Source organism: Nocardia sp. NPDC049190 (genome assembly GCF_040648115.1).
GTDB lineage: Bacteria > Actinomycetota > Actinomycetes > Mycobacteriales > Mycobacteriaceae > Nocardia.
The window spans coordinates 1-115,343 of record NZ_JBEZDE010000019.1 but is presented as its reverse complement, the minus strand read 5'-3'; the positions used below and the strand labels follow the sequence as shown (position 1 = coordinate 115,343).

96 protein-coding genes and 1 pseudogene (1 of these 97 running past the window's edge) are annotated in these 115,343 nt (G+C 66.5%); 47 read left to right on the top strand and 50 right to left on the bottom strand.

Features of this window, described 5'->3' with window-relative positions; all coding sequences use genetic code 11:
- Nucleotides 1-4,045: the 3' portion of an alpha-(1->3)-arabinofuranosyltransferase gene (locus tag AB0B25_RS18310; RefSeq protein WP_357180591.1), read on the top strand. It extends 437 nt beyond the left edge of the window; 4,045 of the gene's 4,482 nt are visible here — the last part of the coding sequence; the start codon falls outside the window, past its left edge; the stop codon is at nt 4,043-4,045.
- A 283-nt stretch (nt 4,046-4,328) separates the two neighbouring features.
- Here the strand turns inward: AB0B25_RS18310 and AB0B25_RS18305 are convergent, their stop codons facing one another.
- From AB0B25_RS18305 to AB0B25_RS18285, 5 genes are all read right to left on the bottom strand, one after another.
- Entirely contained in the window at nt 4,329-4,667 is a 339-nt protein-coding gene (locus AB0B25_RS18305; RefSeq protein ID WP_357180544.1) for a lipase family protein, read from the bottom strand.
- On the bottom strand, nt 4,552-5,979 hold the full coding sequence (locus AB0B25_RS18300) for a pyridoxal-dependent decarboxylase (protein WP_357180541.1): 1,428 nt from the start codon (nt 5,977-5,979) through the stop codon (nt 4,552-4,554). The genes AB0B25_RS18305 and AB0B25_RS18300 overlap by 116 nt, the downstream gene beginning before the upstream one ends.
- Nucleotides 5,969-6,772 carry an alpha/beta hydrolase gene (locus AB0B25_RS18295; protein WP_357180538.1) on the bottom strand — a complete coding sequence of 268 codons (804 nt, stop codon included), beginning with the start codon at nt 6,770-6,772 and terminating at the stop codon, nt 5,969-5,971. Before AB0B25_RS18295 ends, AB0B25_RS18300 begins: the two co-directional genes overlap by 11 nt.
- Nucleotides 6,769-9,966, bottom strand: a complete 3,198-nt coding sequence (locus tag AB0B25_RS18290; protein ID WP_357180535.1) for an amino acid adenylation domain-containing protein — start codon at nt 9,964-9,966, stop codon at nt 6,769-6,771. Before AB0B25_RS18290 ends, AB0B25_RS18295 begins: the two co-directional genes overlap by 4 nt.
- A gap of 1,050 nt (nt 9,967-11,016) precedes the next feature.
- Nucleotides 11,017-12,249 (bottom strand): acyltransferase, encoded by a 1,233-nt coding sequence (locus tag AB0B25_RS18285; RefSeq protein ID WP_357180532.1) that lies wholly within the window; start codon nt 12,247-12,249, stop codon nt 11,017-11,019.
- Nucleotides 12,250-12,452: 203 nt separating this feature from the next.
- On the opposite strand from AB0B25_RS18285, the gene AB0B25_RS18280 reads away from it, so the two are divergent.
- On the top strand, nt 12,453-13,631 hold the full coding sequence (locus AB0B25_RS18280) for a DUF3068 domain-containing protein (protein WP_357180529.1): 1,179 nt from the start codon (nt 12,453-12,455) through the stop codon (nt 13,629-13,631).
- Nucleotides 13,632-13,698: 67 nt separating this feature from the next.
- Here the strand turns inward: AB0B25_RS18280 and AB0B25_RS18275 are convergent, their stop codons facing one another.
- Together AB0B25_RS18275 and AB0B25_RS18270 are read right to left on the bottom strand one after the other, a co-directional pair.
- On the bottom strand, nt 13,699-13,821 hold the full coding sequence (locus AB0B25_RS18275) for a hypothetical protein (protein ID WP_357180526.1): 123 nt from the start codon (nt 13,819-13,821) through the stop codon (nt 13,699-13,701).
- Nucleotides 13,822-13,845: 24 nt separating this feature from the next.
- On the bottom strand, nt 13,846-15,021 hold the full coding sequence (locus AB0B25_RS18270) for a polysaccharide biosynthesis protein (protein ID WP_357180523.1): 1,176 nt from the start codon (nt 15,019-15,021) through the stop codon (nt 13,846-13,848).
- Between the two features lie 524 nt (nt 15,022-15,545).
- Between AB0B25_RS18270 and AB0B25_RS18265 the strand changes: the two genes are divergently transcribed.
- Nucleotides 15,546-17,282: a hypothetical protein gene (locus AB0B25_RS18265; RefSeq protein WP_357180520.1), complete on the top strand. Its 1,737-nt coding sequence runs from the start codon at nt 15,546-15,548 to the stop codon at nt 17,280-17,282.
- A 210-nt stretch (nt 17,283-17,492) separates the two neighbouring features.
- Here the strand turns inward: AB0B25_RS18265 and AB0B25_RS18260 are convergent, their stop codons facing one another.
- Complete coding sequence (locus AB0B25_RS18260) at nt 17,493-18,665, bottom strand: glycosyltransferase family 4 protein (protein WP_357180517.1); 1,173 nt, start codon at nt 18,663-18,665, stop codon at nt 17,493-17,495.
- 115 nt (nt 18,666-18,780) lie between these two features.
- Here AB0B25_RS18260 and AB0B25_RS18255 point away from each other — a divergent pair, with 115 nt between their 5' ends.
- Nucleotides 18,781-19,566: a methyltransferase domain-containing protein gene (locus tag AB0B25_RS18255; RefSeq protein WP_357180514.1), complete on the top strand. Its 786-nt coding sequence runs from the start codon at nt 18,781-18,783 to the stop codon at nt 19,564-19,566.
- A gap of 5 nt (nt 19,567-19,571) precedes the next feature.
- Here the strand turns inward: AB0B25_RS18255 and AB0B25_RS18250 are convergent, their stop codons facing one another.
- Nucleotides 19,572-19,874 carry a hypothetical protein gene (locus AB0B25_RS18250; protein ID WP_357069365.1) on the bottom strand — a complete coding sequence of 101 codons (303 nt, stop codon included), beginning with the start codon at nt 19,872-19,874 and terminating at the stop codon, nt 19,572-19,574.
- A 210-nt stretch (nt 19,875-20,084) separates the two neighbouring features.
- Between AB0B25_RS18250 and AB0B25_RS18245 the strand changes: the two genes are divergently transcribed.
- Nucleotides 20,085-21,530: an aldehyde dehydrogenase gene (locus AB0B25_RS18245; protein WP_357180511.1), complete on the top strand. Its 1,446-nt coding sequence runs from the start codon at nt 20,085-20,087 to the stop codon at nt 21,528-21,530.
- On the opposite strand, the gene AB0B25_RS18240 is transcribed toward AB0B25_RS18245, so the two are convergent.
- Nucleotides 21,531-21,734: a hypothetical protein gene (locus AB0B25_RS18240; protein ID WP_357180508.1), complete on the bottom strand. Its 204-nt coding sequence runs from the start codon at nt 21,732-21,734 to the stop codon at nt 21,531-21,533. It abuts the gene before it with no gap.
- Nucleotides 21,735-22,544: 810 nt separating this feature from the next.
- On the opposite strand from AB0B25_RS18240, the gene AB0B25_RS18235 reads away from it, so the two are divergent.
- Complete coding sequence (locus AB0B25_RS18235; protein WP_357180506.1) at nt 22,545-23,297, top strand: phosphohydrolase; 753 nt, start codon at nt 22,545-22,547, stop codon at nt 23,295-23,297.
- Nucleotides 23,298-23,388: 91 nt separating this feature from the next.
- On the opposite strand, the gene AB0B25_RS18230 is transcribed toward AB0B25_RS18235, so the two are convergent.
- The 4 genes from AB0B25_RS18230 to AB0B25_RS18215 form a co-directional block, all read right to left on the bottom strand.
- The gene (locus tag AB0B25_RS18230; protein ID WP_357180503.1) at nt 23,389-25,221 is read right to left on the bottom strand and encodes a phosphoenolpyruvate carboxykinase (GTP); all 1,833 of its coding nucleotides are present in this window, start codon (nt 25,219-25,221) and stop codon (nt 23,389-23,391) included.
- A 220-nt stretch (nt 25,222-25,441) separates the two neighbouring features.
- Nucleotides 25,442-27,070 carry a hypothetical protein gene (locus tag AB0B25_RS18225; protein ID WP_357180500.1) on the bottom strand — a complete coding sequence of 543 codons (1,629 nt, stop codon included), beginning with the start codon at nt 27,068-27,070 and terminating at the stop codon, nt 25,442-25,444.
- Nucleotides 27,057-28,190: a hypothetical protein gene (locus AB0B25_RS18220; protein ID WP_357180497.1), complete on the bottom strand. Its 1,134-nt coding sequence runs from the start codon at nt 28,188-28,190 to the stop codon at nt 27,057-27,059. The genes AB0B25_RS18225 and AB0B25_RS18220 overlap by 14 nt, the downstream gene beginning before the upstream one ends.
- 64 nt (nt 28,191-28,254) lie before the next feature.
- Nucleotides 28,255-29,037, bottom strand: a complete 783-nt coding sequence (locus AB0B25_RS18215) for an SDR family oxidoreductase (RefSeq protein WP_357180494.1) — start codon at nt 29,035-29,037, stop codon at nt 28,255-28,257.
- Between the two features lie 170 nt (nt 29,038-29,207).
- Between AB0B25_RS18215 and AB0B25_RS18210 the strand changes: the two genes are divergently transcribed.
- From AB0B25_RS18210 to AB0B25_RS18190, 5 genes are all read left to right on the top strand, one after another.
- Nucleotides 29,208-30,554 (top strand): lipase family protein, encoded by a 1,347-nt coding sequence (locus AB0B25_RS18210; protein WP_357180492.1) that lies wholly within the window; start codon nt 29,208-29,210, stop codon nt 30,552-30,554.
- Between the two features lie 59 nt (nt 30,555-30,613).
- On the top strand, nt 30,614-31,420 hold the full coding sequence (trmB, locus tag AB0B25_RS18205; RefSeq protein ID WP_357180490.1) for a tRNA (guanosine(46)-N7)-methyltransferase TrmB: 807 nt from the start codon (nt 30,614-30,616) through the stop codon (nt 31,418-31,420).
- Entirely contained in the window at nt 31,417-32,145 is a 729-nt protein-coding gene (locus AB0B25_RS18200; RefSeq protein WP_357180487.1) for an NYN domain-containing protein, read from the top strand. Before trmB ends, AB0B25_RS18200 begins: the two co-directional genes overlap by 4 nt.
- Complete coding sequence (locus tag AB0B25_RS18195; protein WP_357180484.1) at nt 32,145-35,225, top strand: MMPL family transporter; 3,081 nt, start codon at nt 32,145-32,147, stop codon at nt 35,223-35,225. The genes AB0B25_RS18200 and AB0B25_RS18195 overlap by 1 nt, the downstream gene beginning before the upstream one ends.
- A gap of 401 nt (nt 35,226-35,626) precedes the next feature.
- Complete coding sequence (locus AB0B25_RS18190; RefSeq protein ID WP_357180588.1) at nt 35,627-36,850, top strand: ABC transporter substrate-binding protein; 1,224 nt, start codon at nt 35,627-35,629, stop codon at nt 36,848-36,850.
- A gap of 119 nt (nt 36,851-36,969) precedes the next feature.
- On the opposite strand, the gene AB0B25_RS18185 is transcribed toward AB0B25_RS18190, so the two are convergent.
- The 5 genes from AB0B25_RS18185 to AB0B25_RS18165 form a co-directional block, all read right to left on the bottom strand.
- Complete coding sequence (locus AB0B25_RS18185) at nt 36,970-38,673, bottom strand: DUF2339 domain-containing protein (protein WP_357180481.1); 1,704 nt, start codon at nt 38,671-38,673, stop codon at nt 36,970-36,972.
- Nucleotides 38,674-39,373: 700 nt separating this feature from the next.
- The gene (locus tag AB0B25_RS18180) at nt 39,374-40,024 is read right to left on the bottom strand and encodes a DUF1707 domain-containing protein (RefSeq protein WP_357180585.1); all 651 of its coding nucleotides are present in this window, start codon (nt 40,022-40,024) and stop codon (nt 39,374-39,376) included.
- 160 nt (nt 40,025-40,184) lie between these two features.
- Nucleotides 40,185-40,850 (bottom strand): response regulator transcription factor, encoded by a 666-nt coding sequence (locus AB0B25_RS18175; RefSeq protein ID WP_357180478.1) that lies wholly within the window; start codon nt 40,848-40,850, stop codon nt 40,185-40,187.
- A gap of 90 nt (nt 40,851-40,940) precedes the next feature.
- On the bottom strand, nt 40,941-42,119 hold the full coding sequence (locus tag AB0B25_RS18170; RefSeq protein ID WP_357180475.1) for a DUF5931 domain-containing protein: 1,179 nt from the start codon (nt 42,117-42,119) through the stop codon (nt 40,941-40,943).
- Nucleotides 42,097-43,368, bottom strand: coding sequence for an AI-2E family transporter (locus AB0B25_RS18165; RefSeq protein ID WP_357180472.1), 1,272 nt, complete (start codon nt 43,366-43,368; stop codon nt 42,097-42,099). The genes AB0B25_RS18170 and AB0B25_RS18165 overlap by 23 nt, the downstream gene beginning before the upstream one ends.
- A 235-nt stretch (nt 43,369-43,603) precedes the next feature.
- Between AB0B25_RS18165 and AB0B25_RS18160 the strand changes: the two genes are divergently transcribed.
- From AB0B25_RS18160 to AB0B25_RS18150, 3 genes are all read left to right on the top strand, one after another.
- Entirely contained in the window at nt 43,604-45,124 is a 1,521-nt protein-coding gene (locus tag AB0B25_RS18160) for an adenylate/guanylate cyclase domain-containing protein (RefSeq protein WP_357180582.1), read from the top strand.
- Between the two features lie 4 nt (nt 45,125-45,128).
- A complete protein-coding gene (locus tag AB0B25_RS18155) occupies nt 45,129-46,217 on the top strand; it encodes a YbhN family protein (protein ID WP_357180469.1) in 1,089 nt (362 codons plus the stop codon).
- A gap of 63 nt (nt 46,218-46,280) precedes the next feature.
- Entirely contained in the window at nt 46,281-46,661 is a 381-nt protein-coding gene (locus tag AB0B25_RS18150) for a DUF3054 domain-containing protein (RefSeq protein WP_357180467.1), read from the top strand.
- Here AB0B25_RS18150 and AB0B25_RS18145 read toward each other — a convergent pair whose 3' ends face one another.
- Nucleotides 46,662-48,299 carry an NTF2-like N-terminal transpeptidase domain-containing protein gene (locus tag AB0B25_RS18145; RefSeq protein ID WP_357180464.1) on the bottom strand — a complete coding sequence of 546 codons (1,638 nt, stop codon included), beginning with the start codon at nt 48,297-48,299 and terminating at the stop codon, nt 46,662-46,664.
- 424 nt (nt 48,300-48,723) lie between these two features.
- On the opposite strand from AB0B25_RS18145, the gene AB0B25_RS18140 reads away from it, so the two are divergent.
- Nucleotides 48,724-49,332, top strand: coding sequence for a hypothetical protein (locus AB0B25_RS18140; RefSeq protein WP_357180461.1), 609 nt, complete (start codon nt 48,724-48,726; stop codon nt 49,330-49,332).
- A gap of 25 nt (nt 49,333-49,357) precedes the next feature.
- On the top strand, nt 49,358-49,813 hold the full coding sequence (aroQ, locus tag AB0B25_RS18135) for a type II 3-dehydroquinate dehydratase (RefSeq protein ID WP_357180459.1): 456 nt from the start codon (nt 49,358-49,360) through the stop codon (nt 49,811-49,813).
- Nucleotides 49,814-49,935: 122 nt separating this feature from the next.
- Here aroQ and AB0B25_RS18130 read toward each other — a convergent pair whose 3' ends face one another.
- Entirely contained in the window at nt 49,936-50,382 is a 447-nt protein-coding gene (locus tag AB0B25_RS18130; protein WP_357180456.1) for a nitroreductase/quinone reductase family protein, read from the bottom strand.
- A gap of 186 nt (nt 50,383-50,568) precedes the next feature.
- Here AB0B25_RS18130 and AB0B25_RS18125 point away from each other — a divergent pair, with 186 nt between their 5' ends.
- Nucleotides 50,569-51,552, top strand: coding sequence for a magnesium transporter CorA family protein (locus AB0B25_RS18125; RefSeq protein WP_357180454.1), 984 nt, complete (start codon nt 50,569-50,571; stop codon nt 51,550-51,552).
- A gap of 151 nt (nt 51,553-51,703) precedes the next feature.
- Nucleotides 51,704-53,494: a cytochrome c oxidase subunit I gene (gene ctaD / locus AB0B25_RS18120; protein WP_357180452.1), complete on the top strand. Its 1,791-nt coding sequence runs from the start codon at nt 51,704-51,706 to the stop codon at nt 53,492-53,494.
- Nucleotides 53,495-54,258: 764 nt separating this feature from the next.
- Here the strand turns inward: ctaD and AB0B25_RS18115 are convergent.
- A complete protein-coding gene (locus AB0B25_RS18115) occupies nt 54,259-54,849 on the bottom strand; it encodes a hypothetical protein (protein ID WP_357180449.1) in 591 nt (196 codons plus the stop codon).
- A 177-nt stretch (nt 54,850-55,026) separates the two neighbouring features.
- On the opposite strand from AB0B25_RS18115, the gene AB0B25_RS18110 reads away from it, so the two are divergent.
- Together AB0B25_RS18110 and AB0B25_RS18105 are read left to right on the top strand one after the other, a co-directional pair.
- Nucleotides 55,027-55,545 carry a hypothetical protein gene (locus tag AB0B25_RS18110; RefSeq protein WP_357180446.1) on the top strand — a complete coding sequence of 173 codons (519 nt, stop codon included), beginning with the start codon at nt 55,027-55,029 and terminating at the stop codon, nt 55,543-55,545.
- A gap of 55 nt (nt 55,546-55,600) precedes the next feature.
- Entirely contained in the window at nt 55,601-55,909 is a 309-nt protein-coding gene (locus tag AB0B25_RS18105; RefSeq protein WP_357180444.1) for a hypothetical protein, read from the top strand.
- A 179-nt stretch (nt 55,910-56,088) separates the two neighbouring features.
- Here AB0B25_RS18105 and AB0B25_RS18100 read toward each other — a convergent pair whose 3' ends face one another.
- Nucleotides 56,089-57,162, bottom strand: a complete 1,074-nt coding sequence (locus tag AB0B25_RS18100; protein WP_357180441.1) for a dihydrodipicolinate reductase — start codon at nt 57,160-57,162, stop codon at nt 56,089-56,091.
- Nucleotides 57,163-57,203: 41 nt separating this feature from the next.
- On the bottom strand, nt 57,204-58,037 hold the full coding sequence (locus AB0B25_RS18095) for an SDR family oxidoreductase (protein WP_357180439.1): 834 nt from the start codon (nt 58,035-58,037) through the stop codon (nt 57,204-57,206).
- Nucleotides 58,038-58,133: 96 nt separating this feature from the next.
- Here AB0B25_RS18095 and AB0B25_RS18090 point away from each other — a divergent pair, with 96 nt between their 5' ends.
- Entirely contained in the window at nt 58,134-58,781 is a 648-nt protein-coding gene (locus AB0B25_RS18090) for a helix-turn-helix domain-containing protein (RefSeq protein ID WP_357180436.1), read from the top strand.
- Here the strand turns inward: AB0B25_RS18090 and AB0B25_RS18085 are convergent.
- A complete protein-coding gene (locus AB0B25_RS18085) occupies nt 58,768-59,574 on the bottom strand; it encodes a metalloregulator ArsR/SmtB family transcription factor (protein WP_357180433.1) in 807 nt (268 codons plus the stop codon). The two genes, AB0B25_RS18090 and AB0B25_RS18085, sit on opposite strands and share 14 nt — an antisense overlap.
- A gap of 205 nt (nt 59,575-59,779) precedes the next feature.
- On the opposite strand from AB0B25_RS18085, the gene AB0B25_RS18080 reads away from it, so the two are divergent.
- On the top strand, nt 59,780-60,355 hold the full coding sequence (locus AB0B25_RS18080) for a dihydrofolate reductase family protein (RefSeq protein WP_357180431.1): 576 nt from the start codon (nt 59,780-59,782) through the stop codon (nt 60,353-60,355).
- Here AB0B25_RS18080 and AB0B25_RS18075 read toward each other — a convergent pair.
- Nucleotides 60,287-61,051, bottom strand: coding sequence for an AraC family transcriptional regulator (locus AB0B25_RS18075; protein WP_357180428.1), 765 nt, complete (start codon nt 61,049-61,051; stop codon nt 60,287-60,289). The genes AB0B25_RS18080 and AB0B25_RS18075 overlap by 69 nt on opposite strands.
- Nucleotides 61,052-61,174: 123 nt before the next feature.
- Nucleotides 61,175-62,053 carry an NAD(P)-binding domain-containing protein gene (locus tag AB0B25_RS18070; protein WP_357180426.1) on the bottom strand — a complete coding sequence of 293 codons (879 nt, stop codon included), beginning with the start codon at nt 62,051-62,053 and terminating at the stop codon, nt 61,175-61,177.
- A 142-nt stretch (nt 62,054-62,195) separates the two neighbouring features.
- Between AB0B25_RS18070 and AB0B25_RS18065 the strand changes: the two are divergent.
- Nucleotides 62,196-62,516, top strand: a pseudogene (locus AB0B25_RS18065) (helix-turn-helix domain-containing protein); the annotation flags it as partial.
- A gap of 26 nt (nt 62,517-62,542) precedes the next feature.
- Here the strand turns inward: AB0B25_RS18065 and AB0B25_RS18060 are convergent.
- Nucleotides 62,543-63,667, bottom strand: coding sequence for a glycerate kinase (locus AB0B25_RS18060; RefSeq protein WP_357180423.1), 1,125 nt, complete (start codon nt 63,665-63,667; stop codon nt 62,543-62,545).
- 69 nt (nt 63,668-63,736) lie between these two features.
- A complete protein-coding gene (locus tag AB0B25_RS18055; RefSeq protein ID WP_357180420.1) occupies nt 63,737-65,326 on the bottom strand; it encodes an alpha/beta hydrolase in 1,590 nt (529 codons plus the stop codon).
- 157 nt (nt 65,327-65,483) lie between these two features.
- Here AB0B25_RS18055 and AB0B25_RS18050 point away from each other — a divergent pair, with 157 nt between their 5' ends.
- Nucleotides 65,484-65,795, top strand: a complete 312-nt coding sequence (locus tag AB0B25_RS18050; protein ID WP_357180417.1) for a GNAT family N-acetyltransferase — start codon at nt 65,484-65,486, stop codon at nt 65,793-65,795.
- Nucleotides 65,796-65,799: 4 nt separating this feature from the next.
- Here AB0B25_RS18050 and AB0B25_RS18045 read toward each other — a convergent pair whose 3' ends face one another.
- Nucleotides 65,800-66,561 (bottom strand): 1-acyl-sn-glycerol-3-phosphate acyltransferase, encoded by a 762-nt coding sequence (locus AB0B25_RS18045; protein ID WP_357180415.1) that lies wholly within the window; start codon nt 66,559-66,561, stop codon nt 65,800-65,802.
- Between the two features lie 128 nt (nt 66,562-66,689).
- Between AB0B25_RS18045 and AB0B25_RS18040 the strand changes: the two genes are divergently transcribed.
- From AB0B25_RS18040 to AB0B25_RS18030, 3 genes are all read left to right on the top strand, one after another.
- Complete coding sequence (locus tag AB0B25_RS18040) at nt 66,690-67,334, top strand: YqgE/AlgH family protein (RefSeq protein ID WP_357180412.1); 645 nt, start codon at nt 66,690-66,692, stop codon at nt 67,332-67,334.
- Between the two features lie 182 nt (nt 67,335-67,516).
- Complete coding sequence (locus tag AB0B25_RS18035) at nt 67,517-68,002, top strand: sigma-70 family RNA polymerase sigma factor (protein WP_357180410.1); 486 nt, start codon at nt 67,517-67,519, stop codon at nt 68,000-68,002.
- Nucleotides 67,999-68,718 carry a zf-HC2 domain-containing protein gene (locus tag AB0B25_RS18030; RefSeq protein WP_357180407.1) on the top strand — a complete coding sequence of 240 codons (720 nt, stop codon included), beginning with the start codon at nt 67,999-68,001 and terminating at the stop codon, nt 68,716-68,718. The genes AB0B25_RS18035 and AB0B25_RS18030 overlap by 4 nt, the downstream gene beginning before the upstream one ends.
- A 293-nt stretch (nt 68,719-69,011) precedes the next feature.
- Here AB0B25_RS18030 and AB0B25_RS18025 read toward each other — a convergent pair whose 3' ends face one another.
- A complete protein-coding gene (locus tag AB0B25_RS18025) occupies nt 69,012-69,542 on the bottom strand; it encodes an EXLDI protein (RefSeq protein ID WP_357180405.1) in 531 nt (176 codons plus the stop codon).
- 140 nt (nt 69,543-69,682) lie between these two features.
- Between AB0B25_RS18025 and AB0B25_RS18020 the strand changes: the two genes are divergently transcribed.
- The 5 genes from AB0B25_RS18020 (at nt 69,683) to AB0B25_RS18000 (ending at nt 75,173) form a co-directional block, all read left to right on the top strand.
- The gene (locus AB0B25_RS18020; RefSeq protein WP_357180403.1) at nt 69,683-71,365 is read left to right on the top strand and encodes a thiamine pyrophosphate-binding protein; all 1,683 of its coding nucleotides are present in this window, start codon (nt 69,683-69,685) and stop codon (nt 71,363-71,365) included.
- Nucleotides 71,366-71,434: 69 nt separating this feature from the next.
- On the top strand, nt 71,435-72,094 hold the full coding sequence (locus AB0B25_RS18015; RefSeq protein ID WP_357180401.1) for an SRPBCC family protein: 660 nt from the start codon (nt 71,435-71,437) through the stop codon (nt 72,092-72,094).
- 16 nt (nt 72,095-72,110) lie between these two features.
- On the top strand, nt 72,111-73,145 hold the full coding sequence (locus AB0B25_RS18010) for a 3-oxoacyl-[acyl-carrier-protein] synthase III C-terminal domain-containing protein (RefSeq protein ID WP_357180579.1): 1,035 nt from the start codon (nt 72,111-72,113) through the stop codon (nt 73,143-73,145).
- The gene (locus AB0B25_RS18005; protein ID WP_357180399.1) at nt 73,142-74,197 is read left to right on the top strand and encodes an aminotransferase class I/II-fold pyridoxal phosphate-dependent enzyme; all 1,056 of its coding nucleotides are present in this window, start codon (nt 73,142-73,144) and stop codon (nt 74,195-74,197) included. Before AB0B25_RS18010 ends, AB0B25_RS18005 begins: the two co-directional genes overlap by 4 nt.
- Before the next feature lie 313 nt (nt 74,198-74,510).
- On the top strand, nt 74,511-75,173 hold the full coding sequence (locus tag AB0B25_RS18000) for a pentapeptide repeat-containing protein (protein WP_357180396.1): 663 nt from the start codon (nt 74,511-74,513) through the stop codon (nt 75,171-75,173).
- Nucleotide 75,174: 1 nt separating this feature from the next.
- On the opposite strand, the gene AB0B25_RS17995 is transcribed toward AB0B25_RS18000, so the two are convergent.
- Both AB0B25_RS17995 and AB0B25_RS17990 read right to left on the bottom strand, forming a co-directional pair.
- Entirely contained in the window at nt 75,175-76,032 is an 858-nt protein-coding gene (locus AB0B25_RS17995; protein ID WP_357180393.1) for an HEXXH motif-containing putative peptide modification protein, read from the bottom strand.
- Nucleotides 76,033-76,132: 100 nt separating this feature from the next.
- Entirely contained in the window at nt 76,133-76,669 is a 537-nt protein-coding gene (locus AB0B25_RS17990) for a hypothetical protein (protein WP_357180391.1), read from the bottom strand.
- A gap of 513 nt (nt 76,670-77,182) precedes the next feature.
- Between AB0B25_RS17990 and AB0B25_RS17985 the strand changes: the two genes are divergently transcribed.
- Together AB0B25_RS17985 and AB0B25_RS17980 are read left to right on the top strand one after the other, a co-directional pair.
- Nucleotides 77,183-78,457 carry a hypothetical protein gene (locus AB0B25_RS17985; RefSeq protein WP_357180388.1) on the top strand — a complete coding sequence of 425 codons (1,275 nt, stop codon included), beginning with the start codon at nt 77,183-77,185 and terminating at the stop codon, nt 78,455-78,457.
- On the top strand, nt 78,454-79,032 hold the full coding sequence (locus AB0B25_RS17980) for a GNAT family N-acetyltransferase (RefSeq protein ID WP_357180385.1): 579 nt from the start codon (nt 78,454-78,456) through the stop codon (nt 79,030-79,032). Before AB0B25_RS17985 ends, AB0B25_RS17980 begins: the two co-directional genes overlap by 4 nt.
- Nucleotides 79,033-79,137: 105 nt before the next feature.
- Here the strand turns inward: AB0B25_RS17980 and AB0B25_RS17975 are convergent, their stop codons facing one another.
- Nucleotides 79,138-79,551: an SdpI family protein gene (locus AB0B25_RS17975; RefSeq protein ID WP_357180382.1), complete on the bottom strand. Its 414-nt coding sequence runs from the start codon at nt 79,549-79,551 to the stop codon at nt 79,138-79,140.
- Nucleotides 79,552-79,716: 165 nt separating this feature from the next.
- Between AB0B25_RS17975 and leuS the strand changes: the two genes are divergently transcribed.
- The 3 genes from leuS to AB0B25_RS17960 all read left to right on the top strand — a co-directional run bounded on the left by leuS (nt 79,717) and on the right by AB0B25_RS17960 (nt 84,293).
- Nucleotides 79,717-82,563 (top strand): leucine--tRNA ligase, encoded by a 2,847-nt coding sequence (leuS, locus tag AB0B25_RS17970; protein ID WP_357180379.1) that lies wholly within the window; start codon nt 79,717-79,719, stop codon nt 82,561-82,563.
- A gap of 223 nt (nt 82,564-82,786) precedes the next feature.
- Nucleotides 82,787-83,281, top strand: coding sequence for a hypothetical protein (locus AB0B25_RS17965; protein ID WP_357180377.1), 495 nt, complete (start codon nt 82,787-82,789; stop codon nt 83,279-83,281).
- A gap of 496 nt (nt 83,282-83,777) precedes the next feature.
- Nucleotides 83,778-84,293 carry a hypothetical protein gene (locus AB0B25_RS17960; RefSeq protein ID WP_357180374.1) on the top strand — a complete coding sequence of 172 codons (516 nt, stop codon included), beginning with the start codon at nt 83,778-83,780 and terminating at the stop codon, nt 84,291-84,293.
- Between the two features lie 128 nt (nt 84,294-84,421).
- On the opposite strand, the gene AB0B25_RS17955 is transcribed toward AB0B25_RS17960, so the two are convergent.
- Entirely contained in the window at nt 84,422-85,111 is a 690-nt protein-coding gene (locus AB0B25_RS17955; RefSeq protein ID WP_357180371.1) for an SDR family oxidoreductase, read from the bottom strand.
- Nucleotides 85,112-85,335: 224 nt separating this feature from the next.
- On the opposite strand from AB0B25_RS17955, the gene AB0B25_RS17950 reads away from it, so the two are divergent.
- Together AB0B25_RS17950 and AB0B25_RS17945 are read left to right on the top strand one after the other, a co-directional pair.
- Nucleotides 85,336-86,673, top strand: a complete 1,338-nt coding sequence (locus AB0B25_RS17950; protein WP_357180369.1) for a glycogen debranching protein — start codon at nt 85,336-85,338, stop codon at nt 86,671-86,673.
- Between the two features lie 214 nt (nt 86,674-86,887).
- Nucleotides 86,888-87,640, top strand: a complete 753-nt coding sequence (locus AB0B25_RS17945) for a glycoside hydrolase family 25 protein (protein ID WP_357180367.1) — start codon at nt 86,888-86,890, stop codon at nt 87,638-87,640.
- Between the two features lie 122 nt (nt 87,641-87,762).
- Here AB0B25_RS17945 and AB0B25_RS17940 read toward each other — a convergent pair whose 3' ends face one another.
- The 10 genes from AB0B25_RS17940 to AB0B25_RS17895 all read right to left on the bottom strand — a co-directional run bounded on the left by AB0B25_RS17940 (nt 87,763) and on the right by AB0B25_RS17895 (nt 100,756).
- Nucleotides 87,763-89,826: a PhoX family phosphatase gene (locus AB0B25_RS17940; RefSeq protein WP_357180364.1), complete on the bottom strand. Its 2,064-nt coding sequence runs from the start codon at nt 89,824-89,826 to the stop codon at nt 87,763-87,765.
- Between the two features lie 214 nt (nt 89,827-90,040).
- Entirely contained in the window at nt 90,041-90,445 is a 405-nt protein-coding gene (locus AB0B25_RS17935; RefSeq protein WP_357180361.1) for a nitroreductase/quinone reductase family protein, read from the bottom strand.
- A 218-nt stretch (nt 90,446-90,663) separates the two neighbouring features.
- On the bottom strand, nt 90,664-91,980 hold the full coding sequence (locus AB0B25_RS17930) for an acyl-CoA desaturase (RefSeq protein WP_357180358.1): 1,317 nt from the start codon (nt 91,978-91,980) through the stop codon (nt 90,664-90,666).
- A 159-nt stretch (nt 91,981-92,139) separates the two neighbouring features.
- On the bottom strand, nt 92,140-93,129 hold the full coding sequence (locus AB0B25_RS17925; protein WP_357180355.1) for a patatin-like phospholipase family protein: 990 nt from the start codon (nt 93,127-93,129) through the stop codon (nt 92,140-92,142).
- 288 nt (nt 93,130-93,417) lie between these two features.
- On the bottom strand, nt 93,418-94,731 hold the full coding sequence (locus tag AB0B25_RS17920; protein WP_357180351.1) for a helix-turn-helix domain-containing protein: 1,314 nt from the start codon (nt 94,729-94,731) through the stop codon (nt 93,418-93,420).
- 1,539 nt (nt 94,732-96,270) lie between these two features.
- Entirely contained in the window at nt 96,271-96,795 is a 525-nt protein-coding gene (locus tag AB0B25_RS17915) for an alpha/beta hydrolase (RefSeq protein WP_357180349.1), read from the bottom strand.
- Between the two features lie 81 nt (nt 96,796-96,876).
- Complete coding sequence (locus AB0B25_RS17910; protein ID WP_357180346.1) at nt 96,877-97,173, bottom strand: hypothetical protein; 297 nt, start codon at nt 97,171-97,173, stop codon at nt 96,877-96,879.
- 114 nt (nt 97,174-97,287) lie between these two features.
- Nucleotides 97,288-98,013, bottom strand: a complete 726-nt coding sequence (locus tag AB0B25_RS17905; protein ID WP_357180344.1) for an amino acid ABC transporter ATP-binding protein — start codon at nt 98,011-98,013, stop codon at nt 97,288-97,290.
- Complete coding sequence (locus AB0B25_RS17900) at nt 98,014-99,810, bottom strand: ABC transporter substrate-binding protein/permease (protein WP_357180341.1); 1,797 nt, start codon at nt 99,808-99,810, stop codon at nt 98,014-98,016.
- Nucleotides 99,811-99,961: 151 nt separating this feature from the next.
- Complete coding sequence (locus tag AB0B25_RS17895) at nt 99,962-100,756, bottom strand: LLM class F420-dependent oxidoreductase (RefSeq protein WP_357180339.1); 795 nt, start codon at nt 100,754-100,756, stop codon at nt 99,962-99,964.
- Nucleotides 100,757-101,001: 245 nt separating this feature from the next.
- Between AB0B25_RS17895 and AB0B25_RS17890 the strand changes: the two genes are divergently transcribed.
- The 3 genes from AB0B25_RS17890 (at nt 101,002) to ugpC (ending at nt 105,006) form a co-directional block, all read left to right on the top strand.
- Nucleotides 101,002-102,261 carry a helix-turn-helix domain-containing protein gene (locus AB0B25_RS17890; RefSeq protein ID WP_357180336.1) on the top strand — a complete coding sequence of 420 codons (1,260 nt, stop codon included), beginning with the start codon at nt 101,002-101,004 and terminating at the stop codon, nt 102,259-102,261.
- A gap of 493 nt (nt 102,262-102,754) precedes the next feature.
- Entirely contained in the window at nt 102,755-103,735 is a 981-nt protein-coding gene (locus tag AB0B25_RS17885; protein ID WP_357180334.1) for a phosphotriesterase-related protein, read from the top strand.
- A 188-nt stretch (nt 103,736-103,923) separates the two neighbouring features.
- Nucleotides 103,924-105,006 carry a sn-glycerol-3-phosphate ABC transporter ATP-binding protein UgpC gene (ugpC, locus tag AB0B25_RS17880; RefSeq protein WP_357180331.1) on the top strand — a complete coding sequence of 361 codons (1,083 nt, stop codon included), beginning with the start codon at nt 103,924-103,926 and terminating at the stop codon, nt 105,004-105,006.
- A gap of 320 nt (nt 105,007-105,326) precedes the next feature.
- Here the strand turns inward: ugpC and AB0B25_RS17875 are convergent, their stop codons facing one another.
- Nucleotides 105,327-105,839, bottom strand: coding sequence for a helix-turn-helix domain-containing protein (locus AB0B25_RS17875; RefSeq protein ID WP_357180328.1), 513 nt, complete (start codon nt 105,837-105,839; stop codon nt 105,327-105,329).
- Between the two features lie 112 nt (nt 105,840-105,951).
- On the opposite strand from AB0B25_RS17875, the gene AB0B25_RS17870 reads away from it, so the two are divergent.
- A complete protein-coding gene (locus AB0B25_RS17870) occupies nt 105,952-107,121 on the top strand; it encodes a thiolase family protein (protein ID WP_357180326.1) in 1,170 nt (389 codons plus the stop codon).
- A 37-nt stretch (nt 107,122-107,158) separates the two neighbouring features.
- On the opposite strand, the gene AB0B25_RS17865 is transcribed toward AB0B25_RS17870, so the two are convergent.
- Both AB0B25_RS17865 and AB0B25_RS17860 read right to left on the bottom strand, forming a co-directional pair.
- Nucleotides 107,159-107,497, bottom strand: a complete 339-nt coding sequence (locus AB0B25_RS17865; RefSeq protein WP_357180323.1) for a hypothetical protein — start codon at nt 107,495-107,497, stop codon at nt 107,159-107,161.
- A 45-nt stretch (nt 107,498-107,542) separates the two neighbouring features.
- Complete coding sequence (locus AB0B25_RS17860; RefSeq protein ID WP_357180321.1) at nt 107,543-107,947, bottom strand: hypothetical protein; 405 nt, start codon at nt 107,945-107,947, stop codon at nt 107,543-107,545.
- 89 nt (nt 107,948-108,036) lie between these two features.
- On the opposite strand from AB0B25_RS17860, the gene AB0B25_RS17855 reads away from it, so the two are divergent.
- The gene (locus AB0B25_RS17855) at nt 108,037-109,020 is read left to right on the top strand and encodes an o-succinylbenzoate synthase (RefSeq protein ID WP_357180318.1); all 984 of its coding nucleotides are present in this window, start codon (nt 108,037-108,039) and stop codon (nt 109,018-109,020) included.
- Nucleotides 109,021-109,674: 654 nt separating this feature from the next.
- On the opposite strand, the gene AB0B25_RS17850 is transcribed toward AB0B25_RS17855, so the two are convergent.
- On the bottom strand, nt 109,675-110,187 hold the full coding sequence (locus AB0B25_RS17850; protein ID WP_357180315.1) for a TIGR04338 family metallohydrolase: 513 nt from the start codon (nt 110,185-110,187) through the stop codon (nt 109,675-109,677).
- A 136-nt stretch (nt 110,188-110,323) separates the two neighbouring features.
- On the bottom strand, nt 110,324-111,181 hold the full coding sequence (locus AB0B25_RS17845; RefSeq protein WP_357180312.1) for a DUF2786 domain-containing protein: 858 nt from the start codon (nt 111,179-111,181) through the stop codon (nt 110,324-110,326).
- A 118-nt stretch (nt 111,182-111,299) separates the two neighbouring features.
- On the opposite strand from AB0B25_RS17845, the gene AB0B25_RS17840 reads away from it, so the two are divergent.
- From AB0B25_RS17840 to AB0B25_RS17830, 3 genes are all read left to right on the top strand, one after another.
- Nucleotides 111,300-112,601, top strand: coding sequence for an ABC transporter substrate-binding protein (locus AB0B25_RS17840; RefSeq protein WP_357180309.1), 1,302 nt, complete (start codon nt 111,300-111,302; stop codon nt 112,599-112,601).
- Between the two features lie 110 nt (nt 112,602-112,711).
- On the top strand, nt 112,712-113,671 hold the full coding sequence (locus AB0B25_RS17835) for a sugar ABC transporter permease (protein ID WP_357180576.1): 960 nt from the start codon (nt 112,712-112,714) through the stop codon (nt 113,669-113,671).
- A 64-nt stretch (nt 113,672-113,735) separates the two neighbouring features.
- Nucleotides 113,736-114,614, top strand: a complete 879-nt coding sequence (locus tag AB0B25_RS17830; RefSeq protein ID WP_357180306.1) for a carbohydrate ABC transporter permease — start codon at nt 113,736-113,738, stop codon at nt 114,612-114,614.
- Nucleotides 114,615-115,343: the final 729 nt, after the last annotated feature.

Genomic DNA, 115,343 nt, shown 5'->3' with positions numbered 1-115,343 from the left:
GCCCTGGGTGCTGCTGGCGCCGGCCGCGCTCGGCATCGCCCACCGGGACCGTCGGCGCCGCGGTGGCGCCGAATCACCCGCGGGAAGCGCGCTGGCGTTGGCCCTGATGGGCGCGGTCAACGCGGTCGCGACGGTCGCGGCCTTCCTGCCTGCGCTGCTCTGGTGGGCGGCGGCTTCGCCTGCGCTCGCCTCGCCGCGTGCGTACCGACGAAATACGTCCGACACCCGGTCCGCCCCCCACGGCCCGGACCGCCGACGCTGGTGGAGGTTCTCCGCGGCGTGGATTCCCCTGCTCGCGCTCGCCACATTCTGGTGGGCGGTGCCGCTGCTGCTGCTCGGCCGGGTGAGCCCGCCGTTCCTGGACTACATCGAATCCTCCGGCGTGACCACACAGTGGGCCGCACTCGGCGAGGTGCTGCGCGGCACCGACAGTTGGACGCCGTTCGTCTCGCCGGAACGGATCGCCGGTGCGGTGCTGGTGACCCAACCCGCGGCGGTGCTCGCGACCGGGCTGCTCGCAGCGGCGGGCATGGCGGGATTGGCCATGCGGTCGATGCCCTGTCGCGGCAGACTCGTGGTGATCCTTTGCGTCGGGCTGGTCGGCATCTGCGCAGGGTACGTCGGCGAGCTGGGTGGCCCGTTCGCGGAATCGGTGCGGGTGTTCCTGGACTCCGGCGGCGCTCCGCTGCGCAACGTGCACAAGCTGGAACCGCTCATCCGCATTCCACTGGTACTCGGCCTCGCTCACCTGCTCGCCAAGGTCCCGCTGCCCGGCTCGGTGCCGATTTCGGTGTGGCGCGGCGCGTTCGCGCACCCGGAACGAGATCGGATGGTCGCCGTCGCCGGACTGATCCTGACCGCGCTGGCGCTGTCCACCTCGCTGGCCTGGACCGGCCGGCTCGCACCGCGCGGCGCCTACGACCAGGTGCCCTCCTACTGGCGACAGACTGCGGACTGGTTGCGGCACAACGCGTCCGACACCCGCGCATTGGTGGTACCCGGCGCGCCGTTCGGCAGCCAAGTCTGGGGACTGACTCGCGACGAACCGCTACAGGCGTTGGCGAGCACACCGTGGGCGGTCCGCGATGCGGTGCCGCTGAATCCGCCGGGAACGATTCGCGCGATGGATTCGGTGCAGCGGCTGGTCGCCGACGGCAGGCCGTCGTCCGGGCTGGCCGCGACACTGGCCGGGCAGGGCATCGGCGTCGTGGTGCTGCGCAACGACCTCGATCCCGAGACTTCCCGGTCCACCCGTCCGATGCTGGCGCACCAAGCGCTGGAAGGCTCCCCCGGCCTGAGTAAAGTCGCCGAGTTCGGCGGCCCGATCGAACCGCTGGTGATCGGCGAAGACTTGGTAGCCGACGGGGACCTCCGTCCGCCCTATCCGGCGATCGAGATATATCGAGTGGACACGAAGCCGCCGGGTACGCCCACCGAGGTGCGCCCCGGGACCGGCGCCCCGGACCGGTTCCCCGGCGCCTACAGTGTCCCGCTCGGGCAGGTTCCGGTCGTGCAGGGCGGCCCGGAGGTGCTCGAACGACTGCACCGCGACCAGCAAGGGACCGGAACGCCCACGCTGTTCGCCGCTGACGCGGTGCGCGCCGGACTGCCCGTCGGCCCGCTCACCGTCACCGATACCCCGATGGATCGCGAGACCGACTTCGGCCGGGTGGACAACCACAGCTCCGCGCTCCGCGCTCCCGACGACGCGCGACGCACCTACAACCTGGTGCCCGACTATCCGGTGTCCGGAACCGAGCTGGTCCGTGGCGAGTGGTCCGGCGCGACGATCACCGCGTCGAGTTCGGCCGCGGATGCCACCCAGCTCGGGGGTGCGGCGCCGGGCAGCTCGACCGCGGCCGTCGTCGACGGCGACCCGGCCACCGCCTGGATCAGCAACGGCACCGAACGTGCGCTGGGACAATGGCTTCGACTCGACCTCGATCGGCCGGTCCAGGTCGGGCAGTTGAGCCTGACCACCAGTTCGGCCGCGATCGGCGACCCGGTCAAGTGGGTCGAGATCCGCACCGCCAACGGCACCGTCTCGGTCCGGATTCCCGAACCGGGTACGCCGGTCTCGGTATCCCTGCCCGCGGGCACGACCGACTGGCTGACCATCACGGCCATCCGCACCGAGGGCGGTTCCAGCGGTGGGCAGTTCGGCGTCAGCGAACTCGCCCTGGACGACTACTCGGTCCGTGACGCGCCGGTTCGCGTCGACATCCGGCATCGGACCGTGCTGCCGCCCAGCACAGCGGGCGCGCACGTCCGCACCTGGGACCTGGGGCAGGAATTCCCCGGTCGCAGCGCATGTTTCGATGCACCCGACCGGGTCAGGTGCAGCAAGGGCATCGCGCTGGCGCCCGAAGAACCGGGCACATTCGAGCGCACCCTCGTGGTGCCGGGGCCGATGACGGCGGCCCCGGAACTGACGGTCCGCACCAGGCAGGGTCCGGCACTCGAGGCGTTGCTCACCGCCCCCCACCGCCCGGTGGCCCGGGGCAAGGCCGACGTGGGCGACCTCCGCGGGGCCGCGTTCGCCGCGACCGACGGTGACCCGCGCACGAGTTGGACCGCACCGGAGGAGTCCGTCCGGAACCTGACCGGGGGCAGGCCGACGCTGACGCTCGAACTGCCCGAGCCCGCCCTGGTCACCGGGCTGGAGCTGACCCCCTCGCTCGGTGGTCTCCCCGCGGCGCCCACCTCGGTGACGGTGAATCTCGGCGACGGTCCCCAGGTACGTCAGCTGGACCGGCCCCAGCCGGGCGCTCCGGTACGCATCGACCTGTACCCCACCGTGACCGATCGGGTCGAACTCAGCCTGCGGACCTGGACCCCGGTGCTGGACCAGACCGCGCTCGGTTTCGCGCAGACCCAGCCATCCGGCTTGGCCGAGGTGTCGGTACTGGGTCCGGACTATCCCGAAGCCGCGCCGCTGGACCGGGCGATCACCGTCCCGTGCGCGCTCGGCCCGACCATCGAGGTCGAGGACCGGATCCTGCACACCACCATCACCGCCGGCATCGACGAACTGCGTTCCGGCGCACCAGTTCCCGCTCGGGTGTGCACGGATGAGGCCACCGAGCCGGCGGCCGCGTCGCAGCGCGAATTCATACTGCCGAAGGGCCGAGTCGACGTGACAGTCGAGCCCACCGACCTCTTCTTCGTCGATCGGCTGCGCTTGAACCGGACCGAATCGGGTTCCCCCGACGCCGCGGAACCAGACGGATCCGCACCGCCACAGGACCAGGGCCGCACTGTCGATCCACAACGCCCGGATCGCACCGAGCCGCAGGCACCCACCTCGCCGCGGTCGGATGCGGGTACCCGCCTGCTCGTGCTGCCCGTGAGCACCAATTCCGGCTGGCGCGCCACAACTTCCGAGGGACGCGTCCTGACACCGCTGGCGGTCGACGGCTGGCAACAAGCTTGGCTGCTGCCCGCCGACGTCACCGGCCCGGTCACGATCTCCTTCCCGGTGGACCGCTGGTATCGCCTGGGCATCTTCGGTGGTCTGGCGCTGCTTTTGCCGCTCGCGGCCCTCGCGATTCCTCGCCGCGCCCGCACGCGGAACCGCCGAGCCACCGACGCAACTCGTCTCGAGCCGGCTACCACGGCCTCGGACCGGGCGGCCGAAACGATCGAGCGTGCAGCCGATCCGAGCCGTCCGGTGTCGGAATCCGGGCCAGGTGCCTGGGGTAAGAGGTGGTTGGGTGCGATCGGGCTGGCTGGTGCGATCACGCTGATCGCGGGCCCGGTCGGCACGATCGTGACCGTGCTCGCGCTGGCCGCGACTCGTTTCGCGCCGCACCTCGCGCCGCGCGCACTCGTCGCCGTGGCGGGCGCCGGCACGATGCTGTCCGCCGCCGCACTGTCTACCGGACCATGGCGCTCGCCCGACGGCTATATGGGCGGGTCGCTGCTGGTGCAACTGCCCGCGCTGCTCGCGATCGCCGCCGTCGGCGTCGCGGCGCTTCCGCGGCGACGCGACGCAGGCTATACCCGAGTTCGCTGGTGGATCAGCCTGTCCTCAACAGGCAAGTAGTGGCGCTTCGCGCCTTGTGGACCACGGCGCGCAGATCCGCAAAGCCGCACGGGGGACAGGGGGTTCGGACTCACCGTGATACACCGGCCACCTGTACTCACGAGCCCGGTAGCGGTCGCCGGTCTGTCCGGGCAGCCCGGTGCGAGCCCGCTGACCACCTCGAGGCGAACCGGCGGCGGCCTGGTCCGATGCCTGCCGCCCTCGGCGGTCCGGTGGGCGGGCGCCTATTGTCCCGCACACCCCGGGGCGTGCCGGACGCCCGCGAAGCGGTCGGCGAGGAAGTTCATGCCGCCGTAGGCTCCGCCCGCGGCGGCTCTGATGTTCGTCGCGAACAGCGAGTCGGTCGCGGCGAGGGTGGCGCCCTGAGCGCAGTAGGTATCGACGAGCGCGGTGTAGCCCGGATTCCGTCCAGGACTCCACGCCCGGATGTCACGCCGTCGAAGAGTCGGGACTGCGGCCCTTCGTAATCGCTGACCACGACGATCCACCCGCGGGAGTCGCGAAAATCACAGTGCGGAACCGGTGGCGGCGGCGGCAGCTTCGCACAGCAGTCGCCATACAGCTTCGACGTGGCTGCGTTCGGTGTGTTCCTGGCCGACCGATAATCGCAGGACCACAACATCGTTGATCTTGGTGTGGGTCAAGAAGGCTTTCCCTGAATCATTCACCAGGTTCATCACGCATTCGGTCGCCATGTTTCCTTCCATGTGCCGAAAACACACGAGGTTGAGCGGGGGCGAAGTCACAAGCTCGAATTCGGTGGAATTCGTGACCATCCGCGCGAACCACTGCGCGGCGTCGATATGGCGTCGTACCATCTCCCGCAATTCCCGCGCTCCGTAGCTGCGCAGGACGAACCACAATTTCAGCGCGCGAAACCGTCGGCCCAGCGGCACCTGCCAATCCCGGTAGTCGATAACTGTTCCGGATTCGCTGGCCGTGTTGCGCAGATACTCCGGCAGGATGCTGAGCGCTCCGATCAGACTGTCGCGGTTCTTGACGAAGAAACAACTGCAGTCGAAGTTGGTCAGTAGCCATTTGTGCGGATTGAAGCAGTAGCTATCTGCTCCGCTCAGCCCGTTTTGCAGGTGCCGATACTCAGGGCAGATCGCCGCGCTGCCCGCCATGGCGGCATCAACATGCAGCCATACGCCGTGGCGTGCGCAGACTTCGGCGATGTCGGCGATCGGATCAATCGCGTTGGTAGCGGTCGTCCCCACCGTCGCGGCGACGAAACACGGTGTTCTCCCGGCCGCGCGGTCGGCGATGATCGCCGCCTCCAGTGCGGCCGCCGACATCGACAGGTCCGCACGAGTGGGGATCCGATGCAGGTTGTCCGAGCCGAGCCCGGCGATGCGCACAGCTTTGTCGATCGAACTGTGGGCCTGGTCTGTGGCATAGGACACCAAACTTGCGCGATGACGGCCGGTCCGGTTGAACTCGCCACCGGTCGCGCGTTCCCGCGCTGCCAGAAGTGCGCACAGCGCCGCGCTGGACGCGCTGTCCTGGATGACGCCGCCGCCGACACTGTCGCTGCGGAACTCGGAGGGCAGCCCGAGCATATCGACCAGCCAATCCAGCATGTGTGACTCGAGTTCGGTGCAGGCGGGGCTGGTCAGCCACAACATGCCTTGGACCCCAAGGCCCGCGCAGACCAGTTCGGCGAGGATCGATGGCCCGGAGTTATTGGCAGGAAAGTACCCGAAGAAGTTCGGTGACTGCCAGTGCATGAGCCCGGGCACAATGACATCGTCGAGGTCAGCGATGATCGCGTCGAAGTTCTGGCTGTCCTCGGGGGCGGCGGCCTGCAGCCGGGATCGCACCCAACCTGGTTCCACTTGGGACTTCACCGGAAAGGTGGCGACATCGGCCAAGTAGTCGGCGACCCAGTCGACTACCCGGTGTCCGTTGCGGCGAAACTCCTCAGGAGTCATGAACGAGCCTCTGATCACGTTCTGCCGGTTCGTCGGCGAGCTGGTCGGCGGCCTCGACGAGGGCTGCGAAGTCCGCTGGGTGGCTGACGTGGCCCGGATGGCCCGCGCCGGTGATTTCCTGGTATCTGCCGGTCGGTACGAGCTGAGCGAGTTCGGCTGCGGTCAGCCGGTGGTGCGGCAGGCTGTCCGCGCCCGCGGCGGTGAGCACCGGGCAGGTCAGCGTCAGCGGTTCGAAACTAGGCGGGTCGTCACACAGCGCGCGCATTTCCGCCACCATAGTCTCACCATCGTCTCGACGTTTGTCGGCCAGCCGCCGAGGCAGACGTTCCCATGCCTCGTCGCCGAGCACATCGCGCATGATCGCCTCCGCCGCGTCCGCCGGGGTTCGACCCTCATCGAGGGCGAGCCGCTCCCACGGTGCGCGGGTAGGCCACCACGGCAGCCACGGCAGTGGTGGCTCGTACGCCACGACCGCGCGGATCCGTTGCGGACAGCGCTCACTCGCGGTGAGCGCTACCGTCGCGCCATAGCTGTGCCCGACTACGATGCTCGCGGTAGCTGGAAGGATTTCGATGAGATCTGCGACATTCTGGTGCAGGGTTCCCGGCCCTAGTGCGGCGGCGCTGCCCCAGCCGCGTCGGTCATAGGTAGTAGTGTCCCAATTTCGCAGGGAATCGAGTACTCGGCGGAAGCTCGCGCTTTCGTCGAGAGTGCCGTGCACCAGCACCACGTGGCCGCGGTGGTGGTCCCCGGCGCCGGCGGATCGGGTGCGTGGCCGGATGCCTGTGGTCATGCCCGGACCCCCTTCTCTCCGTGCTCGGCGGGTTGGATGAGGGAGGCGATGCCGGTCGGTGTCGGGTCGGCCACCACGGCGTCCACTTCGAGGACAATGCCCAGTTGATCCTCCGCGGCGGTGAGCAGTTCCATCAACGACAGCGAGTCGCCGCCGAGAGTGAAGAAGTCCGACGACGCGCGAATCCGATTCTGCGGCAACCGCAGGCACGAGGCGAAGAGTTTGGCAATGTCCCACACCTGGCGAGCAGGGGCCGCTGTCGACTGTGGAGCGAGAGCACGCGCGAGCGAGGCAGCGAGCGCTGGTGCGGGGGGCGTATGGGCAACCATGGTCGGCTCGACAACCGTCGAGGCCGCATCGAATCGCAATTTTCCGGTAACTGACCGGGTTGGCTGGTCGGCTACCTGGAACACGGCCGGGATCATGCCGCTGTGCAATCGTCCGCGCAGGTGCTCGCGTACCGCTGTCTCGTCCCAGCGCGGCTGGTCGCTGACAACTGTCGCCACCAAGCGGTCGTCACGCAGCGTCACCGCGGCGTGTCGGACACCGGGAGCCCCCGCTAGGACTCGTTCGATTTCCTCCAGTTCGATGCGTTGGCCGCGGATCTTCACCTGCCGGTCCACTCGGCCGACGTACTCGATTCGGCCGTCCGACCGCAGGCGGCACAGGTCACCGGTGGCATACATCAACTGGCCCGGCTGCGTCGCCAGCGGGTCGGGTCGGAAGCGTTGCCGCATCAACTCGGGCCTATTGACATAGCGGCCGACACCGACGCCGCCGATCCACAATTCCCCGACCCTGCCGACCGACGAGGGTTTGCCGTCTGGGCCGAAGATGTAGGCACGCTTGTTCACGACCGGCTCGCCGATAGGCGGGTCGCCTTCGATGTGTCCGCATTCGTGCCAGGTGCTCCAGATCGCCGCTTCCGCCGGGCCGTACAGGTTGAGGATGCGGCGCTCCGGCGCGGCCAGTCGGGCCACCATCGTCGCGGTAGCGACCTCCCCTGCGGCAGCAGCGATCCGAAGGGCCGGCAGCGGCTGATCGGGCAGGGTCTGCCAAGCCGTCGGGGTCAGGGCCGCCACGGTGATCGACTCCTCGCACATGGTCCGATGCAACACGGGGCCGACGCAGGTGGCCGCGTTCGGGGCGAGGACGAGGCGGGCCCCCGCGGTGAGGGCGAGGACCAGGTCGAACGGCCAGCCGTCGAAATTCGGTGAAAACCATTGCAGCACGCGGTCCTCGGGTCGGACTCGGAACGTCTGTCGCTGTGCCACTTGAAGATTGACCAAGGCCTCGTGGTCGATGGAGACAGCCTTGGGCCGGCCGGTCGAACCACTGGTGAACACCACATAGGCGGTATCGCCGGGCCGCACACCGGAAATGATTCGACGCGGCGTGGTCTCGTCGGCCAACTCCGCCGCAACAACCACCACAACGGGAACGGTGTCGGGCACGATCGCCCGCGCGACGTGCGCCAGTCGTGGTTCGGTGCAGAGCACGGATATGGATGCCTCGGCGAACATTGCCTGAAGCCGTAGCCTTGGGCAGGCGCTGTCGGCGGCGAGGAATGCGCCGCCTGCCCGGCTGATCCCGAGCGCGCTCACGAAAGCTGAGATGCTGCGGTCGGCGAAGATGCCGACGATCCGGGTCGGCTCGACTCCGAGGTCTTGCAGTCTGCCCGCGAGAACATCACCCGCTCGATCGAACTGGCTGTAGCTGACCTCATCGACGCCGTGCTGTAACGCTACCGCGTGCGGGGTTCGGCGTGCGAACTCCGCGACAGTGTCCATCCACAGTCGCTCGCCGATGAGGGCAACGGGGCGGTTGTTCACCGCCCGCAGTTGTTCGATGTCGTCTGGGGTCAGGCGCAGTTCACACTCAACGGTCGCGGGTGTGTCTCGCACGTCGACCGAGGGCATCGCGCCGATCCTCGACACATGCATCGTTACCCGCGACGGGCTGCGTGTGTTGCCGTGCGGGCCCCAGGTGATCGGGTCCTCGGTGAGTTGGAACGACGGGTAGCGGCCCAGAAACGCCAGTAGCGCTGTCCTGGCTGCTTGCTCGGCGTCGACGCTGCCGATGCAATGGTGCCGTCCGACAGCGAAGCCGAGATGCCTGCCGTCCGCTCGGCGGATGTCGAACCGCTCCGGATCGGGGAACTGCCGTGGGTCCACATTGGCTGCCCCGAGTAGCACCACGACCGACTGGCCCGCCTCGATGCGTGTGGCGCCGAGACTTATCGGAGAGGTCGCCTGCCGCGCCACGTACTGACTCGATCCGTCCAGACGCATGATCTCGTCGATCGCTTTGTCGATCAGAGCGGGATCATCGCGGAGCAGGTCGACTTGATCGCTGTGGCGCGACAGTAGTGCGATTCCGTTGGCGACCAGATGTGTCAGGGTCTGATACCCGCCGCCGACCAACACGACGCAGTTCGCGGCCACCGCGTCCAGCGCCGCCTCCAGGTCGTCCGCGACGATGTCGGGGCCCGCCAGCCCATTGGCCAGTGCGGTGATCAGATCGGGGCCGGTGCCGCCGCGCCGCGCGCGTGCCAACTCGCGCAGCTCGTCGCAGGCTTCGAGAAGCGTCGGGATGACGGCGCGGTCGCGGACGTGGGGCAGGGTTGTCAAACTGCCGAGTAAGGTTTCGTACGCCTCCGCCCAGGACCGCACGTCCGCGGTGCGGTCGTCGAGACCGAGCCTCGACGCGACGAGCATGGTAGGCAAAGGACCTGCGAAACTCTCGACGAGGTCGACTACGCCCTCTTCCGGGAGCGTTGTCAGTAGTGTGTCGATGATGTGATGCACTCGGTCGCGGCGCGCCGCGACCGCTGCCGGGGCGAACGCCGGTTGCAACGCCGCTCGGATGAGGGTGTGGTCCGGCGGATCGAGGAACAGCATCTGCCGGGAAATCATGGAGACGACGCGGCTCGCATCGGTCATTCCCCGGGCAGCCAAAGAATCCTGATCGGGCAGGCGCGCGGACCGGAAGTTCTTGTGGTCGCGCAGCACAGTGACGGCCTCGGCGTATCCGGCGCAGACCCACACCTTCCCGATCTCATCCCAGAAAACAGGGGCCAATTCCCGGACGGCCTGTCGATAAATAGATGGGTCGGCAATAACGTCCGCAGCGGAAAGGCGATGCACGCCGTGACGTTCTCTCCGGTATCCGCCGCGCCCGAGCAATGTTGTCATTTGTCCACGCCTGCTTGTCACTCACTTCCGGATCAGTCTGTCCCGGATTGTTCGGTCATGATGTGGATGGGTGCCGACGCCAGGAATGAACGGCCGATATACTCGACATAGCGATGTCGGAGGTGATGGAGATGGCTCGCACACCCGCGTCCGATACCGCACGGCAGAATCCTCGACGATACGTAGCGACACCCTGGGGTCGGAATTAGCCCAGCCATAGGTAGAAATTATCCTGGTCACATTTCGTGGGTGCAGTAATAGTTCCCTTGCGATCCATTCGGTCCGATGACCACAGGTAGTTTTGCGATTTGTTTGCCGAAGTCATTTTCGACTGCATCACAAAGTTCTACCGGCCCGCGACTATCCTCAGCCCAATTAACTGTCCGCTCGACGGCGACCTGAACCGATATCTTTGGCGCCTATTTCGAGAACTCCGGAGGTTATCGCCCGTAAATTAGATAGATGCGAACCATTTCCGTCGCGCCACTTCCTGTACATAACCATCGACACTTCCCAGCAACCCTCTGTGCCAAATACCGGCGAGTCCCACACGGCACTTGCCGCCGTGACCGAAGGCTGTAACGTCTCGGTGGCCGCAAGTCGTATTTTGATACCTCTACGGCCCGACGGTAATGGGGGAAATCCCTACGCAATACCGCATTGGATGCGCCCAGACATCAGGGGGTGACTGTGGAACGTCGACTCTTCGGTGGTCGCGATCAACGGCTGCGACCTCGACCGGACCATCGTCGTGCGCAAGAAATCATCGCCTACGGACCAAGTACGACGGAAGTATCGCAGGCCTGGTCCTCGGCGAGGTGCCCACCGCGCGACAACTCCTCTACGCGATGATGCTGCCGTCCGGCTGCGACCCGCTAACGCGAGCACGCGTGCCGAATGTGGTTTCGTCTACGACTTGGCTACAGCGGCAAACGTGCCGACGCCAACGCGGGAACACGCGGTGGAATACGCCGACCTGCTCGGCGGCGATTCCGTCAAGTTACGACAGCGCAGGCAACCCGAAGTGTGGTCGCCCCTGCAGTACGCCTGTCATGTGCGGGACGTGCTGCTCGCACACCGTGAGCGCGTACTGGCCGCCCGTCGAACGGACAACCCTCCCGCGCCACTGATGGGCCGGTCCACGCGGCGGGCCCACCGCCGCACCGGCTCCTCGATCAGCGCGTAGCTGGCCGCCGCGACCGGGAGGGTGATGGCGATCGTGAGGATCAGGACGTAACCGAAGTTTCCGAGGAACGGCACGATTCCGAATACCGGGAACACGATCGACAGCACCGCGAGATGCCAGATGAAGATGCCATACGACCAGCGTCCGATCATCGCGGCCACCGGTGATTCCAGCCAACGGTGTGGTCGGGCCGCCGGGTCCCGCAGCACCAGCGGAGCGAGCAAGGCGAACCCGATGATCGCGCCCGATCCCATCTTCACCACGTACTGCCACGGCTCGGCACGAGTCAGCCCGGCCGGTCCGGCGAGATCGGTCGCCGCGATCAGGAAGGCGATGGTCGCCACCGTCCACATCAACGGCTGATTCGCCGCGACCCGCCACCAGGTCGATTGCCGGACACTCTGGTGGGCCAACTCCGCGAGCAGCATGCCTACCGCGAACCAGGGCAGATACCCGGGCAGCCAATTGTCCGCGTGGATGGCGTCGGGCGTGGGCACCGGAAGGAGGTTCCACCCGAGGCTGATCACCCCGAGCGCGACAATCACCGGCACCCGCAGGCCCGCCGCGGACCCCCGTAACCGGACCAGCGCGAACGCCAGCACAGGCAATACGAGATAGAAGGCGACTTCGACCGAAAGGCTCCACATCTGGGTCAGCCCATCGGTGAGTGTCAACGGCACGAAAACCTGCAGCAGCGCCAGGTTCGACACCCACACCCGCAGTCCGGCCGTCCCCGCCGCGCTCGGCAGCAGCATCAGCACCGCGCACACCACGACCCAGTACGCGGGCAGGATGCGCGCGGCACGATGCCGCAGGTAGTAGCCGACCGACGGCGCGCTGCCCACCCCACGCGCCGCCGCGGCGTGCGGGCGCCACAGCAGGAATCCGGACAGCGCGAAGAACACCGCGACCGCCATGTCGAACCGCCCCCACACCCGGCCGATGACCGGCGTGCCCGCGGCCCCGGTTTGAAACGCGACGTGCGTGAGCAGCACCCCGAGTGCCGCCATGCCGCGCATGCCTTCCAGCGCGGGCACGAACACGCGCGAGCGCGCCCGTTCGGTCCCGGGAGCGGTGGAAGACACAGTCGCGGTCATCGGGCTCCAGTCTGCCGTGCCGATTCACCGGTGATAACCCGGCATTTCAGACTCCACGCTAGACTCGGGCGATTTCTCGGCCGTTTCGGCCTCGACGCCGCATAGTACGTCACAGGGCTGTTAGTGTCGGGGCTCACGAGTGCCGGCGGCGTGCCCGCTGTACTCGCCGGACGGACCTGTGTTCTACGACGAGGAGAGTTTGCATGGCACTGAGTGCCGGTACCAGAAGGACGGTTGCCTGCCTGCTCGTGGGTCTCGGCGCGTTGCTGATCGTCGCCGCGCTGATGATCCCGACGTACACCGTCGACAAACTGGCGAAAACTCCCCTCGACATCGAGATCACCACGATCGCGACGAACCAGCCGGGTGAGGACAGCCTCGTGCTCGACGCCAAGTCGCTGACCTCCCCGGAGGGTGCGGCGAAGGTCGACAGCAACGTTCCTCTGGTCTCGCAACGCTTCCTCACCGTCGAGGACCCGGCCGATGCCACCGAGATGACGGTGCAGGCGGGTCAAACGCTGCGTCGCATCGACAAGCAGGGCGACACCGGCCTGCTGACCGCGACCATCGACCGGGTGACCATCGACCGTAAGACCGGTATGCCGGTGGACAAGGATCCCAACGGGTCCATCGCCGTCACCACGACCAAAGAAGGCGAGAGTATCGCCGAGCCGGTCCAGCACACCGGCCTGCAGTACCGGTTCCCGATCGGCACCGAGCAGAAGAGTTACCCGTACTTCGACATCACCGCGCGCAAAACCTTCGACGTCAACTTCGTCGAGGAGACCGAGATCAACAACATGAAGGTCTACCACTTCCAGCAGTCGGTGCCCGCCACCAACCTGTGGGAGGTGGCGCAGGCGCCGACCAACCGGCTGAGCCTGCCCGCCGCCAAGTGGGGCGTCGAGGGCGGCGAGGGCGATGAGGCCCCGGTGACGCTGACCCGGTTCTACACCAACACCCGCGACCTGTGGGTCGAGCCCGAGACCGGCACCGTGATCAAGGGCGGCGAACAGATCCACCTCTACTACGCGCGCACCGGCGACAAGCCCGAAGTCACCGCACTCAAATCGCACCTGGTGTTCGATGAGAACACCATCGAGTCGCAGATCGCGGTGGCCAAGGAGAACATCGACAAGCTGTCGCTGTACGGCCGGATCATGCCGATCGTGTTCGGCGTCCTCGGCGTGGTCGCGCTGATCGCCGGTGTGTTGCTCGGTGTCCGTGGCGGGTCGGCCCCGACGCGGGCGCGCGCCGGTGGCGCCCCGAGCCAGCGTCCCAGCGGTTCGGCTCCGACCCGTGGGGCTTCGAACCGCCCCCCGGCGAACCGCGGAGCCGATGATGCCCCCACCGAACAGATCCGGATCGACAAGCAGCCCTGATACCGCTGAGCAGCACTGTATTCGGCTCCCCGCCCTCTGGGCTGGGGAGCCGAATTCGTTCCGCTGGTCAGGCTTCGCGAGGCGGCAGTGCGTAGGCGGCGATATTCGGCCACTGCACGACGTCGCGGAAGAACGCGCGGGCGGCTTCGAGACCTTCCGCGTAGACCAAGGTGCGCACTGCGGTGATCACGGTGAAGTCGTAGGCAGGGCTGCGTCAACCGTTTGGACGCGACGGCTCGGCACGCGTCGTGTCGTCGGCAGCGCGTAGGACGACAACCGCGACCAGGAGCGTCGTGCTGGCCGCGACCGAGACTGCCGTCGCGATCAGGGCGGGGACCGAGCGGGCGAACGCCACCATCACCGTGACTTCGACGGCCAGCCCCACCCACGTGACGACGGCGAGCGCGGTGCGATCCACCGCGATGGCCGAGAGCATCGCGCCCTGTAGCACGGCAAGCAAGGCGCCGTGCAGGGCGAACAACCACAGCAATCCCTGGATCGGCGCGTAGTCTTCGCCCGCGAGCAGTGGCGCGATCGGCGCGGCGAGCGCGGCGCCGAGCACAGCGACGATCCCGATACCGCTGAGCACCGCCAGCGCCGCCTGGATCGCGCGCGCCGAGTGGGTCGGCTGCGCCATCCGCGGATACAGCACGACACCGACCGCCTGCGGCAGCCAGAACGCGATCTTGGCGGCGATGGTGCCGAGCGCGTACCGGCTGGCGTCCACCTCGTCGAGCACGATTCGGACCACGATCAGGTCGGCCGACGACAGTGCCATCAGCGCGGCCTGCACCTGGGCGGCCCGTAGCACCGGTAGCACGCCGACGGCCGTAGCGACCTCGTCCGCCCCGGTGACAGTGCGAGCCCGGGCTCGCGGCGAATTGGCGATGGTCCGGGCGAACAAGGCCGCTGCCGCGATCCCGAATGCCGCCGCCCACAGCGCGAGCGCCGCGCCCCCGCCCAGCGCCAAAACCACCAGCGCGGGCGTGACCCGGGCGATCCCGGCCGCACCGAGCACCACGGCCAACGCCCGAAAACGTTTGCCACCCTGCAGAATTCCCTGCTCGCCGGATAACAGCACCAGGAAGGGCACGGCACCCAGTGCCGCAGCGGACGCCAGCATATCGACGTTGAGCGTGACGGTCACCAACGGCGCCAGCACCGCCGCGACCACCGCCACGATCACCGCGCATCGCCACTGCAACCCGCGCAGTTTCGGCACACTCGCCCCCCGAACCAGCTCCCTGGCCACTACATTCTGCAACGCGAGCGCGGGCACCGCACACAACAGCTGCGCGGCGAGCAGACTGGCGAACTCGCTGTATCCGGTCACCCCCAGCCACCGCCCGGCCAGCAGTTGCAACAGATATCCCGCTACATTGGCGGTCATCGCCCCTGCTGTCACCAACGTCAGATCCGCCACCACAGGAACCCGACGGACAGCAGACACGCCGCCTATCGTCCCACCCCGATACCGACACCCCGGTCCCGCCCCGCCGGAGATCGAGCGCCAGGTCCGAGCGGATCGCGGGCGTGTCGCCGGGACGCCACGGACCCACGGAAGAGCACGCGCCGATCGCCCGAGCGGTGACATCGCTCGGCGCATGTCGAGGCACCGCACCGACGAGATTATCGCAGTTGCCGAGACGGCACCCGCAGGTCAGCGCCGCGCATCAACCGCTGCCGATCGCCGACGACGACAGCATGGCCGGCCGACGCGGCAGATCCTGCGGCGCCCGCACCGAAATTCGGCACCGAACGACTCGGTGACCGGTGTCAGTGCGATCGTCCACGCTCTCGGGTTGCCGTCGTCCCGACGGCTCCGTTCGCAGCCACACAACTGGGCGCGCGGACCCGCTCGCGCCCGCACACCACGGCCACCGGACCACCTCTCAGGACGTAGGCTGCTGAGGCGTGAACGAGGGCGGTCGACGGCGATGGGTGGCGGCGGGGTACAGCGGGGTGGGGGCGCTGCTCGTGGCCGGACCGCTGCTGGGACCGGGGTACCTGCTGTTGCGGGACGCGGTGAGCACGCCGCGCAGTTATCTGACCGATTCGGCGCTCGGGCTGGGCGACGCCGCGCCACGCGCGGTGCCACAGGACGCGTTGCTCGCCGCGTTGTCGCCGATCGTAGATGGTGGGTTCATCGTCAAAGCGATCCTGGTCGTGGCGCTGTGGGCGGCGGCGTACGGGGCGGCGGTACTCGCGCGCGAACTGTTGCGAGCGCCGATCGGGGCGCAGCTGGTCGCGGCGACGGTCGCGCTGTGGAATCCCTATGTGGCCGAGCGGCTTTTGCAGGGGCACTGGAGTCTGCTGACCGGGTATGCCGCACTGCCGTGGACCGCCCTGGCGGCTTATCGCGTTCGAGCGGGCCGTGGTGGCATCGCCCCGTGGGCCGCGCTCGCCGGCTCGCTTGCCGCGGCCGGCCTCACGCCGACCGGCGCACTGCTCGCGGGCTGCACCGCACTCGCCCTGGTCCGCTGGCGGCAACTGCCCGGGGCGCTCGCCCTGTCGGTGGCCGCGTCGGCGCCGTGGCTGGTGGCGACCGCGCTGTCCGGCTCGGGCGCCGAGCCATCCGATCCAGCGGGTATCGCGGCCTTCGCGGCGCGGGCCGAACCCGGCCTCGCAACGCTGGGCAGCCTGGCCGGACTCGGAGGGATCTGGAACTCGGAGGCCGTCCCCACTTCGCGCACTACGTCGCTTGCGGTGCTCGGGACGGTGCTGCTGCTGGCGATCGTCGCGCTCGGCCTGCGAACGGTCGCCAGCGGGGCCGATGACTCGGCCACCCGGCATGTCCGCCGCGCTCTGCTGGTACTCGCCGCATGCGCGATCCTGCTTCCGGCGCTCGGCGCGACGACGTGGGGCATGCACACGCTGGAGTGGCTGGTCGCCGGGGTGCCCGGCGCGGGACTGCTGCGCGACACCCAGAAGTACGTGGCATTGGCCATGCCCGCCTACGCGCTGTGCGCCGCTGCCGGATGTGTCGCGCTCTCCCGTCGGTTCTCGGCCACGCCTACGCACCCGGCCATGTCGGCCACGGTCGCAGCGGTTTTCGTCGCGCTGCTCACACTGCCACTGTCCGATCTCGCCTGGGGCGTCGGCGGAGCGGTTCGGGCGGTGCACTATCCGAGCGGGTGGCAGCGGGTCGCCGAACGAGTCGTCGGTCCTGGCGACGTCGCGGTACTGCCGGGCGGGATCTTCCGGAAGTTTTACTACAGCGGCGCGGCGCCGGTGCTGGACCCCGCGCCGCGCATGCTGCCCAACGACGTCATGCAGACCGGCGTGCTTCCGGTACGCGGCCGGATCGTCTCCGGCGAGGGAGCCCGCGCAGCACAGGTGGAAACCCTTCTGCTGCACGGTAATTCACCCACAGAGTTGGCCCGCCTCGGGGTCGGCTGGGTACTCGTCGAACGCGGCACGCCCGGACCGCTCGGCGCATCGGCGGCGACGCTCACCCAGCTCGAGCCGAGGTACCAGGACGCCGACTTCGCGTTGTACCGCGTGCCCGGCGTAGTCGAGCAGGGTGGATCGTCGACCGCTCAGCGCTCCGTCGCGAACGCCGCCCATGTGCTGTGGGGCGCACTGCTTGTCGCCGGTCCGCTGATCGCTCTCGGCGCGCGCGCACGGTCCCGGACGAAAGCCCAGCGGTAGTCAGGCCGCCGAGGTCGGTGCGAACCTGCGCCAGCGGCGGCCGGCGCGAAGACACGCACTCGCCGGAAGTGACTGCCCGACCGTCACGGCGACGCGCGCCTTCGCGGACGCACCGCAGCGGAACTGGGCTGCCATGGTCTTCGCTCGTGTCGACCGATCGGCCTCGGGACGTGCCGTCACCCCTCGCCACACGATGCGCGGCAGCGCCGGTCAGTCGGCCGGGCGCGGCGCGATCAACCCGGCGACGCGGTCGCCGCGGGCCGCGGCCGCCAATACCTCGTAGACCCCGTTCCCGGTCTGCTCCCAGGAGAACTCGCGTGCGCGGGCACGTGCTTTCTCCCCCATGACCGTACGTGCCGTCCGATCGTCGAGCAGTTCACCGACGGCATCGGCCAACTGTGCGACGTCGTCGACCAGGATGCCGGTCGCACCGTCGACGATGGAATCGGTCAGGCCGCGCGAACTCTGGTAGCCGATGGTGGGCACGCCGTGCTGGGCGGCTTCGATGACCGCCAGTCCCCAGCCCTCCTTACGCGACGGCAGCACATGCACCCATGCGCGGGCGAGTAGTTCGTGCTTGCGGCGCTCGTCGACGTGCCCGTGGAACGTGACGGCGTCGGCGATCTCGAGTTCGCGGGCGTGGTCTTTCAGGTTGTCGGCCCACCAGCCGTCGCCGATCACGTCCAAGTGCAGACCGGGTATTCGGTCGCGCAACCGGGCGACGACCGCGAGCGCGTCCTCGATCTGCTTGTGCGGCACCAGCCGCGAGAGCACCACGACGGTAGGCGCGGCGGCACGCGTCTCCGCGGCGCCGGTGGGCGCCTCGACTGGAACAGGTTCCGCCCCATTGCGCACCACCGCGATGCGGGAACGATCCACACCGAGGGTGGCCAACTCTTCAGCCGAGGGGAGCGAAACAGTCAGATACTGGTTCCCCCGATGCACGCGCGGCGACAACCGCGACTCGATCCACCACCCGATCCGACCGACCAGCCGACCGGCCACCGGCCACTGCTCGCGGTGTCCGTGGTGCACCAGCACGACGGACGGCGCCTTGGTGACCGCGGCAGCGAAGAACGGGATGCCGTTCTGGGTGTCGATGACCGCGTCGGGGCGCACGCCCCGCATCGGGCCGAGGCCGATCTTGCCTAGCGCGAGCGCGGCGAGAGCGCGCGGATACACGGTGTAGCGGCCGCCGCCCCTGCTGATGTCGATGCCGTGAATTCGTTCCCGGCGCGGCGCACCCGGATAGCGGGCTGTGCGCAGGGTTACCGTCACCCCGCGTGCCGCGAGTTGTGCGCCGACCTGCTCGAGGTAGCGCTCACTGCCGCCACCCTGCGGGTGCCCGGTGTCACGCCAGCAAAGCAGGAGGACTTCGCGCACGGTGGAGCTTCTCTCGGTCAGGTGGTCCGGTCGGAACATCGCGTATCGCGGTATACCCTAACCCGAGTACCCGCCCCCGCATGCCGTCCGCCGACGTTGTGCGAAACTCTGCGCCGTGCTCAAAGCCGAAACGAAGCCCACCCGGAGCGGCCCGCCCCGATTCGCCCGTCGGGCGACCCTGCACCGGTCGCTGCGATTGCTCGGCAGTTTCCGGTTCGAGCAGACTGATCCCGCGCTGTTCTACGGGGGACTCGCCGAGGACAGCGCGGCGATGATCGCCGACTTCTACGCCGACCTCACCGGCCGGTCACTGGCAGACGCCACAATCCTCGACGTCGGCGGTGGGCCCGGCTACTTCGCGGACGAGTTCGTCCGAACCGGCGCCCGCTACATACCGGTGGAGCCGGACCCCTCGGAGATGCACGCGGCGGGACTCTCGATCGCGGGTGCGGTCCGCGGGTCCGGGATGGCGCTGCCGTTCCGGGATGACGCGGTGGACATCTGTTTCTCGTCGAACGTCGCCGAGCATGTCTCGAAGCCCTGGGTGATGGCTGACGAGATGGTCCGCGTGACCAAGCCCGGTGGGCTGATCGTGCTGTCGTACACCGTGTGGCACGGACCGTTCGGCGGGCACGAGACCGGGCCATGGCACTTCCTCGGCGGCGAGTACGCCGCGCGCCGGTACCGGCGCAAGCACGGGCGGGAACCGAAGAACCGCTTCGGCACCTCGCTGTTCGCCGTCCGTGCCGCGGAGGGACTGCGGTGGGCGGCGAACACTTCCGCGGAGGTGCGCACGGTATTCCCGCGCTATCACCCGCGGTGGGCCTGGTGGCTTGTTCGCATCCCCGGAGTGCGTGAGCTACTGGTCAGCAATCTGGTCGTCGTGGCGACCAAAAGTTAGCCGAGCTAATGCTCGAGCCATCCGCTTCGCCAGTGCCGCTTACTGGACTGCTGACGTAGCGGCTTACTCCACGGCGCCTCCCTGATGGCGAGGCCTACGGTCTCCAGCGTGGTCAGCCCGACCAGGTCGGCTAGCGTTCGCACGGCCGCGACCGCCTCGGCTGCCTGCATGGCCGCAGTGGCTTGTTCGATCGTCAGCGTGCGTCCGGGCAGGAAGGAGACCACCCATCCGCCACTGCCGACACACTTCGCTTGATGCTCGGTCTGGTCGCTGGTCATCAACGACCGACCGATCACTTGCACCGCCATGACTCGGACTCCCCAGTTTGCGGTATCGGTTCATGAATCGAGCGAGCTGATCAGTCGCTACAGCATCCCACCTTCCAGCAACAGAACGCAATAGTGCGTTCTGCGAAAAGCGAACCGAGAAGTCGGAATTCACACCGACCGCGGTGGCGCCGAACCATAAAACTGGAACAGGTTACAGACAATCTGGACGCCAAAATGTAACGTGTTCTCATGCACTACGACAGCTTGTTCATCGGCGGCCACTGGACCGCACCAGCCACCGCCGAGCGCGTCCAGGTCCTCTCGCCGGCGACGGTCGAGCCGGTGGGCAGCGTCCCCGCGGTGACGCGGGCCGATGTCGACGCCGCGGTCGCCGCGGCACGACATGCCTTCGACCAGGGCCCGTGGCCGTCCACGCCGCCGGAGGAGCGTGCCGAGGTGCTCACCCGCGCGGCCCGCCTGATCGAGCAGCGCTCCGCCGACCTGATCGCCGCGCTGATCGCGGAGGTAGGCACCCCACAGCTGATGGCCATGACGCTGAACCAACTCCCGTCGATCGCCGTGCTGGACTCCTACGCGGCGCTGGCCAAGTCTTTCCCCTGGCGCGAGACCCGGGTCGGCGGATTCGGCACCACCCGGGTCACCCGGGAGCCACGCGGGGTCGTCGCGGCGGTCACCGCATGGAACGTCCCGCTGTTCCTCGCGGCCAACAAGCTCGCACCCGCGCTGCTCGCCGGCTGCACCGTGGTGCTGAAGCCCGCTCCGCTGACACCGATCACCGCGAACATGCTCGCGGACATCTGCGCCGAGGCCGGCCTACCCGAGGGCGTGCTCTCGGTACTCCCCGCCGAACCGGATGCGGCCGAGTACCTCGTCTCGCATCCCGGCGTCGACAAGGTGACGTTCACGGGCAGTACCGCGGTCGGCAAGAAGATCGGCGCGATCGCGACCGGCCAGCTCAAAAGTGTCTCGCTCGAACTCGGCGGTAAATCGGCGGCGATCGTGTTGCCGGATGTGGACTTGGCGGCGAGCATCCCGGTGCTCGCCTTCTCCGGTCTGATGAACAGCGGGCAGGGCTGCGTCGCGCAGACCCGCATCCTCGCGCCGCGCGGTCGATACGACGAAATTCTCGACGCACTGATCGAACAGGTGAAGACGATGAAGGTCGGCGATCCGACCGACCCCAGCGTGCAACTGGGACCGCTGATTTCCGAACGACAGCGCGACCGGGTCGAAAGCTACATCGCCAAGGGCAAGTCCGACGGTGCGCGGCTGGTACTCGGCGGCGGTCGCCCGGCAGGTCTGGACCGCGGGTGGTTCGTGGAGCCGACGATCTTCGCCGACGTGGACAACAAGTCCACCATCGCGCAGGAAGAGATCTTCGGCCCGGTCTTGTCGGTTATCCCGTACGAGACCGAGCAGGAAGCGGTCGCTATCGCCAACGACTCGGTCTACGGCCTGGCCGGTTCGGTGTGGACCACCGATATCGAGCACGGCGCCGAGATAGCCGCGCGCGTGCGCACCGGTACCTACGCGATCAATTGGTACGCCTTCGACCCGAGTTCGCCGTTCGGCGGCTACAAGAACTCCGGACTCGGACGGGAGAACGGCCCGGAAGGTCTCGACTCGTTCTGTGAGCAGAAGTCGCTGCTCATGCCACTCGGCTGGGCCGAGTGATCAACCCTGCGGCATGACCACACGCAGCATGGGCGCACCATCGCCGCCCGAGCGGTTCGGTGTGTCGACGATCTCGACGCGCCAACCGGGGGGCAATACTGCCCGCAGCCGCCCCGCGGCCCGGCGTAGCGGCGTACTCGCGGTCGCCAGTTCGAAGTCGGTAACCAACGGGGCAAAGGCTGCCGCCGTCTCCAGGTCGGCCATGCTCCAACCGCCTCTCGCGCGATGATCTCGACGTTCTCCGCCGACATCGCGGGGTCCGATGTCACAAGGGAAGTAGGTCAGTTGATCAGTGAACTGTCAGCGATTTGATTGGGTGCTCGTGGAGTCAAGAACATACCAAGCATAGGTCACGGCCCGACCCGACCCTTGTACAACGTACATTTCCCCTGAGAATGCCCCCCGAACGCGGCTCGGCAATCGCCTCGACGGGGCACGGGATCGCGATCATCCGACAGGCCTGCCCCCGGGCTCCAGGACCCGGTGAGCGGCTGGGCGACAACGTTCGCGCCCGGATCCGGCGGCCAACGGCGCGGCGCCCGCCGATACGACGCGCGGGGCTGGTACCACTCGGCACGCAAGGGCACGCATTGCACGGTGCCACCGCCGAATCCCGACTGCAGTACAACAACGTCGACAGACATTGGGGCGGTCTCCAGCAACTCCCGCGCACGCGCTGCTCGTCGGGCGTGTCGGGCTACCTGCCGCACGGGGTAGTACCCCGAACTCGACCCGCACGCCCTCGCCGGTCAGGGTGCGCATCAATCGCCACAGATCGTCGAGGTTACGGGCGAGCCCATCGAGTACACGATCACACCGTCCAGGCCGAACACTGGCGCCTGCCTGATCGCGCGGCAACTCGCCGAAAACTACCCGCGGCTTCTCCGCACTTTTCCCGTGGGATAACTGCGGCACGAAACTACGCATCGACGCCACTTCCGCCACTGCCCGCGAACCAGGGTGCACGCTTGACCCGACCGAGAACAGAGTTCGGCGACGACGAAGGAGACCGAAGTGGCCGCACCGACCGGCATCGATTGGGAATGGGCCACCCGTACCGGCGGCGCGCTCTCGAAGCAGCAACGCCGTAGTTTGGCCGTCGCCACCGCACGCACGCTGCCCGCCATGCTGACCAACCGGGTCCGACTCGCGCTGGGCCGACGCGGACGCGGATCACTGGAATTCGCCGGCCTGCGGCTGCCTGATTCCGAGCTGGCCGTCGCGGCGGAAACCGAAGCGCGCGAATCACTTTCCGCACCCGTGTTGGAGCATTCGATTCGGACCTACTACTTCGGACGGGTGCTGGCCGATCTCGACGGCGCCACCTACGACGACGAACTCGCCTACGTCTGCTCCCTGCTGCACGACTTGCAACTCGAGCATCCCACGCCGGGACGATGTTTCGCGGTGTCCGGCGGTGAGCGCGCTGCGGCGCTCGCGCTCGGCGCGGGGGCGCCGCCGGAACGGGCCGACGCGATCGGCGCGGCGATCGGCGCGCATATCACCCCCGGCGTGGCCGACGACCTCGGCGATCCCGGCGGCTTCGTCTCGGCGGGTGCGTCCGTGGATGTCCTCGGCACTCGACTCGCCGAAATAGATCAGGATTGGGTCGTCGAACTACTCCGCCGCCACCCGCGCCAAGACTTCGAACGACGCGTCATCGCAGCATTCAGAGCGGAGGCGAAAGCTGTGCCCGAGGGCAGGATTCGCTGGCTCAACCGGGTGGGCTTCGTTCAGATGGTCCGGATGGCGCCATTCGCCGACTGACCGCCGTCGACCGGGGAAACCCCTGTCCCGCAAAACAAACCGCCCGCGCCATCTGCCAGATGGCGCGGACGGTGCTAGTTTTGATGGAGTGTCAGCCCAGACGCTGCTTGAGCGCCTCGAACTCGTCACGCACGCCGGAAGGCAGCTTGTCACCGACGAACTGGAACCACTCTTCGATCAGCGGGATCTCCCGACGCCACTCATCGGCGCGCACCACGAGAGCCTCGTCGACATCCGCGGTGTCGACGTCGAGGCCGTCCAGGTCGAGCTGCGCGGCGGTCGGCACGTTTCCGATCGCGGTCGTCTCCGCCTCGGCGGAACCGTCGATCCGGCCGATGATCCACTCCAGCACGCGGGAGTTCTCACCGAAGCCGGGCCACAGGAACCGGCCGTCGGCGCCGCGGCGGAACCAGTTGACGTAGAAGATCTTCGGCAGCTTCGCCGCGTCCGCGTTCTTGCCGACGTCGATCCAATGGCCCAGGTAATCACCGACGTGGTAGCCCATGAACGGCAGCATGGCCATCGGGTCGCGCCGGACGGTGCCGACCTTGCCCTCGGCGGCCGCGGTCTGCTCGGAGGACAACGTCGCGCCCATGAACACGCCGTGCTGCCAGTCGAAGGACTCGGTCACCAGCGGCACCGTGGTCTTGCGGCGGCCACCGAACAGGATCGCCGAGATCGGCACACCCTGCGGGTCATCCCACTCGGGGGCCAGGATCGGGCACTGCGACATCGGCGTGCAGTAACGCGAGTTCGGGTGGGCGGCAAGCGTTTCGGTCTCCCGGAGGTACCAGTCGTTGCCCTTCCAGTCGATCAGGTGATCGGGCTCGCCCTCCAAACCCTCCCACCAGACGTCGTTGTGGTCGGTCAGCGCGACGTTGGTGTAGACGGTATTGCCCGCGTCCATGGTGGCCATGGCATTCGGGTTGGAGCTGCGGTTGGTGCCCGGTGCGACGCCGAAGAAGCCGAACTCCGGGTTCACCGCGTAGAGGCGCCCGTCCTTGCCGAAGCGCATCCAGGCGATGTCGTCACCCAGGGTCTCCGCGCGCCAGCCCGGCACGGTCGGCTGGATCATCGCGAGGTTGGTCTTGCCGCAGGCGCTCGGGAACGCGGCCGCGATGTAGTACGCCTTGTTCTCCGGCGAGATCAGCTTGAGGATCAGCATGTGCTCGGCCAGCCAGCCCTCGTCGTGGGCCATCGCCGAGGCGATGCGCAGCGAGTAGCACTTCTTTCCGAGCAGCGCGTTGCCGCCGTAGCCGGAGCCGTAGCTCCAGATCTCCCGGTCCTCGGGGAAGTGGGTGATGTATTTGGTGTCGTTGCACGGCCACGGCACGTCGGCCTGGCCGTCGGCCAGCGGCGCGCCGACCGAGTGCAGCGCCTTCACGAACGGCTTGTCGGTACCCAGTTTCGCCAGGGCGGCGGTGCCCATGCGGGTCATCACGCGCATCGACACGACGACGTACTCGGAGTCGGTGATCTCGACGCCCAGCTTCGGGTCCTCCGAGCCGAGCGGGCCCATACAGAACGGCACCACGAACATGGTGCGGCCCTTCATCGAGCCGCGGTACAACTCGGTCATCGTGGCGCGCATCTCGGCCGGGTCGACCCAGTTGTTGGTCGGGCCCGCGTCGGCCTCGGTCTTGGAACAGATGAACGTACGAGATTCCACCCGGGCCACGTCGGAGGGATCGGACAGAGCGAGGAAGGAGTTCGGCTTCTTCTTCGCGTCCAACCGTTGGAACGTCCCCGCCGCGACGAGTTGTTCGGTCAGCCGGTCCCATTCCTCGTCGGAACCGTCCGCCCAGACCACCTGGTCCGGCTGGGTGAGTTCGGCGACTTCTTGTACCCAGGCGAGTAGTTCGCTGTGCTCGGTCGGCGCTTTGCCGTCGGATCCACGAAGACCAGGAATGGTCGCTGAGGTCATGAAAAACTCTCCTGAGATGGGCGGCAATTCGATGCTTCGCCGCCTGGCCCTAGGCCCATGACCAGCGCGAACACACCGAGCGCCACCGTTGGCGGGAAGGCACCCGCTCCGACAAGTCGAAAGCGCGCCCCGGGGTGGGCGGCGTACCAGGACTTAGCGGACGCCCAAGTTCCTGATTAGAGATTAACGCGATGTGACGACCAGTACGGAATCGGGTTCCTCACTGTGTACCCATTCGGGAACCCACTTCAACGAGCGAGATCCAGCGATCGACGACCCGTAGATCGCGCTCGCACGCGGCGAGTTGCTCCGGCTGTTCGGCCGCCATCCGCCGTAGCCTGGCCTCGAGTTCGGCGACGCGGCGGTCGGTATCGATCATTCGCGCGGTGCTTGCTTGAACCACGCGATCGGCCAACGCGGTCTCCGTTTCCACGAGCGCGGTCGCCGCCCGCTGCTCGAGCTGCGCTTTTACATTCACCAACGCGTCGGATACCCATTGCCAGATATGTGCTCGATCGGAGAGCTGCCGGCGTGCCCGAACCACCCAGGCCGCGGCGCCGCCACCGAGCAGCAGGGTGACCGGAACGCTCGCGACATCGAGCGCGGGCACCAACGACAGGGGAGCAACCAGCAGGCGACCCAGGCCGACACCCGCCGACGCGCCGAGTGCGACCATGAGGTGATCTTCGACACCTCGGTGTCTCGGCGCGAGATCCGGGCCGACCCGCGGCGCCGGATCTCGCCGTAGCGGCGGTACGCCGCCGCCGTCCATTCGCCCGCACAATTCGGCGAGACGGTGGTCGACGGCACGGTCGACGGCGCCGGTCAGTTCGATGACGGCCTGCTGAAGCCGGTCGGGGTAGCCGGCGAGTTCGGCGCGGCGCAACCGATCCAGTTCGGCACGCGTGGTGGTGTGCAACGCGCGAACCTGCGCGCCAATCTCGGTCATCAGATCGACCCTGGCCAAATGCTGCTGACCACGCAGAGTCGACATCGCGGTGGCGCGTCCGCTGTCGCGGCCTGCGAGTAGCACCGCCCGCTGCTCCCGCAGCCGCGTCGATTCGGCGCCGGAGCGCAACGCGGAGACCTGCTCGACCACGCGCTGGCGCGTTTCGGCCAGAACCCGAAAGGTGAGTGCCGCCAGTCGGTCGCCGCTGGCCGCGTCGACGCCCGAGGCCGCCGCGATCAGTTTCGTGTGCAACGCGCCGAGGCCGGACCGATCGAGCAGTCCCGCATCGCCCTCGGTGCGGGCTGCCACCGCGAGCCGCGCCGAGACCGGCGTGATGTCCAGGTCGGCCGCTCCCTGGGCGGCCAACAAGTCCAGATTGCGCGAACGCACCGCGCGCCAGTCCCGATACGCATGGATGCCGTTCATCGCGAGCAGGATGCGCGATCCGTCCGCGCGCAGTCGGCCGATCAGTCTCACTGTGTCCCCGCCGAGGGTGGTGCCCGCGTCCAACAGGATCAGCGCGACCACCGACGGCACCTGGATCGATGGCGAGGTTGGCTCCACCGCCGCAGTCGGATCGGTCGATGGCTCGGACAATTCGACAAGCGGTTCGAAGCGTGCCAGTTCGGTCCGCAACAGCGTGGTGTTCACATCGTCGGGACCGATCAACGTGACAGCGTTCGCGGCGCTGGACCCGGGCGCCGCGCGCAGCAGCGCCATGCCCTGCGGATTCCACCGAGCCACCACCGCCTCGACCTCGGGCGAGAGTGCGCACGTTGCCCGCTCGGCCGGATCGGAGCCTGAGGGCAGATTGTCTGCCTGCTCGATGCCCTCGGCCGCATCACGACCGCCCTCGCCCGCGCACCTCCCCCTCGGTTCCGACGGTTCAGAGACCGGCACTGCTCATCCGTTCCCATAGCCGGACGTAACCGTTGTGCACGCGAAGGGCGGCGCGACGGGCCGCGGGTGGCATGTCGCTGGAGACGACCGCGCGCCAGCGCGCCGCACGGGACATCGCGTCGTCGGCATCGGAGGGCGCCGGAGTCGGATAGCCCGCGGCGAGATGGGCAACCTCGGGCCGGGCAAGCCCCGCACAGAGCCCGAGCCAGAGGGCGTCGTCACCGAATAGGTAAGCCTCCAGCGCGTCACGGGCACGATGGCCCTGGCCCGGCACCGCGCGGGCGGCGAGTCGGGTCAGTTCGTCGAGAAGTTCACCGCCACGCAGCGCACAGACCTGTTCGTAGCGCTGATGCAGCTTCTGGTGCAGTGCTTCGATTCCGCTCGCGGCGTGCAGGATGTGCAGCAGCGCCTGCGGCGAGAGATCCGGGTCCGCGCGCAGGGCAGCACACGCACAGACCACGCCGTACAACTCCCAGTGTCGCAACAGCTGCTCACGTTCGGCGGCCGCCGGACCGGGTGCGACGAACAGGTCCGGGGAAAGCATCAGTGACGGCTCCGCGTCGGTCGCGAGATTGCGCAGCAGGGCGAGTTCAGCGCCGCTCAGCACGCCGGTCCTTGTGCGCACTGCCAGCGATGCCACCACGGGAAAGACCGGGATTGCGAACTCCGTGCCGAACTGCTCGGCCGCCGCCACCGCATCGCCCCACCGGGTACCGATCGCATCGGCCTTGTTCAGCACGACGACCGTGCGCTCCGGTGGCAGCGTGGCGAGGACTCTGCGATCGGCGGGCGTCGGCGTAGCCGACAGCACATAGACGACGATGTCGGCGTCGAGCTCCGGATCGGGCAGCCCCGGCTCGTCGACCGGCCCGGTCTCCACGGCGGACATCAGCGCCAGCGCGTGCAGCACTGTGGTCCGTCCCGCGTGCGCGCGACCGGTCACCTGGATGCGCGGCGGTTTACGCCAAGCGCGCACCACAGCCGCGGCGGCGTATCCGATCTGTGCGTCCGAACCGGTTCCGAAGCGCAGTTCGGCGAGCATCTTGTCGATCTGGTCGTGTTCGCCCGTGGGTACACCACGTCCCCGCACCGGCCCGTCGGATTCGGTGGTTGTCTGCATCGGCGCACCCCCTTAACGGTGCGCAATTCTGTCAGAGGTCGAAGCGATGGTCGGGCTGGACCGTTCAGTTGCCGCTGAAATACTTGTTCGCGGTACGCACTGCCCAGTTCGGCGCATATTTGGCAGCGGTCGCCAGTACTTTCGCCTGCGCGCCGATCTCATAGTGCACCCTCGGCAGTCGCGAGCGCTTGCGCGTGACATCCCAGATCCCGGCGGCGACATCGTCGGCGGTCAGCCGTACGCCCAGCGATTTCGTCGTCCCGGTTTCCATACCCGCCACCATCGCGGTGGCCACGAACAGCGGCCAGATCGCGATCACCCGGATATCGTGGCGCTCCCATTCGAGGTCGAGTGCTTCGGTGAGACTCTTGACCGCCGCCTTGGTCGCGCCGTAGCTGGCCAGCTCGGCCTGGCCGTAGATCGCCGAGGCCGAGCAGAGGTTGACCACCTGGGATCCCGGAGTGTCGCGCAGGTACGGGAAGGCGCAATGGGTTCCCGTCAGCACGCCGACCAGATTGACCTCGACGATCGCCCGGTGCGCCGACAGCTCGACGGACTCGAACGGGCCGGCGCGCAGGATGCCCGCGTTGTTGATCAGGATGTCCAGCCGCCCGACCTCCGCGTGGAACTCGGTGAGGCGCTGCGCCCACTGCTCGGCGCTGGTCACGTCCAGCACGCCGGTGCGCAAGCTACCGCCGCGGGCGCCGACCTCGGTGGCGAGCCTGGTAAGGCCCACCTCATCGATGTCGTAGGCCCCGACCTGATAATCCCGCGCGGCGAAATACGACGCGGTAGCCCGACCGATACCGGCCGCCGCCCCGGTGATGAACACTGCCGGTTTGTTCATAGGTGGATTTTAGTACCGACGTGCCTGGGACCAGGGGGTTCCCAGACCTATGGTCGGTCGTTTACCCTCCTAGATGTTCGGGACCGTTACCAAAACGCAATCATAGGTCTCGAATGGGCAACGATTGCCGAGCAAAGATCACGACGGATGACGGCGACGCGGAGGGTGCAATGACTGCGGAAATTACCTGCGTTGTCGATTCCGAGCCTGCCGCGGCCGCGGGGCCCGGGCCCTTGTTGCCGAGCGCGGATCCGTTCCACCGGCCCCCGAAGGGGTTCGCGGCCACACCACCGGGCACGATCCTGCGCAGCAGGAAGATCGAGCTGGCACTGTTCGGCATCGTCCCGCAACAGGTCTCGGCCTGGCAACTGCTGTACCGCAGCTGCGACCTGCACGACACCCCGGAGGCGGCGATCACCACGGTCCTGCTGCCGCTCGACGCGGAGCCGGACGAAGACCGTCCGCTGCTGGCATTCCAGACCGCGATGGACGCCGTCACCGAGAAATGTTCACCGTCGTATGCCTTGCGCCATGGCGCCTGCGCGCTCGGCTCGATCACCCAGTTCGAATGGCTGATCGTCGCGAACGCGCTGCGCCGGGGCTGGGCGGTCACCATCGCCGACCATGAGGGCCCCCATGGAAACTTCGGCGCCCCGCGCGAGCCCGGTTATCGCACACTCGACGGCATCCGCGCCGCCTTGCGGTTCGCCCCGCTCGGACTCGGCCCCGACACCCCCGTAGGGGTGTGGGGCTACTCCGGCGGCGGCATGGCCAGCTCGTGGACAGTCGAGATGGCGCCGACCTACGCGCCTGAGCTCGACATCGTCGGTGCGGTGCTCGGTGCGCCGGTCGGCGACCCACGGCAGGTGTTCGACCGTTTGAACGGCACCGCCTACGCGGGCCTACCGGCCATCGTCATGGCCGCGCTACGCAGGCTGTACCCCGCCCTGGCCACGGTGATCGACAACGAACTGACGGCGGACGGCCACCGCTTCGTCGTGCGCGCCGAGAACGCGACACCGCTCGGCGCGATCCTCGGGCTGGCCAACAAGAAGGTGGACGACTTCCTGTGCCGCCCGCTCACCGAGGTGCTCGACACGCCGGAATTGCGGGCGATGTTCGACGATCTGCAGCTCGGCAACACGACGCCGGCCTGTCCACTGCTCGTGGTACAGCCGGTGCACGACCAAGTCATCCACGTGGACGGCATCGACGGTCAGGTGGAGCGTTACCGCCGCGGCGGCGCCACGGTGACCTATCTGCGCGACCGGCTCAGCGAGCACTTCTCGCTGCTGCCGCTGTCCACCCCGATCAGCCTGGACTGGCTGGCCGCGCGAATCGCCGGGCAGCCGCTGAGCGACCAGAAGGACTCGACGGTCTGGTCGGTCGCGGCCTCGCCCGCGGGCGTGCGCGGCCTGCTGGATATGGCGGTGACCGTCGGCAAGATCGCGTTGGGTCGTCCGCTGCGTCAGGAACACGCGTCCGCGGCGAAGATCGCCCCCGCGCGGGCCGCCTGACCTCCTGCTCAGCGATCCGCGCGCGACCGATTGCCGCACCGGTCGCCGGATACTGGACAATGGACGCCGTGAACGACGCCGCGAACCATACTGCCGAGTCAGTTCCGGGCCCGCCGTCCACAACCTCGGCTCCGGCTGATCGCGGGCGCAAGACCGGATCCCGCCTGTACCCACGGGTCACCAGTTTCCGGTCGCGCCGTGGTGCGCTGACCCCGACCCAGCAGCAATCCTGGGACCGGATGTGGCCGACGATCGGCCGGGAAGTCGCCGACACACCGTTGGACCAGGCCGCCTGGTTCGGCCGCGACGCCCCGCTGGTAATCGAAATCGGTTGTGGCACGGGGACCGCGACAGCTGCGATGGCACAGACCGAACCGCACCTCGATCTGATCGGCATCGAGGTCTACCAACCCGGCCTCGCCCAGTTGGTGCAACGCATCGAGCGCGAACGGATCGAGAACATCCGACTGCTGCGCGGCGACGCGGTCGACGTGCTGGAAAACATGATTGCTGCAGACTCGCTGACTGGGGTGCGCGTCTTCTTCCCCGACCCGTGGCCGAAGGCGCGACACCACAAGCGGCGACTGCTGCAGCCGGCTACTGTCGCGTTGATCGCGAATCGCCTGAAGCCGGGCGGCGTACTGCACGTCGCGACCGATCATGCCGGGTACGCCGAGCACATCTATCAGGTCGGCATGGCAGAACCGCTGTTCAGAGGACTGAATGAGACGACGGGCGGGGTCAGCGCGGAGCATCGCGCGACCGCTCCGATCGGCTTCGAAAGGCCGGTCACGAAATTCGAAGGCAAGGCGCATCGCGCCGGGAGCGCCATCACGGAGCTCATATGGGGGAAGATCGACCGATGAGCGTCAGTGAGATGGCCCACGAAGTGGTCGATGTTGCCGGGGAGGTGCAGGGAGCCGGAACGGAAGGCATCGGTGGCACGTCGCCGGATGTGCGCCGGGTCCTGCTGGTGTGGGATGCCCCGAACCTCGACATGGGCCTGGGCGCCATTCTGGGCGGGCGGCCGACCGCCGCCTACCGCCCGAGATTCGATGCTCTCGGCCGCTGGCTGCTGGCCAGAACCGCCGAACTGTCCGTGGGCAGCGCGCACCGGGTCGAACCCGAAGCCACCGTTTTCACCAATATCGCGTCCGGCACCGCCGATGTCGTTCGGCCATGGGTCGAGGCACTGCGCAATGTCGGTTACGCGGTGTTCGCGAAGCCCAAGATCGACGAGGACTCCGATGTCGACGCCGACATGCTGGCGCACATCGCGCTGCGCAGCCGTGGTCCCGGGCTGGCGGGCATCATGGTCGCCTCGGCCGATGGCCAGGCATTTCGTGAGCCGCTGGAAGAACTCGCCGCCAGCGGCGTGCCGGTCCAGGTGCTCGGCTTTCGCGAGCATGCGAGTTGGGCCGTAACATCCGATACTCTCGAATTCATCGACCTCGAGGACATCCCGGGCGTGTTCCGTGAACCGCTGCCCCGGGTCAGCCTCGACTCACTGCCCGACGAGGGTGCCTGGCTGCAGCCGTTCCGGCCGCTGTCGGCACTACTCACCTCTCGCCCCGCCCAAGGAGTCGCTTAGTGTTCACACGCTGGGGCGATCTGGTCTATCGGCTGCGTTTCGCCACCATCGGAATCGTCGTTGCCGGACTACTGGCGCTCGGCGGCTACGGCCTCGGATTGGAAGACCACCTCAGCTCCAGCGGGTGGGATGATCCGACCTCGGAATCGGCGCGGGCGGCCCAGATCAAGGACGCGGCGTTCGAACGGGATCACAACTCCGACGTCATCGTGTTGTACACGGCCCCGGAAGGAAAGACCGTCGACGATCCTGCCTTCAGCAGCAAGATCGTCGCCAACCTGAACAGTCTGCCGCGCGAGCACCCGAACGAAATCACCAAGATCAACGGGACCTACTGGCGCACGGACGAGGCGTTCGCCCAGACCAGTGTCTTCGGTTCGAAGGACAAGAAGTACGCCTTCGCCTCGATCGCCATCAAGGGCGACAACGACACCGATATGGTGCGCAACTACCGCAAGGTGAAGGACGTCTTCTACATTCCGGGCGTCAACGTGCAGGTCGCCGGGTTGCAGGCAGTCGCGGGCACCTTGAACGACACCATGGCCGACGACCAGAAGCGGATGGAAATCCTCGCCATCCCAGCGGTGGCCGTGCTGCTGTTCTTCATCTTCGGCGGCATCGTCGCGGCCGCGCTGCCGCTGATCGTCGGTGGTCTCACGGTGATCGGCGCGTGGGGGATCGTTCGCTTCATCACCGAGTTCACCGAGGTGAACTCGTTCGTCTCGCCGGTCGTTTCGATGATCGGCCTCGGCCTGGCCATCGACTACGGCTTGTTCATCGTGAGCCGGTTCCGCGAAGAACTGGCCGAGGGATACGCCACCAAGGCGGCCGTACGCCGGTCGGTGATGACGGCGGGACGCACGGTGGTGTTCTCCGCGACGATGATCGTCGCCAGCCTCGGCGGCATGCTGCTGTTCCCGCAGGGCTTTCTCAAGTCGGTGGCCTACGGCGCCATCGCGACAGTCACGCTGGCGGCGCTGACCTCGATCACGGTGTTGCCCGCCATGCTCAGCGTGCTCGGCAAACGCGTCGACATGTTCGGCTTCAAGCGATTCCGCACGACGAAGACGGCCGAGGAGGTGGAGAACGGGATCTGGGGCCGATCCACCCGTTGGGTGATGAAGCATCCACTCAAGATCGCGATCCCACTGTGCATCGCGTTGCTGCTGTTGATCATCCCGGTCAAAAATCTCCAGTTCGGTGGGATCAACGAGCGCTACTTGCCGCCCGACAACCCGACTCGGCTGGCACAGAAACAGTTCGACAGCGTCTTCCCGCTGCGCAAGTCGGATCCGATCGAACTGGTCTTCAAGATCGATAGCACCGCCCTGACACCCGCGGTCGGCAAGGTGGTCAAGGACGCGAACCAGGCGCCGGGGCTCGCGGGCGAGTTCGACTACCCGCCCAATACCGCGCCGAACGATCGCACCATCTTCAAGACCAAAGCGGCGCTGGCCGACTCGCAGAACGCCGATCCGACCATCGAGTTCCTGCGCTCGATGGAGCTGCCCGACGGCGTCACCATGCTGGTGGGCGGCCAACCGGCGATCCAGAAGGACAGTATCGACGCGCTGCTGGGCCGGATGCCGTTGATGATCGCGCTGGTGCTACTGGTCACCACCTTGCTGATGTTCCTCACGTTCGGATCACTGGTCCTGCCGATCAAGGCGGCGCTGATGAGCGCGCTGGGGCTCGGGTCCACCCTGGGCATCCTGACCTGGATCTTCGTCGACGGTCATGGCGCAGGCCTGTTGAACTTCACGCCACAGCCGATCATGTCGCCGGTGTTGGTGCTGATCATCGCGATCATCTACGGTCTGTCGACCGACTACGAGGTCTTCCTGATGTCGCGAATGGTCGAGGCGCGCGCCATGGGCGCGAGCACGACCGAGGCGGTCCGGATCGGAACCGCGCAAACCGGCCGCATCATCACCGCGGCCGCGCTGATCCTGTTGGTCGTCACCGGCGCGTTCGCCTTCTCCGACCTGGTGATGATGCAGTACATGGCCTACGGCATGATCGCCGCGCTGTTCATCGATGCGACGGTGCTGCGCATGCTGCTCGTTCCGGCCACCATGAAGCTGCTGGGCGACGACTGTTGGTGGGCGCCGGCCTGGATGAAGAAGGTGCAGGAGAAGATCGGGCTCGGTGAGCCGATTCTCGACGACGAGCGCGTCGGCGGCGGCGAGGTCGTCGACTTGGTCAAGACCACGCCGATCACCGACCCGGTGACCATGCAGATCCCCGCGATCGCCGACGCCAACAAGGTGCCGCGCAGGCGCAAGCCACGCACCGTCGCGGAGATCGAGGCGGAGGCGCCGACCCGGCGGCTGGACCGGACACCGCCGCCTGCCACGCCCGCACCGCAGGCGCCACCGCCACTCGATCCGGCACGGCCGCGGCCACCCGGCAACTCCCCGCACGGACCAGGCGACCCGCTCCGGCAACGGCCCCTGCTTCCGCAGACACCGAACGGGCCGCGTGCCACGCCACCCGAACAGGCCGACCAGCGCATCCCGTCTAGCTCGGCAATGCCACAGAGCCCGACTGGTCAACGACCGACTCCGTCCGCCGGTCCGATGTGGGAGCCGAACGGGCCACGCGGAAACGTGCCCTCGGCAGCCATACCGGAGAACGGTCCGCGCCCCGGCGTGCCGTCGGCGCGACCAGCCGAACCACGTCCGACCCCGCCACCCGCACCAGCGTCGGGCTCGGCTCCCGAGCCGCGCCCGTGGTCGACCATCGGGCCGGACTCGGCCTCCCTGGCCGGCATCGCGCAGGTTCCGACGGTCGAGTCGAGCACCGCGCAGACCCCGCCAGTCAGCCGAGCCCCGCGCCCGGCCACCTCACCACCCGAGCCCCGGCCACCGGCACCCGACACCCCCGCCGACCGTGCCACCGCAGAGGACGGAGATTCCGCCGAATCCGGCCCGAATACCACCCGCAGCAGCATCGAGAGCTGGATGGCCGAACTCCGTTCCTCCCGCCGCGGCATCGGCAGGCCCGACGAGGGCCGCCATCACGATGACGGACGCACGGTCAGCGTGAACGAACTGCTGCGCCGCCGCGACCGGGACTGAACGCGCCCCGACAAGCGGAGGACCGCCACACCATCGGGTGACAGCAACCGAACGATGCTGTGGCGGCCATCGGCTCACGCGACGGGCTGACGATTTTCGGGCTGCCGCCCGAGGGTGATTTCCGTGCGACCGCACGGCTTTCACTGTGCTGGTGAGCTTTCAGCGTCGTCGGGAAGCGGAGACTTCCTCTCGGTCGCACCTGTGCCCGATGGTGATCATCGGATGGGCTGTTCGTCAAAACCCCGGTCGTGTAACCGGACTCGCGCCGCGCGTGGGAAATCGAGTTGTCCGGCGGTACCTTTCACCTTCCGGTGGTCGACTGATTGGAGACAGCGGTGTTGATGTCGCGAGTCAAGACCGATTCGTGGTTCTCGGCGTTCCGAGTGTCCGTTACAGCGATCATGTTGACGGCCGCGTTCACGAGTGCCTGCTCGGGTAGCGGGCCTGATCCTTTCACTCAGAACCTGACCGGTCGCGGTCCGATCACTTATGTGGAGGGCAAGGACACCAGCGAGACGGGCATGATCAGGCAGCTCATCGAACGATGGAACGCCGCGCACCCGGACGAGAAGGTGACCTTCAAGGAGCAGTCCAGCGACGCCTCCCAACAGTACGACGACTTCGCCCAGCATATGAAGTCCAAGCTGTCCGACTACGACGTGATCGTTCCCGACGTGCCGTGGACTGCCGAATTCGCGGCCAAGGGCTGGATCCAGCCGTTGCGGGACTCGTTCGCGGTCGACACCTCCGCCCTGTTGCCGGCGACCGTCGCCAGCGCTACCTACCGAGGCGTCGTGTATGCGGTGCCCGGTAACACCAACGGTGGCCTCCTGTTCTACCGTAAGGACCTGGTGGCGACCGCGCCGAAGACCTGGACCGAGCTGCGCACCGACTGCGGCATCGCCCGTGCGCACGGAATTGGTTGCTATGCCGGACAATTCGCCTCCTACGAGGGGCTGACCGTGAACGCAGCCGAGGTGATCAACACCTTCGGCGGCTCCTTCGTCGGCCCGGACGGCAAGACCTCGACGGTGAACAGCCCACAGGCGCGCGCCGGGCTGCAGATGCTCGTCGACGCCTACAACAACCACGACATCCCGAAGGAAGCCATCTCGTTCAAGGAGGCGGAGAGCCAGAATGCCTTTGCTCAGGGCAAGCTGCTGTTCCTGCGTACCTGGCCGAACTTCTACGGTGTCGCGCAGGGCGATTCCTCGCTGGTGAAGGGCAACGTCGGGGTCGCGTCGCTACCCGGCAAGGACGGAGTCGGCGCCTCCGCCCTCGGGGGCCACAACCCGGCGATCAGCGTCTACTCCAAGCACAAGGCCACCGCACTGGACTTCCTGCGCTACCTGATCAGTGCGGACGCCCAACGTATCGTCGCGGACAGTGCCACTCCGCCGACCCGAGCCTCACTGTACGACGAACCATCGCTGATCGCGAGGTTCCCCTACCTGCCCGCGCTGAAAGATTCGATCGCCAACGCCGTGCCGCGTCCGGTGACCCCCTTCTATCCAGCCGTGTCAAAGGCAATCCAGGACAACGCTTATGCCGCGTTGACCGGCGCCAAGTCTGTCGACGACGCGATCACCGGTATGCAGAGAGGCATCGAGGTCGCCGGAGCGTGACGACAGCCGGATCTCGTGGCTGCGATGTGCGGTGCTGACGACCGGCGCGGCCACAGAGCGTTGCCTGTTCACCAGCGCGGCGATCCACCGAGCGCGCACCGCAGACGACCGTTGTGCAGCTAACCGGTGTTGCCTTCCGAGCGACTGTCGGCCCCGGCCTCGGCGAACGCCCTCGCGTACCGGGTGCCGACGAGGAGCAGGAGCACACCGACCGCGATGAAGGCAGCCACGCGCAGAAGTCCGTCCAGCGTGGCGAGATCGAACAGGAACAGCTTGACCACAGCCGCCCCGGCGACCAACAGCCCCGAGCCGAGGGCGAGTTTGGCGACGACGGGTGCGGCGGCGAGCTTGCGCAATCCGAAAAGCAACACCACCGTTGCCGCGATCATCCACAGGATGGTCGCAGCGCCGTGGCCGAGGACGAATCCGTTCGGCGCTCCGGTCGCGACGCCGATGGACACCGCTGTGACGGTCACCGCGTAGAGCCCGGCAATGCTCGCGGCGATCCACTGCACCGTACTGCCCGATGCCATGCCCGGTAGCCGCCGTGCACACCACAGCGCCACCGCGAGCACCGCGAGCGCCAGCACCGCGCCGAGCGTGGTCGCCACGCCGAGGCTCACCTCCGAACGATTCCGCGAAGCAAGGATTCCCGGACCCGCGACGTTCCACAGGGTGCATCCACCGAGCACTACGAATGCCGAGCCGATCCCCGCCGCGCCTCGGGACCGCTGCTGGCCCGCCACCCCGAGGAAGGCCAGCGCCAGCAGGAACAAGGCAACGGGAAGGGTAGCGGGCCGCGTCGCGCCGACGCCGGCCTCCAGAGCGGCGATCGCGCCCGCCACCGCGGTGACCATTGCCGTATGTCCCGGAATTCGTGCGTAGGCCTGCAGTTTCGGCACCATGGCGATCGCCGCGACCATGAGCAGCACCGTGGCCGTGGTCGATGCGATGATCACCGCGTCGAGCCACTCGTGGTACATCCCCGGCGCGATCAGCATCGGCGCCGTCGCCAGCGCCGTCGTCAGCGACGCGGCGACGTCGGTCGGCCTGCGCCGCACGACGACGATCGTCCCGGCAAGTCCGACCAGCGCGACCGCCGCGGCGGCGGTGAGCAGCCACACCCGCTCCCCCGCCGGAACATCGAGAACCGCCCCTGCGACGAATACCAACGTCGCCAGCGCGGCGGGAACGGTCCGCGCCGCGTGCAGGGACGGCCAATTACGCGCCACTTGCACTGGTACGCACGCCAATTGGAGCACGATCAGAAATGCGAGCAGCACCGGACGCGTGGTCAACACCGGCGCCAGCACCGCCGCACCGAGCACGACCAGCACCGCGAGCGGCTGGGACCGCCACCGCATCGCCAACCCGACGCCTCCGGCCGCGACACCAAGGGCCACCGCGAGCCCCAGTACCGGGTGCAACCAGTGGTAGCTCACAGTCACCGCGATGACATCGAGATACGCGCCCGCGACACCGGTGGCCACCACAGCGATGCCGCCGACCCGCCCACCGGTGCGCCCGAGGACACGCGTACCCGCGGCAACCAGTCCTGCCGAGAACACCGCCCCGGCAACAACCCTCGGCACCGGCCCGAAGAAGCCCGCCTGCGCGGCGAGCACCAGCAACATGACCACACCGATCAAGGTCACCGCCATCCCGGCCACTGCCAGAATCCGACTGATCACCCCGTCCCGCTGCCACCACGGTGTGCGCGGTTCTCGCGGCCCCCGCACCTGCGGCGGGACAGGCGGACGCGGCGGCACCGCTCCCGGCACCGCTCCGGGCATCGGCATCGGCATCGGCATCGGCATCGGCATCGGCATCCATGGAGCACCCGCAACCTCCGGCCGCCGGAACTGTGGGGCGAAATGCGAAACATATTCGGGTGCAGCAGGGATCGGCATCCTCGGTATCGGTGAATTCTGCGGCTGAAGCGGTGACAACGGTGGTACCGCCGTCGGCGCGTCGGACGACGCCCAAGCCGAGCTTCGCGCGCTCGCCTGTTCCCGCAGTGGCACGGTTGCACCGACCGGCCCGCCGGTAGCGCCGACTGCGGAGTCCCCACCCGGCATGGCGTTTCCGGACGCGGGCCCCCCGGCCCCGCCGACCGCCGAAGTCGCAACCCCGGCCGAATGCGCGGCTGGCGCAATGGGCATAACGGGCCCGGCCGCCGCGGGAGTGTCGGTTCCGCAGTGTTCTTCGGTAATCTCCTGTGTTCCACCGGAACCCGCAGTTATCTGCTCCCGGAGTAACTCGAGGTCCCGTCCGAGCACACCCATGTGCGTCCCCAACACAGCGAACTCACCGGACAGCCGCGAAATCAGCGCCGGGTCGAGAGAGGTAGTCATGACTTCATGCTCGGTCGTGTCACCCCGCCAGGGCATGAGTAATTGCCCCTGGTAGACAACCGGTATCTACTCGAGATTTCGTGATCGTAGGCGAGGATCACATGACCCGTATCCTCCGCGTCGTTCGGAGTGCGCGAGATCCGGGCGCCAGCCCCGTCCGACCAGCGGCTCAGCGGCCGATCAACCGGCGCCAGTGCGCGGAGAGCGGATGCTTGGCGGTGACCGATCCGAACCGGAGACAACCGCGCACCACCAGGTGCAACGGGCCGAACGGGGGTCCGGTGTGGACCTTGTTGTTCACGCTGGAACCGATCAGATCCAGCCCGTTCAGGTCGACCGTGGCCTCGGCGGGCACGATCAAGGTGAGCGAACTGCAGTAATCGTTTACGCGCACCTCGACCACCTGAGTCGACATGATCGCCTCGGTGAAGTCCAAGGTCACCCCGGATAGCCAGCTGTTCAGAGACAACCTGGGCGGCACCCGCCACGGTCCGCGACGATTCACCCCGGACATACGGGCGCTGATGACATCGTTCGCCGAGTCCGAGTCGGGCACCGGCGGCGCCGACCGGTTCTTGCCGAAGGTGGGCGAGGAGTTCACCGACGCCGAGGGCCGGGCTGCGGGCCGATCGCGCAGCCGGACGCCAGGCAGGTCGATGAGCACGGCGTTCAGCTCACCGCGTGTCTTCGCGGCCAGCGCGGTGTCCATTCGCTCGGTGAACTCGCCGAGCGACAGCATGCCGAGGCCGACGGCACGCTGCAGCAGTTGCCCGACATGTTCGCGTTCCACGTCCGAGACGCGCAGGTCCCGGTCGCACACCCCGGCGCCGGCCACCTCCGAAGCGCCGGAGCCGACCACATCGGGAATCGATTCCGGGCCGCCCATGCTGTCGAGGCTACCGAGCACGCCGCGACGGACACATCAGGGAAATCCCTGATAAACCGGCACCGGCTCCTGCGCTCCGGGGCGAGCTTGCGTGCTACTCGAGCCCCTGCTCGATGGCGTAGCGAGTCAGTTCGACCCGGTTCGCCAACTGCAGTTTTCGCAGCGTGGCCTGCACATGGTTCTCCACCGTTCGGTGGCTCAGTCCGAGCCGCGACGCGATCTGCTTGGCGGACATTCCTTTCGCCACCATCCGCAACACGTCGGTCTCCCGTTCGGTGAGCGCGGGCCGATGTGGTTCGTCGGGCTGAGCTGGTGCGGTCGCCATCCGCCGATACTCGCCGAGAACCAGGCCCGCCAGGCCGGGTGTGAACACCGGCTGACCCGCGGCAGTGGCGCGCACGGCCGCGATCAGTTCCGACGCCGACGCGCTCTTCACCAGGTATCCCGAGGCTCCCGCCTTGATCGCGTCCAGCACGTCGTCGCGCTCGGCGGACGCCGAGAGCACCAGCACCCGGCTGCCCGGTGACACCCGGAGCACCTCCGCGGTGGCCTGCACACCGTTGCCGTCGGGCAGCTGCATGTCCATCAACACCACGTCGGGTCGTACCGTGGCGGCCCGCCTGGTCGCGGCGCCGACTCCGTCGGCCGTGGCCGCCACCTGGAACCCCGCCTCGGTCAGGTCGCGGGACACTCCGTCCCGCCACATCGGATGATCGTCGACCACCATCACCGAAATGGTCTCGGTCGCTTCGTCTGTCATGCACCCCTCCCGTGTTCACTCATAACGGTGCCTCGCCGGCGCTCGGCTTCCTCACGCACGCCGTGTCGACGATTCGCTCGCTGTGCGAGTTCATGTCCGCGGCACCCGGAATTCCCATTCGGTGCCGAATCCGACCCCGCCGTCGATCTCGGTCAGCAGGTCCGCGCTTCCCCCGAGCGCCGCGATCCGCCCGACGATCGCTCGCGACACGCCCATCCGTCCTTCGGCTTCCGCCTCGGCCAGCCGGCCCGACGGAATGCCGACCCCATCGTCGCGCACGCTGATCACCAGTTCATCCCCGGTATCTTCCAGCAGGACATAGGCTTTCGCGTCTTGCCCGGCGTGCAGTTCGACATTGGACAGCGCCGTGGCGACCGCGGCCGCGATCTCGCTCGCCACCCAGCGATCCACCTGCACCGGATTGCCGGGTGTCGACACCGACACATCCGGCGTGGCCTGCGCGGTCAGCAACGGCCGCAGATCGACCTCCGCTCCGCCGGAATCGCGGCGATCAGCCTGCTCGGAGAGCAACACGCGTAGCGCCACTTCCTGTTCCCGGGCACGCCGCGCCAGTTCCGCCGTGGGACCGCCGATCTCGCTGCCACGTCGCGTGATGTAGCTGAGCACCTGCAACACGCCATCGTGCACCTCACGCGAAAGGCGTTCGCGCTCTTCGGCGGCCGCGGTCATCCGCACCGCCCGCTCCAGCTGGTCTTGGGCGCGGCGCGCGGTATTGGCGGCAAGCCCCAACGCCAAACCCACCGAAACGAGGACCGGTACGGTCGCGTCCGTCCACACATCCTGTCCCCACTGATCACGCACGGTCAGCGCTACCGCGGCGATCAACGCTCCGGACAGCACGCCCGCGATCGGTCCGCGCAGGATGGCCGCTCCGATCACGGCGTTGGTGGCCCAGAGCGTGGTCGGCAGCGTCTGATGCCCGTGATACCAGTCGTAGTCGGCGACCAACCGGGTGGCGGCCATCAGTCCGATCACCACCAGGTGGTCGCCGGTCACCACCCAGCCGCGCAACCGAACCGCCTCCGGGAAATGCCACTGCGACAGCATGATCGCCGACACGCCCGACCATACCGCCATCAGTGCGATGAGCACCCAGCTCAGCCGCGGGTTCGTGTAATGCGGCGCCGAGGCGATCTGCTGACCGACCGCGTACAGCACCGTCACCAACCGCAGCGCTTGGGCGGCCCGCCACAGCGGCGCGGTCGCCACGTCGGCCGAGCGCTGCTCAGCGCTTCGACGCGCCGTCATCGGGTTTCGCACGGGCGGAGGCGGCGTCCGCCTTCTTCTCCGCCGCTTCGACCAGCGTTGCGGCCACGTCGAATCGGCCGGGATCGGGGCGATCGGGTTCAGCAGAATAGAGCTTGCGGTGTTCGTCGTCACTACGCAGCTCCTGGAACAGTTCCTCGGGGCTGTCCGCGAGCAGCGACCTGATCGCCGTGTTCATCACCGCGACGAACGGCACGGCGAGCAGACCTCCCACGATTCCGCCGAGTACCACGCCCGCCGTGATCGCCAACACCACAGCGAGCGGATGGATGCTGACCGCCCGGCCGAGCAGCAGCGGCTGCAGCACGTGCCCCTCGAGCTGCATTACCGCGATGATGATGCCGAGCACGATCAGGGCGGTGACCAGTCCCTTGGTCACCAGCGCGATGAACACCGCGAGGAACCCGGCGAGGACGGCACCGATGATCGGGATGAAGGCGCCGATGAATACCAGCGAGGCCAGCGGAAGCGCCAACGGCACGCCGAGAATGGCGAGCCCGGTGCCGATGCCGATCGCGTCCACCGCCGCGACCGCCACGGTCGCGCGAACGAACCCGACCAACGTGCCGAAGCCGAGCTGCCCCGCGGTGCGGACCCGCACCCGCTGCTCGGTGGGCACGATCCTGGTGACGAACTCCCAGATCTGGTCACCGCTGTAGAGGAAGAAGATGAGGATGAACAGCGTCAGAAAGGTCCCGGTGAGCAGCTCGCCGATTACGGTCGCGGTGGTGAGCGCTCCACTGGTCAAGCTGGTCTGATTGGACTGAAGGGCCTTGACGATGGTGTCGCCCGCGTTGCGGATCTGCTCGTTGCTCAGATGTAGCCGTCCATTGATCAGCCAGTCCTGGATCGAATGGATGCTGTTGGTGAACTCGTCGGTCAGCTGTGGCACACCGTCGACGAACTGCTCGATGACGAAGGTCATGATGCCCGCGACCACACCGAGCGACCCGACCAGCGCGACGAATACCGCCAGCCCGCGTGGCACGCCCAACCGCTGCATCCAATCCACCAGCGGCGCGAGCAAGGCTGCCGCGAGCAGCGCGATGGCGAGTGGAATGACCACCGTTGCCAGTTTCTGCACGATCGCGGCGAGCACGATCCCCAGTGCGAACAGCACGAGTAGTCGCCAGCCCCACGCCGCGGCGACACGCACGATCGGGTGCACCGCTTGCGCGGCGGGCCGGTGGACGCCGGCCTTGCGCACTGGAGTTGACTTGGCGTCGGTCATCTCCGTGAGCCTAACGGGCACAACCGGACCGTGTCCCCAGCATCCCGCGTAGGGCCGAACAAGATAGCGGTAGCCGCAGATCAGACGCGACCGGACGTGACGGTCCCGAGTTCGCGCCGGGGCGACGCCGGACGAGGCGGCTTCCGCCGGGCCTGCAGCGCCGCGATCAGCGGCACACGATCGAAACGCTAGATTGGTCCTCGTGTCGGCGCCTCTGGAAGCGGTCAAACAGACCATGCGAACGCGCTGGCCGCTGTACCTGACATCGATGCTGCTGGCGAACGCTTTCGGCGCGGTTCTGGTGTGGGCGTTCATCCAGTATGGGCTGCCGGTTCCCGAGGGCGAGTCCTCCGATGCCCGACGCACCGGCCTGCTGATCCCGGCCTTGGTCTTCGCGACCGGTGGCCTGCTCAGCGTGGCCGCCTCCGCGCTGATGCTGCGTCCGGTGATGCGCTGGCAGATGCGCGGCGGCCCACCGAGCCGCCAGGAGCAGATGGCTGCGCTGCACGCGCCGCTGCGTCAGGCGATCCTGCATCTGGCCTTGTGGCTGATCGGCGGCGCGATCCTCGCGGCCGTGATCATCGGGGACACCCCCGCGTTGGCGAGCGCGGTCATCATCACCGAATGTATGGCCGCCACCATCGTGTTCGGCTTCACCTACATGCTCGGCGAGCGCATTCTGCGCCCGGTCGCGGCCCAGGCGCTGACCGAGGGGACCTTCGACCACACCCTCACCCCGGGCGTCGGTACCAGGATGGCGATGACCTGGGGTATGGGTACCTTCGCGCCGACCATCGCCATCGTGCTGCTGTGCGTCACCCAGATCTCCTCGGAGGTGAAGTTCTCCGCCCAGTCGCTGGCCATCTCCATCCTGCTGCTGTGCGGCGTGGTGATCATGCAGGCCCTCGCGCTGTCCATGCTCACCGGCTCGAGTATCTCCGACCCGATACGCCAGCTCAGCCAGGCCATCGACCGCGTCCAGGGGGGCGCGCGCGATGTGCAGGTCGAGGTCTTCGACGGCAGCGAGATCGGGCTGCTGCAGGTCGGCTTCAACAGAATGATGGAGGAGGCCGCCAAGCGCCGTCAGCTGCAAGAACTGTTCGGTCAGCACGTCGGCGAGGAAGTCGCGCAGCGCGCGCTGGACTACGGGACCGAGCTCGGCGGCGAGACCCGGTTCGTCGCGGTGCTGTTCGTCGACATGGTCGGCTCGACCGCGACCGCGGCGGAACGTCCACCGACCGAGGTGGTGAGCCTGCTCAACGAATTCTTCCGCATCGTCGTCGACGTGATCGACCGCCATCACGGGTTCGTGAACAAGTTCGTCGGGGACGCGGCGCTGGCCATTTTCGGCGCGCCGCTCGACCGGCCGGACGCGCCGACCGCCGCGCTGGCCGCCGCGCGCGAACTGCGAGGAGTTCTGCGAGAAGTTCCCGGTCTCGATATCGGAATCGGCGTTTCCGCGGGCCTCGCCGTCGCCGGAAATATCGGTGCCGCAAACCGTTTCGAATACACGGTGATCGGAGATCCGGTCAATGAGGCGTCCCGGCTCACCGAACTGGCCAAAGATCGGCCGGGCCGAACGCTGGCCTCGGGCAGCGCACTGTATTTCGCCGAGGAAAGCGAGCAGGACCAGTGGGAGACCGGCGACGAGGTCCAGTTGCGCGGCCGGCGCAGGAAAACGCTGTTGGCCTGGCCGAAAGACGGGGCCGACGCAAGCGCCCGTGCGGACGTCGAAACGGCGCGTTCGTTAGGCTGACCGCGTGACGGCCAACGGGGAGATGGCAGGAGAACCTGCGCCGCCGCCCACGGCGGATTCCCACCGTGGCAAATTCTGGTGGGTCAAATGGGTGCTCGGCGTCGCCCTGCTGGCATTACTCATCGGCGAGGGCGTCTATCTATGGCCGCGGCTGCACGAATCGTGGCGAAAACTCACCGAAATTCACTGGGGCTGGGTGGCGGCCTGTATCTGGCTGCAGGTGTTGTCGATGAGCGGTTTCGCCAGGGTGCAGAAACAACTGCTCAACGCGGGTGGCGTCGCGGTGAGTCAGCGCACATCGGTCGCGGTGGTCTACGGCGCCACCGCCATGTCGGTCACCTTGCCCGCGGGGCAGGTGTTCTCCACCGCCTTCACCTATCGGCAGACCCGACGGTGGGGTGCGAGCCCGATCGTCGCATCGTGGCAGCTGGTGTTCTCCGGCGTGGTCGCCGCGGTGGGTCTTGCGCTGCTCGGTGTCGGCGGCACCCTGCTGGCCGGTGGCCGAATCGGCCCGTTCAAGCTGATCCTCTCGCTGGCCGCCGTCGTCGCGCTGGTCTGGGCGGGCAATCACGTCTCGCACAATCCGGGTGCGCTGGAGGCCCTGCTGCGCAGGCTGCTCGCGCTGGTCAACCGGATCCGCAAGCGCCCGCCGGACCAGGGCGCGGGCAAGATCACGGAGATGCTCGGCCAGCTGGAATCGGTCGACCTCGGCAAACGGGACGGCGCTCTGGTCGCGCTGTGGGCGCTGATGCACCGCGTCGCCGACGTAGCCTGCCTCGGCGCGGCCTGCTATGCGGTGGGCGCCGATCCACGCGTTGCGGGCCTGTTGCTCGCGTTCGCCGTCGGCAAGGCGGTCGGCTCGATCCCGTTCGCGCCCGGTGGCATCGTCTACGTCGACGCGACGCTGATCTACGGTCTCACCGCAGCCGCGGGCCTGCCTGCCGCGCAAGCGGTCGCCGCGGCATTCGTGTACCGGCTGGTGAGTTTCATCCTTGTCGCGGTCGCCGGCTGGATCCTGTTCCTGTTCCTGTTCCGCACACCGCAGGCCGACGACGCGGAGTTCGAAAAGGAATTCGAGCAGCGACGACTGTGAGCATCCACCCCGTGTGCGCGGTCGCACCGGGCGCGGCGGCATGTCCGCATTAGGCTCTCCCGCGTGAGGAAACTGGTACCGCTGATCGCGGACGCGCTGCTCGTCATCCTCTTCTGCGCGATCGGCAGGCGTAGCCACGACGAAGCGATATTCGCCGGACTCTTGCGCACCTTGTGGCCTTTCGCGGTCGGACTCGCACTCGGCTGGGCCCTCGCCGCCGTCTCGGTCGGCCGGATATTCGGCGAGATCGGCCGCGACGCGCGCTTCGACGGTACCTCCCCGTGGCCGAGCGGGGTTCTGATCTGGCTCGGCACCCTGGTCGGCGGAATGGTGTTGCGGGTGGTGAGTGGCCAGGGCACGGCGTTCAGTTTCGTGCTGGTCGCGGGTGCGGTGCTCGCGCTGTTCTTGATCGGCTGGCGCGCGGCGGTCCGAGCGCTGACCTGATCACGGGTCCGGGGTGGCAAGTGCCTGCAGCATCCGGGCCGCCATCCGAGCTGTGGCATCGCCGCTGTCGACGTCGTCGATATGCACCGCGAAGGCCAGGTCGCCCATGATCCCGATGAGCCATCCGTTCGAACCGGCGGTGGTGGCGAACGCGCTGACATCCCGGTAGCGCCGCACGCTCGCGAGTTCCGGTGCGTTCGTCGCGTCGCGCAGTTTCGCGCGCAACTGATCGGTCGCCTCGGGTGACAGCGGACCCAACTGAGCATCGGTGGTGCCCGGCCGGGCGACCTCGATCATCGGCAACGGCACCGAGCCGCGTGCGATGGCGGCCGCGGCAATCGCCATGCCGAACGGGCTGGCCAGTACCGCGTCCGAGCCGCCGCCCTGGCGCACCTGCTCCGCGCTGCGTCCCGCGATGGCGATCCGGCCGGTCACCTCGTCCATGCCGGGCACCTCGACATCGATGCCGACCCCGAGCGCGGTCGCGGTCTCGGCCGCTTCCTGCACCAAAATGTCCTGTGGCGCTTTGCCTTTGGCCGCCGCGGCGACGATGCGGAACAGCTCGATATTTCCCCCGACCGGGTAGAGCCCGGTGTACGCAACCGACCCGTGCTCGCTGGCCTGGCTGTTCTGCGCCGTCGCGACCACCGCGCCGCTGGAGGGCTGGATCGCCACGATCGAGGCGGGTGTGCCCACGCTGACCACCGCATCCTCCGCGGCGCGCTGCAGCCGCTGGTCCATGGTGCCGGCGATGTCCGGTCCCGGCGGGCCCTGCTGGCCGGCGAGCTGGCTGATGAACCGCCCGTCCTGCTCGAAGAGCTGCACACCCCACCCCGAGTGCTCCTCTTGGCTGTCCTGCTGCACCTTGCGCAGCGCATCCAGCATCGGCGACCAGACCCGTCGGTCAGCGGAGATCAGCCGCGGCTGCTTCTCCATCACCACGCCGGGAATCGGCGCCATCCGCGGTTCCAGGATGGCGAAATCGCCCTCGCGCAGATTGACCGCGATCACCGGCTTGCCCTGCGCGGCGGCAAGTTGCTGCATCAGCGACGGCCCGGTGATCAGCGGCGCTACCGGCTCGATCGCCTTGGCCAGCGCGTCGGTCGAGGCGACCGGGTTCGAGGTCTTGGCGGGGTCGAGCTTGATCACGTTGATGATCTGCTCGGTCATCAGCGGCTCGCCGACGATGTCGTTGACCCGCGGCGCGGGCGACGGCAACGTACGCACCAGTTGGACGGTCCGATTGTGCGCCAACTGCGGCATGACGATGGCGGGCTCCCAGGAGATCCGCCAGCCGATAGCCAACTTGCGGACGTGTCCCTGCAGGCTGTAATTCCAGTTCTTGTGCTCGCCGAAGCTCCATTCGACGTCCATGCTGAAGATCCCGGACTCGGCATCCAACCCGATGAATTGGGTCTTCTCGTAGTCCGGCTTGCCCGGCTGGAGTCCGGTGAACATTTGCTTCAAGGTTGCCGAGGCCGCCGTGGGGTACGACGTCAGGTCTGCCGCCTTGGCGTAATCCTGATCGTCGAGCAGATCGATGAAGCGTTCGACAACAGCCTCGGCTTCACTCTGCTTGTCATGTATCCCGCATGAGCCGATCGCAACCGCGAGCAAGGCCACCCCCACGAGTGCCATAGCGCTCCGAACGCGAAAGCGGCGGGATCCCCACACATCCATATCGCCCACTCTTCACTCTTGTCACTCCAGCAACAAGACCACCGTACCTGAAATTACCAATTCGCAGCGCCTCCGTCGCAAGGACGTTACCCGTGCTCAGCATCCCGATAGTGCCCGAAACCTTCCGTCCCAGGGGACCGTTCACGATGGTTGCCCATCCACTCACCGACAACCGAAGCCGCAACGGTACCGGCCTGCCCGCAAAGTCGCGCGCTCGGCGCCGTACTCGTCCGTTCGATGCACCGAGTACCCCCGACGACGCTTTCGAAGCACCCGCGGTCGAGCGCATTTCCTGTTCGCACAGAGCGGAACCACAGACGAGTCTTGCGACGTAATCTTGTAATCAAGACAACAAAGCCAGAAGAGTAAGTAGGTAACCCGCATGAGACACTCACATCGGGGACACGGATTCGGACGATCGGGCGGCTGGCAGCAGGCCGACCTGCCGGACCCCGCGGACGTGCCCGACTGGTTCGCTGGACGATTGCCGAGTGACTGGTTCACCGCTGCGCCCATTATCGAGGTGGATCGGGACGAGATCGTCGTCATCGGCGAACTGCCGATACCGCAACCAGACAAGCAGACCGACTCGTCCGCCGGCAGCGATGAAGCCACACGGACCGACGATGTTCCGCGCGCGACCAAGGAGGGCGCCGTCGCCAGGTTCCGCGAGTCCACCCGGCCGGCCCGGATGCAGATCGCGAACGAGGCGCAGCACCGGTACCGACGCAGTGTCGCCTGGGGCGTCTCGGTGGACGGCGAACGGATCATGTTCACCCACCTGGCCGTTCCCGTCATGACTCGGCTACGCCAGCCGGAACGCAAGGTCCTCGACACCCTGGTCGACGCAGGTGTCGCCCGGTCCCGTGCCGACGCACTGGCCTGGACGGTGAAATTGGCGGGCAAACACGCGGAGTCGTGGCTGGAGGAACTGCGCGGCGCGATGCGCAAAGTCGAGGACCTGCGCTCGGAAGGGCCGGCAGGACTGTAGGCCGGTCGGGTCTAGGGTTGGACGCATGGCTGTGACCGTCGGCGCGACGCCGGGCCCGATCCTCGTCCTCAACGGCCCGAACCTCAATATGCTCGGCACCCGTCAGCCAGAGGTCTACGGGTCGGCGACGCTGGACGATGTGGTGGAACTCTGTAAGCAATCCGCGGCAAATTTCGGCAGGGAGATCGTCACCTTTCAATCGAACTCCGAAGGCGCGCTGATCGATCGAATCCATCAGGCACGCGGCGCCGAGTCGGGCATCGTCATCAATCCCGGCGGCCTCACCCACACCTCGGTGGCGCTGCGGGACGCACTGGTGATTCCGGAACTCCCCATAGTGGAGGTACACATCAGCAATGTGCACGCACGCGAGGAGTTCCGGCATCATTCCTATATCTCGCCGATCGCCACCGCGGTGATCGCGGGCATGGGCATTCAGGGCTACGCCGCCGCGATCGAATTCCTGGCACGTTCGGCCTGATCCGGACCAGTTCGCACCCGGCCCACCCGCGGACCGGTTCACCTGGACGGCCGCGGGTCCGCCATGTCGGGCCGACAACGTCGTAGTGGCCAGGCAGGTCGAGGTCTGCCCGGGCTGTGGCGTCAGCTGATCCGGAAAACCGGAAATCCGGGCGCTATGGCGGCGAGCTCCTCGTCGCTGGCGTCCTTGGTCACTCCCTCGAAGAATTTGCCGACCTCCCAGCCCCACTTCCGCAGGTAGAGCCGCAGCAGCGGCACCTTGTCGGCGTCGGCGACCTCCGTGGCGGTGAAGGCCTCGACCTTGCGGCCGAGCCGCAGCTCGCCGCCACCCGCCACCCGCAGGTTGCGCACCCACTGGGTGTGCCCACGCGGCGCGACCAGAAACCGGGCGCCATCGTCTCGAACCATCAGGTTGACCATCGTGGTCCGCCACTCACCGCTGGTGCGACCGCGCACGGCCAGCAGCCGTGACCCCATCACACTGACGCCCAGCTTGGGCAGCAGGTTGAAGATCCGGTTCATGATCGGATCCAGACCGGAGGGGCCGATGTAGCGGGTGCCAAGATCCATGACTAACTCCTTCTGTGAGCATTGCTCTCTATAGAGAGCAATAGTGCACCGCGTTGTCGACAAAGTCAAGAGCAGCGCTCTCGCTTCGCTATATCCCCAGCTCAGGAACGATGTAATGCGGCGAATCGCTCGACCGGCAGGGCTGTGGTGCGATGACAGGGAGATAGCTCGCGTGAGGAGACCGACATGGACGTCCGGTTCATATCCGACGGCACAGTGCGCTCGTGTGCGCCGACCGACCTGCCCGCGTTGCTCGATCGGCCCGACGGACTGGTCTGGGTGGATGTCCCGACCTGGGACGATCAGGCAGCGGACACGTTGACCACTCTGTTCGGGTTTCATCCTCTGGCCGTGCAGGATTCGATGAACCGCAATCAGGTCCCGAAGGTGCACCGATACGCGGATCACTTCTTTGTGGTGCTGCATGCGCCCCAGTCGGGAGCACACGGGCACGTGCACTATGTCGAACTCGACCAGTTCATCGGCGGCCGGTACCTGGTGACCGTGCACGGTCCGTTGAATCCCGCCGTCGATCCGTCGACCGCGATGGTCGAGGTGAACGCGGTGCTCGGCCGGCTGGAATCGGGCAGGTTGCGACCTGGCACCGGATTCGAACTGTCCTTCGCCCTGCTCGCGGCGTTGACGGCGCGCATGCGGGCCTACACCGCCGAATTGACCAAGGATGTCTGGAAGCTCGAGCAGCAAGTCACCGCTGGACATCTCGGTGATCCGGAAACCTTTCTCGACGAGATGTTCCGAGTTCGGCACGGTCTGCTCACCGTCGGGACGATGGCTGCGTTGAGCCGGGAAGTCTATGACCGTATGGCCACCATCGAAGCGTTCGGCGCCGGTAGAGGGCAGGAGTTGCTCCTCGACGCGGTCGATCAATTCCAACATTTGATCGTGATGGCCGGCGGCCAGAAGGACTACCTGCAGGGCACCATCGAGTTCTATCAGGCACGAACGAACACCAAGATGATGATCGCGGCTGAGCGGCTCGCGGTCATCGCGGCCGTCACGTTGCCGATTACCGCATTGTCGTCGGTGTTCGGGATGAACGTGATCGTGAACGAACGGACGCAATGGGGCTGGGTGGTCGTGATCCTGCTCGTGATGCTCGGCATGTCGGGGGCCCTGCTCATCTGGGCGCAACGCAAAGGCTGGTTCTGACCCCAGGCCTGGACACCAGTCCGCACGACAGACGCTGAGCTGCATCTTCGCCATCGCGCATGGGGTGGCGTGAGACCTGCATCACATGATTTGGTGGATACTGACCCGGCAACTTCGGCGATAGCAGACGGCGGTTCGGGAGGTGGCGGCGATGAGTGTGACGACGAAACCAGGGGAAGCTGTTCGACCCTATCCCCGACGGCTGGGGCCGAAAGGGTCCTACCTGTGGAAAATGGTCACGACCACCGACCCCAAGGTGCTCGGCACCATGTACCTGGTCACCGCGATGTCATTCTTCTTCCTCGGCGGCCTGATGGCACTGCTGATGCGCGGCGAACTGGCCAGACCGGGCCTGCAGTTCCTCTCCACCGAGCAGTTCAACCAGCTGTTCACCATGCACGGCACGATCATGCTGCTGTTCTACGCGACCCCGATCGTCTTCGGCTTCGCCAATGCCGTGCTGCCCCTCCAGATCGGCGCACCGGACGTCGCCTTTCCGCGGCTCAACGCGTTCAGTTACTGGCTGTATCTGTTCGGCGCTACGATCGCGACCGCGGGTTTCATAACCCCTGGCGGTCCCGCCGATTTCGGGTGGACCGCCTATACGCCGCTCAGCACGTTCGAACACTCGCCCGGCGCGGGCGGCGACATGTGGATCATGGGCCTGGCGCTCTCGGGCCTCGGCACCATTCTCGGCAGCGTCAATATGGTCACCACCGTGGTCTGTCTGCGCGCCCCCGGCATGACCATGTTTCGGATGCCGATCTTCACCTGGAATATTCTCGTCACCAGCATCCTGGCGCTACTCGCCTTCCCGCTGCTGACCGCGGCACTGCTCGCGTTGGCCATCGATCGACACCTCGGCGGGCACATCTACGATCCGGCGACCGGCGGCATCCTGCTGTGGCAGCATCTGTTCTGGTTCTTCGGCCACCCCGAGGTGTACATCGTCGCGCTGCCGTTCTTCGGGATCGTCTCGGAGATCTTCCCGGTCTTCTCTCGCAAGCCGATCTTCGGCTACACCACGTTGGTCTACGCCACCTTGGGTATCGGCGCGCTCTCCGTCGCGGTCTGGGCACACCACATGTACGCCACCGGAGCGGTGCTGCTGCCGTACTTCTCCTTCATGACCTTCCTGATCGCCGTCCCGACCGGTGTGAAGTTCTTCAACTGGATCGGCACCATGTGGCGCGGTCAACTGACTTTCGAGTCACCGATGCTGTTCTCGGTCGGCTTCCTGGTCACGTTCCTGTTCGGCGGCCTCACCGGTGTCATCCTGGCCAGCCCGCCACTGGACTTCCACGTCACCGACTCGTACTTCGTCGTGGCGCACTTCCACTACGTGCTGTTCGGCACCATCGTGTTCGCCACGTTCGCCGGGATCTACTTCTGGTTCCCCAAGATGACCGGACGCATGCTCGACGAACGCCTGGCCACATGGCATTTCTGGACCACGCTGCTCGGCTTCCACACCACCTTTCTCGTGCAACACTGGCTCGGCGCCGAAGGTATGCCGCGCCGCTACGCCGACTACCTCCCTACCGATGAATTCACCGTGCTGAATACCATCTCCACGATCGGCGCCTTCCTTCTCGGGCTGTCGATGCTGCCGTTCATCTGGAACGTGTTCAAGAGTTACCGCTATGGCGAGGTGGTCACGGTGGACGATCCGTGGGGGTACGGCAACTCCCTGGAGTGGGCCACCACCTGCCCGCCGCCGCGGCACAACTTCTACGAGTTGCCGCGGATCCGTTCCGAGCGTCCCGCGTTCGAGTTGCACTACCCGCATATGGTCGAGCGCGCACGGGCCGAGGCGCACGTGGGCTGGGGATCGGGCCGGCACGCCCTCGAGGTCAAGGCACGCGAGAGCACAGGCACCGAGTCCTCCTCGTCGGCGGCCGGTGTCGAGCCGGCGTCGGACAGCGAACCGAAGGCCGACTAGGTCTACTGACCGTGGACTGTTGACGCCGGCGTGGCGAGCGATCCACACCGGCATGCGGCGCGCCGAGTCCGCGCAATCGTCCATGACCGATCGTCCGCAACCCTCCCCCTCGCCAAGTGAGTCCGCCTTTTTGTGATTTGTACAAGTGCATTCGCAAGATTGCACAAAGAGGAAGTCGGATACGCCGCCGCGATAAGTGCGTCACCACGTTCGAAGCGGAAAACGACGAGACCACCTGCCTATTCGTCCGCCGTTACCGGACGGCGTCCCAATTCAGCTCGACCCACTTACGCGTCCGGTGACCGCAGCACACATCGAGTGATACGCGGGCGGCCGTGCAGCCTCAGTGCAACCCCCTGCTGCGGGGTTGGCGGCCGGGCAGAAAAAGCGGGAAAGTTCGGAGTACGAACCGATTCCCGATCAGGAGGTCGACATGGCCACTCTCGAACTGTCCGCCGGGTGCCGCTGTAATACGAAGACCAGCGCTCCGGCCACGCGGTCTCGATGCAGCACGGTTGGATGATGAACACCACCTCCTGGCAGCAGCACCGGAGACCCCCGCGAGGGCATCCGACTGCCGCCGGCGCGCACAGTTCTCCGCGAAGCCACGTCGACCCACACCGTCCCCGGCAATTTTCGGTGACCACCCCGCGTAAACGGCCTGCTGGTCAGCTCGCCACACCGGTCTCGGCCATCCCGTGACACCGGGCGGAGTTCACCACCACCCATCGGAAAGGAAGAATCCATGAAGAAGTTATTCGACATCAGAGACGCCCGCACGATGGCGTGTTGCATAGCCACCACCCCGGTGCACCACGACACGTGGGTATCGCTGTCGAGCGGAGCCGGTCATGCAAATCGTCGGTAATCGTTACCGCGCATTCGAATACACGGTGACCACGAGTGGACCGTGCGCTGTCGAACTCGAACCGGCAGCCGTCGGAGTGCGTAAGCCCTTCTTCGATTGCCTTTTCCTGACGGTGAGCGTGGAGCCGAGCGATCTCGCGCTGGCGGATATGGCCGTGCGAATCGTTCGTCGCATTGTCGCCGAGACCGATGCGGCACAGATCGTCGTCGACGGATTCGCCCACTTGCCGACATTCGATGAAGAATCCTGTGCCCCAACGGGATGGGACATGCTGTCGGAAATCGGCGATGTCTTGGATGTGTTGACAGAATTCACCGAAAGGCTGGAGGAAAACGGAGAGCGTGTCCATCTTGTGCCGTTCGGCTGGAACAAGACCTGCCACGCCGACGCATTCGAAGGCGCGGACGCGCAGCGCGTTATCCATCTGTCGGCCTGCGACACCGGTGGCGGCCGCGCTGTCACCAGTTCTGCCGGCGCGGGCGATCACTCCTCTCGCTCACGCCAACCCCTGTGGCGGACCTCATGCACCAGATCGTTGTAGCCGCAAGACGATTCGACGACGGCGGGATGCCGCCTGCGCTCGAACACCGAAACCCCGTCCCGCCCGACCATACGACAAACAGGCGATGATCACCAAAAGGGTCCGAGGAAGAAGGAGGGACGGATGAGCAGGGTGGCGCAGCGGGTCGCCGAACTCCTGAACCGGCGCCGTGTCCGTGACGTGCTCGTCCCCGGATGGATCGACCGGGACGACGTTCCCTCGGAGTTCCGCCCACACCCGCTGGCGTTGTGGCTGCGGCTGGACCTGGGCATGGTCCGACTGGCCGCGGAGGACCGGCACGATCACCTGTCCGCTCGCCACGACACCGTCCCCAGCTGGTCCGATATAGAACTGCTTGCGCAAGCGGAGAGCGAGGTCGTCTTGGCCTCCTACGGCGAGCAGTTATTCGGAGACGGTAGGGACGAGTTGGCGTGTGTCGCCGTACGCGGGTACGAGACGACCACCGGGAAAACCAGCGCGCTCGGCATCGACTTCGATGGCGGCCACACGCTGTTCCTGGACCCTTCCTGGACTTTCGGCATCCGCATGGGAAGCAGGGCGGGTGAGATCGACTGGGTGGAGAAGTACGGGCGCGATCGGTCGCCGCGATTCCTACGCCTGGCCACGGCCCGGGATGGGTAGGGCATGACCAGCCGGGCCCAACAGCAATATTCAGGACGAGTCAAAGGGGTGGGGAATGTTTGACCATCGCGCCGAAGCCGAAATCAGTGTGCTCATCGATGTCGTCGCTCGGGTCGATGCCGCGTTGGCCGACGCGGCCCGCTACCAGCAACACCCCGGCAGTGGACGCGCCCGCATCTACGCCACCGTGTTGTACGAACTCATCGTCAGCGCACGCCAAACGCACGGCCCCGACGCCGGGCGCCTGTACGCCGCTCCCATCCTCGATTCCCTCATCGAGGACATAGCCGACGCCGACGAACGGACCCTCCTCGATTTGCTCGTGCCCGAGATCGTCGCCCGACGCGTGACCGCTGTGAACTGAAAGGGAGTCCCCGCACTGTGTTCCGCTTCCTGGCCAGAACGGACACTGTGCGGGGTCGGCGGAGGCCTCGGACTGGAGCACACCTCGGTGCATCGCGACGCCCGGCGCGGAGCGCGCCGATCCAGCGCCGCGCCGAACACGACAACCAGAGGAGCCTCGCCTCGGGGCGAGGGGTCCACTCAGCGAATGGTGCCCACCCCGGGGATCAGCGGAAGATCGAGTGGGGTAATCCATCCCGGGGGCAGGTCGTTGACCGCGGGTACCGCGTTGAGTGCCCGCATACCGGTGGCCAGGCACCCCGCGACCGCTGGAGTGCGCCCGGAGCCGTCGGTGAATCGAAACGAGGTTTCCTGCGAAATCGACGGCGAACCAACAATATCCACACGATAGACGTCGTCGCGGGTGCCCGAAGGCCACTCGGGCGCCGCGTCGAGTCCGATTCGGTTGACGTGCTCGAGCGTGATCACCTCGCGGTCCTGGTACACGCCGTTGATGGTGAAGCGGATCGCGGCGACCTTGCCCGCCTCGACCACGCCCTGTGCCGATGGCCGATCCTTCGGCGTCACCCACTTGTCCCACGTGGTGGTGATGCGGTCCAATTCGATACCCACGGCGGCGGCGATCATCGGCACGGTGCCACCCCAGGCCATGATGAGCAGATCGGGCAGCTCCAACATGGCCTGGAACTCCGGTGGGTGGCCGATGCCCATCTCGAATTCGTAATCGCCCTCGTAGTCGGTGTAGTCGAGCAGCTCCGAGGCGCGCACCGACTCGACCTGACCGCACAGGCCCATCAGAGTCATCGGAAAAAGATCATTGGCGAAACCCGGATCGATACCGGTGGTGAAGCAGGATGCCTTTCCCTGCGCGCAGGCGCTGGTGATCGGATCGCGCCACACGCTCGGGGTCTGCGCCATGGTCGGCCACACCCACGGGGTCATGGCGGTCGAACACACATCGATGCCCGCGCGCAGAAAGGCAGTGATGACGCGGATGTTCTCCTCGGCGAACTGCGCGGTCGGACCGTAATGCACCACGGCATCGGGTCGCACGGCGATCAATTCGTCGACCGAATCGGTTGCCAGAATCCCGGTTTCGTCACCACCGCATAGCCGACCGGCATCCCGGCCGACCTTCGCGGGATTGCTCACGCCGACTCCGACCAGTTCGAATCGGGGATGTCGGATGATCTCGGCAAGCACCATCGATCCGACGACCCCGGTTCCCCACAGGACGATTCGCTTCTTCGACACCGGCACTCCTCACCGAGTGGTTGCTTCGCGTGGTACGGGCCTCAGCTGTGGTATTCGCCGCAGTCGACGGTCAGCGTCTGCCCGGTGACCGCGGAGGCGAGATCGCTTGCCAGGAACAGCGTGGCGCGGGCCACCTCTTCCGGGTCGGCCAGCCGTTTCAGGTCGGTGGGCTCGGCCTTCTGCCGGTAGATGTCGTCGTGGGTGAGGCCCGCCTGCGCCGCGAGCCAGTCGAAGTACGCCTTGTTCACGTCCTCGTAGATGTAGGACGGCGCGACACTGTTGACCCGGATGCCGCGCGGACCCAGCTCGGTCGCCAGCGACGAAGCCAGGTGCGCCAGAGTGCCTTTGGACAACTTGTACCCCGAATACACCGGCTCCGAATCGAACTGGACACACGAGTTGAGCATGATGATCGAACCGCGGGATTCGGCGAGAGCATCGGCGAACAGCGCCGAAAGCCGCAGTGGTGCGAAGACATTCGTCTCGTTGACGGTACGCAGGGCGGCCAGGTCTATTTGGCTGATCGGATACATCGGAGGAATCGCGAAGGCATTGTTGATCAGGCAGTCGACTCGGCCGAACTCGGCCACCGTTCGCTGCACCAACGCGCAGCGGTGCTCCTCGTCGGTGATGTCGGTCGGCACGGTCAACGCCTTGCGGCCGTGCGACCGCACCACCTCGGCCATCTTCTCCAGCCGCCGCTCGGTGCGGCTGACCAGGACGAGGTCGGCGCCCATCCGAGCCGCTTCGGTAGCCAGCGCCCGGCCCAGGCCGGGGCCTACGCCGGACACCACGACGACTTTGTCTTGCAGTAGCGGCACCGGCCGATACGTATCGGCGGATACAGACACATGCGCATGCGCGGCCTCGGACACGGCTCCTCCTCGAACCTCACAGCTGTTACAGCGTGTAACGTCTTAGGTGTGACACACTGTAACGACTTCTGCCGGTAATGACAAGGACGGTATTTCGTGAGCACACGCCATCGCCTCGGCCCACACCGCGATCCGGCGGTTGATCAGGCGGTGCTCGAGGCCGCTCGCAGCCTGCTCGTCGAACGCGGCTACGGCGCGGCATCGATCGACGCGATCGCGACCCGAGCGGGCGTCAGCCGACCGGCGATCTACCGTCGCTGGCCATCCAAAGCGCACCTGATCGCGCAGGCGGTGTTCCCGGATGTCGACACCGACGAAGTCGCCGGCGATATCACCGCTGAGATCCGGAAAGTGATCCGTGGGACCATCCAACTGTTCGGCGCACCCGCTGCGCGCGAGGCGCTGCCGGGGCTGATGTCCGACATGCGCGCAGATTCCACCCTGTACCACAAACTTTCGGCGCGGCTGGACACCCCCACACGCCGGGAGCTGGCCGAATATCTGCGCTCCGACGACGCGGCGGCGAGTCCCGACTCGGCCTCGAATACGCTGCTGGACACCATCGCCGGCGCGGCGCTGTTCGCGATGTGCATCCGCAATATCGACGATCTGGACGGCTTCGCCGAATCTCTCGAAAACCTCCTGCTCTACGGCCTCGTCGGCGATCCGGCCAACCGTGGACGTCAACCATCGGGCGCCGGCCCCTCCGACCAGAGCCACGCCGGCGCGGCTAGGCGGCGGTAGCCGGGTCCGGGTCGGGCAGCGTTTCCCCCGTCTCCAGCAGAGTCTTGAGGTTGGACACAATGCTCGGCCAGCCGCCGCGGATGCCCTCCAGCACCCCGCTGTCCGGCGCGAACCCGTCGTGCACGACCGTGAGTTTCACGATCTCGCCCTGCGGCTCGATTTCGAAGGTGACCTTCGAGCGCGGCTCCCTCGCCCATTGCGCGACCTCATCCGGATTCATCTCGAATGTCGCCGCGAAGTGCGGGTCGAAGGTGTGCCAGGTGTAGGCCAACCGGGTGTACGGATCGGCCTCCAGCACGATCTGCTCGGGATCGCCGCTGGACCAATCCTGTTGCCGCCAGACCATCGTCGAGCCCGGACGCCAGTCCGTGACGAAGGTCGTTCCCCAGTAGCGACTGGTGAACGCCGGATCGGTCAAGGCCCGCCAAAGCTTCTTATCGGTGGTCTTGATGTAGGTCGTGTAGACGAATGCGTTGTCACCCATGGGCGATGCCTCCAGTGCTTGTTTCAGGTCGGCGAGTGCGTGCACCCGCGCGCGGTGGTACCGGTTGATCCACCGGTCGGCGATGGCGTTGATGGGCTCGGCATTGAGGTAGTGCAGTTTTTCCCGGCCGTTGCGCCGAGTGCTGATCAGGTTGGCCGCCTCCAGCACCGCGAGGTGCTTGCTGACCGACTGGCGTGCCATCGCGAGCCCCGCGCACAGCTCGCGCAGCGTCTGCCCGTTGTCGACGTTCAGGCTGTCGAGCAGCCGGCGCCGACTGGGGTCGGCCAGCGCCTTGAATACCTCGTCCATGCCACCTTCCGATTCATGCAGCCATTTGGCTGCATTTCCATAATAGGCAGCCTTACGGCTGCATGACAAGGGGTGTCGGTTTCGTCCAATACAGCGGGGTTATCGGTCCGTAGGCTGCGAGCGGCGGCCCGGGCGGGCTGAGGACCGTGCCGCTGGTATCACCTGGGCAACGGCAGTTTCCGCCGTCCATTCTCTGGAGGATTCTTTGACACGTGAACTGGTCTACACAGGCTTTATGTCGCTCGACGGGGTAGTGGACTCGCCAGGCGGCAAGGTCGAGGGGCACCGCAGCGGTGGCTGGGTGATGGACACCGAGTTCGTGCCCGAGGCCTACTCGCTCAAGGCGGAGGAACTCGCCGAGACGACAGCGCTGATGTTCGGGCGCCATAGCTACGAGGCGTTCGCCCCGACCTGGCCGGATTCGGCGGATCACGTCGGGTACAAGGAACTCCCCAAATACGTCGCCTCCACCAGCCTCACCGACGACGCCCTGATCGAGGGATGGGGTCCGATCACAATCTTGCGATCGATCGACGATATCGCCGAACTGAAACAGAGCGACGGCGGCGCCATCTTCATTCACGGCAGCGCCGAACTGGCCCGGCGGCTGTCGGATGCCGATCTGATCGACCGATACAACCTGCTCGTGTTCCCGGTGCTGCTGGGGTCGGGCAAGAGCCTGTTCGGCAGGGCGGACCGGGACAAACAACAACTACGCCTGGCGCAGGCCGCGACCTACTCGAACGGAGTCGCCAAGCTCGTCTACGACGTCGTGCGCTGAGGCAGGATCGAGCGCGATCGCACCGTCGAGGCCGTCGCGGAGTTGTCGGGCCGTGCGCCCCACGTACCGTCGCAGCGCCCGGGCGAGATGGGCATCGTCGTAGTACCCGAGCGTATCGACGACGCTGCCGCTGGTCTCGCCTGAGGTCAACAGTGCCGCGGCGGTGCGAGCCCGCCCGATCTGTCGAACCGCGCCTCTGGTGAGGCCGGTCGCCGCTCGAAAGCGGCGCTCGAGGGTGCGATCGGTGACCGCCGACCGATGGCCCCGCACAGCCTCCGCGACCAAGCGATCGCGGACCACGGTCCCGTCTCGAACGAGTCGGTCGACGAGCGCCTCGGCGTCGTCGGGGTGCGGCGTCTCCCAACGCGCACCGTCCAGCCGGAAAGTCCGGTGGGTCGCATCGGGCAAGATGATCCCGCTGTCGACCAGGGACGCGGTGGCCACCGCGCGCAGGGACGTGCCGACCGCGAATTGAATGCCGACGAAGGTCGCGCCGTCAGGTACCGGGGCAGTGCCGGTGCGGCTCTCGGGACCGGTGACACACGCGTACGCCGTGCCCTCCTGTTCCCAGAACACCAGACCCCAGGTCTCGGTGGCGACCGACGTCATCTCCGTGACCTGCTCGCTGCGGCAGGTCCACACCGAAGCGATCCACGGCGAGTCCGACGCACGCGTCTCGAACAGCAATCCCACCATCGGCATCCTAATCCGGGTACAGCGCGGCACCGGCGCGATTGTCACGGTCACGATGTGCGTGAGATACCCGCGCCACCTCGGTGTCTGTCGAGCTGCCGCCGAATCCGAACGAGGCGCACGCGTTTACGCGTCGCCGCGCATCAGCGCATAGGTGGAGACCGGCGTGCCCGCCCGCTCGCTGGCGGCGATAGCTCGGCGCCAGAACGCCTGCGCGGCATACGAGAAGGTGGCGTCGACGCCGACCTCTTGGCTCGCGTCGATGATGTGTTGCGCGCCGGCGTCCATCATCTTCAGGCCGGCCAGCGTGGCCCAGCCGCCGTTGGAGTTGGCGACCGAGAACTCCTGCATGAAGTAGGGGAACGTGGCGGCCGACCGGATCGCGAACGGTACGAACTTCGCGATGTCGTGGCCGGAGCGTTCGATCACCGCCGTCGCCTGGTCGAAAGCCAGCAACCAGGGATGGAAGATGACCAGCAAGGCCTGGTAGAAGACCTGCGCCAGACCATCGTCGGTGCCGAGATACTCCGGCGGACTCAGCGGGCGCAGCAGTTCGGCGTGAGCGTCGAAGAGTGCGCGCGGACCGCTGTAGAAGATGTACGACGCCGGGTGCGCGATATTGTCGCCCGCCGACATGACGCCGCCGGAGAGGAACTGCGCGCCGTGCGAGCGGACCCAGGCGGCGCCCGCGCGCGCCTGTTCGGGGGAATCCGAGGACAGGTTCGCGATCACCCTGCCCTGCAGGTGGTCGGTCGCCCGGCCGAGCACGGCGTACATCGCGGCGTAGTCGGTGAGGCTGAGCACGATGACCTCGTTGGCGTCGAGCGCGGCGGCGACAGTCGCCGCGCGCCGCGCGCCGAGTTCGACCATCGCGTCGATCTTCTCCGGGCTGCGGTTCCATACCGTCACTTCGACGCCCGCATCGAGGAAGGCTCGGACCATGGCCTGGCCCATCGGCCCGAGGCCGACGACAGAGACGGATCGGGGGGTGGTCTGCTCGGACATGTGGTGTCCCTTCGGATCTCGTTCGGTGGCGGTCGGCGACCGGATTCATGGTCGTTGCCGCAGGTAGACTCGGAAAGACCGAACGTTGGGGTGCGGTTGCTCACCTCGAGGTTTGCCATCAGGTCAGAAGGGGGCGGCGGGCATGGGCAGTGGCGCAGATCACGATGTGTGCGGCATGTCGGTCGCGATCGATGTCGTCGGCGGCAAGTGGAAATTGCACCTGATGTGGGTGCTGGGCGCGGGCCCGCAACGCTTCGGCCACATCCGCCGGCTGCTCGGCGGCGTCAGCGAGAAAGTGCTCGCCGAGAACTTGCGCCAGCTCGAGTCGAGCGGCGTGGTGCACCGCGAGGTCTATCCCGAGGTCCCCCCGCGCGTCGAATACTCACTCACCGCCCTGGGCGAGGAATTGGCCGTCGCCCTGCGTCCGCTCGAGGAATGGGGCGACCGGCATCGGCACGAACTCACCGCGAACCCGCGGCCGGCCACGGATCACGCCAGCCTCTCGACGGCGAGCCGCGCACCGACGCACTCCAACAGCGCGGCCGCGTCGGCCATCGAACGGGCGGGATCGGGTTCCCAATCGGCAAGCGCGTAACACCCGGCGAAACCCGCGGCTCGAATCTCGTCGGCCGTAAGCAGGGTGCGGCCGACAACAGCGATCGCCGGGACCTTCGCCGCGCGCGCCGCCGCGCACACGCCGATCGGCGCCTTCCCGTGCAAGCTTTGCTGGTCGAGTGACCCTTCGCCGGTGACCACGAGAGTTGCGGTGACGAGCAAGGCGGGAAACCCGAGCAGTTCGAGCACGACCTCGATGCCGCTGCGAACCTGTGCGCCGAGGACCGCGAGCGCGCCGAAACCGGCTCCCCCCGCGGCGCCCGCACCGGGTCGGCGCGCGAAGTCGGGGCCGACGACCCGCGCCCAGTTGCTGAGCGCGGATTCGAGAACATCGAGTTCATCGGGACCAGCTCCCTTCTGCGGCGCGTACACCGCGACGGCACCGGTCGCCCCGAGCAGCGGATTGTCGACGTCACAGGCCAGAGTGAAGGTCGTCAGGGCGATCCCGGGATGCATCGCTGAGCGGTCCACCTGCGCGGCGCGCGCCAAAACGGCGCCGCCGCTCGGCAATTCCAGCCCGTCGACGTCGAGGATCCGAGCGCCGAGCGCTTGCAGCATGCCCGCACCACCGTCGGTGGAAGCGCTACCGCCGAGCCCGAGCACGATATCGGTGGCACCGTTGTCCATCGCATGGGCCAGGACCACCCCGAGTCCGTAGGTGCTCGCGCCGAGCGGATCCAACCGCCCCTCGGGCAAAGTCGCCAGACCCACCACCGCGGCCAGTTCGACGACGGCGGTCGCCTCGTGCCGGGCATAAGCCGTTCGGCGTGGCACGCCGGTCGGTCCAGGAGCAGTCACTTCCACGCGGGTCCAGCCCGCGGCGACGAACGCCTCGACCGTGCCGTCACCACCGTCGGCGACCGGAACTCGCCGAATGTCCGCCTCGCGCGAGATCCGTGCGACACCCGCGGCAAGGGCCGCCGCCACCTGGGGCGCGGTGAGCGATCCCTTGAACTTGTCCGGGGCGAGAATCACCCGAGGTGCGGATGCGCGCGTCATTCTCACATTGTCGGGTGCGGCGAGGCCGACCGTACGGCGCACTCACTGCCGACTGGGCTGACAGCGGGATCAGCTCTGGGGCAGCGGAGCTTGGTCGGCCTCGGTGATCATGACCTGTCCGGTCCGCAGATAGGTCAGCACGGCCTCGTCTACCGCCGGATTGCCGCGCCCGAACGTCCCGTGGTCGCCGCCTTCGACCGTGATCAGGACACCGTTGAGCGCCTTGGCCATGGCCGGGCCGCCCGCGTACTGGGTCAGCGCGTCGTAGCGGCTCTGCAGCACCAACGGCGGGGTCCGCAGACCCGCCCCGGTGATCGGCACCGGTTTCGTCACCGGTTTCCATGCGCCACAGGCCATCCCGGACCGAACCAGGTCGGCGCGGGCATCCATGGCGTTGCCGCCGGAGGCGATGGTGGCAATCGCCGAACCGAGCAGCTCCGGCCGGCCAGGTACCGCGTTCTCGTTGCAGGTGATGGCGGAGAATACGAAACGGCCGGTGGGGTCGGTCGAGGTCGCGCCCTCGATGGCGCGCAGCCGCTGGACGTTCGCCGGGTCGACGGCGGCGTCGGCCATCGCGCGGGCAAAGCTCGGCCAGAACGTGCGGGTGTAGGTCGCCACTGCCGTCGCGCCGAGCAACGGCACCTGCGCCGACATGCCGCCGGAGACCAGGGTGCGCAACAGGTTCTGCAGTTTGCCCACCTGTTCGACACCGCCGTTGTAGCCGTCGCGGGCGATCTCGGCGAGTGGCTCGGGCAGCGCGCCGGGCAGGTCGGCGACGCTCGCGGGCGGCGGGGTCAGGTTGGCATACCAGCCGCCGCCCTGATCAGCCGCCAGGCGGACCCAGTTCCGGTAGACCTGCAAAGCGGTGTCGCCGAGGTGGTATTCGGCGCTGTGCTCGGCGATCCAGGCGAACAGATCGTCGAGGCGCTGTTTGCCTGCCGCTTGCTGTTGGGCGAACTCCTCGGTCCACACCCAGTCCGGATTGACGTTGGAGTCCAGGATCATCCGGTCCACCCGGTCGGGGAACAGCGCCGCGTACACCGCGCCGAGGTAGGTGCCGTAGGACGCGCCGAGGTAGCTGATCCGCTGCTCGCCGAGCGCGGCACGCACGGCGTCCAGGTCGCGCGCGGTGTTCTCGGTGGTGATGGCGTCCAGATAGCCGGGATGGGCAGCGTCGCAGGCCGCCTTGATGGCGTCGCGGTTGCCGCTACCCGGCGCGACCTGCTCGCCCTTGTTGGTCTGCGCACCCGCCGCGCAGCCCAGCGGCGTCGCCCAGCGCAGCCCACGCGGCTGCACCGCGACGAGGTCGTAGTGCGCGCCCAGATCGGCGGGGAACACCGCGGCCCCGCGCGCCCAGTAGTCCAGCGCGTCGGCGCCGGGGCCGCCGGGATTGGCGAAGAGAACGCCCGTACGCTCGCCGGTTGCCGCGATCCGGCTGACGGTCAGCTCGATGGTCGACCCGCCAGGCTCGGCGTAGTTCATCGGCACGCTGATGACGGCGCACTGCACGCCGTGATTCGCGGATACGGCGTTGTCGGGGCACGGCCCGAACACGATGCCCGGCTCGGCGACCGCGAGACCGCACCTGATCGATCCTGCGACCAGGCTCGCCGCGACCAGGGCGGTGGCAACCCGCGAAATGCGCAGTGTCCTCATCATATTCCGTACCTCCCCGGGCCCTGCGCGGGCACGCGCGGGGGCCTCGATCAAGAGCATTCTGCGCAGGCCCGCGCCGACAGACAAGTCAGGGACGGGATTTCGCCTGGTCGCCCTCGCGGTTTACCTCGGATCCGGACGCACCGGGTAGCGTCGAGTCATGTCGACCGAGGTCAGCAACAACACCGCACTGGACCGCTTCGAGATCCACGTCGACGGTGCGATCGCAGGCTATGCCGAGTACCAGGACACCGCGTCCGAGCGGGCATTCGTCCACACCGAAATCTATCCGAGGTACGAGGGCCAGGGCTACGCGCGACTACTGGTCGAGACCGCGCTCGACAGCACCCGCGAGGACGCGCTCGGCGCACTGCCGATGTGCCGGACGGTCCATCACTTCATCGAGACGCGCCCCGAATACCTCACCATGGTGCCGCACTGGGCGCGTGACCGGCTCAACCTGCCGCTGTAGGCGCTCAGTACGCCGCGACGGCGCCGTCCAGCGCCTGTTGCAGATCCGCGCGCACCAGCCGGGCGATGTCACCGGGCCGGGTCGGCAGGTCGAGCACCGGTACACCGAAGTAGAAACTGGCCGACTTCGCCTCCTCCCGCGTCGGCTGCACCGTTGGATCCGCGCGCGGCCCGTAGCTCAGCGCCATGGAGACCAACACCGGCTCGGCGCCGAGTTTCATCGCTCGGAATGCGATATGGCCGATCCCGCTGCCCACCGACTGCACCGTGGTCGGGTCGACCTCGTTGCAGGTCCCCTCGGGGAAGACCGCCACGCCGTCGCCGCGTGCCATCCGTTCGGCGCAGATGTCCATCATGCGCTGACCGGCCGCGTTCACCGCCCGAATGCCGTGGTCCTTGCCGCGGAACACCGGGATGCCGCCCATCATGTCGATCTTGCGCCGCTGGTCGGGGTCGACAAACAGCTCGTCCTTGGCCAGCACGCGCACCCGCCCGATCACCGGCCGCAGGCCACTGCGCCAGGCCGCCGCCGCGACGGTGTACGGGTCGCTCTCGGACAGGTGGTTGATGGCGATCAGCAGTGGCCTCCCCTGCTTGGTCATCGAGCGCAGCACTTCGCGCGCGCCCTCCGCGTACGAGACCCGCGGGTGGTATCGGCGGCTGAGAACGGCGTACGCCCCCCAAGCCTTCAGTCGGTTCTGGCGATGATCGCGATAGAAGTCGTACACGCTGTCACAGTTCTCGAGGCGTACCTCGGGCGGTTCCATGACTTGGACTCTACGATGCCGGAAAAAGTGCGCAACACGTCCTCCGACCTCCCGGCCCGGTAAATTCGCACGACAGAAACTCGGCCGCAGAAGGCGCATTGTGCGCGCACAGCTGCGATGATGTCGGAGTGGCACGCGCAGAAGACCCCGATGATCGGAAGACTCGCGGCGAGCACGGTGAGCGCCAACGGCGCGATTTCCGGCACGGCGAGCAGGTGGTGCGCGCGGGAAGCCTGTTGGTCTCGGCCACCGAACTGGTCGAACCCACCTTCCGGCGCACCGTCGTCTACATCATCGAACACAACGAGGCGGGCAGCTTGGGGGTGGTGCTGAACCGACCGAGCGACACCGCCGTGCACGACGTGCTGCCACGGTGGACCGACGCTATCGCCACGCCGCGCACGTTGTTCATCGGCGGCCCGGTGAAAAGGGACGCCGCCCTGTGCCTGGGCACCGTCCGGGTCGGCGCGCAGATCGAGAACGTTCCCGGGTTGCGGCGCATCGATGGCCGGGTCGTCCTGGTCGATCTGGACGCCGATCCCGAACGGATCGGTTCGCTCGTCGAGGGCATCCGGATCTTCGCGGGCTACGCGGGCTGGACCTTCGGGCAGCTGGAGGGCGAACTGGAGAACAACGACTGGATCGTGCTGTCGGCGTTGCCTTCCGATCCGATCAGCACCGGCCGCCACGACCTGTGGGCGCACGTGCTGCGCCGCCAGCCGCTGCCCCTCTCGCTGCTCGCCACGCACCCGATTGAACTCGAACGCAACTGAGATCGTGTACTCCTCGAGGCTCGAAGGAGACACGCTTATGAGACACGACAGCTGAACCGGCGCGAATATGGGTAACTCATCGAGTACGCCTGACAACCAACCCCGCAGCTCGAGCGGAGAAGGACGTACTTGTGCGGAAAATACACAGAGCGGCGAACCAGCCCGACGACCAAACGGAGTTGATGCGAGTTCTCTATCGCGACCATGCCGCCGCGCTGTGGCGCTACACGCTCGGTGTGGTCCGAGACCCGGGAAGGGCCGAGGACATCGTGCAGGAAACATTGCTACGGGCGTGGCAACGCCCGAACGTTTTGGATCAATCCACCACGTCGGCGCGCGCATGGTTGTTCACCGTGGCGCGCAATCTCGCGATGGATGAGTTCCGCAGTGCCCGCAATCGGCGCGAGTTGCGAACCGACAATCCGCCCGAACAGCCCACACCGGATCAGTCCGACCGCGCGCTGGACGGCTGGTTGGTCGCGGATGCGCTGGCCCGGCTGAGCGCCGACCACCGCCAGGTGATCGTGCGGGCCTACTACCAAGGACTTTCTACCCACCAGATCGCCGAAGAGCTCGATATTCCGGCGGGAACGGTGAAATCACGAATGCACTACGGCATGCGCGCATTACGACTGGCACTTCAGGAGATGGGGGTGACGAATAAATGACGGAGCTCACCGATGACTACGCCACGTGGGATGCGCCATACGTGCTCGGCTCCCTCACCCGGGTCGAGCGTCGAGAATATGAGGACCACCTGGCGAGCTGCGTCGACTGCCAGGCAGCGGTGGCGGACCTGGCCGGCCTGCCCGGCATGCTCGCCTTGGTCGACACCGAGACCGCGCTGGCGATGATCGAGCCGCCCGCCGAGGTTGCCGCGGCGACCGAGTCGGCGCCACCGGTGCCACAGCTGCTGCCCCGGCTCGCCGCCGCGGCCGAACGGCGCCACCGCCGCAGCAGATGGGTGTCGATCGGCACGGCGGTGGCAGCGGCCGCTGCCGCGGTAGCGATCGCCGTCCCGCTCGCCGTCACGATGACCGGGACCGAGGAGCCGGGTACCTCCGAACATGTCTTCGCCGAACGCACGATGCAGCCGCTGCAGCCGACACCGGTCGCGGCGAGCTTCAAACTCATTCCGGCCGGTGACAAGACGCGGGTTGTGATGTCCTGCAGCTACCCGCCGAGCGCGCAGAGCAACAACTGGAATTTCGCCATGTACGTCACCCGCACCGACGGTCAGCAGGAGGAACTCGGCCAGTGGCCCGCGACCCCCGGTACCGACCTGACCGTCGATCAGACGGTGAACGGCCCGCCCGATCAGGTCCGCGCTGTCGAGATCCGGTCCGCCGGCACCGGCAAGGTGTTACTGGTCGGAACGGTCTGATCGATCGAACGATCCCCCCGCCGGTCCTTCCCGGCGGGGGATCGTCGAACCGGTAACCCAGATCAGCGCGTCTGGCGCCGGAAGATCGAGGACGCCCCCCGCATATCCGACCACGGTGCGGCCCACGCACAGACGATCGAGATGATGGAAGCGGATGTGGCCGCCGGACACCAGCCGCTTCGACTCCGCGGCGGTGCCGCCAGCGAACGATTCGACGCATGTTTGATCGACATCGCTCCCCGCTGCGGTGTCTCGACCGCTGACACAATTGTCGCGACAGGCGCTTCGACTAGCTAGATGTCGAGATCTTCGATCGTCGGCCCCTCGGCCAGATCGGTCACCCGCTGCAGGAACTTGTCCGGCAGTTTCCCCTTCAACTCGTCGAGCGAATCGACCACGACGAAAAAAAACTCGCCCCAGTCCTGTTGACCGACGCCGAGCAGCCGGCGCCAACTCTTCGGGTCCTTCCAATCCTTGAGCCACTTGGCGCCGGCGTCGGTCGGATACTCGTCCCAGTTCGAGTATTGGGCGTGCATCACATACTTGCCCTTGCGGGTGCGATACACCTGAATGTGCTCGATGCGGGTGTCGTTGACGTCGTGCCACTCCCCGAGCAAGGCGCCGGAGAACCGAACCTGCCGCACACCATCGCGACCCACCCGCAGCACGATCTCGTCATAGCCCTCCAGCCGGCCCTCTTCGAGCTCGATGAAGCGGCGCAGCGCCGTGACCACCGCCCCGGAGAGATTGCCGCCGACCAGCTCCTGCGCACGCTGAAAAAGCGGGAGATCGTCATCGGCAACATAGATCGTCTTGTTGGGCATGAGCCAACTATACGTAGATGTATACGTACATGCAATCAGTGATTCCATTCAGGGTTGAACCATCCGGCCGACTCACCCGTATCACGGGTGTACACAATCTCAAATGCGCTCGGCCGCAGCCGCGCACGGAAGGAGTGCCGATGCAGACCAGGGTCGTGGACTACCTGATGCAAGCGGTTTCGGCACTGGGCGTGCGGCATATCTTCGGAGTCGACGGCGCGAATATCGAGGACCTGTACGACGCCCTGTTCGACACGTCACACGACCTCACCGGCGTGATCGCCAAGCACGAATTCTCCGCAGCCACCATGGCCGACGGCTACGCCCGCTCGACCTGCGGGTTCGGTGTTGTGGCAGCGACATCCGGCGGCGGCGCCATGAATCTCGTTGCCGGCCTGGCCGAATCGTTCGCCTCGCGGGTTCCGGTGCTGGCGCTGGTCGGGCAGCCGCCGACCGCACTCGAGGGCAACGGCGCCTTCCAGGACACCAGCGGACACGCGGGCACCATCGACGCGGCTCGCCTGTTCGGCGCGGTCAGCACCTACTGCGCACGCGTGCGCAGCAGCGCCGAGCTGCCCGATCAACTGGCCGAGGCAGTCGACGCCGCCCGGCGCGGCGGACCAGCGGTCCTGCTCCTGCCCAAAGACGTGCAGCAGGCCGACATCGGCGACGTTTCGCCGTTTCGGTTACCCGTCGAGAACTATGTACCCGACGAGGCCGGACTGGCCAGCGTTCGGGCCGCGCTCACCGCGGGCCGGCGCACCGGGAAGATCGTGATCATCGCCGGTGACCAGGTTGCCCGCGACGACGCCCGCGATCAGCTCGCCCGCCTCGCCACCGCCCTCGATGCCGCCGTCGGTGTCGCGCCGGACGCCAAAGACACCTACGACAACACCGATCCCGGATTTCTGGGCGTCGCAGGCACGATGGGCCATCCCGAGCTGATCGCGGCCGTCCGCTCCGCCGCCCTGTGCCTGCTGGTCGGCACCCGACTGCCGGCCACCGCGGGCAGCGGCCTGGACGAACTCGACTGCGCGGTGGCCAGCATCGGCATCGCGCCGCCGTATGCGCCGGCCACGCATGCCACCAGCACGGACCTCGCACAGACACTGGCCGACCTGGCCGATGAACTGCGCACCGGTACAACGGCTTGCGCGCGCGAGGCAGCCGCGCAACCGCTGACGCCGCTGCAGGTGCCGCGATCCGCCGGCCCCGGCCTGCGCTACCGGGATCTGGTCGAGACGATCGACGCCGCACTGCCCGACGGCACGGACATCTTCGCCGACGCGGGCAACACCGGCGCCGCGGTCGTGCACCATCTCCGAGTACCGCGGGGCGGGCGGTTCACCGTCGCCCTGGGTATGGGCGGGATGGGTTACACGTTCGGCGCCGGGATCGGCTCGGCCTTCGCACGCGGGCAGGCGACGGACGCCCCGCGGCGCACAGTCGTCATCGCGGGCGACGGCTCGTTCTTCATGCACGGCATGGAGGTGCACACCGCGATCGAGCACGAGCTGCCGGTCACCTTCATCGTGCTCAACAACAACGCGCACGCCATGTGCGTGACCAGGGAACAGCTGTACTACCAAGATCGCTACAGCTTCAACAGGTTTCGGCCGACGCACATCGGAGCGGGTATCGGCGCCATGTTCCCCGAACTGCCCACGTTCTCCGTGCGAGCCCTCCCGGAACTCGCCGATGCGATACACCACTGCTTCGCGACCGAAGGGCCGTCGTTCATTGCGATCGATTGTGACCCCGACGAGGTTCCCCCGTTCCTGCCATTCCTGACAACCATCGAGCAATCCGAGGGCGCCCGATAAACGCACACCCGCGAAGCCCCGAAGAGGGCCGGTCGGGGACGCAAGCCCACCGAAGTGAGGAGTACCGCCGTGACCACAAGTTCCCTGCCCGCGCTCAGCGACATCCCCGAGGATGTCGTACCCGGGGTGCTGCGCATCGAGAACTCCGACAAAGACGCGACCACCCCGATCATCATGGACATGTTGCGGTCGGTATACCCGCACGACCAGATCTTCGGCGAATACTGCCCGGTGCAGGCCTACATCGCCGCACCGCCGCGCGAGGTGTACGAGTACCTGGCCGACACCAGATCGCTGGAGGAATGGACCTACAGCCTGCGCGGTTTCGTCGAGACCGAGGAACCAGGACTGTGGCTGGCCTATGACCGACTCGGTGACGCGACCGAAATCTACACCCGCACCGTTGCGAACCCGGACGCGATGACCGTGGATTACCACTGCGCCTGGGACCAAGGGAAGCACCTGTGGATGGTCTATCTGATGCGAGTGGTGGACGCGCGGGTCGTCTTCGACAAGCCGGGTTCGGTTGTGCTGTGGATGAATTGCAAGCACCCGTTCTACGACGAGAACCCCTACCCGGACACAGCGCCGCCGAAGCGGCCGGTGTGGGTCGGCGACTTCTGGGAGATGTTCTCGGCAGGCCACCAGTTGGAGATGGACAACCTCAAGGCGATCTGCGAGTACCGGGCGGCGCATGGCCTGCCCATCAAGCCGGAATGGATGAAGTGAGAGGCGCATGAACCCCATGAACCCCAGTGCCGCAGCACTGCCGCCGGTCAGTCTGGTGGACGTGGCCAGTTACCTGCCCGGTGAGCCGGTCGGTACCGATTACTTCACCCAGTTCGCGCGCTCGGACCGAATGGCGAAGAACGTCATGTTCCGCGCCCCCAAGAGCCGCCACCACGTGGCCCGGGACGAGACAGCCGTCGACATGGTCGAGCGGGCGGTCGCGCCGCTGATCGAGCGGCATGGCGCCGACCTGATCGCGAACGTGGACGTGCTGATCACCCACACCCAGCTGCCGGACAACCCGGTGCTCGGCTGTGGGCCCGAGGTGGCTCGGCGGCTCGACATCCGTCCCACCTTCGTCTATGACCTGCACAATGGTGGCTGCGCGGCCTTCGTCCACATGATGGCGATGGCGCGCATGGTGTTGCAGACCACCGACGCTCGCACCGCGCTGATCGTGGCGACGCAGAACTCCGCGGGACCGGTGTTCACCCAGACCGAGATCCGCCAGCTGGCCCAGGCGCCGGTGCCCGGCGACGGTTGCGGTGTCGGGCTGCTCGTGAAGGACGACAGCGCGCCGATTCTCGACCTCGAATGCCGCACCTATCCCGAATTCGCCGGCGACATGGACTTTTCCACCAACAGCGCACGCAAATACTGGGAGCCGGGTGCGGGACAGGCGTGCGTCAGCTTCACCGAGTCCAAGGTCACCAAGGTGTTCGCCCGCGGCAACCGTCTGGTTCCTGAGGTGGCGCTGGCGGTCTGCGACCGGATCGGCGTGAAAGGACGGGATGTGGATACCTTCGTCACCAACCAGCCCAACCGCCTGTTCCTGCGCAACTGGCACGACGCCTTGGAATTGCCCGCGGAACGGCACCCGGACAGCTTCGATTCCTGCGGCAATCTCTTCGCCGCGGCGATCCCGGTGACCCTGGACGCCGAGAATCGGGCGGGTCGGCTGCGGAACGGATCGACGGTGCTGATGGCGGCTTTCGCGCATGCGGGCGACTTCGCGGGCGCGGCCGCCGTCCGCTGGGGAGCCGCGCGATGAGCGTTCTTCTCGACGACGACGCCCGGTCCGCACGCCGCGGCCGATTGCCGGGCACGAGGCAGAGGTTCGATCTCAGTCTCAGCGAGAACCCGTTTCCCCCGTTACCTTCGGTCTTGCTCGCGATGAATGCGGCACTGGCGCAGGTGAACCGTTATCCGGAGTTCCGGCCGCGCGAACTACCGACGGTGATCGCGCAACACATCGGCGTGCGGGCGGATCAGGTGGTCGTCGGGGCGGGCGCGACCGGTGTGGCGCTGCAGATTCTCCAGACGTTGGCCGGTCCGGGGTCGGACATCGTCTACGGTGCACCGACCTTCGACGGATACCCGATCCTGGCCGAGATGACCGGCGTGCAGGCCGTGCCGGTCCCCCTGGATGCCACGGGCAACCAAGATCTGTCGGCGATGCAGCGGGCCATCGACCAGCGGACCGCGCTGGTGGTGGTGTGCCGCCCACACAACCCGACCGGGACGGTCGTACCGGCGAGCGAGTTGAAGACGTTCCTGTCCCGTGTGCCCGGTCGAGTGCCGGTGATCCTCGACGAGGCCTATGTCGAATTCGTCGGTGCGGCCGAATACCTCGACCCGCTGGCATTGATCGACAAGCACCCCAACCTCGTGGTGCTGCGCACCTTCTCCAAAGCCTACGGTCTGGCCGGGCTGCGCATCGGGTACGCCTTCGGCAGCAGCGAGTTGATCGCGCGGGTACGCAGGCTGCAACTGCCGTTCGGGGTGAGCTCGGCGGCGGTGGCCGCGGTCTGCGCGTCCTACGCCGCCGAACCCGAACTCGCGGCACGAACCATGCGGATCACCGCGGAGCGTGACTCGCTGCGCGAGGCGTTGCTCCACCGCGGGATCGCGGTACCGCCCAGCCACGCCAACTTCCTGTACCTGCCCGGCCCCGGTGTGGCGACGGCGCTGCGCCGAGCAGGCATCGCCGCGAAGTGCTACCCCGACGGAAGCGCACGGATCGCCGTCGGCGACCCAAAGGCAGATCACGCCGTGTTGCAGGCCTTCGAAGCACACCCACTCGGCCGACCGCCGATCGGCTGAGATGTCCTTGGCCATGCCACTGCTTCAAGTGACGGCGTGAATCGCGATAATTGGGCGTGGTGCTCGGAAGTCGGGCGGAGAGTGAAGGTGGTGCCTCATCCAGGGAACCACCACGCCCGGCACGTTACTGACCAGCGGGGCGCTACTACCGTATCAGTGGCGCCCGAATCGCAGCCGCCCGACATGACCATGGGTGCCATCGCCTCCTCAATCATGAGCTGCGGGAAACCGAATCGTTACAGCGCATTCCACCGTGGCGCGAGGCTGGTGGCGTGCTAAGTTCGGTGCCAATTCCACGTCAGACAGGGGAGTCATGGGCGTCACAAGCATGCAGGTCACACCAGCGCGACCAAAAGTCGCGAGCACGCTACGCGACGCCGGGCCTGGAGACGTGTTCGCCGATGAACTGTCAGTGAACGGCGTCCGATACTCCGGCGGGGCTGCCGGCGCTGACGGAGGCTACTCGATCGGATTGAGCGCCTCCGAGTTCTCTCGGGCGCGAATCGTCGGCGCACTCAGCCGGACCACATTCGACAACTGTGTGTTCGAGTCGTCGGATCTGTCGAACTTGCGGGCGGACGAGACGTCGTTCCTGGAATCGGTCATCGTTCAGTCGCGGCTGACGGGGCTTTCCCTCACCGACGGCGTGCTGCGTGATGTGACAGTCGATGACACACGCGCCGATCTGGCGTCATTCCGTGGCAGCAAGTTCCAGAAGGTGGTGTTCACTGGCTGTAACCTGGCGGGCGCAGATTTCCAGAGAGTGAGGTTCCGCAGCGTCCGGTTCGAGGGATGCGACCTCACCGGGGCGCAGTTCTCACAGGCAACTATCGAGCACAACACCGCATTCTTGGACTGCCGGTTGGTCGACGTGCGCGGGGTGCGTGGGCTGAAGGGCGCTCAGGTGCGCGGTGACGACCTGCTCGGGCTGGCGGGAAGCGTAGCCCGAGAGATCGGCATCGAAGTGGACTGGTGACTCAGCCCGCAACCGCGTAGATGGAGTACTTGTCCCCAGAGATCGACTCCTCTACGTAATCCCAGTTGAGGGTGAACGCGAACGCGGCGAGCTGGAACACGAGCAGCTGACCGTAAGGCGTGAACAGAGCACGCTTGGAATTCAGGCCCTGACAGCATTCCCGCAGCGAGCCAGTGTACTTGTCGACCAGCTCAGTCTCTCCACGCTGATGCTGCATCCACATCAGCGGCACCGCGACGACAGCCGAATGGAAGGCCCTATCGAGCGGCCGGAACTGACCGAACTTCACTGCGGACAGCACGCGGTATCCGTCGGCAGCGAGTTCGTTCACGGGCTTGGTGTAGAGCCCGTGAACCATGTCACCGACGAAGAGGTTGAGGTGGGTGGCCTCATGGACGAGGGATTCGGCGAAGTCGTGGACACTCCAGTGCACCCCTGGGCTCAGGGCTACGAGGCCGGGCAAGTGCGCGGCCGATCCACCGCCGGTGCTGTCCGAAGGCAGAAAGATGATGTCGGTGACCAGCAGGTCGACAAGGCGCCCGAGGTCGGGGTTGAGGTCGCGGACGTACTCGACGGCCTCTGCGACGCAGCCAGGCCATTCGTTGCGTTCTTCAGCGGTTGACGGCCGCAGACCTTTGAAGATTCCGTCGAAGACATCGGCTTCGCGGAGGTAGTTACCCCACTCGCTGTCTTCGTAATGGACTGCGAAACCGAGCAGCGGCGCGGCGATCGGTCGGTGCTGGCTGACCGCCTCGCGATAGGACGAAGCCAGGCCGGCGGAGTCTGGTTGGTCCCCGACTACCGCGCGGGTGTACCTGGCAACATTCTCGTAGGCGTGGCCGACATTCAGGAAATGCATTGCGGAAAGTCCAATCGGAAGTGTGAATGAGACGAAAACACGCGGGCGGCGGAGTAGTGCTGTCCGCCGCCCGCCCTTCAGATTTCGATCAGCAGACCGATCAGGTCCAGCCGCCCATCATCGCCGCGTTGTCGTCGCCGCGGAATCGGGCGATGCGCTCACGCACCGCCGCGTCGGCCGCGTCGGAGTCCTTCGCGGCCCGCTGCACTGCGTCGCCAACGGTCGTGTCGTTCTTCAGATTGCTCATGGCATTCCTTTCCAATTTCGATTTCTTGATCCCTGGCCAGGGCTCGACAACAGGCCACATGCCCGCCAGCTTCGTACGCGATCCGCGGCTGGTGATCGCCTGTTCGCCGTGTTCGGTGCGTGATGAGGTGCCTGGATCGGCTGCGGCGCGCATGAGGGTCAGACAGGCGCGGAGAGCAGCGACGCCTTCGGTCGGAGTACGGTTCGCGAGGTCAGTTCGCTCAGTTTCGGAGATCGCTCCGTAAGCAACCGCGGCATCAAGGAGCCGGGTGTAGTCCTGGACATTCGGCAGGTGGTCCTCATACCACCGAACTTTCCCGACGAGCTCGTCAGGAGGCCGATCTATCCGCTCGGTACCTCTGCGAAGTTTCTCGGCGATGCGCTGGAGCATTGGAAGGTCAACCTGCACGACGCGCCTCGTGCTCGGCTCGCCATCGGGCGATCACGCCGTCGATCTCGTGTTGCATAGTGGCCATTGGCGATTCGAGGGCGCGTAAACCCTCAAGACACCGCTCGAAGGTTGCACGCTCGTAGCATTCGCTCTCACTCCAGAGCCGAAGCGTCGCAGACATCGCCTGGTTCCTCGACCGCCTCGGCAGCGGTGGCGGGGATTGGATTCCCTCACTGTGCTCGCTGTACATGGTGTCTCCATTGGTGTATTCCGTTGAGGAGCGCCCGGCGCCGGGGCCTTCCATCGGCTGGCGTATGCGGCATTCGTGCCTGTTGATTTCTGTATCTACCCGGCGCCGAGGCTGCTTTCAGCGTTACGCACCCGAAGCTGCTGCGGGAGCCTCGAAAAGGCTACGGAGGGAATACACTTCGGATATCGGGCATGTGAGGCGCGACTTCAAGGGGTGGAATGACCGTCAACAGATGGACGAGCATGGAAGTCCGGGCACTCCGCTTGGCCGCGCTCCGCGAAACTCAGGAGGAATTCGCCGAGCGCGCTGGGTATATGCTTCCGACAATCAAGAAATGGCATCGCGCGACATGGGATAAACCGGTGCGAGGCCGCTCAGCAGAAGCGCTCGACACGATGCTGCGCGAGCTGGACGACGATCAACGCGCCCGGTTCGACGCAGAGATTGCGGCAGTATGCAATCCGGTATCCCGTAGCGGCGAGGCCGTGAACCAGCCGAGCATGGCGCTCGGGATGTATGCGTGGGAAGTCGATAGTGACGTGAGGCGTCGTGAGTTCGGGAAGCTGGCCACCGCGGTCGCCGTATCCGCGGTTGGTTGGCCGTTCAGGGACCATATCGGACCGGCAGACGCGCAGCGGCTGCTGGCGGCTGTTGACGAATTGGAGGAACAGGACCAGCAGATAGGTGGCGGCGCCCTCGTCCAATTCACGCTCGAACAACTCGCGCACGCCAAACACACGCTCGACACTGCGAGCTACGACACCGAGGCCGGCAACACGTTCGCTTCAGCGACAGGGCATTTGGCTGTGCTCGCGGGCTGGCTTGCCTTCGACTCCGACCTTCACCAGGTGGCGCGGCGCTGCTTTGCCGATGCACTCGCGCTGGCGAGTGAAACAGGCAACGAGGACTTGGTTGCCCACACCTGTCTGTTCGCGGCGAATCAGTCCATTGCTCTCTCTCGAACCGCGCAGGGCAGCGCACACCACGCCTTGAAGCTGATCGACCGTGCCCGCACCCTGATGCGAGGCCGTCCGCCGGGCCGGATTCACGCTTTGATCGCCGCGCGGGAGGTTCAGGCACAAGGGCTGCTGGGTGACCGGATGGGCTTCGGCCGCGCAATCGCAACCGCGTGGCGGGAAATGGAGCACGCCCTCGACTATGAGCCGCTGGAAGAGTGTCCGCAGTGGTTGCGGTTCGTGACACCCGCCGAGATCCGCGGACACGAGGCACGCGGTTACGGCGAGATCGGTGAGATACGCAAGAGCATCGAGCTTCTCGATGCTGCGGCGGCGGAGGAGAAAGGCACCCGCAATGCCGTCAACGATCGGGCGCACGCGGCGGCGGCGCATGCCCGGATGGGCGATATCCCGGCGGCTCTCGCTTTGGGGACAGCGGTGCTCTCCGAGCTGGAAAACGTCACGTCGGGCCGGACGCTGCGGGTGCTGGCGCCGATCCGAACCAGTGACCATCCTGCGGCCGAAGAGTTCCGCGAGCGTTTCGTGGCAGTGGAAGCCGCCACAGGGAAGGAGATCGCATGACCGAACCGGAATTCCGGCATTACACTGCCGCCGAGGCTCGCGAAATACGGGACACTGTCGAAGACGTCTACCGGCGTTCATACGGCGATGCGATCGCCTCCGGTGATCCGTTCGATTCCCCTGAGGCGTTCATGCTCCGGTTCGACGCCTACACCGATCCCGCCCGCGGTTGGGGGTTCGACCTGGTGGTGGCTTGTGTCGAGGGTGCGACGGCAGGGCAGACATGGGGGTGGCCGCTGCGACCAGGTGCGGCGGGGTGGGGTGGGCTGCACCTGGACGACGGAGGTCTACAGGATGGCGATCTGAAGGAGTTCACCGCCGAGACTGGCGATCGGACGTTCGCCCTGTCGGAAATCATGGTCTGCGCCGAGCACACCGGGCGCGGACTCGCCCGCGCCTTGCATGACGAGCTGTTGGACGGGCGTCTGGAGCAGCGAGCGACACTGCTAGTGGAACCGGACAATGAGCGCGCCTATACCCGCTATCGGAAGTGGGGGTGGTACCGGGTCGGCTGGCAACGCCCGAGCTGGGAGAACGCACCCAGGTTCGATGTTCTGATTCTTCCGCTGCGGTAGCTGGATCGCGGGGGCAGTCGCCCCAACCACTCCGCCTACCCGGTGTGGTGGGTACTGCGGCTTCGTTGGTAGCGGCTACCTCGTAGTCGCCGATTGGGCGCGGACTCACAATTGGCAATGAGGCGCGGCCTCGCGCAGCGAGCACGCGCCGCACGAACCGCCACAGCCGCCGACTTCGGCAGCCGGCGGAGCCAGGACGTCCGCCCGCTGAGCGGCGGCATTGGCGCCCGCGCCCAGGGTGAACAGGGCGACGACCGCGACCGAGAGCGCGACCAGCAGCGCGACGATCCCGCTCGCGGCCAACACGACGAGACCACCGGCGAACAGCAGCGCCCCCGCTGCCAGGGACGTGGGCGCGGCGATACGGTTCGCGACGCGGAAGGTTTCGTCGTTCGACAGTGCGGCCTCGGTGTGCACCCCGACGAAACGGTTGCGAGGCAGCCGACCGGTGAGCCCGAGTGCGCCGGTTGTGCCGGCCACAACAGCCAGCACGAACAGGAGAAGAGCGACGACGAACACCCATGCAGGTTAGCGCATCCGTGCCGACCGGCCGCCGTGGGGCCGGGCGGCGGCGGACGCGCCGGGAAGTCCAGGCCAGCCCGATTTCCGGTCCCACCGACCGAACGCTCTACCCTGATAGACGAAGTTTGTCTGGTAATCGGCGGATCACAAGAAGGCAGGACCGTGCAGGACACACGTGCAACCGAGAGCGACGTACCAGAACACCGGTACAACGCGGGGCTTGCCGGGCGCATCGAGCGTCGGTGGCAGCGGACGTGGGACGAGCGCGGAACCTTCCATGCGCCGAATCCGGTGGGCCCGCTGGCCGGGCCGACTCCGGCGGACAAGCTGTTCGTGCAGGACATGTTCCCCTATCCCTCGGGCGCGGGCCTGCATGTCGGTCATCCGCTCGGCTATATCGCCACCGATGTCTTCGCCCGCTATCACCGCATGCACGGCCGCAACGTGCTGCACGCCCTCGGCTACGACGCCTTCGGTCTGCCTGCCGAGCAGTACGCGGTGCAGACCGGCGCACATCCACGGGTGACCACCGAGTCGAACATCGCCACCATGCAGGCTCAGCTGGACCGGCTCGGCCTCGGACACGACCGGCGGCGCTCGTTCGCGACCACCGACCCGGAGTACTACCGCTGGACGCAGTGGATCTTCTTGCGCATCTACAACGCCTGGTACGACCAGGAAGCCGATCGCGCCCGCCCGATCGCCGAGCTGGAAGCCCAGTTCGCCTCCGGCGCTCGGCCCGCCCCTGACGGACAGGACTGGGCGGCCATGACCGCGGCCGAGCGCGGCGCGCTGCTCGATTCGTATCGCCTGGTCTATCAGACCGATTCGGTGGTGAACTGGTGCCCAGGTCTGGGCACCGTGCTGTCCAACGAAGAGGTCACCGCCGAAGGCCGCAGTGAGCGCGGCAACTTCCCGGTGTTCCGCAAGCGGCTGTGGCAGTGGATGATGCGCATCACCGCCTACGCCGACCGGCTGGTCGACGATCTGGACCACCTGGTCTGGCCGGAGAACGTCAAAGCCATGCAGCGCAACTGGATCGGGCGCTCGCGTGGTGCGCAGGTGAGATTCGACGCCGACGGCGAGCAGATCGAGGTCTTCACCACTCGACCGGACACCCTGTTCGGCGCGACCTATGTGGTGCTGGCACCGGAGCATGACCTCGTCGACAAGCTGACCGCCGCCGCGTGGCCCGAAGGCACCGACTCCCGCTGGACCAACGAGGACGCTCCGACTCCCGCGGATGCCGTCGCGGCCTACCGCAAGTCGATCGCGGCCAAATCGGACCTGGAGCGGCAAGAGAACAAGGAGAAGACCGGCGTCTTCCTGGGCGCCTACGCCACCAACCCGGCCAACGGCGCGCCCATGCCGATCTTCATCGCCGACTACGTGCTCAGCGGCTACGGCACCGGCGCGATCATGGCGGTGCCCGGACACGACCAGCGTGACTGGGATTTCGCCACCGCGCTCGGCCTGCCGATCAAGGAGGTCATCTCGGGCGGCGACCTCACCGTCTCGGCCCACACCGGCGAGGGCGAGGTGGTGAATTCCGACTATCTGAACGGACTTTCGGTCGAGGATGCCAAGGCGACGGTGATCGCCCGGCTGGAGACCGACGGGCACGGCCGCGGCACCATCCAATACAAGCTGCGCGACTGGCTGTTCGCCCGCCAGCGTTACTGGGGTGAGCCGTTCCCGATCGTCTACGACGAGCAGGGCGCACCGCACGCGCTGCCGGAATCCATGCTGCCGGTGCGGCTTCCGGAGCTGGACGATTTCGCGCCGGTGACCTTCGATCCGGAGGACGCGAGCTCCGAGCCCTCGCCTCCGCTGGCCAAAGCCACCGACTGGGTGCATGTCGAACTGGATCTGGGCGATGGGCCCAAGAAGTACCGCCGCGACACGAACGTCATGCCGAACTGGGCGGGCAGCTCCTGGTACCAGTTGCGCTACGCCGACCCGACGAATACCGAGGCGTTCTGTGCCAAGGAGAACGAGGCGTACTGGCTCGGCCCGCGCACCGAGGTCGGCGGTCAGGACGACCCGGGCGGCGTCGACCTGTACGTCGGTGGCGTCGAGCACGCGGTGTTGCATCTGCTGTACGCCCGTTTCTGGCAGAAGGTGCTGTTCGACCTGGGTGACGTCAGCGGGCCCGAGCCCTACCGCAGGCTGTTCAACCAGGGGTACATCCAGGCGCACGCCTACACCGATGAGCGCGGCGCGTATGTGCCGGCCGCCGAGGTGGTCGAGCGCGGTGGCAAGTTCTTCTGGGCCGACGCCTCCGGCACCGAGATCGAGGTGTTCCAGGAGTACGGCAAGATCGGGAAATCGTTGAAGAACGCCATCTCCCCCGACGAGATGTGCGATCTGTACGGCGCCGACACCTTCCGCTTCTACGAGATGTCGATGGGGCCGCTGGACACCTCGCGCCCGTGGGCGACCAAGGACGTCGTCGGCGCGCACCGGTTCCTGCAGCGCGTCTGGCGACTGGTGGTGGACGAGGAGACCGGCGCGCTGCGGGTCACCGAGACCGCGCCGACCGACGAGACGCTGCGGCTGCTGCACAAGACGATCGCGGGAGTGGACGAGGATTTCGCCGCGCTGCGCGACAACACGGCCGGGGCCAAACTGATCGAACTGACCAATCACCTGACCAAGACCTACCCGGATGGCGCACCGCGCGGGGTGGTCGAACCGATGGTGCTGATGCTGGCCCCGCTCGCCCCGCACGTCGCCGAGGAACTGTGGGAACGCCTGGGCCACGCCGAATCCTTGGCGCACGGCCCGTTCCCGGTCGCCGATCCGGCGTTGCTGGTCGACGAGTCGGTGGAATACCCGATCCAGGTGAACGGTAAGGTGCGCAGCAGAATTCAGGTCGCCGCCGACGCGGACAACGCGACGATCGAGGCGGCCGCACTGGCCGACGAGAAGATCACCTCGTTGCTCAACGGCGCCGCACCGCGCAAGCTGATCGTGGTACCCGGCCGACTGGTGAATATCGTCGCCTGAGCTTCGGTGCACAGGTTGCGCACTGATCGACGCTGTCGATCAGTGCGCTCGTCGCCGTACGAAACAGCGGGCGTATGCCTGCCCGATCATGAGCGTCTGCGCATGGGCCGTCGAACCTACGGACGCCCCGTGAGCCGAAGGTCAGGCGGCCGGCCGCCGGCATCGGGTGAGAACACCGTGTGATCGGTTGACCAGCACTCGCCGGCTAACGGAGACTTTGTCGATGAAGGATCTCGACGAGGCGGCGGACCGGTACGCGGTGGGTGAGGTGACCAACGAGGACCTGCCGATGATTGCCACCTTGGCGTTGGCCCGCGGCGTGAACTCGCCCGCCTTGACGGAGTTGGCCTGCCTGCACCGAAGCGACTGTCGTGACGCGCCCGGCCTCTTTCTCGAGGCCCTCGACGAGCTGGGCCTGCTCGAGGCAATCGATACCGCTTGGGACAGCCGCGCGGCTACAGTCCTGCTGCGCCGCGCCGAAAACCACGCGGCGGACCTGCTGGCCGATGCCGGAACTCCGGCGGCCCGCTCGGCGAAAATTGCCGCGCTACTGCATCGACTGGCACATACCGAAGACCCCTTGAACTCCGATCTTTCGGAGCTCGCCGCATATTTCGAGGTCCTGACCGTCGACTGGGACGAAGGTTACCTAGAGCGGGCAGTGCTCGCCGACCAGATGCGGCTCAACGCCCGCCGTCTCCTCGATCACCGGTACTGAGCGGTGGTGTTCCCTCGAGCCGTGATCCGTTGTTACTCCTCGGATCAACCGCCCTGGTCTACCGCAATACCTCTGCTACCAGAGATTCGGGAGAACCACCGGTTCCACGACGTGGTCAGCGACAACCGAGAACGTGCCCTACCAGGGTTCGGCCTCGGCGGGACTCGCCTTGTTGATCAATAGGGCAGTGATCGAGGCCTGGAAAAGATTTCGCGACCATCTATTGGGGCGGATTACAGGTGCTGGTGGGCTTACATCCGACCTATCCCGCAAGGCGGGTAGTTTCCCAGCACGTGCTGCGGCTGAGACGTTGGAAACCGCAGACCACGACATCGGGAAAACAGTCGGCGCCGAAAGCGAAGTCGAGCGCCACCGTGTCCCCACGACGGCCCGCTCCGCGAGTGAGGTCGAGGTCCCGCGGGCGGACGGTCCGGCGGTTCTGGCCCGGCTGTACGACGAATCTACCAGACGCGTTCAGCGAGTCCGATTTTCGGAAATGCGTCCCGGAGAAGAGCCCGATTTTCTCGCCGCCGCTGTCGACCGAACCGTCGATATGGACAAAATATTGCGCGCTTTGCGCGTATCCGACCACAACGTACGGCCGAATGTCACCCCGGGGTGGCGCACTGATTCCCACTTTCTCCTTCGCGGCGACGCTCGCGCCGCAGAGGAGATTTTCGACGCCGGATTCGTGCCCTGGGAACACTCTCTGACCCTCTTTCCTGGAACCACTTCCACCACTCGTGACCTGAAATGGGCAGTCGACCACGGCGTCAACCGGGACGACGGCGTGCAACGCCTGTACGTCATCGACGCGCCGGGCGGCTACGACGTCGGCAACCACTTGGCCTCACACCTGGTGTTCCCTGGCGGCATCGACCGCCGCCACACCGTCGGGATGTGGGAAGTCCCGTGGCAGGAAGGCCGTGAACTCACCTATGTAGATCTCGCCTCGGATTACCGAGACCATTGGCACCCCAATCCCCACTACATTCCACGGACTTCCGGCTGAATGCAGTGTCCGGCATCGTCGTCGATCGTCGACCACCAGGAACACCGGCGCGAGTCACCAGCTGCGCCGGTTCGTCGACCGCACCGCCGCGGCATCCGGCGGAACCTACGGTCTGGACCAGGCGGCAGTCAGTAGGGCCGGAGCACGATCTCGGTGAGATGCCCATCGCGCGGGGCGTCGAGGGCGGCGCGCACCGTGTAGGCCACCGTTTCCGGCGTGAGGAACTCCTCGGCCCGGTATTCGCGGCGCTCGCCCGCGACGATCTCACGCTGCATGTCGGTGTCGATCCGCCCCGGGTGAATCGAGGTCACCCGCAGCGCCGACTCTTCGAGTCGTAGCGCGTCGCCGAAAGCGCGCAGCCCGAATTTGCTCGCGGCGTAGGAGGCCCAGCCCGCGTTGGCGCGCAGCCCGGCGCCCGAATTGATCAGCACCACATGGCCACCGGCCGCCCGCAGTGCGGGAAGGAGCAGCCTGGTCAACTCGACTACCGCAATCAGGTTGGCGTCCAATGTCTTTCGCCACTGCTCGACGGTAGAATCGGCGACGGTGCCGAGATCAGCGATACCGGCGTTGTGCACCAGGACATCCAGGCGCTGAATCGGCGCGGTCGCCACGGCGACCGCGGCATAGTCGGTCAGCTCCGCCGGCCATCCGGTCGCGTCGGGCAGCTCCGCCAGGATGTCGTGCAGCGCCGTCGCGGATCGGGCGCCGAGCAACAGGTCGTGCGTCGACGCGAGTTCACGGGCGATCGCCGCGCCGAGCCCCCGGCTGGCGCCGGTGATCAACGCGGTCGGTTTCGGGGTCACGGCGGAGGTCATGGGCCCCACCGTAACCGTCCGAGAACGAGCGGCGTAAAACCCGTAGCACTGGACGTACGCCTGGCGAGGCAGGCATACATCGACTGACGATCTCGAGCTGATCACGGACGGGGCATTCGAGAGTGACAATCGCCGAACACGAGCCGACCGCCGGTCGGTGGGACGACGGTGAGTCGGACACCGCCGAGCGGGCATATCTGCGGGTGGCATCGCAGAATAGGGGCATGGCACACCCGGGTTTCACCCCAACCCAGCTCGCGGCCCGCGCTTCCTACCTGCTGCGAGGCAATGATCTGGGCACGATGACCACCGCGGCGCCACGACTGTATCCGCACATGTGGAGCTGGGATGCGGCGTTCGTCGCGGTCGGGCTGGCGCCACTCAGCGTGGAGCGGGCGGTGATCGAACTGGATACCCTGCTGTCCGCGCAATGGAAGAACGGCATGATCCCGCACATCGTCTTCGCCAATGGCGTGGATGGCTATTTTCCGGGCCCGTCCCGCTGGGAATGCCGCAAACTGGCCGCCGACGCGCCGGACGGCCCGGACACCTCGGGGATCACCCAGCCTCCGGTGCACGCGATCGCGGTGCAGCGCATTCTGGACCATTCGCGCCGACACGGCCGCAGCACCAGGTCGGTCGCCGAGGAGTTCCTCAACCGGCGCTGGCCGGACCTGGTCCGCTGGCACCGGTGGCTGGCGCACGCCCGCGACCCCAAGGAGACCGGCCGGATCACGCTGTATCACGGGTGGGAGTCCGGCATGGACAATTCGCCCCGCTGGGACCGCGCCTACGAGAACGTCATCCCGGGCGACTTGCCGCCCTACCGCCGCGAGGACCTGCTCGTGGTCGCCGATCCGACCCAGCGTCCGACCGACCGCGAGTACGACCGTTATCTGTGGTTGGTCGAGCAGATGCGCCGCGCGGGCTACGACGACTACCAACTCGCCTCGACCATGAGTTTCGCCGTCGAGGACGTCTTCGTCACCGGGATCTTCGCGCTGGCCTGCGAGGTTCTCGCCAATATCGGTGAGGAATACCGGCAGCCCAACGCCGATGTGCGCGACCTGTACTCGTGGGCCGACCGATTCCGCGCCGGTGTCGTCGCGACGACCGACGCGCGCACGGGCGCGGCACGCGACTTCGATGTGCGATTGCAACGCTGGATCCGCACCGAGACGCTCGCGATGTTCGCGCCGCTGTTGTGCGGCGGCCTGCCGCGCGACACCGAACGCAGCCTGCTGCGGCTGTTCGAGGGGCCGCACTTCTGCGGCCATCCCGACCTGCGCTACGCGCTCCCACCGTCCACCTCACCCGTGTCCAAGGACTTCCGCCCCCGCGAATACTGGCGTGGCCCGGTGTGGCCGGTGATGAGCTGGCTGTTTTCTTGGGTCTTCGCCAGGCGCGGCTGGGCAGAACGCTCGTTCATGCTGCGTGCGGAGGGATTGCGCCAGGCCAGCGACGGTAGTTTCGCCGAGTACTACGAACCGTTCACCGGCGAACCGCTCGGCAGTATGCAGCAGTCCTGGACGGCGGCCTCCGTCCTGGACTGGCTGGGTTGATTCGCCCCCGCGGTGTTTCGGTCCGTATCGACCAGGGACCGGACAAGCGGGTCACCGCAGAAGCGATCTCGGGTGCTCGGTTTGCCGGAACTGCCGCCGAGTAACCCGGACAGGCACCGCGTCACCCGGTTGCACAGATAGCTAGTCAATTGTTCGCAACTTTCCCATCTGCCTCACTGGTCACACCAGTAGCACATTGCTATCGTAAAACCGCATGGAGACCCCTCGGTTTGGCACATATACTCGCCGCCTCGGTTCCGCACTGTCGCTTATCGCACCGATCAGCATCCTTATAGCTACCCTTCCGCCCGCGGCAGCGGCACCGACCGGCCCCGATGTCTCATCGTGGCAGCACGGCGACGGGCGGCTGATCGACTGGTTCTCGGTCAAGCGCGCCGGACACAACTTCGCCATGGTCAAGGCCACCGAGGGACTGAACTACATCAACCCGTATTTCGTGCCCGACAGCCTGCTGATGCGGGCGGCGGGCCTGGCCCGCGGGACCTACCATTACGCGCGGCCGAATCTGCCACCGGAACCGCAGGCAGCGCTCTATGCCGCGGTAGTGCTCGGCCAGAACGGCCCGCTCGATCTCCCGCCGGTGCTCGACCTGGAGAACTCCGGCGGGCTGAATCCAGCCGGACTCATCGACTGGACACACCGGTATCTGCACACCGTGCAGGCCCTGACCGGCCGCGTTCCGATCGTCTACACCTACCCCAACTTCTGGCGGACCGCGATGGCCGACACCACCGAGTTCACCCAGTACCCATTGTGGATTGCCGATTACCGCGGCAACGCCCAGCCCGAGGTCCCCGGCGGCTGGAACACCTGGACGTTCTGGCAGACCACCGACAGCGGCAGTATTCCTGGCATAGCCGGCCGCACGGACCTGAACGTTTACAGCGGCGCCCAAGGCGATCTCGCCCGGTACGCCAACGTGGTCGGGCTGACCGGAAGCGGGTAAGCGCGGCGAGGATGGAACCGCTACTCGCCCAGTCGAGTAGCGGTTCCACCAGGGAACGGTCACAGGCGACAATCGGCCGTAGGTTGCAGGACCAGCCGACCGGGCCGCCGCGGCCGGTGGTCTCAAGCGCCGATCCGGCCGCCGTTCTTCTTCCACACCACCGCTACCGAAGGACGCGGCTGCGCCGAGCCACCGTCCGGCCAGTGCGACAGCGGATTCTCCGGGCTCGCGTCGTCGGCCTCGCCGGGATGCTGCACACACACCATCACCCGCGACTCGGTAACGACCGGCCCACAGGTCTCCGCGCCGCGCGGCACCGTGAGGAACTGCTTGGTCTGCCCGCGGTTCGGGCCGTCGAGCACCACCGAGAACAGTCCGTCATTGGACTTCAACGCGTTACCGTCAGTCGAAATCCACAGGTTGCCGTACGGATCGAACGCCAGGTTGTCCGGGCAGGAGATCGGGCTGACCTTGGTCTTGTCGTATCCGGCGAAGTAGGTGTCCGCGGCCGCGGGATCACCGCAGACCAACAGGAGCGACCAGGTGAATGTCGTGCCGGTGTGGTTGTCGTCGATCTCCAGGATCTGTCCGTTCTTGTTCAGATTGCGCGGATTCGCCTCGTCCGGGCCTTGCTTGCCCGCCGCCCCGCGGTTGTCGTTGTTGGTCAGTGCGACGTACACCTTGCCGGTGCGCGGGTTGGCCTCGAAGTCCTCTGGGCGATCCATCTTGGTAGCGCCGACCTTGTCCGCGGCCAGCCGGGTGAACACGGCGACCTCTTCGGCGCTCATGCCCTCGACCAATGACTTACCCTTGCCGTCGGAACCGGTCTCCAGCAACGGAATCCACTGTCCGGTACCGGTGAAGCCGTGGTCGGACGGCTCGGCGCCGGTGCCGTCGATCTTGTCCGCGTGATCGCCGCTGAGCTTCGCGACATACAGGGTGCCCGCGTCCAGGATGGTCAGGTTGTGCCGCATGCTCGCGACGCCGGCGCCGGACTGGACTTTGCGCGACGACACGAACTTGTACATGTAGTCGAACTTTTCGTCATCGCCGGTGTAAGAGACGACATCACCGTTGTTCGTGACGTAGATGGTGGCTGCCTCGTGCTTGAGCCGTCCCATCGCGGTGTGCTTGATCGGCGTCGATGCCGGATCCCACGGATCGACCTCGATCACATAACCGAATCGGTTGACCTCGTTGGGTTCCTGCGCCAGATCGAAGCGCTTGTCCGCGCGCTCCCACTGGTTGACAGTCTTCCCCGCGGCCAGGCCATACCGCTTCAGCCGCGCCGCGGCTGCCGAGTCGGTCACCTTGTCGCTGTTGGCGAAGTAGGCGTTGAAGTTCTCTTCACCGGAAAGGACCGTGCCCCAGGGAGTGAGCCCGCCGGAACAGTTGGCGAAGGTGCCCAGCACCTTGGTGCCGCTCGGATCGGCCGAGGTTTTGACGAAGTCGCTGCCCGCGGCGGGGCCGGTCAGCGTGAACTCGGTGGTCGCGGTGATCCTGCGGTTGTACTTGCCGAAGGCGGGAACAAGCTTGCCCGAACCGGACTCGCCGTGCACCTCAACTACGGTCAGGCCGTGCGCGGCCATGGTGACCGCGATCTGTTCGCCGGTCGGCGCTTGCTTGTCATAGCCGCGGAACATGTGTGGGGAGGTGGTGTACTCGTGATTGACCACCAGCAGGTAGCTATTCGCCTGGCCCTCGATCGGCAGCAGGGCAGCGAAGTCGTTGTTGTAACCGAACTGCTTCGCCTGCGCGGCGGCCGTCTGGTTGTCGAAGTCGAAAGCGGGCGCGTCCGGGAACAGCGGATCACCCCAGCGGATCACGACGGACTGCTCGTAGCCGTCCGGGATCACCACGGCGTCTTCGGTGTTCGGCGCGACCGCCGTGAAGTCGGTACCGGTACCGGGTGAGCCCGCGGGGACGGCCGACTCGGCGGCGGCCGACTCCTCGTCGGCACAGGCCGCCAGGACGCTGCCCGCCCCCACCGCGAGTACCGCTGCCGCGCCGCCCTTGATCAGCCCGCGCCGGTTCAGGGAGCTGACGATGTCACCGAAGTAGGCGCCGGCCGAGGTATTCGGCGCCTCGTGGAAGCACGCGTTCGCGCACTTGTATTCGCACGTCACAGCGGCACGTGACGACTGGCCGTCGTGCTTCACGAAAAGCGCGAGTGGCTGAAGGCTCACAGTTACTCCTGGGTTGAGCTGACGGCCGCACGCTAAACCACTCGATCAATCCGAAACAGAAGACGAGGTGAACAGCCGACCAATTAGGTAACCCTCAGATTGCCGCATCGGCGGACGGCGCACCGCGAATACCGCGCGATTCGACGATCTTGTTTCGACACGGCATTCGCTGTGGCAGCCGGGTCGCTGCGCCTAGGTCATCACGCGCGGCAAGTCATGCTCGGGTGAGGGCCACCACCGGGATGATGCGCGCGGTTCGCATCTCGTGCTCGGCGAAGAACGGGTAGGTCCGCTTGAGCACGGCCCAGGTGCGAACTCGGTCTTCGCCGGTGAGCGGAGTCGCCAGCGCCTCGTAGCGGTCGGCGCCCACCTCGACGGTGACATGCCGGTGCTTTTCCAGGTTGAAGTACCAGTCGGGGTGCGAGGGCGCACCGACGTTGGAAGCGACCACCAGAAGGCGACGCCCGTCGCGATGAAACATCATCGGGGTGGTGTGCGCGACGCCGGATCGACGGCCTGTCGTCGTCAGCAGAACCAGACGGTCGCGGTGCATCCCCTCGATGTCACCGCCCGCTCGGAACTGAGCGATCGTTGTTCGGTTGATGTCGTGGACGTCCATGGTTCACCTCACTCCGATGGGTCGGACCTGGTCCCAGCTTTCACCCTGGTTGAACACCGTGTCCCCGAAATGCCCGGATTAGCCACGCGACCTGCGGACCAGTGGAACTTCGTCAGGTGGGGAAGGTCTGGTGGCACAGTGCGCAGCCGCGGCAATCGACTCTGGCGTGGTTCGCACTCGCGGTGGCGGGTCGTTCCAACGAACTTGCCTTCGATGACCTACCGGCCTCGGATCTTCGACTTGCTGGCGGCCCAGAATTTGCTTCCCCGCGAAAGACCCGAGTGTGCACCGCGACTGTCCGACTGTAATGATGTGACCTTGGCGAGTGCCGTGCGCAGGCCACGGTGCTTGCCGGTGACCGGGTCAGCCGGAGGCTGATCTGCTGTCGTATGCGGGCTCGATACGCCTATGAATTTAAGTTCGGACCTGGTCTCAGGCGAGTCGTCGACGGTGCGACGCAAAAATTCATCAGGCAGCGCAAGTTTGTATACCGTGCGCAATGCCTGCAAAAATTGCCTGGTAAGCGAACCGGTGGTGTAGGGCAAGTCGTATTCGTCACACAGCGCACGTACCCGCACCGCGATCTCGGCATATCGGTTACTCGGCAGGTCGGGAAACAGATGATGCTCGATCTGATAACTGAGATTACCCGACATGAAAGCCCGCACCGGCCCCGCCTCGAAATTAGCGGAGCCGAGAAGTTGCCGGAGATACCACTCACCACGGGTTTCGTTGTCGAACTCCTCGACAGTGAACTTCTCCGCGCCGTCGGGGTAGTGCCCGCACATGATGACGATGAACGACCACAGATTCCGCAGCAGCAGCGCGGTGGAATTGGCGCAGAGCGTTTGTTTGAACGCTGGGCCTGTCAGCGCTGGATAGATGATGAAATCTTTGCCGAATTGACGGGCGAACTTTCGCGCGATCTCCCTGTTCGGCTTCGACAGAAACCGCCGGCGCGATGTGTGTGTGAACCTGCGTTCCAGCGCCCAGTCGTGTATCGAGATCGCCCACTCGAAAAACGCGGCGACAACAAGGATCGACACGGGTTGGAACAGGTGAACCGGACGCCATGGTTCGTCACGAGTCATTCGCATGACGACGAAGCTCAGATCCTCGTCCATGCCGAAGACATTGGTGTATGTGTGATGAAAGTGGTTGTGTGACCGTTTCCAATGTGCCGACGGACCGACGAAGTCCCATTCCCACGATGTGGAATGAATCTCGGGATCGTTCATCCAGTCCCACTGGCCGTGGCTGATGTTGTGTCCGAGCTCCATCATTTCGATGATCTTCGCGAGAGCCAACATCGCCGTACCCGCCAGCCATGCGAGTCGCTGTCGACTCGCAAACAAAGTCACTCGTCCGCCCAGTTCCAGCATCCGCTGCGCTCTGATCGCGCGCAGAATATAATTGGCGTCGCGTTCACCTCGTGACAATTCTATGTCTCGACGAATCGCATCCAGTTTCTTACACAGGGCATCGATATCTGCTTGGTTCAGATGGGAAAACGCCTTTATGTCCGTGATCGCCACGGGAGTCCTTTCCAATGCTTGGAGCGCTCACTCGTTGTCGTCGAGCTGCCCTGGAGCAGGCGGGGCGGATGCGACAGAATCCGCTGCGAACTCATGGCCTCACCCGCGCCGCCGAAGCCACCCTGAATCGCGAAGCGACAACATCCACACCTCGTGTCCTTATTGCCGCGCCTCGAGCGCCGCGGCATCTTCGGCAGGTGACACCAGCATCGGCTCACCGAGCACATCCGGGTCGACGACCGCGAAGAGTTGGTCTGTACTGCGGGTGTCGATCCACGTCGCCGCGATGTCGTAACCGTTGTCGAAGAGTTCCTCGGGCGAACGCGTCGGGGACTGCAGCGCCGATCCATATGGCAGATCGGCGAAAATGGTTCGTGCACAAAGACTTTTGTCATGGAAAGGTCGTGGACGCCGGGGGATCACCGGCAGTGACGGGTGAGCCAATGGGAGGAGCAGTCCGCCACGGCTGAAGTGCGGCTCAGGGCCGTAGAGGTCGAGAACGAGCGCGGGATGAGACCCGAATACCTCATACGGGACACGATGGTGCGTCCCGCCGTCGAAGATGTGATCGAGCGAAGCGGCGGCAGGGAATGCACCCGGTATCCGTGTCGCCGCGACCAGTGCATCGGCGACGGGCATATCGGTCAAGCCCAACTTCGGCAAATCCTGTGGAAGGAATAACGTGCCGTGCTCACCCGAGTAGACCGGAATGATCAATGAGGAACCGATCCCCGACGGCTGCTGCCGAGCCACGTTCGGTTCCAGTACGAAATCAGCGAACGTCCGATCACCGACAACTGCGTGTGCGAGTTCGCGTAGGCGAACATCGGGGTAGAGCGTGCGTTTTGTCAACATCGCGCGTAGGCTTCGACGGCCGACTACTTCGTTTGCCGGATGCTCGACGGCGATCTGACGTAACTCTGCGCGACTCATTCCCAATGCTGCGGCTGCGGCCCCGATAGCCCCGCCGCTGACACCTAGTACGACTGGCTGAATAGATGTCGGCCGGGGCACACCAAGATCCGCCAGCATTTTCGCCCTTCTGGAATTCAAACTATCCACGGCACCAATGACCATCCCCGACATAAGGGCGAGGCTGCGGCCGGCTACACCGGCCAGAATTCTAACCGTCACCAGTTCCTTGATCAACAGACAATCCTTCTCGAAATCGAATCAGTTCAGATCACAAAGAATTTTCCAGACGCAGGCAGCCATGCGTATCGATCCGGCGAATGGTGTCGCAACCGACCACCCACCTCGACTAAGAGAAACCCCCGCTGGTCATTCCATTGTCGGCCACTCGAGCCGAATACTCGCTGCGACTACCACAGTCGCCCACACCGGAAATCCATGATTCGACATCATTGATTCGGTGCATTCGTAACGCATTTCTACCGTGGTGTAGCACCGCGCGGCCTGCATACAGAGGACAGATAATCAGGAAGGTCGACGCAGGACAGTGGCCCCGAGGAAGTGGCAGACCCGCAAAGCCAGCGCGATATCGAGTTTGTCATGTGGGGCGGTGCCGGCGCGGGTAGCCTCGATCGCCTTGGTGATGCGGTATTTAACCGTATTGCGGTGCAGAGTGAGGATTTGAGCGGTGCGCACATGACTTTCGCTGGTGGTGTAGTAGGTGCTGAGGGTGCGGCGCAGCGTGGCTGCCTGGTCGGTGTCGACGGCCAATTCGCCCAGGACTTCACGGACCCACGCGCGGGTGGAGTCCAGGTCCTTGGCCAGCAAGGACACGACGGCGACACCGGGATCGCCGAAGCCGACGACGGTATGCGAGGACGGGATCCCGGGAACGCTGGCGACGAAGTATGCGGCGACGGCCTGTTGATGCGAGCGGCGGAATCCGCCGAGTGCGTATCCGGGCAGCCCGACTGTCAGTCGCACCCCGCTGGCAGGATCCACCATGGCGTGCAGTTCGGTGGTATCGATCACCGGGTGGCGGTGACCGAACGGTAGCCACGCCCATGCTGTGTGGCGGTCTATGGCAGTGACCAGTGCCGGGCCATCGGCGTGCAGGCCCTCGGCGAGTGTTCGCGCCTGGGTATCCAAAAGGTTCAGTGTGCTCGGTTGCTCATGGCCGGGGCGCCACAGGATGAGAGCCACGTGGGTTCGGTCGAGCCGGTAGCCGGTCTCGGCCTCGAAGGCGGTTGCCTCGGCGGTGTCCGTGGACAGCAGGGCGTGCACAGTGGAGAAGTGCACGCTGCCGCGGGCGTTCACCCACCGGCTGCGCTCGGCCTCGTAGGCGTCTAAGACGTAGAGGGTGATCCATTCGACGTAGGTGTAGATGATCTCGGTTAGCCTCTTGACGACGGCGAGCGCAAGTGGCGCGGGCAGGCGGCGGCGATCGATCTCGTCGTGGCAGATCCGCAGCATGTCGTTCTGACCCATGTGGTACGCCCGTACCAGCGAATGGGACGGAACTTCGCGCTGAGCGAGTCGTGATGCGTTTTCGACGGCCGCGGGGGTGGGTTGCAAATGGTCGACGGGAATATCGTTGGCCATGACCTGGATGAGAGTGGTGACGTTGCCGTGCACACTGGCCTCGAACATTTCCACCAATTGTGGGTCGTTGTCGAGATGGTCGATCTCGCGCGCGATGGTGGCGCTCATCGCCTGGGCAATCTCGCGTTCGCGCGACTTCAGCGTGCGTGCGATATCCGCTATGACCGCGACGGCATCGTCCATGGCCGGGACCTCGGAAAAGTGGCGCTCATGCGGCAAGCCGGGAAAAGCGGTCATGGGTGCGCCTCCTGCGCGCCTGGCGAACGAGCGGCCGATTGCCTGCGCCAGTTGCGCTTCGACACCGTGCCGGGATACGCGAACGGCTGCGGCGAACCATCGGGTCCACCAATAACGACAACGGCTGTGGTCACGTCTGCCGAACCTCGGCAGTCGAGGGTGCGACGTCGTGCATAGGAGCTCCTGCAGCTCGGTTCGGTAGAAAAACCGGGTCGGTGTGCGAGTTCGACATCCACCCCGCGTCGATGGGATGGGTGCGTCGGCAGCCGGGACTGTCCGACGACCGGCCGGTCCTCATCTCGATCGTTCCGAGTGCGGTGTCGATGACCTTATAGCGTTGAGGAAATATGCGCATGGGCTGCGATTCGATCCAGCGATCAGGAATTAATCTGACGAAAAATGATAGCGGTGTCGGATGGCGGCTCATTTGCTCTTCGCGTAGATGACCTTCGCTGAAGGGCTATGATCCGGCTATTACAGCTGAACTCCGCCTCCGATAAATTGGCGTGCGATGTGGCACTATAGCCGGTCCGGGCTATTTCTGTTGCGCCGAACCCGCATTCGCCCATCCGGGTGGTGACTATACGTACGCGGTTCACGGAAGGCCGTTGCCGGAAGGTCGGTGCACTGCCCGAAGGAGGCTCTCCTGTGGCGAATACCATATTTCCTCCTCAGGAGAGTAAGCGCGCACCCTTGGGAATGTTCGATGTCCACAGTCGTGACTTCGACCATTTTCGACTCGGTAGGATTACGAGGGTAATGAGCATGTCCGAGGACGGAAAGGTCCTGCGGGCACACACTTTCGGGAGGGCTTTGTGCTTCCTGCACATCCGTCCGCCGCCGGGGTGCAGTGTCAGCATGCCGAGCACGAGGTCGAACGTAGGCAACATACTCCGGTCGGCAGTAGCGCGGTCCGGTGCGGAACACACCGAGCAACGCGGCTGGGGTCTCCTACCGCTACCCAACCGAAAGGTGCTGTTAAACAGGACTTCTGGCAGGATCCGAGATGAGCGACGTAGAGCGGAAGCGGCGGCACGGATGGCGAGCGGGCTGAATTGCCGCCATTACACGAGCAGATCGGCGAACGCCACCGTCTTCCCCAGCGGAATCGGTGCCCTTCTTCAGGAATCCGGTCTCGTCGCCACCAGGACACCGCCAGCCGCCCGGCCCCGCAACCGATCCGGTTCGAACCGAATTCGATAATGCTCAGTTCGCCGGTAGCAGTGTGCGTCTCCTGGCATTTGATCAAGGGATCCGGTCACCACCTCCTACATCGCGTGATCGGAGCAGGGCGTTGCGCTGCATGTCGACCTACCGCGGCGCAATCCGAGTTCAGTGTCACGCTCGGATTTATGCCCTGCTAGGCCGATCGTTCCCATTGCCGCACCTCGATTGGAATGGGAAGGCCCTAGAACTGGTGGAGTCCATGCCTGGTCCAGCCGGTGGCCGTCGTGGCCGAAAGCGCGTGTCTGCATCCATACGGTCAGGCCCGAGGCGAGTGTCAAAGTCAATGCCCAGGGAATCTTGGATCCGGCGGGGCTACCCCCGGTGGGCGAGCAGGTGCCGCATCAGTAGCCGGGTCAGCGCCTCGGGCGCCTCCTCGGGGACCCAGTGCGAGACGTCCTCGAGCATCTCGAAGCGGTATGGGCCGGACACATACTGGTGCGTGGCCAACGCCGCGGTGGACCCGGTGGTCACGTCCTCGGTGCTCCACACGTACAGGGTCGGAACCTCAACCGGGTCGATCCGATCCCCGTCGGGCGAGGCGCGATACCAGTTCAGCGCTCCCGTCAGCGCGCCGGGCAGCTCGAACCGGCGCACATAGTCCTCCACCCGCTCCTCGGGCACCCTCCACTCGAAGATTCGCCGCAGGCCCACGGCATCGTCCGCGAGCAGGGTCTGCTCGGCGGTGCGCGGTCGGCGCAACGTCGTCAGATAGTGCGAGCGCTGCGCTTGGTCCTCGTCCTCGGCCACCGCCTGCTCGAGCGCGGCGGGATGCGGGTGCGATACCGCGCTGAAGGTGCGGACCCGCTCCGGCAGCCGGGCGGCCACGGCCCACCCCACCCGGGCGCCACAGTGCCCGCCGCAGTGCGAATCTCGAGTTCTTCGATCACCTACCGAACTCTAGAACCGCACACCGACGATTCAGTGCTCGTCGTAGTGACCGTCGTGGGCGGCGTGCCGGTGACCGTCGTGCAGGTAGTCGACATGGTCACCGTGCTGAACGGAGGCGTGGCCACAGTTCGGGCCGTGCTGGTGCGGGTGGTCGGCGCACTCCGTGTGCCCGGACCGCTCGCATTCGTCGTAGTGACCCTCATGTTCACGGTGCAGGTGACCATCGTGCGCGTAGTCGACATGGTCACCGTGCTGCACCGCCGTGTGCCCGCAGTCCGGGCCGTGCGTGTGGTCATGGCCGGTGTGCTGTTGATGTGCTGTGGTCATCTCAGATTTCCCTCTTTCCTGGCACGGACAGCTGGAACTGTGATGTCTGACACATTATCAGATGCGCATCCGTGCAGATTGCTGAAGATGCGCTGTCTGACTGCGAAGGAGGGGTCAGAGCACCTGGGAAAGGAACCTTTGCAACCGCGGCGTCTGCGCGTCATCGAACAGGGCGTCGGGCGTGCCGGCCTCGACGACCTGTCCCTCGTCCATGAACACCACGCTGTCGGACACGGTGCGGGCGAAGCCCATCTCGTGCGTCACCACGATCATCGACATACCGCCGGAGGCGAGGTCGGCGATCAGTGCGAGCACACCCTTGACCAACTCCGGGTCCAACGCCGAGGTGGCCTCGTCGAAGAACATGATCTCCGGCTTCATGGCCAGCGCCCGCGCGATGGCGACGCGCTGCTGCTGGCCGCCGGAGAGATTGGCGGGCCTGGCGTCGGCCTTCTCCGCCAATCCGACGATCTCCAACTGCTCGAGCGCGAGCGCCCGCGCAGCGTCCTTGGACAGGCCACGCAGCTTGCGCGGACCGAGGGCGACGTTCTCCGCGACGGTCTTGTGCGGGAACAGATTGAAATGCTGGAACACCATGCCGATGCGCTGACGCAACCTGTCCGGGTCCTCGGCGAGCACGGACGCGCCATCCAGCAACACATCACCCCGGTCCGGCTCATAGAGCCGGTTCAACACACGCAGCAGCGTCGACTTGCCGGAGCCGGACGGGCCGATGACCGTGGCGGTCCGGCCCGCGTCGACGTGGATGTCGATGCCGCGCAGCACCGGGTTGTGCCCGAGCGTCAGATGCAATCCGGTTCCGGTGAGAGAGGCACTCATCTATCCGCGCCCTTCCGTGATCGTGGCCGCGTCGACCGGGTCGATGGGTCGGTCGGGACGGCCGGTGCGCATACGGCGGTCGATGTAATTCACCAAGTGGGTGAGTGGGATGGTCAGCAGCAGGTAGACCAGACCCGCGGCCACCAGCGGCGACAGGTTTCCGGTCTGCGCGTTCAGATCTCGCCCGACCGCGAACAATTCCCGCTGCGTGGCGAGCAGGCCGAGGAAGTAGATCAGCGACGAATCCTTGATCAGCGCGATGAACTGGTTCATCAGCGCGGGCAGCACCCGGCGCACACCTTGCGGAATCACCACCAGCGTCATCGCCTGCCGGTAGCCGAACCCGATGGCGCGCGCCGCTTCCAGTTGGCCGGCCTCGACCGATTGGATACCGGAGCGGAAGATCTCGCCGATATAGGCCGAGGCGAGCAGCGCAAGGGCGACGGCGCCGAGCCAATACGGGTTGTTGCCGGTGAGGTTACGCACCACCGGACCGATGCCGAGGCCGATCAGCAGGATGATCACCACTGCGGGCAGCCCGCGGAAGATATCCGTGTACACCCGTGCGGGCCAACGTAACCAGCGGGTTCGGGAAATTCCCGCGACCGCGAGCAGCATGCCGAGCACGGTGCCGAGTACACCGGATACCACCGCGAGGATCACGGTATTCGGCAGGCCGGTCCGGAGCAGGTCGGGAAAAGCCTTGCGGTACAACGACCAATCGAAGAAAGTGTCCTTCAACTGCCGCACGGTGGATTTCGGCGCGCTCTGCGCTGTATCTCCGGTGTGCTTCTCGGCGGCGAGCGCGGCGAAGTCGGGCAGTTGCGGTTGTGGTGCGGCCTTGGAGCCCGGCTTCCAGCCCGGCGGCAGTTGCCGCGGCACCCAGTCGCGGTAGAGCCTGGCGTAGGTGCCATCGGCGATCACCGCATCGAGGCCGCTGTTGAGTGCGTCGATCAGCGGCTGGTTGTTCTTGGCGACCGCCCAACCGACAAAATTGTCCAGGCTGAAGGTGTTCTGCGACACCGCCGTCCCGTCACCCGGCTTGATCGCGCCCTCCGCTTGTGCGGAGGGGGCCACCCAGGCGTCTACCTGGCCGGACTTCAGATTGGCGTAGGCGGTGTTGTAATCGGGGAACTTCACCGGATCCAGATGCAACTGATTCACCACGAACTCGTCCTGCACGGTGCCTTGCACGACGGCGATCCTGGTGCCCCGGTTGAGATCCGAAAAACCTGTGATGGCGCTACCGTTCGGCACCACCAGGGAGAAGTAGCCGAAGTCGTAGCCGTTGGTGAAACCGACCAGCTGCCGACGTGCGTCGGTGGTGGTGATGTTCGACGATCCGACGTCGAAGCGGCCGCCGGACACCTGGGCGAGCAGTCCAGCGAATTCGGTGCCCGAGAATTCCACCTGCAGGCCGAGTTCGGCGCCGATCGCCTTCAACAGTTCGTTGTCGAAGCCGGTGAATGTGCCCTGCCCGTTGACGCAGATGCTCGGCGGCGCGTCCGACAGGGTGCCGACGCTCAGCTTGCCCGGCGTGGACAGTCCGAGTTTCGAGACGTCGATCGACGACAGCGGCGCGGTGGTCGTGGTGGTGTAGCGGTCGGTACTCGCGGTGCCCGACGAGGCCAGGTTGGTCGGAGCGGCCGAGGCTGCCGCGAGTCCGGGCGGTGCGCACAGGTCGCGCTCGGTGCTCGCTTTGTCGGAGCCGGAACCACACGCCGCGGCACCGAGACCCACGGCAAGCAATATCACGGCAATCAACACACGAGACCGAACAACGGGCAAACCAGCCATGACGGACCACCCTAGCCGCGCGAATCAGCTGATCCGCAGCTACCCCTGACGCACGTGGTGCGAGAACTAGCGCCGTCCAGGGCAGTCGAGAGTTCGGATCATCCTGAGCCCAACTGCGCGCGGTCGTGCGTCAGCCGACCGGCAATCCGGCTCAGGCCAGTCCGCTGACCGGTTCCGGATTGACCTCGTCGCGCCAGCGGACGGCACGCTCGATCTCGCTCAGGTCGTAGTCCGGTCCGCTCACCCCGATAGTGAACGTGGTCACGCCCGCGTCCACGAAGGCGGGCGCTTTCTCCACGCCCGGCCACTGCACCGACCTCTCGATGCGCGCCTGGTCGGTGCCGACCGCCGCGCAATGATCGGCCAGTACCTGGTTCTTGTGCGCGAGCGCGTCCAAGTCGGCGAAGATGTGCCACATCGCCGCGTACTCGGCAACCAGCCGCAGCGTCTTCTTCTCGCCGCCACCGCCGATCAGGATCGGAATCTCGCGGATCGGCTGCGGGTTCAGCTTCCGTAGCCGATCGGTGATCCTGGCCAAGTACTCCTTCAGCAGGGTGAGCCTGCTGCCGGCCGTACCGAACTCGTAGCCGTATTCGTCGTAGTCCCGCTGGAACCAACCCGCGCCGATGCCGAGGATCAGCCTGCCACCGCTGATGTGGTCGACGGTGCGCGCCATATCGGCGAGCAGGTCCGGATTACGGTAGCCGCCGCCGGTGACCAGCGCGCCGATCTCGACACGCTCGGTCTGTTCGGCGACGGCAGCCAGCATGGTCCAGCACTCGAAATGCGCCCCGTTCGGGTCGCCGGTGAGCGGAAAGAAGTGGTCCCAGTTGAACACGATGTCCACGCCCACGTCCTCCGAGCGCAGCACCGCGTCGCGGATGACCCGGTACTCGGGCGCATGCTGCGGCTGCAACTGAACTCCGATACGAACTGGACGACTCATAATCTGCTCCTCGCCGCGGTGAACTTCTCGATCGAGGCTACCGCCGCGGTTGTTCTCCCGCAGAAGCCTGGCTGCGCGGTCCGTACGGAGGGCTTGCTGCACACGCACCACTCATACCGCTACGATCCGTTCGCACCCACCACCTGCACATCGGGCCAGGTGGGTGCGAAATGCGTCGGCATACGCCGGCGGGCTGGACTAGGTTGCGCTCTCGATGGCCGCGAACCGGTGGACGGAGGTGCCGGGTGGCCGGGAGTAGCGACGAAGTAGTGCGCCGAGTGGCGGCCGAAATGCTGCGGAATCGCGATCAGTTGATCAGCGATCTGTCCGCGGATATGCGCGCACAAGTGGAGGCACTGGACCTCGATACTCGGATGCGTGGATTGTTCGAAGCGGGGACGACCGACAATCTCCTGGCAGTTCTCGAATTCGTGCAGACCGACGCAGCCGAGCACGACGTACAGGCGCCAGCCCGGGCGTTGATGTACGCGCGAGCCCTCGCGCAGCGTGATGTCCCCCTGTCCGCGTTGATTCGGGGATATCGAATCGGACATGCCGGGTTCCTCGACATCGCAATGCGGTACGCGGTGGAGCTGGGCGGCACCGACAGCGCGGCAGCGATCATCCGGCTGGTCAACCGCACCGCCGTCTATATCGACCGGGTCTGTGAGCAGGTCGGGATCGCCTACGAACAGGAACGCGACCGGTGGGTGGGCAGTCGCAGCGGACTGCGACAGGAATGGGTGGCGCGCTTGCTCGACGGCTCGGTCGCCGATGTCGCCCAGGCCGAGCAGGTGCTGCACTACTCGCTGGCCGGCAGCCACGTCGCGGTGAATGTCTGGACCGATCCGGAGATTTCACCGCAGGTAGCGATGGATGTCCTGGATACCGTGCGCGGGACGCTGATTCCGCTGTTCGACAATGCGCGGCGGCCGTTGATGGTGCCGACCGACGAGCGCGAGATTCGATTGTGGTTCTCGATCCCCCGTGAGTTCGCGATCGACGTGACCTCGATCGAGCGCGCGATCTCGGCCATGTCGTTACCGGTGCGATTGGCCATCGGCGGATGCGATGCCGGCATCGCGGGTTTCCGCCGTAGCCTGCGCCAAGCCGACCAGGTTCGTGAGATCGTCTTCCTCGCCGGCGACAGCGCTCCCCGGGTGGTCGCCTACGACCAGGTGGCGGCCATCGCATTGCTGGCAGGCGATGTCGAGGCACTGCGTGAATACGTGGCCGACTGTCTGGGGGAGCTGGCCAGCGACAACCAGCGCAACCTGTGGTTACGCGAGACGCTGCGTGTCTTTCTGGCCAACAACCGCAGCTATGCCGCAGCCGCACAGGAATTGGCCGTGCACCGCAACACCATCCAGTACCGGGTGCAGCAGGCGCTCGACCTGATCGGGCACTTCTTCCATGACCATGACGGCACGCTGCACCTCCATCTGGCCTTGCAGGCGGCCCACTGGCTGGGGCCCGCGGTCCTGCGACCAGGCACGTCGCGCTGATCGACCGCTCGGCGCGCCCGGGTTCCAGCACGTGCAGCACTGTGGCCGACAACCCGCGTCTCTGTGCGCTGCGCACAAAAGGTATGCGAAGTTTCATTCGCGGCGAATATGGTCCGCCTCACAGCCCGGTTCGTAGCATGTCCCGTATGCGTAGCTCATAGCGATTCGCAAAGGAGACTTCATGAACCACCCCACGCAGCGAACTACGCATTCGACCCACTTACTTCGCGCCGGCTGAAGCCGGCCCTCAGTCGAGATCCTCATCTGCCATCGGGTGTGGCTCGCCGAAGAGACGACACACTCGTCGGCTCGCACAGCACTCGACACCACCCTTTACGACGGCATCGTCGGCTGCGAAACGGCGAGCGGCGCAGTGCCTCCTCAGCCGTCATGCTCCGACCCCACCGTCCTCGGCCCCCGTCCATCGGCCGCGGCTGTCCACCCGACCCCGGAACACCCTCGTTCGCTCTGCCCAGACAAAGGAAAGACCGTAGTGAAACAGCTGGAAACCGTGCGCGGACCTATCGACACCACCGATCTCGGTGTGACATTGATGCATGAGCACGTCTTCGTGCTCACCGGGGACATCCACGAGAACTACCCGACGGAGTGGGGCTCGGAAGACGACCGCATCGCCGACGCCGTGCAGCGGCTGCACGGCGCCTACGACGCGGGCGTGCGCACGATGGTCGACCTGACGGTGGTCGGACTCGGACGCTACATCCCGCGCATTCAGCGGATCGCCGAACAGGTTCCGATCAACCTGATGGTCGCCACCGGCGTCTACACCTACGACGACGTCCCGTTCTTCTTCCACTATCGCGGCCCCGCCCTGAACGACATGGTCGGTGCACAGGTCCCCGACCCCATGGTCGACATGTTCATCACCGACATTCGAGACGGCATCGCGGGCACCGGGGTCAAGGCGGGCATGCTCAAATGCGCCATCGACCAGCAGGGACTGACATCCGGAGTCGAGCGGGTCATGCGCGCGATCGCCAAGGCCCACCTCGAAACCGGTACGCCGATCACCGTGCACACCCACCCCGGTTCCCGCACCGGCCTGGACGTGAAGCGGGTCATGTGTGACGAAGAAGGCGTCGACCCCGGCCGGATCGTGCTCGGGCACAGCGGAGACACCACCGACTGCGACCATCTCGCCGAACTGGCCGACGCCGGGTTCATCCTCGGTATGGACCGCTTCGGCATCAACCTCGACACCACCTTCGAGGCCCGCGCGGACACGCTCATCGAGATGGTGCGTCGCGGCTACACCGATCGCATGGTGCTTTCCCAGGACGCCAGCTGCTACATCGACTGGGTCGACCCGGCCGCGATGGCCGCCCTGTCGCAATGGCATTACACCCACGTGTTCGACGATGTGCTGCCCTACGTGCTCGAACGCGGTGTCACCAAAGAGCAGTTCGACGCCATGCTCGTCGAGGTTCCGCGCGCCTTCTTCGAAGGCCGCTGACCGGACAGTCACAACCACGGCCATACCGCCCCGACCGCATCCGGGGAAGGTCCCGCCGCTCGGCACGTCCCGCGACGCCGAGCGGCGGGACGAATGCTCGCCGAAACACCGACCGACCAGTAGTATCTGCCGCACCCTTACTCGGATCGTCCGGCACGTTCCTGCCGGTGATGGGATGTGCATTCACCATGGCCACTGTGACCTTCGACCACGCGACACGGCTCTACCCCGGTGCGGGGAAACCCGCCGTCGACCAATTGAACCTGGAAATCGAGGACGGTGAATTCCTCGTCCTGGTCGGGCCGTCCGGCTGCGGCAAATCGACCTCACTGCGCATGCTCGCCGGGCTGGAGGAGGTCAACGACGGGCACATTCTGATCGGCGCCAACGATGTGACGCATGCCGAGCCCAAGGAACGCGACATCGCGATGGTGTTCCAGAACTACGCGCTCTACCCGCACATGACCGTCGCGGAGAACATGGGCTTCGCGCTGAAACTGGCAAAGGTCGCCAAGGCGGAGAAGCACAAGCGGGTGCTCGAGGCGGCCAAACTGCTCGATCTGGAGCCCTACCTGGACCGCAAACCGAAAGCGCTGTCCGGCGGGCAGCGTCAGCGTGTCGCCATGGGCCGCGCGATCGTTCGCCAGCCGCAGGTGTTCCTGATGGACGAGCCACTGTCAAACCTGGATGCGAAGCTGCGGGTACAGACCCGCACCCAGATCGCCCAACTGCAACGCAGGCTCGGCACCACCACGGTGTATGTCACGCACGACCAGGTCGAGGCGATGACCATGGGCGACCGGGTCGCCGTGCTCAAGGACGGCCTGCTGCAACAGTGCGCTACCCCGCGCGACCTGTACCGGGATCCGGCCAACGTGTTCGTCGCGGGCTTCATGGGCTCGCCGGCCATGAACCTGTTCACGCTTCCGGTCACCGACGGCGGGGTCGAGCTGGGCGGGCATGTCCTGCAACTGCCACGGTCGGTCGCCGACGCGGCCGGGAGTACGGTGACGGTCGGCATCCGGCCCGAGCACTTCGAGATCGGCGACAGCTCCGGCATCGAGATGGAGGTCGATGTGGTGGAGGAGTTGGGTTCCGACGCGTATATCTACGGCCGCACTGTCGCCGAGGGCGCGACTAGAGGCGTGGGGGAATCCATTGTCGCGCGGGCGGATTGGCGCAACCCGCCCGCAAAGGGCGCCCGTCTGCGGCTGTTCACCGGCGCCGAACACATCTACTTCTTCGACAGCGACGGCCGCCGCCTCGACTGACCCCTCGCCTGCGGCCCGCTCGCCCGGCACATCCGGGCAGGCGGACTCGGGGACACGAGAGGTCGGGGCGACGAGTCCGGCCTGCGGCGGCTCAGAATCGCAGGCCAGATCGGCGGCGGTCCACCTGCGGGATGTGGCCGATCGGCGTGTCCCGCGCGAGGTGCTCGAGCGCCCTGGGTGGGCCGACGACTATCGCACAGCTGGACAACGCAACGCTCGCAATCCCAGCTCGCGTCGGCGGTCACGGCGTGGACCAGGGCTCTCCCTGTCGACGAGTTCCGGAACACAGCCGGTCGATCCGGCACGCCGAACACAGCCGGTCAATCCGGCACGCCGGAGCGCTGCCGCGCCTGTCTGACGTAGCTTTCATTGAGCCGTATGCCCAACTCGTCCAGCTCGATCTCTCGTCCCGCCTCGCTACGCACCTGCACCCGCACCGGGGCGCCGGTTGCTTCGTCTACCAGCAGCAACGGGGCGGGACCCGTTTGCAGATAGGCGTCGCCCCACTGCATGAGCGCGAGCACCGCCGGAAGTAGATCCCGGCCCATCCGGGTCAGCACGTACTCGTGCCGCGTGCGCTTGCCCTCCTCCTGATACGGCCGTTTCGCCAGCAACCCGGCCTCGGTGAGTTTGCGTAGCTGACTGGCGGCAGCCGCGTCGGTGATCCCGACCCGCTTGGCGAACCCGTCGAACCGCCGGGTCCCGTAGTACGTCTCGCGCAAGATGAGCACCGCCGAGCGAGTGCCGACGATGTCGAGCGCCTTCGCGATCGAGCACTCCTCGGTTGTCCAGGAGCCCAGGTCGGCCAATGGTCCCTCCATTACTGCTGCCATGACGAACATCATACCGATGCTGACTTCTATCAACTATTGCCAGGTGTAGCCTAACTATGTGTAGATAGAGCCAGGCAAGGCCGCCCGGCTCTCGGTCCGGAAGGAAGCACCCATGAGAGACGCGGTGATTGTCGAAGCGGTACGCACGCCGATCGGCAAGGGCAAGCCGAACGGCGCACTGCACAACGTCAACGCGGTGGACCTGCTGGCGCACAGCCTGCGTGCGGTGGTGGACCGCAGCGGCATCGATCCCGCGCTGATCGACGACGTGATCGGCGGCATCGTCACCCAGGTCGGCGAGCAGGGCGCCAACATGACCCGGCGGGCGGCGCTGGCCGCGGGATATCCCGAATCCGTCCCCGCGACCACCGTGGACCGGCAGTGCGGTAGCAGCCAGCAGGCGATCCACTTCGCCGCGCAGGGTGTGATCGCGGGCGCCTACGACATCGTCGTCGCCGCAGGCGTCGAGTCGATGGGACGGGTTCCGATGGGCGCCAACCTGGTCGGCTCCGATGACATCGCCGGCGTCGGCTTCGCCGAACGGTACCCCGAGGGCTTGGTGCCGCAGGGCATCAGCGCCGAATTGATCGCGGCCAAGTGGGGGCTGACCCGCACCCAACTGGACGAGTTCGCGCTCGGCAGCCACGAGAAGGCCGCGCTCGCCACCAAGAACGGCTTGTTCACCAGGGAACTGGCACCGATCAACGGGCTCGGCACCGATGAAGGCATCCGGGTGGGCAGCACACTGGACACGCTGGCCACCTTGCGCCCGGCCTATTACGACCCGGCTATGGCCGCCCGCTTCCCACAGATCGGCTGGGAGATCACCGCGGCAAGCGCGAGCCAGGTCAGCGACGGCAGCGCGGCGGTACTGATCATGACCGGCGAGCGCGCCAAGGAACTCGGTCTGAAGCCGCTGGCTCGGCTGCACAGTTTCGCGGTGGCCGGTGACGACCCGCTGCTGATGCTCACCGCGGTGATCCCGGCAACCAGAAAAGTGCTGCAGCGGGCCGGACTGCACCTGTCCGACATCGACCTGATCGAGATCAACGAGGCATTCTCGCCCGTGGTGCTCGCGTGGGCGCACGACACCGGGGCCGACCTCGGCAAGGTCAACGTCAACGGCGGCGCCATCGCCATCGGGCACCCGCTCGGTGCGTCCGGCACACGCCTGATGACCACGCTGGTGCATGCCATGCGCGACCGTGGCGCACGGTACGGGCTGCAAACCATGTGCGAGGCGGGCGGCTTGGCGAACGCCACCATTCTCGAACGGCTCTGAGCGGTCCGCGGTACCCGTCCCACGGCGGGCACCGCGTTCAGACCGAGCCGAGCACCAGCGCGATCAGGAATCCGACCAGCCAGGATTCGATGATCAGCGGCACCGCGAGCAACGGCGTCCATGCGATCGGCCTGCCGTCGCGCACTTTCGCCAGGACCGAGACAACGGCAGCGATCACCGAGGCCGCGATACCGGCCCACGCGATGACCCGGGCCCACGCCAGGTACCCGACGCCGGTGGCGTCGCCGACATCGCGGGCGAGCACGTCGTAGAGCGGAACGAAAGAGGCGATCAGCCAGCCGAATCCGAGGGCGATCACCGAGCCGAACGCCGCGCGCAGAACATCGACCAACCGCTGCCGTGGATGCCACGCCATGCGTTCAGCATGACTCGCGTACCGCCGCACGACATCCCGACCCGCTCAGAACGGCGTGTAAACCCGGGTGGCCAGCGCAGCGCCACCGAAGAACGAGCCGACGATCAACACCATCGCCAACACCGGCCAGAACCACAGGTACCAGCGCTTGACCACAGCAACGATGATCAGAGCGAGCGAGCCGAGCAAGGCGAACGCGGTACCACCCCACGACACCGCGAAGGCCCAGGTGAGGTACGCGCTGCGGCAATTGTCCGGCGTGCAGGAATCAGCGGCGAAGGCGAAGAAGAGAGTGAAGTAGACGGCCGCCAGTCCGAGAACCGCCGCGGCGCAGTACAGCATGGCGGCGAGCGCCAGATCCCAGGCTCGGACCCGCGGCGCGCTCCCCGGCTGAGGAATCGCGTGATGCGGCGGCCACGGGGCGGGGCGCGGGAAGCCTGTCTCGTTCATGTCGTCGACGATCCCCGGTCGCGCCGTCCGGCGACTCGGGGAAACTACTCGAGTTCGCCTGAGCAGTATCTCGAATAAGCTGGTTCGCGATGAGCGATTCCGCCGTACAGAGCGTTGTCTACGCCATTCCGATGCGCACCAGGTTCCGTGGCATCACGGTGCGCGAGGGGATGCTGATCGAGGGTCCGCTCGGCTGGGGCGAATTCTGTCCGTTCCCCGAGTACGACGATCGGGAGGCCGCGGGCTGGCTGACCACCGCGCTGGAGCAGACCACTGTGCGCTGGCCGGAGCCGGTACGGCATCGCATTCCGATCAATTGCACCGTGCCCGCGGTCGATCCGCAGCGCGCGCACACCATCGTCGCCGAGTCCGGATGCCGCACCGCCAAGGTGAAGGTCGCCGATCATCCCGGGTCGCTCACCGAGGATCTGGCCAGGGTGGAGGCGGTGCGCGACGCGCTCGGCCCGGACGGCGCGATCCGGGTCGATGCCAACGCGGTGTGGGATGTCGACACCGCCATCACGCACATCACGCGGATCGACCGGGCCGCAGGCGGTCTGGAATACGTCGAACAGCCGTGCCGGACCATCGAGGAACTGGCCGCGGTGCGCCGTCGGGTCGAGGTCCGGATCGCCGCCGACGAATCGATTCGCCGCGCCGAAGACCCGCTGCGGGTGGCGGTCGCGGGCGCCGCCGACATCGCCGTCCTCAAATGCACACCGCTGGGTGGCGTCCGTCGCGCCCTCCGGGTAGCCGAAGCCGCCGGCCTCCCCTGTGTGGTCTCCTCCGCATTGGAAACCAGCGTCGGCCTCGCCGCCCAGCTGGCGCTGGCCGGGGCGCTCCCCCACCTCGATTTCGCCTGCGGCCTGGGCACTTTGAGCCTGCTCACCGGCGACGTGGTACCCGACTCCCTACGCCCGGTGGACGGTTACCTCCCCGTTCCGCGCACCCCGCCGCTCCCGGACCCGATCCTGCTGGAGCGCTACCAGCACCCCGACCCCGCACGTACCGCATGGTGGCGGGAGCGATTGGAGCGCGTCATGACACTGGTTCGGGAAGGCCCGACGACGTAGTCGCCCCGGTCGGCGACACGGTCACCTTCGAGGGGACCGGACCCCACCGACAGCACGCTTCAGTTCGACCGCAAGGCCCTACCAACAGCACCGACCCCCACCGAAACACAATTCTCTACACCGGTACGACCTCACCCGACGGCATAGGTCCAACCAGCGGCACCACCCCTCACCGTAAAACACAATTCCCGACAGCGGTACGACCTCACCCGACGGCATAGGTCCAATTAGCGGCACCAATCTCCCACCAACAACACAATTCCCGACTCGGATGGGTAGGCATTCCTGGTCGCCGAGTTCGGCGGCGCCAAAGAACTCCGTCACCGCGACGTCGGTGAACGCCCCACCCAGTCCGCGCGATTCAACCGGACGCAACACTCTCCCGCTGACCGCCCGCGCAGCGTAGTCATATGGCGGCGATGAGGCACCGGTCAACGACCATTCGACTACCGTCGACGACTCTCGACGGTTACGGGCACCCGGCCGGCGGAGCGGCCGAGCGAAATATGACCTGGTCGCTGCCGTGAATCGACCAGCCGACCCACACGACATGTGCCGGGGGTATAGAGCCGGGCAGCAAGGTTCGGACGATGCCACTAGTCCTTCGCAAGCGAGTGGCTGGCAGACGGTTTCGCCGACGACCGTTGGACATGCTCACCCGAGACGCACGCCGCAGCCGAGCATGGTGGCGCGCAAGAGCAGCGCCGCTTCGGGGCCGACGACGCCGTCGACCAATTGCAGGTACCGGCCGCAGAATTCGGGGCCGTGCGGGGCCGCCGCGGCGGGATCGGACTCGAGATGATGTGCCAGTTCGTGCAGGATCACCAGTTCACGCAGGGCCCAGGCGGTGGCGCCGATATGCAGTGGCACGGCGAGGACGCTCTCGGCACTCTCGTAGTGCGCCGCGGTCGTCCCGGCCCGCGGGCGGACACGAACCGGCACGGCGGCTCGATCCCATTGTGCCCGAATCCAGTTGAGTTCCAGTACCTTCTCGACATAGCTCTGCACGGACTCGACCGACGCGAAGCGGCGTTCGATCGGCAGGGTGAGATGTGAGCCGTAGAGCTCGACGGTACGTATGTCGTACTCGTCCGCGCGATCGAACACCCCGCGCACCAACTGTTCGGCGTCGTATACCTTGGCGCGTTGACTGTCGCGCACGGTCATCGACGCCACCCCACCGCCGGCTGCGGGCTCGAGTCGCCCGCGCCGTCGACACACGTCCGACCACCGAACCCGACCAGGACATCGCCGGCCCGCATGCGGCAGGATTCGCCCGCTCTCACGGAACGGCCGACAATATTCACATCTGCCCGCCGCCCGCGTCGGGTGAGGTCAATTGCCCACGGGCAGCGGGTAGTTCAGGTTCGGCGCCGAGCCGTGCGGCCCGGCCGGCGCGATCTCCCGCGGCCCGCGCGGCCGCGGAATGCCCCGTCGATGCCTGCGGGCCGCGCCAAGTGCCGCGCGCCTGCGAGGTTCGCGAGTAGAAATCTACGAGTTCGAGTTCCTTGTCGCGCAGCGCCAGTGCGGTACCGGTCGCGACGGCCGCACTGGGCACTGCCTCCGCTTCGACCTGAGCTTTCACCTCGGCCAACCGCCGCCCGATTCGCGCGGCGAACGCCATCTGGAAGTTCAGTCGCGCTGTCACACCCGCGACCGGAGTCTGCACGGTACGTCGGACCGGTCGACCCTTTCGCTTCTCCACGACAACCTTCACCACGGTGGCCGACCGATATGCTCCCGACTTGATGTACTGGTCGGACGCACGCACCATTTGGACGAGCAGACTCGCGTACAGCGCCTCACAGGTATCGATGTCCGAGCCGAAGCCGTAGGCGTAGATCTGCGTCGAGGTCCTGGCGACATCGCAGCGCACGTCATTGGCCGACGCGATCGCCACGAACAATTGGACGTAGGTGCGCAACCCGCGTTTGCCCGGCGCCCCGATCGGGATGATCCGCTGCACCGGTGTCGCCTTGCGCTCGCGCCCCGCGGTATGCGCGCGCGCCACCGCGAGGTCGATCGCGGACTTGGTGGCCAACCGCTGCGCCGCGGCGAGGAACGCCTCGGCCTCGTGTTCATTATCGGTGGATTCGGCCTTGCGCAGCAGGCCGCCGATGCGGGTGAGCATCCGATCGGGGACCGCGTTCGGCGAAGTCATCACCGGCTAGCCTAGCGACGACATCGCGCCGCGATCACGCATGCCATGTCAACACCATGTATCTTGCCTTGTGCACCTGCAGGGTGTGCTGCCGATCACGAAAATCCTGGAGTCCGCGATGACTGTGCACAACGTGTCGTCCCTACGTTCGTCGCTCGTACCACGGGCCGCGGTCGCGATCGCGTCGGTCGCACTGCTGACCACGGCCCTCGCGAGCGCCTGCTCCAGCGACAACAGCGGCAGCCCGAGTAGCCAGAACCTCACCGGACGCGGCCCGATCACCTACGTCGAAGGCAAGGACACCACCGATACAGGCGCGGTCAAACAGCTGATCGACCGATGGAACGCCGCGCACCCGGACGAACAGGTGACGTTCAAGGAGCAGTCGAACGACGCCTCCCAGCAGTACGACGACCTGGTCGAACACATGCGCTCCAAGCAGCCCGACTACGACGTGGTCGCGCTCGATGTGCCGTGGACCGCGGAATTCGCCGCCAAGGGGTGGATCCAACCGCTGAAGGACTCCTTCGCCATCGACACCACCGCGCTGCTGTCGCCGCCGGTCGCCAGCGCCACCTACAACAACACCCTGTACGCCGCGCCGCGCAACACCAACGGCGGCCTGCTGTTCTACCGCAAAGACCTGGTGCCCAACCCGCCCAAGACCTGGAACGAGATGCTGTCCCAGTGCCAGATCGCGCGTGACCAGAACATCGGCTGCTACGCCGGCCAGTTCGCGCCGTACGAAGGCCTGACCGTGAACGCGGCCGAGGTGATCAACGCCTACGGCGGCAGCTTCGTCGGCGCCGACGGCAAGACCCCCACGGTGAACAGCCCGCAATCACGCGCCGGACTGAAAGTCCTGGTCGACGCGTATAACAACGGCGACATTCCGAAAGAAGCCATCACCTTCAAAGAGCCGGAATCCAGCAATGCCTTCGCACAGGGCAAGCTGATGTTCCTGCGTTCGTGGCCGTCCACTTACGGTGACGTCGGCGGCGAAGCCTCCGCGGTCAAGGACAAGTTCGCGGTCGCGCCGCTGCCCGGCGAGAACGGCGTCGGCGCCTCCACGCTCGGCGGCTACAACGCCGCGATCAGCGCGTACTCGAAGAACAAGGCCACCGCCCTCGACTTCCTGCGTTTCCTGATCAGCGAGGACGCACAACACATCGTCGCCTCCGGCGCATTGCCGTCGGTTCGGGCATCGATGTACGACGATCCGGCCCTGATCGCGAAGATGCCCTACCTCCCCGCACTCAAGGATTCGATTGCCAGCGCGGTGCCGCGCCCGGTGACCCCGTTCTATCCAGCGGTGTCGAAGGCGATCCAAGACAACGCCTATGCTGCGTTGAACGGAACCAAGTCCGTCGACGACGCGGTCACCGGCATGCAGAAGGGTATCGAAACCGCCGGATCGTAGGTGGTGAGCGTAACGGACCCGACTAGCCCGCAGGAGTGAATACGGTGTCGGATCCTTCGGGAGCAGTACCCAGCGTGCCGAATGACGAGTTCCTTCCGGTTCGACGCGGCCTGGGCGCGACAGTAGCCCTAGAGTTGCGGCGCTCCGGTCGAGCATGGCTTTTCGTCACGCCCGTGCTGCTCGCACTCGCGGTGGTCATCGGGTATCCGGTGGTCCGAGCACTGTGGATGTCGTTCCAGAAAGACTCCGGGCTCGACCCGGTGACCGGTATGTTCGTCGAGGGCGGCAGCGCCGGGATATCGAACTATTCGCATTGGCTGCTGCAGCAGTGTCAGGTCGCGGGCGGCGAGACCGTGCCCTGCCCGACCGGCAATCTCGGCGCCCAGTTCTGGCTCGCCATCGGGGTCACGCTGTTGTTCACGGTCGTGACCGTGACGCTCGAGGCCACGCTCGGCCTCGGTATGGCCATGGTGATGGGCAAGACATTCCGCGGCAGGGCGCTGCTGCGGGCGGCCGTGCTGATTCCGTGGGCGATCCCGACCGCCGTCACGGCACGACTGTGGGAATTCATGTTCCAGTACGACGGTGTGGTGAACCGAGTCCTCGGCACGCACATCCTGTGGACCTCCGACGCATGGCCCGCGCGGGCCGCTGTGATCGCGGCCGATGTCTGGAAGACCACGCCCTTCATGGCGCTGTTGCTGCTCGCCGGCCTGCAGGTGATCCCCGCCGACGTGTACGAGGCAGCGCGGGTCGACGGCGCCTCGGCCTGGCAGCGGTTCACCCAGATCACGCTTCCGCTGCTGAAACCCGCCTTGCTGGTCGCGGTGCTGTTCCGCACCATGGACGCACTGCGGATGTACGACCTGCCCGCGATCATGACGCTGGGCAACCCGTCTACCCGCACCGTGTCGATCCTGGTGGTCGAGCAGGTGCGTCAGGGACCGAACAGCGCCGCCGCGCTGTCGACGATCACCTTCCTTTTGATCTTCGCGGTGGCGTTTGTGCTCGTGAAGATCCTGGGCGCCAACGCGGTTCGGACCCAGGAAGAGCAGCGGAGAGCAGCATGAGACACCCTTGCACAGCGCGTGTCCGGCTCGACCGGATGTCCCGCACGAGCTGGGAGGCGCGCTGATGTCCGTGCAGACGACGAAAAGCACCGGTGTGCCATCGTTCCCGTGGAGCAAGCGGCTGGGCTCGGTCCGGCTGTATCTCGGCGCCCTCATCGTGCTCGTGTGGGGTCTCGCGCCGTTCTACTGGATGGCGGTCACCGCGCTGCGGGATCCCGACTACACCTTCGACAACACGCCGTGGCCGACGCACATCACGCTGGAGAATTTCCGCAATGCGTTCGACACCAGCCGCGGCAACGACTTCGGCAGGGCGTTGGTGAACAGCGTGCTCATCGGCGCGGTCACCACGGCGATCGCGCTGGTGATCGGCGTGTTCGCCGCGTACGCGCTGGCCCGGCTCACCTTCCGAGGCAAATACGTGGTGTCCGGTCTGATCCTCAGCGCTTCGATGTTTCCGGTCGTCGTGCTGGTGACGCCGCTGTTCCAGCTGTTCACCAATCTGGGCTGGATCGGCAAGTACCAGGCGATGATCATCCCGAACATCTCGTTCGTGCTACCGATGACGGTCTATATCCTCGCGTCCTTCTTCGCCGAACTGCCGTGGGAACTGGAGGAGGCGGCGCGGATCGACGGCGCGACCAAGATGCAGGCATTCCGTTTGGTCATGCTGCCATTGGCCGCGCCCGCCGTGTTCACGACCGCGATCCTCGCATTCATCGCGGCGGTCAACGAATACCTGTTGGCCCGCCTGCTCTCCAGCGGCAAAACCGAGCCGGTCACCGTCGCGATCGCCCGCTTCTCCGGCAACAATCCGCTGGTACACCCGTACGCCGCGATCATGGCAGCAGGCACCCTGGTCACCATCCCGCTGGTCATCATGGTCCTGCTCTTCCAGCGACGAATCATTTCCGGGCTCACCGCGGGCGGCGTGAAGAGCTGATCGCGGCCACGCCCGCACCCAGGAATTCGCACCACCACGACACATGGCGTCGCCCGCGTCCACACAAGAAACACAACGCGACCCTCATTCGCCTGGCCCGCCGCCGCTGCGACATCCGCTACGCCATGCTCAAAAGTGAACAGGCCTACCGGATCGCTGGTTCCAGCATCGCCGCGATGCCGGCGGTAACCACGCACTGCCCCCTGGAAGGTGCGTCTGGAACGGCACAGCCGATCATGGGTCGGCGCGTTCGTCGGCGATCGGCTCGTCGGATTCGTGCACGCGGTCCGAACTGGGACAAGACATGCGTACCTCCTCGACACCGCGGTAAGCCCCGGACCTCCGCCCTCAGCGCATCGGATCCAGCCTGTTCACAGCCCTGATCAGCGACCTACGCGAACTCGGCCTCGAAGGGCTCCGGGTCGACTACGAACCACACCTCGACACCTTCTATCGCGATACCTTCGGGTTTCGAATCACCGACGCCGTCCTCCAACAACTGAACTGCGTCGAAACGACATAACGACCACCGCGACGACTCGCCCGACCAAGACCTTTCAGCTTGACCGATCCATCGGACCCCCCACAACACGAACACAAACCGCCTGATCACCCCCCTCCCTGCCCAGTCGAGTGCGAGACTTACGAGCACCGTTCGCGGCCCGGCTCGCGTCCCAGCGGCCGAAGCGCCCAGCGGCCGAGACTTGCGCCTGCGGCGCGGGCGCTTCG

What these genes read in the sequence shown, in the direction of transcription:
- AB0B25_RS18185 (WP_357180481.1), bottom strand. Translation starts at nt 38,673, where the DNA reads ATGCCGATGCCGATGCCGATGCCGATGCCGATGCCCGGAGCGGTGCCG.
- AB0B25_RS17990 (WP_357180391.1), bottom strand. Translation starts at nt 76,669, where the DNA reads ATGCTCCAGCGCATCGCCGAGAAACTTCGCAGAGGTACCGAGCGGATA.
- ugpC (WP_357180331.1), top strand. Translation starts at nt 103,924, where the DNA reads ATGGCCACTGTGACCTTCGACCACGCGACACGGCTCTACCCCGGTGCG.
- AB0B25_RS17870 (WP_357180326.1), top strand. Translation starts at nt 105,952, where the DNA reads ATGAGAGACGCGGTGATTGTCGAAGCGGTACGCACGCCGATCGGCAAG.
- AB0B25_RS18280 (WP_357180529.1), top strand. Translation starts at nt 12,453, where the DNA reads ATGGCACTGAGTGCCGGTACCAGAAGGACGGTTGCCTGCCTGCTCGTG.
- AB0B25_RS18170 (WP_357180475.1), bottom strand. Translation starts at nt 42,119, where the DNA reads ATGACGGCGCGTCGAAGCGCTGAGCAGCGCTCGGCCGACGTGGCGACC.
- AB0B25_RS18055 (WP_357180420.1), bottom strand. Translation starts at nt 65,326, where the DNA reads ATGATGAGGACACTGCGCATTTCGCGGGTTGCCACCGCCCTGGTCGCG.
- aroQ (WP_357180459.1), top strand. Translation starts at nt 49,358, where the DNA reads ATGGCTGTGACCGTCGGCGCGACGCCGGGCCCGATCCTCGTCCTCAAC.
- AB0B25_RS17860 (WP_357180321.1), bottom strand. Translation starts at nt 107,947, where the DNA reads ATGAACGAGACAGGCTTCCCGCGCCCCGCCCCGTGGCCGCCGCATCAC.
- AB0B25_RS18070 (WP_357180426.1), bottom strand. Translation starts at nt 62,053, where the DNA reads ATGTCCGAGCAGACCACCCCCCGATCCGTCTCTGTCGTCGGCCTCGGG.
- AB0B25_RS18110 (WP_357180446.1), top strand. Translation starts at nt 55,027, where the DNA reads ATGAGCAGGGTGGCGCAGCGGGTCGCCGAACTCCTGAACCGGCGCCGT.
- AB0B25_RS18250 (WP_357069365.1), bottom strand. Translation starts at nt 19,874, where the DNA reads ATGGCGGTGCAAGTGATCGGTCGGTCGTTGATGACCAGCGACCAGACC.
- AB0B25_RS17875 (WP_357180328.1), bottom strand. Translation starts at nt 105,839, where the DNA reads ATGGCAGCAGTAATGGAGGGACCATTGGCCGACCTGGGCTCCTGGACA.
- AB0B25_RS17900 (WP_357180341.1), bottom strand. Translation starts at nt 99,810, where the DNA reads ATGGCTGGTTTGCCCGTTGTTCGGTCTCGTGTGTTGATTGCCGTGATA.
- AB0B25_RS17965 (WP_357180377.1), top strand. Translation starts at nt 82,787, where the DNA reads ATGAAGGATCTCGACGAGGCGGCGGACCGGTACGCGGTGGGTGAGGTG.
- AB0B25_RS17850 (WP_357180315.1), bottom strand. Translation starts at nt 110,187, where the DNA reads ATGACCGTGCGCGACAGTCAACGCGCCAAGGTATACGACGCCGAACAG.
- AB0B25_RS17865 (WP_357180323.1), bottom strand. Translation starts at nt 107,497, where the DNA reads ATGGCGTGGCATCCACGGCAGCGGTTGGTCGATGTTCTGCGCGCGGCG.
- AB0B25_RS17840 (WP_357180309.1), top strand. Translation starts at nt 111,300, where the DNA reads ATGACTGTGCACAACGTGTCGTCCCTACGTTCGTCGCTCGTACCACGG.
- AB0B25_RS18085 (WP_357180433.1), bottom strand. Translation starts at nt 59,574, where the DNA reads ATGGACGAGGTATTCAAGGCGCTGGCCGACCCCAGTCGGCGCCGGCTG.
- AB0B25_RS17910 (WP_357180346.1), bottom strand. Translation starts at nt 97,173, where the DNA reads ATGACCACAGCACATCAACAGCACACCGGCCATGACCACACGCACGGC.
- AB0B25_RS18285 (WP_357180532.1), bottom strand. Translation starts at nt 12,249, where the DNA reads ATGACCGCGACTGTGTCTTCCACCGCTCCCGGGACCGAACGGGCGCGC.
- AB0B25_RS18030 (WP_357180407.1), top strand. Translation starts at nt 67,999, where the DNA reads ATGACGGAGCTCACCGATGACTACGCCACGTGGGATGCGCCATACGTG.
- AB0B25_RS17905 (WP_357180344.1), bottom strand. Translation starts at nt 98,013, where the DNA reads ATGAGTGCCTCTCTCACCGGAACCGGATTGCATCTGACGCTCGGGCAC.
- AB0B25_RS18010 (WP_357180579.1), top strand. Translation starts at nt 72,111, where the DNA reads ATGAACCCCAGTGCCGCAGCACTGCCGCCGGTCAGTCTGGTGGACGTG.
- AB0B25_RS18130 (WP_357180456.1), bottom strand. Translation starts at nt 50,382, where the DNA reads ATGGATCTTGGCACCCGCTACATCGGCCCCTCCGGTCTGGATCCGATC.
- AB0B25_RS17955 (WP_357180371.1), bottom strand. Translation starts at nt 85,111, where the DNA reads ATGACCTCCGCCGTGACCCCGAAACCGACCGCGTTGATCACCGGCGCC.
- AB0B25_RS18075 (WP_357180428.1), bottom strand. Translation starts at nt 61,051, where the DNA reads ATGGTGGGATTGCTGTTCGAGACGCGTGCGTCGGACTCGCCGTGGATC.
- AB0B25_RS17995 (WP_357180393.1), bottom strand. Translation starts at nt 76,032, where the DNA reads ATGCATTTCCTGAATGTCGGCCACGCCTACGAGAATGTTGCCAGGTAC.
- AB0B25_RS18300 (WP_357180541.1), bottom strand. Translation starts at nt 5,979, where the DNA reads ATGACTCCTGAGGAGTTTCGCCGCAACGGACACCGGGTAGTCGACTGG.
- AB0B25_RS18210 (WP_357180492.1), top strand. Translation starts at nt 29,208, where the DNA reads ATGACTGCGGAAATTACCTGCGTTGTCGATTCCGAGCCTGCCGCGGCC.
- AB0B25_RS18140 (WP_357180461.1), top strand. Translation starts at nt 48,724, where the DNA reads ATGAGACACTCACATCGGGGACACGGATTCGGACGATCGGGCGGCTGG.
- AB0B25_RS17845 (WP_357180312.1), bottom strand. Translation starts at nt 111,181, where the DNA reads ATGACTTCGCCGAACGCGGTCCCCGATCGGATGCTCACCCGCATCGGC.
- AB0B25_RS18045 (WP_357180415.1), bottom strand. Translation starts at nt 66,561, where the DNA reads ATGGAACCGCCCGAGGTACGCCTCGAGAACTGTGACAGCGTGTACGAC.
- AB0B25_RS18290 (WP_357180535.1), bottom strand. Translation starts at nt 9,966, where the DNA reads ATGACAACATTGCTCGGGCGCGGCGGATACCGGAGAGAACGTCACGGC.
- AB0B25_RS18000 (WP_357180396.1), top strand. Translation starts at nt 74,511, where the DNA reads ATGGGCGTCACAAGCATGCAGGTCACACCAGCGCGACCAAAAGTCGCG.
- AB0B25_RS18060 (WP_357180423.1), bottom strand. Translation starts at nt 63,667, where the DNA reads ATGACGCGCGCATCCGCACCTCGGGTGATTCTCGCCCCGGACAAGTTC.
- AB0B25_RS18005 (WP_357180399.1), top strand. Translation starts at nt 73,142, where the DNA reads ATGAGCGTTCTTCTCGACGACGACGCCCGGTCCGCACGCCGCGGCCGA.
- AB0B25_RS18200 (WP_357180487.1), top strand. Translation starts at nt 31,417, where the DNA reads ATGAGCGTCAGTGAGATGGCCCACGAAGTGGTCGATGTTGCCGGGGAG.
- AB0B25_RS17950 (WP_357180369.1), top strand. Translation starts at nt 85,336, where the DNA reads ATGGCACACCCGGGTTTCACCCCAACCCAGCTCGCGGCCCGCGCTTCC.
- AB0B25_RS18230 (WP_357180503.1), bottom strand. Translation starts at nt 25,221, where the DNA reads ATGACCTCAGCGACCATTCCTGGTCTTCGTGGATCCGACGGCAAAGCG.
- AB0B25_RS17945 (WP_357180367.1), top strand. Translation starts at nt 86,888, where the DNA reads ATGGAGACCCCTCGGTTTGGCACATATACTCGCCGCCTCGGTTCCGCA.
- AB0B25_RS18145 (WP_357180464.1), bottom strand. Translation starts at nt 48,299, where the DNA reads ATGGCACTCGTGGGGGTGGCCTTGCTCGCGGTTGCGATCGGCTCATGC.
- AB0B25_RS18025 (WP_357180405.1), bottom strand. Translation starts at nt 69,542, where the DNA reads ATGCCCAACAAGACGATCTATGTTGCCGATGACGATCTCCCGCTTTTT.
- AB0B25_RS17960 (WP_357180374.1), top strand. Translation starts at nt 83,778, where the DNA reads ATGCGTCCCGGAGAAGAGCCCGATTTTCTCGCCGCCGCTGTCGACCGA.
- AB0B25_RS17935 (WP_357180361.1), bottom strand. Translation starts at nt 90,445, where the DNA reads ATGGACGTCCACGACATCAACCGAACAACGATCGCTCAGTTCCGAGCG.
- AB0B25_RS18220 (WP_357180497.1), bottom strand. Translation starts at nt 28,190, where the DNA reads ATGCAGACAACCACCGAATCCGACGGGCCGGTGCGGGGACGTGGTGTA.
- AB0B25_RS18105 (WP_357180444.1), top strand. Translation starts at nt 55,601, where the DNA reads ATGTTTGACCATCGCGCCGAAGCCGAAATCAGTGTGCTCATCGATGTC.
- AB0B25_RS17920 (WP_357180351.1), bottom strand. Translation starts at nt 94,731, where the DNA reads ATGACCGCTTTTCCCGGCTTGCCGCATGAGCGCCACTTTTCCGAGGTC.
- AB0B25_RS18125 (WP_357180454.1), top strand. Translation starts at nt 50,569, where the DNA reads ATGGACGTCCGGTTCATATCCGACGGCACAGTGCGCTCGTGTGCGCCG.
- AB0B25_RS18020 (WP_357180403.1), top strand. Translation starts at nt 69,683, where the DNA reads ATGCAGACCAGGGTCGTGGACTACCTGATGCAAGCGGTTTCGGCACTG.
- AB0B25_RS18215 (WP_357180494.1), bottom strand. Translation starts at nt 29,037, where the DNA reads ATGAACAAACCGGCAGTGTTCATCACCGGGGCGGCGGCCGGTATCGGT.
- AB0B25_RS18160 (WP_357180582.1), top strand. Translation starts at nt 43,604, where the DNA reads ATGCGAACGCGCTGGCCGCTGTACCTGACATCGATGCTGCTGGCGAAC.
- AB0B25_RS17855 (WP_357180318.1), top strand. Translation starts at nt 108,037, where the DNA reads ATGAGCGATTCCGCCGTACAGAGCGTTGTCTACGCCATTCCGATGCGC.
- AB0B25_RS17980 (WP_357180385.1), top strand. Translation starts at nt 78,454, where the DNA reads ATGACCGAACCGGAATTCCGGCATTACACTGCCGCCGAGGCTCGCGAA.
- AB0B25_RS18050 (WP_357180417.1), top strand. Translation starts at nt 65,484, where the DNA reads ATGTCGACCGAGGTCAGCAACAACACCGCACTGGACCGCTTCGAGATC.
- AB0B25_RS17895 (WP_357180339.1), bottom strand. Translation starts at nt 100,756, where the DNA reads ATGAGTCGTCCAGTTCGTATCGGAGTTCAGTTGCAGCCGCAGCATGCG.
- AB0B25_RS18175 (WP_357180478.1), bottom strand. Translation starts at nt 40,850, where the DNA reads ATGACAGACGAAGCGACCGAGACCATTTCGGTGATGGTGGTCGACGAT.
- AB0B25_RS18295 (WP_357180538.1), bottom strand. Translation starts at nt 6,772, where the DNA reads ATGACCACAGGCATCCGGCCACGCACCCGATCCGCCGGCGCCGGGGAC.
- AB0B25_RS18190 (WP_357180588.1), top strand. Translation starts at nt 35,627, where the DNA reads ATGTTGACGGCCGCGTTCACGAGTGCCTGCTCGGGTAGCGGGCCTGAT.
- trmB (WP_357180490.1), top strand. Translation starts at nt 30,614, where the DNA reads ATGGACGCCGTGAACGACGCCGCGAACCATACTGCCGAGTCAGTTCCG.
- AB0B25_RS18245 (WP_357180511.1), top strand. Translation starts at nt 20,085, where the DNA reads ATGCACTACGACAGCTTGTTCATCGGCGGCCACTGGACCGCACCAGCC.
- AB0B25_RS18270 (WP_357180523.1), bottom strand. Translation starts at nt 15,021, where the DNA reads ATGACCGCCAATGTAGCGGGATATCTGTTGCAACTGCTGGCCGGGCGG.
- AB0B25_RS18165 (WP_357180472.1), bottom strand. Translation starts at nt 43,368, where the DNA reads ATGACCGACGCCAAGTCAACTCCAGTGCGCAAGGCCGGCGTCCACCGG.
- AB0B25_RS18035 (WP_357180410.1), top strand. Translation starts at nt 67,517, where the DNA reads ATGCGAGTTCTCTATCGCGACCATGCCGCCGCGCTGTGGCGCTACACG.
- AB0B25_RS18305 (WP_357180544.1), bottom strand. Translation starts at nt 4,667, where the DNA reads ATGTTGTGGTCCTGCGATTATCGGTCGGCCAGGAACACACCGAACGCA.
- AB0B25_RS18240 (WP_357180508.1), bottom strand. Translation starts at nt 21,734, where the DNA reads ATGGCCGACCTGGAGACGGCGGCAGCCTTTGCCCCGTTGGTTACCGAC.
- ctaD (WP_357180452.1), top strand. Translation starts at nt 51,704, where the DNA reads ATGAGTGTGACGACGAAACCAGGGGAAGCTGTTCGACCCTATCCCCGA.
- AB0B25_RS17830 (WP_357180306.1), top strand. Translation starts at nt 113,736, where the DNA reads ATGTCCGTGCAGACGACGAAAAGCACCGGTGTGCCATCGTTCCCGTGG.